The following is a 113,800-nucleotide window of genomic DNA, read 5'->3' as shown; positions in this document are numbered from 1 at the left end:
CAGGTGTAGATAGAATCTCAGTAGGCGCACTAACAAAAGATATTAAAGCCGTTGATCTTTCTTTACGTTTTTCATAGATAAAAAAAACCGCAGTGCACTTAGCGAAATATGCACTGCGGTTGAGAGTAAAACGAGAAAATTTATTCTAAACCGACTTGCCAGAGCTCAAGATTTTTCTCAATAATCTTCCCAGAACTCGCATCGACCTCCACTTTCATTTCTTTTCCATCTTTTGTGGCAATATCAAATTCATAGGTGGCTTTTCCACCTTGTTCAATTTCATATTCCACTTCAACCACTTCGCCAGGATAGAGCGCTAAGGCAATTTGTCTTGCCTCTAACTCGCTAATTTTGGCGTGTGCTTTAAATTTCGGATGGTTCGGATGATCGACTTCTTGTTCCACTTCTATAATTTCGCCCGTTTTTACTAAGCACTCAAGGTCCCAGTCAGCACCGTCAATACCACGGATATCAAATTCATAAACATCACGCTCGTCTTCGACTTTACGTTCAACCTTAATAACATGACCTGGTTTCAAGGTTTTAGCCGCTGTTAAACAACGCTCAAAATACTGAGGTGTTTCCTCAGCCCATAGCAAACAGGGAAATAATAATGTGAAACAAAGAAATAGAACTTTCATTTATGTACCTTACAAATGAAAAGGGGCTGAAATCAGCCCCTTTTAAATAGATGATTACATGGTTAGTTTGAAACCAATCCATCCTGCACGAGGTGCACTTGTACCGACGAAATGTTCATCACTGTCATAAGCATCCAGACCCGGTGCTTCATCAGGCTCACCGTATAAACCAAAAGTGTTGTACTCGCTGTCGAATAAATTATCGACTTTTGCGAAGAACTGCAGATGCTCATTCACTTTGTAACGGCTGTGCAGGTTCACAACACGATAACCCGCAATTTTCTTATCGTCATTCGCTTCATCACCACGGTAGTACTGACTAGAGTGATATGACGCGGTTAAACCTGCAGAAAATTGTTGCGTGAATGCATAGTCCAGACCTACATTTAAGTTATGTGCAGGAATGCTTGGCAGACGATCACCTTTAGACACGTTATATAAATCACCATCACGTGAATAAGTGAAATCATCTTCAAATGTCGCACGAACATAACCATAGTTTGCTGACCAGCTTAGCTTCTCATATTGTCCGGCCATACCCAGTTCAACACCCGCACGCGCTGTTTTATCAATATTTCTGAAGTTACCTAAGCCTAAACGACCACTCACATCATCCGATTGACTTTCATCTTCTGGGAAAAACAATAAATCATCTTTTAACTGGGTGTAATAAACATTGGCATACCAGTTGAATAATTCTTGTTGGCCACGTAGACCTGTTTCAATGGTTCTGGCAACAACATCATCTAACGGTGGATCTGCTAAGAACGCATTTGGATAAGCACAAGGTGAATCTGGTTCAGCACAAGTCAATTCAGTTGCTGTTGGTGCACGATTTGATTCGTTATAGCTGACATAAGAAGTCATAGTATCTGTCAATTTATACGTTAAACCCAATGAAGGATTTAAACGTTTAAATGTATGAGAATTTCCTGACTCATTCAGATCTTGATCACCACCTTCACTCGTACCTGAAATATCCACTTCAATCCAGTTATAACGAGCGCCAACCGTCATGGCTAGACGATCAGTTAATGAATGCGTATTAGTGAAGAAAATACTATAAGTATCGGTCTTAACGTTACCATCGACTACTGTGTCATCAAGAACATATCCAGTACCTACTGTACCTCGAGTATCATCGAAAGTAGCCAATTCTGTTTGTGAGGAATAATCCACATTTGAATGATCAAAACCTACACCCACAATTAATTGATTATCGCGACCAAACAAATCATTTAAAAAGGTTGATTGTAAAGCAAAGCCAAAGCTGTCTTGCTCTGTTTTACTTGTATTATTCGCTGCAAGGTCTTCAGTACCATCTAGACCCAAGGTAGTGCCATCAACAATCGGATTACCATCTTCATCTTCAATGTCTGTGCCATTAAATTCATTCTCGGTACCATCACCATTAAATGAATCACGATCACTCTTACGATAGTACGTGTTAGCAGCCAACATAGTTTTATCATTTAACCAGTGAGTGCCATTCAGGGTAAACATACGCAGTTTATTTTGCGTATTATCTGGATGCGTGAACACTGCTTCACGGTCTGCATCGACTAACAGAGTAGGAGATGCCCCATTACCATTTAAATCACTATCAACCGCAGTGATACCAAAATCTAATGTGGTGTCTTCATCAGCATAGCTTAAGTTTGTGAAAAACTGCTCTACACGCGATGGAGAGTAATCACGCCAGCCATCTTCTTTAGTAATAGAACCAGTCACAAAGTAAGCAAAATTACCATCACTACCACCACTTTCAATGGTGCCTGAGTCACGACCAAATGAGCCTGTATATGCTTCTAAGCTATGGCCTGGGTTAGTAAAACCGTTCTTAGTTTTGATCGATAAAGCACCGCCCAGCGTATTCAAACCAAACAGCGGGTTTGAGCCTGGAATCAGGTTCATGCTGGCAATCGCAGACTCTGGAATTAATTCAAAGTTAACCGCGTCACCAAACGGCTCATTAACACGAATGCCATCAACATACACAGACAAACCTTGAGAGTTACCGACTAAAGGTGAAGCCGTAAAGCCACGGAATTGCAGATCAGGCTGGAATGGGTTGTTTTGTGCCTGATTCAAACTGACACTACCCAATGTTTTGTTCATGAAATCAGAAATGTCTAACGCCTGAACACGTTCGATATCTTCATCAGTTGCTGTCTGCACATTCGCAGCAACTTGATCCTTAGGTAAGCCTACTCCATGTAGAGGGGTTGTTCCCACGACTTCAATGTCACTTAATTTAACATCATCGTCAGCAGCAAAACTCGCACTGGAAAACAGCGCGGAAGCTAGCATGACGCAAATCAGCTTTCTCTTTTGCGGAAATTGCATTACCTATACTCTCCTGAGTTATTTTTATGGTTGTAAAACTCAGATAAGATTGCACATATAGTGCCAACTTCCTTAATGCTTTTTTTACAAACACTTACAAATCTTTAACTTTATGGATATGGCACAAACGGCTGCAATAAACCAACCACAATGGCTGATATCAACCAGATCTAAACCAGGCCAATTTCTCATGTAAGCGTGTGACTTCACCAATGATAAGCAATGTAGGTGCTATCGGTTTTTCACGCTCAGCAAGCTCGGGTAACTCTGCTATCGTACTTAACCAGACTTTTTGATTTTCAGTTGTTCCTTGCTGAACCAATGCGGCAGGCATATCGGCTGGCATTCCATGCTCTTGTAACTTCTGACTTAGCTGGGGCAGGCCCGCTAACCCCATATACACAACCACTGTTTGTCTGGGTTTGACTAATACTGACCAATTTAAATCTAATTCACCTTCTTTTAATTGGCCGGTTACGAAGACGCAGCTTTGTGCATAGTCTCTATGTGTCAGGGGAATACCGGCATAAGATGCGCAGCCTGATGCTGCTGTGATGCCCGGTACAACCTGAAACGGAATAGCATTTTCAGCCAGTGTATCGATCTCCTCACCACCACGGCCAAATATAAAGGGATCGCCCCCTTTTAAGCGTAATACCCGCTTACCCTGCTTCGCGTGTTCCAGTAATAAATTATTGATTTCTTCCTGTCTGACGGCATGCCATGCCCGCTGTTTACCAACATAGACTAATTCAGCTTCTTTACGAACCAGCGCCAGAATTTCTTTACTCACCAGACGATCATAAAAAACAATGTCGGCCTGTTGCATGAGTCTTAGTGCTTTAAATGTCAGTAATTCCGGATCACCAGGTCCAGCACCCACCAAAAAGACTTCGCCGGTTTCAACAGTTTTGATTTCATCAGCCAGTTGCTGCTGTAATATCTGTTCGGCAATCCCTTCCCGCCCAGCCATCACGTGATCAGCAATAGGACCAGACAAAACGCTATCCCAGAACTGTCTTCTCTGACGGAGTTCACCAAATTTTTGTTTGACTGTCTCGCGGTACTTACCCATTAATTCACCCAGCTTACTATACGCAGGCGGAATTAATGTTTCTAAACGGGCACGTAAGTTTCTGGCCAAAACTGGTGATTCACCACCACTGGATACCGCTACAATAATCGGCGATCGATCTAATACAGAAGCAAAAATAAAGTCGCTGTCATCAGGGTTGTCTGTCAGATTAGTTAATATATGTTTTTGCTTAGCAATATCATGTACCAGATGATTAACTTGTTCATTATCTGTTGCCGCAATAATCAGGCGTTGATCCGTAATATGCTCAGCTTTAAATATGGATTGCACCCAGCGAAGCTGGCCTTGTTTAACCAGCGTCCCAAGTGCATCACTGATTTCAGGTGACACCACGCTGACCTTGGCCTGTGCTTTCAGTAATAACTTCACTTTTCGTGTAGCAACGCTACCACCACCGACAACCAGACAGTCTTGCTGTTTTAAATCTAAAAATATTGGTAAATAATCCATCTATCTATCTTTTAAAGGTAAGGCCAGCCCTTGTAAGACATAACCATTTTCCATATTTTGAACAATTGCCACTAATGACATATCAGCTAATTTCCACGACTTTTCAAGAGCAACTTCAGTCGTCATATCCGCTTTACCGTTGGCATCTAACTTAAACGGCCCTAACCACTTTCTTACGAGATGTTGATGATTAAATGTGGCGCCGGCATTATCGCCTCCCCTTACCTCACTAATCACATTATTTTCAGTCAAAGCGAGATACAACTGGCTATATTGCTTATTTTCATCGCCTTCAACGCTTACCCGACTATGAACAGAAAGACTGTTTTTATCTTGCTTTGCCTCGAGGTTGATATTGGCTTCAGGCTTAAACTCACTGACAAAATTGATGGCATCAAGCCCATGAGCGCGCCAATCATGTAGCACTTCACCACTGATAAAGAACTCAGGGGTATACACTGTTTGGAATAAATTTAATCTGGTCAGCTGCTTTTGTCTGTCAGTAAAAACTGGACTGGCAAATTTATCAACCCAGCCCTTCTTCTGGTCAAGATAATCGACATGGAAATTTAATATCACCACATCGTTATCTGTAAGCCCTTTCTGTGGCAGTTGTTTAACCCAGCGTTCTGCCGCCGGACATAAGCCACAGCCTTCAGCAGTAAATAGCTCTATTACTACAAGGTGCTTGTCAGTCGTTTTTGCCTGCCAATCACCAGCACAAGCGAGAGAGCTTATAAGCATGCTAGAGAAGGCAAATATTAGACATAATCGTTTCAACATAGCGCCTTCCTCCTTTCTGTCATTACTATACTGACTCTCTGTCAGCCTGAATAATTCTCTCACTGCTATCTTCAACAACAGCCATTTCTCTCAAAACGGCTGTCGCAAAACAGCCCGAAGGTAAAAAGAATGTGAGTTGTAAACGTGAGTTATGCCACTGCCAGTTAAATTCTGTCGGCACCAGACGTAAAGCCCGTCGCTCCTGTTTCAGGCCCTGCCTTGATAATCCCTGAACCCAAGCCTGCCATGCGTCAAGCACGGCTGTTTCCAGCTGCTTGCATTCATCATGACTCTGAAGTTCTCCCTGCCCTGCAAGTGCCCCTGTAGGGTGAATATCAAAGGTTTTCAGGCGCTCAAATAACTCAGTATCATCATTTTCTGACTGAAAACAACTGTGGTTGCCATTTAACTGCATCACATCACCCGGAATAAATTGATTCCAGTTTTGTGCTTTTACTCGCTCGCTGACAACAAGATTAAACAACCATGACCGTGCAGCAGAAAGATACAGACTTTTTTTATTACGGCTTTTAGGTTTTCTACCCTGCTCAAACCACTGCTCAACACCATGTAAATTGCCCATCTGATAACCAAAGCGCTGTTCACCAAAATAATTAGGTACGCCTTGCTTTTGTATCTGACTGAGTGCCGATTCCCAGCTATCTCTGTCGCCATCAAGTACTTCAAGATTTAGCTTAAAGCTATTGCCAGACAAAGCGCCTCGTTTTAACTTCTTATTATGGCGTGTAATAAGGTTAATTTTTATCAGATCCGACTCAAAGGCAGACCAATCAGGTTCAGCCACACCCTCGGTATTCACACTAAACCACTGTGTCGTCACCGCATGGCGATCTTTTAGTCCTGCATAACCAATGGCCACCTCATCGACACCTGCAAATTGTGCCAGCTCTTTCGCCAGCCAATCGGTATTGGTATCCGTTTTGGTGATCTGTAACATCACATGTGGACCAGACCCAGCCGGTTCGAAAGGCAGTTTTTCTTCCACCTTAAAATCTTCCGGCGTTTGGCGAATACGGCAACGGTGACTCAAGGCGGCCGGATTAACTCGGGCTAATGACTCAAAATCAAATGCTGACAATGTCATTAGTCCGCTTGTCTAATCAAGGCAACTGCATGCGTGGCAATACCTTCTTTTCGACCAGCAAAGCCTAATTTTTCGGTCGTGGTTGCTTTGATATTAATCGCCGTGACATCTACTTCCATGTCTACAGCCAGTAACGCTCGCATTTGTGGAATAAAAGGCGCCATCTTGGGTGCCTGAGCAACAATCGTGGCATCCACATTACCAACACACCAGCCGCGTTCTGAAAGATCACTGATCACTCGCCGTAAAAGTACACGGCTATCTATTCCTTTAAATGCGTCATCATTGTCAGGAAAATGATGACCAATATCCCACAGGCCAGCAGCACCTAACAAGGCATCACAGATCGCATGAATAAGCACATCACCATCTGAATGCGCTTCAAGACCATGTGTATGTGGAATGGTGACCCCACCGATGATTAATGGTGCATCCTCAATAAAGCGATGAACATCATAGCCATGCCCTATACGCATTAATTGCCTCCAGCCTGTTGACGTAAATAAAGTGCTGCAAGCGCTAAGTCCTGCGGTACGGTGATTTTGATATTGTCGCTGTGCCCTTCCACCATGCGCGGCTGATAACCAGCTAACTCTATCGCGCTGGCTTCATCCGTCACAGCTAATGACTTTTCTGCCGCTGAGATTAATGCCTCAGAAAGCGGTGCCAAGCGAAACATCTGCGGCGTGGCAGCTCGCCATAAACCCTGGCGGCAAACGGTTTCCTGGATCATATTATTGTCATCCACACGTTTAACGGTATCGGAGACGGGAATCCCGAGAATCCCCCCGACGGCATCATCCGCAAGTGTATCTAACATGGCATCAATATCAGCATGTCGCAGACAGGGTCTGGCTGCATCATGCACTAATACCCATGGGTTATGCTCAATGTGCTGCTGTAATAGTTTTAAAGCATTAGACACGGAATCTGAGCGATCTTTACCGCCTTTAGCGATTAATAATTCACAGGATAAAGACAGTGATAAAGACGGCCACCATTGATCATTTTCTGCTAATGCAATCACAATCCCTTCAATGGCTGGGTGTGAAGCCAATCTCTCAAGCGTTAACTGTAAAACAGGCTTATCATCGATCAATAAATATTGCTTTGGTATCTCAGCCTGCATTCGACTACCAATACCGGCAGCAGGCACTACAGCCCAAACAGCCTGTTTACTGCTCATCTGGTTTATCAATAATCTGGAAAAAGGTTTCGCCAGGTTTCACCATACCGAGTTCGCTACGCGCTCTTTCTTCCAAGGCATCAAGACCACTTTTCAGATCTTGCACCTCAGCAGCTAACACTTGATTACGTTCTTTTAACTCAGTGTTATCAAGACGTTGCTTTTCTACAGCTTGGTGAAGGCGTAATAAAGAAGGAAGCCCGTCATGACTGAGCCACAATCGGTATTGAAGTAATACCAAAATTGCGGCTAACAAAATCATGACGGGTTTAGACATAAGACCTAGGCTTGTTGGACGTTAAACGCCTTCATCCCAGGGTAACTGGCGGCATCACCTAATTCAGCTTCGATGCGAATTAGTTGATTATATTTTGCTACACGGTCAGAGCGTGATAATGAGCCAGTTTTGATTTGGCCAGCATTTGTCGCTACCGCTAAGTCAGCAATCGTCGTGTCTTCAGTTTCACCACTACGATGAGAAACAACAGCCGTGTAACCATTGGCTTTCGCTAAGTTAATCGCATCCAGTGTTTCAGATAAAGTACCAATTTGATTTACTTTGATAAGAATCGAGTTGGCAACGCCTTTATCAATACCTTGTTGCAGGATTTTCGGGTTAGTCACAAACAAGTCATCACCGACCAACTGTACTTTGTCACCGATTTTGTCAGTCAACAATTTCCAGCCTTCCCAATCGTTTTCATCCATACCATCTTCGATACTGATGATAGGGTATTTGTTTGCCCAGTCAGCCAGTAAGTCAGCAAACTCTGCTGACGTTAATGAGCGGTTTTCAGAAGCCAGCACATACATGCCATCTTTGTAGAATTCTGAACTCGCAGCATCCAGTGCCAGCATAATGTCTTTACCAGCTTCATAACCGGCATTTTTGATCGCTTCCAGAATGACTTCGATCGCTGACTCATTAGACGGTAGATCCGGTGCAAAACCACCTTCATCACCCACCGCTGTATTCAGACCACGGCTATGCAGCACTTTTTTCAATTCATGGAAGACTTCAGCACCATAACGCACGGCTTCTGTCAGGCTTGATGCACCGACAGGCATAATCATAAACTCTTGTAAATCAACGCTGTTATCCGCATGTGAACCACCATTAATGATATTCATCATCGGTACTGGCATCACTGCTTTTTCTTCAGTTGACAGGTATTTGTACAGCGTTTTCTTTGAATCAGCAGCGGCTGCTCGCGCTGTCGCCATAGAAATAGCTAATAACGCATTGGCACCTAAACGGCTCTTGTTTTCCGTACCGTCAGTTGCAATCAATTTATTGTCTAAAGCACGTTGGTCATGAGCATCCATCCCCAACACCGCTTCTCTTAATTCGCCGTTAACCGCTTCAACCGCTTTAAGAACGCCTTTACCCAAGTAACGGCCTTTATCACCATCACGCAATTCAACTGCTTCACGCTCACCAGTTGAGGCACCTGACGGTACGGCTGCACGTCCAAACGCACCGTTTTCCAGAATAACGTCAGCTTCGACCGTTGGGTTACCACGTGAATCGATGATTTCTCTTGCTTTTACATCAATGATTTTGCTCAATGCTCTGCTCCCGTAATGTTTTTTTGATATCGACTGTTATCGACGAGCTAACAGCTCATCTTCGATAAAGTCTTGTTGTTTTACTGTTGCATCTATTGCTTGCAGCATTTCTAACAATGCTGTCATTTTATGTAATGGCCAGGAATTAGGCCCATCACTTAAGGCTTTTTCAGGTTCTGGATGCGTTTCCATAAACACACCGGCAATACCCGTGGCTACCGCAGCACGTGCCAATACGGGTACAAACTCACGTTGGCCGCCTGAGGCTCCACCTTGTCCACCGGGTTGCTGAACAGAATGTGTCGCATCATAAACCACCGGACAATCCATATTTCGCATGGTAGGTAGACCACGCATATCAGAAATTAAGGTGTTATAACCAAAGGATGTGCCACGTTCACACAACATAATTTGTTGGTTACCGGTCGACTTGGCTTTGTCTGCGACGTGTTGCATATCCCAGGGCGCTAAAAACTGGCCTTTTTTGATATTGACCGGCAAGCCTTGACTGGCCACATTGACGATGAAGTTCGTCTGACGGCATAAGAACGCTGGCGTCTGTAACACATCCACGACACTGGCGACTTCGGCTAACGGCGTGTCTTCATGCACATCTGTCAGCACTGGCAGATTAAATTCTTTTTTCACTTTTTCCAGAATCGCTAAGCCTGCTTCCAGACCCGGTCCACGATAACTCTTTGTCGAGGTACGATTGGCTTTATCGAAAGACGATTTATAAATGAACGGAATGCCCAGCTTGTCAGTGATTTCTTTCAACTGACCTGCCACATCCATGGTCATTTGTTCACTTTCAATGACGCAGGTGCCCGCGATTAAAAATAAAGGCTGTCTGCCGCCCACTTCATGACCACATAACTGCATGGTGTTACCCTCTATTTTTTTTGTTAGCTTTGGCCGCATTAATAAACCCTTCAAATAAAGGGTGGCCATGGCGCGGTGTCGATGTAAATTCTGGATGGAACTGGCAGGCAACAAACCATTGATGTTCTGGAATCTCAATCATTTCGGCCAGCGTTTCATCTTTCGACATGCCAGAGAAAACTAAACCTGCTTGCTCAAGTTTCTCTTTATAGTTGCTGTTGAACTCGTAGCGGTGACGATGACGTTCGACAATTTCTTGCTCACCATAAATTTTCTGGGCCAGACTGCCTGGTTTCAATACACAGGGATAACCACCTAAACGCATGGTACCGCCAAGATCAGAATCATGATCACGCTGTTCCACACTGCCGTCTTCTTTTTGCCATTCCGTAATCAGGCCGATAACAGGATCAACAGTATTTAAGTCAAACTCTGTACTGTAAGCTTCTGGCATACCGGCTTTGTGACGGGCGTACTCAATCACAGCAACCTGCATACCTAAACAAATGCCCAGATACGGAACATTATTTTCGCGGGCAAACTGGGCAGTTTGGATCATGCCTTCAACACCGCGTTCGCCGAAGCCACCCGGCACCAGAATCGCATCCATATCTTTGATGCAGTCTGGTCCTTGCTGTTCAATCAGCTCAGAATCAACATAATGCACGTTGACTTTAGTTCTGGTGTGAATGCCCGCATGTATCAATGATTCAGACAGTGATTTATAAGCTTCAGTCAGTTCCATATACTTACCGACCATAGCAATATTGACTTCACCTTCCGGCTTCGTCAGGTTGTTATAAACCTGTTGCCATTGGCTTAAGTCAGCCGGTTTGGCATCTAAGCCTAATTGCTTGACGACGATGTCATCTAAGCCCTGGCGGTGTAATTCCATTGGAATTTTATAGATACTGTCGACATCGACACATGACACAACGTTATTAACGGTCACATTGGTGAATAAAGCAATTTTCTTACGTTCAGATTCCGGCAGAGGACGATCCATTCGGCAAACCAGCACATCAGGCTGAATACCAATGGTTCTGAGCTCTTTAACAGAATGCTGAGTAGGTTTGGTTTTGATTTCACCCGCAGACGCGATATACGGCACCAGCGTCAAATGTAAGAAAAGTGCACGTTCACGGCCTAACTCAGACCCCATCTGACGAATGGTTTCAAGGAACGGCAAGGATTCAATATCACCGACCGTACCACCAATTTCAATCAAGGCGACATCGGCATCACCAGCACCTTCAAAAATACAGCGTTTAATTTCATCTGTAATGTGCGGAATAACCTGAACGGTATTACCTAAATACTCACCACGACGTTCTTTACGAATCACGTTCTCATAAATCTGTCCGGTCGTGTAGTTATTGCTACGGGTCATATCCGCATCAATAAAACGCTCATAGTGACCGAGATCAAGATCAGTTTCTGCACCGTCTTCTGTGACAAAAACCTCACCGTGCTGAAGCGGACTCATCGTGCCGGGATCAACGTTGATGTATGGGTCAAGTTTTACCAACGTGACTTTCAGTCCACGAGCTTCAAGAATAGCAGCCAGTGACGCCGCGGCAATCCCCTTACCCAGGGAAGACACAACACCACCAGTGACGAAAATAAATTTAGTCATAATATGGAGAGTTCAATAAAAAACGACGCGGCCAGAATGGCTGCGCTCAAAATAGCGTATAAATTATCAGAATTGCCCTTCTCGCTCAATCTAAATCTGGTCGAAAATCTCCTGTAAGATAAGGCAGCCAGCCTTTTTCGCCAGTCTCGGCTGCATAATGTTCGGCATAACCATAGCCAACGACAGCGACTAACTCGGTTCCAACAAAAAACAGCGGAATAATTGACCGCTTCCAGGGGGGGACAGACCACTCCTGAAAAAGCTGTTTTAATGATTTATGTTGCGAATGTTCCCTGAGCCGAATCTTTTCCCCACCCTGACGATAACGCATGATTACATCGCCATTGAGTACCGATGTTTTCAAGCCATCACCAGAAGTGAGCTGCCATTTGAGCGTGCAGCCGTTGGACAAAACAAGTTCAGCAGGACCAGTGAAAGTGACTTCTGCTTGTGGGGGTTCTGAATGTTTGGATGTCTGAAGATATAAATCATCACGATAACGCCTGACTTCAACATTGGACCAGCGAACTATCGGCGTTTTGTCTTGAGCGGCACTGATCACATCCTCAATAATGCGCTGTAAAATCGCGGTAGACGGCAACTCATAACCAGCTGTTTCAATCATAAACCGCAACAGGTTCCGTTGTCGCTCTGCAGGCAGTTGCTTCACAGCAGCAATAGACAAATGTCCATCATCTTGCAGCTGACACTGTGCTCTGTCCTGTTCCGCCAATTGTGCTAATAACAGGCTAGTCTCCTGACAATGCGCGGCACTACGAGCGATTGTTTTTTCCAGCGAGGGCCAGCGCTCCTGTAATAAAGGCCAGAGGGTTTGCCGTAAATAATTGCGATTAATCTCAGTGTCCTGATTACTGGGATCATCAATCCAGTCAAGCTGATGAAGTTCAGCGTAATGAACAATCTCGTGTTTAGACACATCCAACAGTGGTCGGATAATGGTCATACCATGCGACTGACTTTCCGGCCACATAGCAGAGAGTCCTAATGGACCGGCACCACGAAATAATTGTAATAAAAGTGTCTCGGCCTGATCATGCTGATGTTGTGCCGTCACCAACACTTCATCAGGCAACAATTCATTACTCAAAGCCTGATAGCGGGCTTTTCTGGCTGCCGCTTCCATCCCTAATTCATCAATGTCCCGAACATCGACATCAATATTTTTAAATGGCATATCAAGCTTGTTGGCAACCTCAGCGCAGTGTTGAGCCCACTGCGCTGCTGCGTTATTTAAACCGTGATTGATATGTACTGCACGAACCTGAGCGAGCTGTGGATGCTGTGTGGTTGCTAACAGGTGCAGCAAGACGTGAGAGTCAACACCACCACTGTAGGCAAGACAAACAGAACGTCCTGCCGCCAGTGTTGTGATGTCAGTGATGATTTTCTGGGGATTTAATGCCACCCCGTTATTTATCCCTCAAAAGCGCCGTAATTCAGTAGTTTTTCCTGACGGCGTTTGATTAATTTATCTGTGGGGATTTTCTCTAATTCTTTCAGTTTGTTTTCAATAGCCTGTTTGACACGTTTTGCCATCTCAGGAACATTGCGATGCGCGCCACCTAAAGGTTCAGCAACCACTTCATCGATTAATTTCAGTTCTTTCAATCGTGATGAGGTCACACCTAATGTGGCCGCTGCATCCGAGGCTTTTTCTGCACTTTTCCACAAAATAGAGGCACAGCCTTCTGGTGAAATCACTGAATAAATACCATATTCAAGCATCATGAGATGATCAGCCACACCTACTGCTAAGGCACCACCAGAACCACCCTCACCGATAACCGTGCTGATAATCGGCGTTTTTAATTGCGCCATTTCAAACAGATTACGGGCGATCGCTTCACTTTGACCACGTTCTTCTGCACCGATGCCAGGGTATGCACCAGGCGTATCAATAAAGGTGATCACAGGCATGCCAAAACGTTCCGCCATTTTCATCACACGTAATGCTTTACGATATCCTTCTGGTCGTGGCATGCCGAAGTTTCTGGCGACTTTTTCTTTAGTATCACGGCCTTTTTGATGACCGATAGCCACTACCGGGCGACCATTCAAACGGCCAATACCTGTTACCAGAGCAGCATCATCGGCATAAGTGCGATCGCCATGTAACTCTTCGAAGTCAGTCAGTAATAATTTAATGTAATCAAGTGTATATGGACGTTGAGGATGACGCGCCATTTGGGTGATTTGCCAGGGCGTTAATGAGGCGAAAATCGATTTTGTCAGACTTTCACTTTTTTCCTTTAACTTTTGAATCTCTTCAGTGATGTTTAAATCACTGTCATTACTCATATAACGCAACTCATCAATTTTCGCTTCCAGCTCAGCGATGGGTTGTTCGTAGTCAAGGAAATTTAACTGCATCAGGATTACCTTAGATATTCAAAAATGGGTGAATTATACACATTAAGCCAGTAATACACTTAGCTGAGAATTAATTCATCTGGTGCGTCTGACCCGGCACTGTCATCACCAAGACGAATGGCCAGGCTCAAATCGTTACGTGAATCAGCATTCATCAATGCGTCTTCTTCTGTGATCTTACCACTGCGATACAGGCCAAGCAGCGCCTGATCAAATGTGATGGTGCCTTTTTCATTACTATCACGCATGGCATCTTTGATACTGCCAATTTCTCCTTTATTAATCAAATCGGAGATATAAGGCGAGTTGATCATTACTTCGACTGCCGGCACACGACCCGCGTCTTTCGTGGGTAATAAGCGTTGAGAAATAATGGCACGTAAGTTCAAAGATAAATCCATCAGTAACTGACGGTGCAAAATTTCAGGGAAAAAGTTAATAATCCTGTCCAGCGCCTGATTCGCGTTATTGGCATGCAGTGTCGCTAAACATAAATGACCGGTTTCAGCGTAATTAATCGCGTGTTTCATCGTTTCCATATCACGGATTTCACCGATAAGAATCACGTCAGGTGCTTCACGTAAGGCATTCTTTAGGGCATTTTCGTAAGATAAGGTATCGATACCCACTTCACGCTGTTGCACAATTGAACGTTCGTGTTTGTGCACAAACTCCAGCGGATCTTCAATGGTAAGAATATGCGAACTGGAATTACGGTTACGATGACCGATCATTGATGCCAAGGTCGTTGATTTACCGGAGCCAGTTGCCCCCACCACCAGAATCAGTCCGCGTTTCTCCATGACCACATCACCGAGCACATCAGGCAGGCCAATTTGTTCAAAGGTGGGGATCGTCGTTCTGATATAGCGAATGACAATCGAACACTCACCACGTTGACGGAAAATATTCACCCGGAAACGCCCAACACCTTTAAGCGGCACCGCGAAGTTCATCTCAAGCGTACTTTCAAACTCTTTTGCTTGCTCATCCGTCATCATCGAATAAGCCATTTCTTTCACATCACCCGGGGCTAATTTCTGGGTGCCGACTGGTCTGATAACGCCCTGAATTTTGATATGGGGTTCAGTGCCGGTGCAGAAAAACATATCTGAGGCATCCTTGTCTGCCATCAGTCTGAAATAAGGTGTCATATCCACTTTGCGAGTCCTCTTGCAACAATGCTCAGATAGTGTCTTTATCGTACAACAATGCGAGTTTCCATACTATTATGCCTGTCACGCTTTATACGCGTTCAGTTTGCCACTGTGGCGCGGTATCTGATCGTGACTTTTTGACTTTCTGGCAGCATAGCTAACTGACTCATCAATGTATCACTCGGGGTAACCTGCCAGTCATCACCTAACATAATTACCGTACTCGCCTGTTCATTCTGATATAACAATTCCAGTGATAAAGTGCCGCCTTTGAACGGCGTGAGCATATTTTTTATTTGCTCAACCCATTGGCTGGCCATCTCTTTATTATCAATATTAATCTGCAAGGAATGACCAAATGCTTCACGTGCACCTGTGATATCAAATACTTTTTCTGCGGTCGCGGCCAAGCCACCGGTAAAGTTATCCTGGCCTATTTTGCCTTGAATCACCACCAACTTATCTGGCTGAATAAAGCTCTGATATTGGTCATAGACATCAGCAAACACACGCACTTCCAGACGACCACTCTGATCATCCAGCGTGATGAAGGCCATACGACCGCCATTTTTTGACTTCATGGTGCGAATCGCCACCACCAATCCAGCAGTTAACACAGGCTTCTCATTACGCTGGTAACCTTTTGACTCAGGTGCATCCAGTTCATTAATACGTTTAGGAATAAATTCAGCCAATTCTTGCTGATAACGATCAATCGGGTGACCGCTTAAATATAAACCTAAAGTGTCTTTTTCAGCCTGTAATAAATGCTCTTCTGCCCATTCCGCTGCCGGTTCCAGAGGCTCATCCTGACCGTTGTCTACTTCCGGACTGAGACCAAATAAATCATTCTGACCACTATCTTTATTGCGACGATGTTGATCAGCAATCTGCATGGCCTTGGTAAGGCTGGCTTCAATACTGGCACGATGACCACCTAATGAATCCATCGCCCCCGCTTTTACCAGTGACTCCATCACGCGTCGATTAATCTTACGCATATCGACCCGGCGGCAGAAATCATACAGCGAGCTAAAAGCATCGCCTTGTTCTCGCTCAGAGACAATACCAGCCAAGGCTGACTCGCCTACCCCTTTAATCGCGCCTAAGCCATAGCGAATCGTTCTTTCATCTTCAACGGTAAACTTGATTTTGCTGTGGTTAACATCCGGTGGTAACACCTTCAGTTTCATATCACGACATTCATCAATCAGGCCAACGACTTTATCGGTATTATCCATATCCGCTGATAACACGGCCGCCATAAACGCCGCTGGATAATGCGCTTTTAGCCACGCCGTCTGATAGGCCACCAAGGCATAGGCTGCTGAGTGAGATTTATTAAAACCATACTCCGCGAATTTTTCCATCAGATCGAAAATAGGACCGGCTTCTTTTTCTTCAATGCCCCGTTTAGCTGCGCCTTCCAGGAACAATAAACGTTGCTTGGCCATTTCTTCCGGTTTTTTCTTACCCATGGCTCGACGCAACATATCGGCGCCACCCAGACTGTAGTTCGCTAGAATCTGAGCGATCTGCATAACCTGTTCCTGGTAAACAATAACCCCATAGGTCGGCTTCAATACAGGTTCAAGATCAGGGTGCGGATAATCGACTTTTGCCCGACCATGTTTACGGTTAACAAAGTCATCCACCATGCCTGATTGCAATGGACCTGGACGGAATAAAGCCACCAGTGCCACGATATCCTCAAAGGTATCTGGCTGCAGACGTTTGACCAACTCTTTCATACCGCGCGATTCAAGCTGGAATACCGCTGTGGTTTCACAGCGTTTTAATAAGGCGTAGGTCGGTTTATCGTCCAACGGTAAGTTGGCGATATCGATTTTATCGGCTTCTTCCTTAGGTAACAGGCTGCGAACATTTTTCATCGCCCAGTCAATGACGGTCAGTGTTTTCAGCCCCAGGAAGTCAAACTTCACCAGCCCGACACTTTCCACATCATCTTTATCAAACTGAGAAACCAGCCCCGCCCCGTTGTGCTCACTATAAATGGGCGTGTATTCCGTTAATACTTTCGGGGCGATGACCACACCACCGGCATGTTTACCGACATTTCTTGTCAACCCTTCCAGCTGTAAGGCCAGATCAATCAGGGTTTTAACTTCTTCCTCATTGTCATAACGCTCTTTCAGCAATGGCTCCTGTTCCATTGCTTTACTGAGCGTCATTTTTAATTCAAACGGGACTAATTTCGCTAACTGATCAACAAAGCCATAGGGATGACCTAATACACGCCCCACGTCACGCAGTACCGCTTTGGCGGCCATGGTCCCGAAAGTGATGATCTGTGATACGTGATCCCGGCCATAATGTTGTGATACATATTCAATGACCCGGTCACGACCATCCATACAAAAGTCGACGTCAAAGTCAGGTAAGGAAACACGTTCAGGGTTAAGGAAACGTTCAAACAGCAAGTCATACTGCAAGGGATCAAGATCGGTAATTTTTAAGGCATAAGCCACCAATGAACCTGCACCCGACCCCCGTCCAGGGCCAACGGGAACATCATTATTTTTGGCCCACTGAATGAAGTCAGCAACGATCAGGAAGTAACCAGGGAAACCCATTTGGTTGATCACATCCAGCTCAATCTGTAATCGTTCTTCATAACGGGGTTTATTCGCTTCTCTGTCTGCTTCATCAGGAAACAAGACTTCTAAGCGTTCAGCCAGACCTTTGAAAGACTCTTCACTAAAGAACTGTTCAATGGTCATGCCTTCCGGTACCGGGAAGTCAGGCAGATAATGTTCGCCCAATGTGAGTTGCAGATTACAGCGTTTAGCAATTTCAACGGTGTTTTCTATCGCTTCCGGAATGTCCTCAAACAAGGCGGTCATTTCTTCAGCGCTTCGCAGATATTGATGTTCAGAGTAATTACGTGGCCGACGCGGATCATCCAGTTGCCGACCTTCGTGAATACACACTTTGGCCTCATGTGCTTCGAATTGATCCGGCGTTAAAAAGCGCACATCGTTGGTCGCAACCACTGGCAAATCTTTTTCAGCCGCTAACGCGATAGCCGCACGGATAAACCGTTCTTCATCTTCCCGTCCGGTGCGGATAAGCTCCATATACAAACGATCAGGAAATAATGGCTGCCAGAAGGCTAATTGCTGCTCAATTTCGTCTTTCTGATGATTCAGTAAGGCTTTACCCAAAATACCTTCACGACCGCCCGACAAACAAATCAGTCCATCAGTTTGGCCCTGCAACCAGTCAGCTTCCAGCATCGGAACCCCCAGATGCTGACCTTCCATATAGGCTTTTGATAACAGGCGTGACAGATTATGAAACCCTTCCAGATTCATACATAACAACACAAAGCGTGTGCTTTGTTTTGCATCACTAGGATCGCGCAAACGCAGATCAGCACCTAATATCGGTTTCACACCGGCTTGCATGGCGGCATTAAATAATTTCACTGCCGCGAATAAATTATGATGATCGGTGATCGCAATAGCAGGCATACCTGCATCGGCCACATGCTTGACCAAGGGTTTGACTCTGACTAAACCATCAACTAACGAGTAGTCAGTATGCAAATGAAGATGGACAAACGATTTTGGCATTAATGTATTAAACCTATTTTCTGTAATTAATTTAGCGAGGGAACTCAACTGGACCAGGGATTCTATCGCCTAGCGTCTGACTGACAATAGACTCAGCTTCTGCATGGCCTTTGGCAAAGGCCTCTTCCTGAGTCATTGCTGGGGAATAAGGTGAGGCTTTGGGTACACCATTTTGACCCCGTTTGAGATAAAGCGTCTGGGTCGGGAAAGCAAACTCGATTTCCATCTGGCGCGCCAACCTGAGTACATCTAATAGAAAGCGATGGCGCTCCCGTAGCTCTGTATTCCAGTCCGGGGTAGCCCAGAACACATATAACAAAATATCTAGTGAATCCGCACCATAATCATTGAAATAAACCTGATATAGATCTTTTCGCATATAGGGATGTAACTGAATAATACGGCGGATACCTTCACAAAAACCTTCGATTTTTTCTGGCGGCGTATCGTAAGTCACAGCCAGTTTTGTCAGCATACGACGATAACGACGCGCGCCCATATTATCAATCTTGGTGGTCGTTAAAATGGAATTAGGCATGGTGACTAGAGAGTTATAAAACGTGCGGATGCGTGTACTACGAAAACCGACCTCTTCCACCATACCTTCAATATCACCAATGACGACCCAGTCACCAATATGAAAAGGACGATCCATCAACACGGTGAGTGAACCAAAGAAATTACCCAATAAATCTTTAGCGGCTAAGGCAAAAGCTAAACCACCGAGACCAAGCCCCGCTAATAAACTGGTAACGTCAATATTCAGATTATCGGCGGCAAAGACGATTCCCATCACCACCACAAACACCTTCATGCTCTTAGTGATCATGGGCACTAATAAGTCATCGTATTTAGTCTGGGTTTTACTGACTCGGGCGGTCCAATAAGCATTGAAAATATCGACCAGGCGGAAAGCACTCCAAATGCCTGAGATAGAAACCAATAACTTCACCGCTACCAGCAAAATCAGCAACGCCGTATCGGGTAAACCCAGTAAATTCAGACCTGACCACCACATCAAAGCCATCGCCATTAAACCTAATGGACGAAGCACATCATCATCTAGTTCGGTATACAGAGCATGATTATGTTTGCGACGTTTGATATGGAGTTTTAATAAAAAGGCGAGTGTTTTATCGGCGATTGAACCGATAACAATAATCAGAAATAAACCTACCCATTGCCAGTATTCTAATAAAAATCCAGATTTCAAAAATTCGGGTATGTCTGATCGTAATCTGACGCTGATAGGCAATGACACTTTTTCTGCAGACTTTTTAACCAGTTCTTTGTTATCACTCAGTTCATTGAAAATATCAGGAATGGCTTCAACTGATTCTGAGCTAAATAACCAGTCACCTTGCTCATCAGCCTGTAACACAATATCACCGCTATCGGTTCGTAAGTAAGTGTATTGTTTTGTTTTAGGATTTTGTGGAATCTCACTGAGTTTCGGCATCTTGGCGATTTGCATAATCGTATACAACAACCGGGCAGTTTCGCGGCCGCGCTCTGTTCGTATCAGGGGACTAACAGCAGATAAATCAAATGTCGAAACAGCTTGTTCAATGGCACTATTATCACCATTGGCCACCTTATCCATTGCTTTGATAAAGTGTTTTACCGTGATTCTGGGCTGTGTCAGATTCAGTTTTTCAACTGGGGGCTCGACTGCTTTTTCCTGAGTGCTTGCACTCTGCATCCCAACAATAGCCGCAGGATTGATTCCCCCGCCCGCTTGCACTGACAAGCTTAATATCATCAAAAAGAAAAACAGTAACCTCGTTGTCATGTGAGATTTAACTCCATCTCTGGGTCAGGCGCGTAATCCATGACTGTTTGAACCGCTTGTTTCCATTCAGCACTTTGTTGTAACTCATGACGCGGTGTAGCGTGTCGACCATGCAATCGCATCAAACGTGCATTTCTCAAAGGATCGGTACTGACTTTTAAACCGTCAATCACCTGCTCGACACTGCCTGGGTTATTACATACCAGCACCATGTCACAGCCGGCAGATAAAGCGGCTTCAGCACGCTCTAGTGGGCCGCCCATAATAGCCGCCCCTTCCATGCTCAGATCATCGCTCAAAATGGCACCTTGAAATTGCAGCTTACCGCGCAACATTTCCTGTAACCAAAACGGTGAAAAACAAGCCGGTAGTTTGTCATTATTTTCGTAAACAATATGGGCTGGCATAATGCCCGCCAGCTCTGTCTGGCACAAACGCGTGAACGGCAACATATCGGCTTGAAGCATATCTTCCAGATGACGGCTATCCACAGGTAACCCCAAATGTGAGTCAACTTCTACTGCGCCATGGCCTGGAAAATGTTTTCCTACTGCTGACATCCATGCCCGTTTCATGCCCTGAATATAAGCACGAGCGATGTCTGTAACAGCTAACGGGTCGCGATGAAATGAGCGATCACCAATTACCTGACTGACACCATAATCTAAGTCCAATACTGGCGCGAAGCTAAAATCGACACCGACGGCTCTTAATTCCGCCGCCATTAACCAACCGCTTTCTTCTGCTCTTTCCAACGTTAATTTTGGATGCTGATGATATTCCTTACCAATCGCTGCTACCGGAGGTAAACGACTGAAGCCTTTTCTAAACCGTTGTACTCGGCCACCTTCGTGATCCACAGAAATCAACAGATGCGGCTGCCTCAATTGATGAATCTCGTCACATAAACGGGTAATTTGCTCTACCGACTCGAAATTACGACTGAATAAAATCACCCCACCGACCAAGGGATGTTTGAGAATCTCTTTTTCTGTCTCGCTCAGCTCGGTAGCGAGCAAATCGACCATCAATGGGCCTAATGCCATAGTGATTTAACCTTATTCGTGAATCCAGACTTTAAGACCGGCATCTACCCGATCAAACAACGTCACTACATCCTGATTACGCATACGCACACAACCATGAGAGAGCGCTTCCCCCATAGGCAGTTCATCAGGACAACCATGGATATAAATATATCGGCGCATTGTATCAACATTTCCCAGTCGGTTTTTGCCGACTTCCAGCCCGCTAAGCCAAAGAATTCGGGTCAGAATCCAGTCACGATTGGGAAATTGCGCTTTTAGTGCATCATTAAAAATCTCAGCGGTGGGGCGGCGTCCAACAAAAACGCTATTGATGGGCTGATTATTGCCAATTTTTGCACGAATTTTATGCCAGCCTCGTGGTGTACAACCGCTACCATTCTGCTCACCAGGCCCATTAAGCGCTGTAGACACTGGTGCATCAAACAAAACATCATCAGCCTGGCGCAGCCAGCAATGTTGCTGTGTCAGTGAAATATCCAGCCAGACTTCATTATTATCAATCACGTCGATTTTATTCATTGGCTGATGTTTGCTGTTCACTGTGAGGCAATAACTGAGCCTCATCATCTTCCTCTATGGCTTCAACAATCATAGTCAGCGGTTCAGTCTCATAATCACGTTCAATCGTTTCTAATTGTGGCAACGATTTACTGACCTTCGTGGATAACTGACCAAAACGATCGACTTTGCCATAAAGCCCTTGTTTGCCCGCGACACCTTTGATGACCTGATTATATTGATTACTGACAGTGCCCAAGGTATTACCTAGTTTTTGCAAACGCTCGGCAACAATCGCAACCTGATTATAAATATCCCCAGCTTTTTCGCTGATTTCGCGTGCTTCAGCATTACTTCGCTCCATCATCCACAGATTCGATACCGTTCTAAGAATCGGTATCAATGTGGTGTGAGACACCAGAACAATGCCTTTTTTATAGCCATACTCAAACAGATCTTTGTTATTTTTTAATGCCTCGATATAGGCCGGTTCAATCGGCATAAACATCAATACAAAGCTGGGACTACGCATGCCGACCACATTGGTGTAATCCTTTGAAGCCAAATCATCAATATGCTTACGCACCGCTCTGACATGGTCAGCCATCGCCACCGTGTAGGCCTCTGGTGTTTCTGCTGACACAGCCCGGTCATAGGCATTCAAGGACACTTTGCTATCAATAATGATGTGTTTATTGTCAGGCAGTTTAATCAGATAGTCGGTTTGTTTCTGTTTACCTTCGTTATCTTTAAACGCCGTCTGCACTTCAAAATGGGCATCTTCAATCAGGCCACTCATTTCCAGTGTACGTCTGAGTTGTGCTTCACCCCAGGCACCGCGTTGCTGGGAGTCACCTTTTAAAGCAGAAGTCAGGTTGTGCGCGTCTTCACTCATTTTCAGGCCGATATCCAATACCTTTTTGATCTCGGCATTCAGATTGGTATTGCCTTTAATCGAGGCGTCATGGACTTCGTTGATACGTTTTTGAAACCCTTCAATTTGCTCACGAAACGGTTTCAGTAATACATCAATACTGGACTTGCTGGTATCGGTAAATGTTTTGCCTTTTTCTTCAAAAATCTTATTGGCAAGATTCTCAAATTCTTTGGTCATGGCCTGTTTGGTTTCAGCCAATTGCGCCATTTGTTCTTTGAAATGCTCTTCCCTTCTCTCGAGTGTCGTTTTTAACTCGGTATGTTGATTTGACAATGACTGATAGGCTTGTTGTAACTCTTGAAACGCGTCCAACTGCTGCTGCAGCTCTGTCTTTTTATCGCTGAATTGTTGTTGTAAAGACTGGTTATTAGCCTGTGCTGTTTCAAAGTGTTTTTCGGCCTGATGTAACTGTTGTTTTGTCTGCTCAAGACTTTGATTTAACTGCTGAACCTGCTGTTTATATTCAGCTACTGTCTCAGTCAAGCGTGACTCGGTCGAGAACGCCGTTTGTAACTGTTGCTCCTGTCGGCTGTGACTGAGTTGTAACTCATATAATTGCGATTGCAAGGCGGTTAATTTGCGACTATGACGCAAGGCAAATAACAAATACGCCAGTGCAGCAGAAACACAGCATACAATCACTAATAAACCAATAAGTTGATCGGGTGACAGACTTTCTAGCATTGTGATTCCTGCTGGTTAGAGGGTGATTTATCAACCTTCCATATGACGGCTGAATAAGCCTTACAAGATAACAAAGCCAGCGTAGAAATGCGATATTAGCTAGTGTTTATGTGCAGCCCTTTTGACGCCCCATACGGTGATAACTCGACTCAGCATAAGTGGAAACAAGCTCAGCAAAGCAAGCCATAAAAATACATCATGATGATGCTGTTTAGGCACACGTTCTTCCACAATCAATGGTTGTGATTGCTGTTTATGAATTTCATCGATGGCTTGTGCAAATTCATCTAAAGAACCAGCTTCAAAAGCCTGATAAGGCACACCCAGAGTTTTGAATGTCTTATGCAATTTCCGTTCAGGCATATCAATCCACAGCAGGCTGTCATTATCGCTGGGTTCCAAAGTCATTCCTCGCATCGAACGCAGATAAATCCAATATAAGTTCAGGCGCATTTTCTTAAAAACCTTCTGCAGATATTGTTTCTGTTCCGTCGATAAAATCTGGCCACCATCGGAAATGAGCAGAATATTTCGTGAACCCCGGTAAGGTTGGTCTTTATACATATTGACGGCCAGACTCAGTGCTTTAAAAATATCGGTTTGAGATAATCCTCTTCCAAGCCCACCGGCATTGATAGTCGCCAGCACAGCATCTTTGTTATAGGTGAGCTTCAATATTTCCGTTGATTTGGTGCTAAAAAATACATAGCCAAAACGATCATCCGGACGGCGTTTCACAAATTCAGCCAAATAATCGCGCGATACTTCGCGTTTGCTTTTTTTAACGCCGGTATAGCGTTGTAAGGTATTGCGTGGCGGACGGGCAAATTGGTCGTCCATGCTGCGGCTGCGGTCTAATAAAATGACAAACTCCGCTCCCTGACGGCTACGCTCAACGGTCTGTTCAGGAATATACGGGTCTGCCAGCGTTAAAAGCAGACAAATCATCACGATAGAAGTGGCTAACTTGCTGAGTATGAAAAGAATGCCTGACAAGTTGTCTTTCGGTATAAAGCCTTGCCAGGCTATTTTTTTTGTCGTGTTTTGAGAAAGCCACGGCAACAAAGCCAATGGCATTCCGTAGAAAAAAATGGGATGAGCCCAACTCAGCTCAAACACTATGCACTCCGATACACTCAGGTATGGATATCCTCAGATAGCAAAGACAATCCATGTCAGACACTTTTTCATTTCCGTTATCTGTTAGTCGTCTATTCGTACAAACCACCTGTAAGGTAAAAATACCAATAAAATTAGCAATAATGCCGCCCCGGAAAACCAGGCATATAAATCGTAATCAATGGTTTGCTCACGGGTATTAGACTCATCACGAATAGTGTCTACCAAATCAACCGGATCATTAGGGGAAGACACAAAAGCAAAGCCGACACGATTCGCCAATGTGGCTAAATGTGATTTTTTCTGTGATGATAAATGCTCAGTTCTGGGTTTATTCACCTGCACATCTTTATCTGCCCGCATGGAAGCATAAACATCTTCATGCATGACTTCATTCACACCCCAAACACCTTCAATCACGCCCTTATCATTAGTTTTAGGTATAGGCAGTAATTCATCTCCCCCCACACCAACAAGAATCCCGTGAACTTCACCTGGCGTACCAGCAAATTTAGGGAATAAGGTCGGGTTAATCGGCGGTGACTCATGACCATCCGTTAGCATGACAATCGTCGGTTTTGGTTCAATCTGTTTGGCCTGACGAATCGCGGTATAGACCGCTTTTGACACTTCACTAGAACGTGCCCATGCCATATAGGGGTCGACTTGCTCCAACATCTGGGTCAGATCATGATAAGAAGAACACACTTCTACCGGGTTCATCAGAATCAAACTTCTGGCTTCACTGAAAATGGCGAGCCCGGCATGAGCGCCACATGGCATTTCTAACAATGTCCTGCGAGTAAACTCTTTGGCCCAAGCCAGGCGACTGACTTTTTCACCATCAATTTCAGCGTCTTTCACGTTCATACTGTCAGTGATATCAAGGACAAAAATAGCATCCATGATTTTGACATCACGCTTGACCAGTGGGAACCATAAAGCCGCCATCACTAAAATTAATGCTGTCACCATGATAATCGCGGTCAGCAAAATACGTTTTTGGTAACTCAATCTCATGGAAGATCTACCTTGAACGCTTTACTCTCAATAGAACGCTGACTGCTGATGATGTTTTTCTCAAAATCAGGATTCACATCCGGATCTTCAGGTACAGCCCGTAAAGCCACTTCCAGATTATAGCGGGCATCCCACATATCAGGATTGATAGCCAGAGCACTACGAAAATCCTGCTTCGCCAATTCAATTAATGGTAATTGACGAGCATCTGCCTGAGTCATTTCCAGTGCTGTACGTAGGTTGATATTGCCGCGATTGTAATAAGCGAGCGTCATTAGTTCTTTCGGTGCATCACCCAAAGCAATGGTTAACTGATCCAGTGCCAACTCATGTTTTTCCTGCTTTTCAAAGTCAGCTGCTTTGGCAAAATGCGCGCGAGGATCATCAGGTACGTCTTCACTACTGGACGGTGAAGCAATGTATCGTTCAATTTGTATTTCCTGCCACAATTTAAAGCCAAGATAACTCGCCGAAGCAGCACTACAAATAATCAATAAAATCAGCACAAAACGTAATGTTTGTAATTTTTTATTCATGGGCTTTTTTCACTCCCCACCATGTGTATAAATGTGAACTTGCCAGTAACAACATTGCTAACATCGCCAACCAGAGAAAAACATCTTCCTTGGGTTCATGAGGCAGTGTTTCTTCCACAATCAGAGTTTGATAGTGGCGTCTGTCGATTTCGGCTAAGGCGTCAGCAAAGCTCTGCAAAGAACCGGCTTCGAACGCACGATATGGCACACCTATAGATTTAAAGAATGTATGTAATTTCCGTTCCGGAATATCCACCCATAACAAGTTGTCATTATCACTTGCTTCGAGTGTCATCTCCTGTCTGGACTTGAGATATATCCAGTAGATAGTCAGATTCATTTCACGGTAAATTTTGGCAATTTTCTCTTTTGCCTCATCCGTTAATATCTGACCACCATCAGACACCAATAAAACAATCCGCGAACCACGATAAGGCTGGCCTTCAAACATCTTGGCACTACTGAGCAGCGCCTCGGCCATATTGGTATCGGATAAACCTTTACCCAAGGCATTGGCATTAATGGTTGCCAATACAGCCTCTTTGTCATAAGTCAGCGGTAAAAGATTGATAGCTTTGGTACTGAAAAACACAAAACCAAAACGATCATCCGGACGATTTTTGACAAACTCGGTTAAATAATCACGGGCGACATTACGCTTGGAGTTATCGCCCCCCACACTCACCGAAGCCGCCTGTGTTTTAACGGCAAAAGGATCATCCATACTACGGCTGCGATCCAACAACAGAACAATCTCAGCCCCTTCACCGACACGCTCCCTTTTTTGTTCTGGCAGGCTTGGTGCAGCCAGAGCAATAATCAGACAGGCAATGGCTAGTGAAGACAGTGTTTTTAGTGTGAGATTGATGACTCGTGATAATGGGTCAACTGGCACAAGATTCACCCACGCCACCGTTTTGTCGAGGTTATGATTGAACCAGGGTAATAATGCCAATGGCAGTAAAAGTAATAGCCATGCATGACCCCATTCAAAGCCAGCTAGCATCATGCCATTTTCTCCTTAGCACGACATTTTTTAGCCAGCTCGAGTGATTCTGAAAAACTTTTTTGTTCCATCGGTTCGCGACTAAAAAAGTGACTTGCCGATTGCTGATAAAAGCTTTCAATGTCTGCAGCTAAGGGTTCCAGCCAAGGACATTCTGCCCAAAGAAGTGGCAGATCATTTTTGACAAGCACACGTCCGGCACAACGATTAAATGCATGGTGTAAGTGACGACTGGCTTCATCGGCATTTTTGCGACCGAGAAAACGCATCTTATTAAGCTCAAAAACCGCCGTTGCAAAAGGCAGACGATGGCGAGGACGTAAACCAAAGTGCCAGGCCAGCCAGATCAGAATGGATAACAGCAAGACAGCGATGGCAATCCACAAGTTTGTCAGCAGCTGCTGATGACTCTGTGCAGGTAACACCGCATCGGCTCGCGGCTGATGTTTGCTACCTTCCGCATTGGGTAGAAACGAGCCCAACTCGATTGTCGCTGCAGGAATCGTTAAAAACTGCCCATCCTGTGTACGCAATTCCAGTTCAGGTGTTTTTACATCGCGGGTATGAGCAGGCACGTTAATGATCTGAAACGTCAATGACATAACAGAACCTTCTGACTCACGCTTTAATAATTGAACCCAAGGTCCATAACGTTTATCAACTTGAGGCAGAGAGTGTTCCTCAAGTTGACTGCTATCAACAGGTAAATTGACCGTTGCATGAATTTGGTCACCGACCAGTAATCCCCAGCTACGATCAAAACGAATAGTGACATCTTCCGCATACACGTTAGTTGTCACCAGAGTGAATAAAAACAGAGCAAATAATCGCATTGTCTGCATTCCTATGAGTTTTTCATGGCGTAAAAATATTCGGTCAACTGCTGTGGTGTGATATCACCCTCAACATAAAGCGGTCTGATGCGATAACGCATAAAACAGGCTGAAAGTTGAGAAAAATGATCCTCCATCTGCTGTTGCCAACGCTTCTTAATACTGGGTCGCATCCACACGCTGTGCCGTTGTCCCGTCTCTGCATCTCGCGTTTCAGCCCAACCTGCGTGAGACGGAAAATGATCAACATCATCATGTCGCCATACAATCGGAATCACCGTGTATTGAGATAATTTGCGCAGACTTTGTTCTAACAAACTGAGATCAAAACAGAAATCAGAGGCTAGAAAGATCATGGCCCGTTTACTATTAATCAGATCTGTTGCCTGTGTCAGTCCCGCCGCACCCGCCGCTTTTGGTTTAGCAGCGCCCATCAACCGTTCAGCTGCAAACGCGGGCATACTGCGTTGTCTGGTGGGCATAATGGTCATGTCCTGACGCCATTCACTATCAAAGGCGGTCATGGCAAAACGATCACCAATACCAATCGCACTATGGGCAATCATATGGGCCAACTTAGCCAATCGTTCATGATTAACACTGGATACGGTCATCGATTGACTGATATCTGACATTAACCACAGCGTGACGGAAGCACGTTGCTGATAACGTTTTACCAACCAGCGCTGCTGACTCTGCTGTGTGACATCCGCTGCCTGCTGACGCAAGCTGGCACGAATGTCCAGGCGCCGTGGGTCAGGGTAATCAAACAAGTCAGCAAACCCAGCAAAACGATCACCACTACCTAATGCTGTGCCGCTGTGAGCACCAGGCACATGACTGAACACTTTATCTGGAAAACGATAAACAAACTCCTGCTGAGGCAGGTTTCTGGTAGCCATACGACTTAAGGTGTCGCAATATGATCGCGGAGTGCTCGAACAAATTGCGGCATAATTTGTTCACGTCGACCTTCATATACTGGTGAAAGGAAAACGCGGTGCGTCATCGATGGTAATAAAACAGTATGAATATCATCCGGTAAAACATGATCTCTGCCATCAAGCCAGGCCGCTACTTTCGCCGCTCTGACCATGGCTGACATACCCCGTACGCTGGCGCCAGCCACCACCAGATCTTCCACGTATATATCAGGCATCTCGATACCTAACTCATGCGGTGTCCAACTGGCATCCCATAATCGCACCACATAATTCTCAATTTCCGGTGATACAAAAATAGCGCGTTGAATATCATGATCCAGTGCATTTAATTGCTGGTAATCCAGTAGTGGTTCACCAATGGTACTCAATAGCTGATCAACATCATGGAAGGCGGGATCAAAAATAAGCTGGCGACGAATCGCATCGTCTGTTGGGCGGCTGATATTAATTTCGAATAAGAAACGATCTCGTGCTGCTGCACTGAGTTCAAAGGTTTCTTCTTTTTCAACGGCATTACGATCAGCAAAAACCACCATATGCGGGAAACGATATTCTTTACCAAAGGCTTCAACACTGCGTTCTGCCATCGCACGCAGTAACAAAGACTGCACCTGAGGACGGGCACGGTTAATTTCATTAAAGAAAAAGACGGCTGTATCTTCACCGTGATTAATCAGCGGACCAGGATCAATCACGGGTTTGCCATCTGCATTAACCCAGGCACTATAGAGCAGGTCATTAGGCATCAAGTCCACACTACCCTCGATACGGCCAAAGGCACCGCCCAATGCTTTTGAAAAGGTACGCAGTAAAGTGGTTTTACCGACCCCAACACCACCTTCCAGTAACACGTGGCCACGAGCATGTAAGGCAATCAAAATCAGTCGAACTGCTTCTTTTTGACCAACGACTACCTTGTTAACAACATCTTCTAATTCCAGCGCATGTTGTCTCGCTGTTTGTAAAAGCTGAGATTCAGCCATTTTCTCTCCCCTTATTGGTTTTTTGTTTTGTTACTTTAGCAAGTCCATTTACAAAAAGTCATTGTGAATCAAAAATTAATCTATTTAATTTCTCATTCAGACCGCTTCGTTATACATATAAAAACGAATGCGTTTAGATACGAACCATGTTCAATCAATGAATGCTATTAGAACTGTATCCTAATCTGTGTTCAGCCGAAATATGCCTAGTATCATCGGGCAAATTTCCCGATGCCTGAAACAGCACTTTGCAGATGTCAGGATTACTCCTAGACTAGTTCTATCTTTATATTAGTGAAAAACAGATGAATCTACAGCTCCAACTCTTTGTGCGAATTTTGATTATCGCGATCATCTGTATTATTGGCAGTACCTGGTATGTCTTATATCAAACTAATCAGCAGGCATTGAGTGAGGCCGAGTCGACTGCAACCCGGATAGAGCATCAAATCAGACAGCAACTGTTACAAATGTTTCAACGTTATGACTTTTCTCAGTCTTTTCCTGATATTGGTTTGTGGCAAAAAATTGAAAGTGTGCCCGGTTCATGTACTCAGTTTTTATCACGTACGCAAAGCCGTCAGCGTAGTTTATGCAACGCCACACAAACATCGAATAAAAATTATCCCATTTGGTTCGGGCATTTTTATGCACAGTTTTTTAACCCCGGTGTGGAAGTGAAACGTTCTGTCAGCTTTAACGCAATAAAGTACGGCACGATACTGGTGACCCTAAATGTCGATATTGAAACAGCCCGTGCCTGGCATAATTTACAAGCCGCACTCGGTGTTCTGGTAGTGACCATCCTGGCATTATGTTGTCTGGTATTTATCACCATTAATCGTATGTTAAAACCGGCAAAAGATATTGTTAGCGGCTTGGAAAAAATGCGGGCCGGTGCTTTATCTGTGCGCTTACCAGATTTTGATATCGCTGAGTGGAAACGCACCAGCCATGCTATCAATGCGTTGGTCAGTACTCAGCAAAATATTCTGGCAGAAAACAAACAGCTGTCTATTAAGATTATGAACACGCAGGAAGAAGAGCATCGTTATATTTCGCGTGAGTTACATGATGAATTTGGCCAGTGTCTTGCCGGTATCAATGCGGTCACGACATCCGTTTCACAAACAGCAAAATCATCCTGTCCAGAATTGGTTGATGAAATACAGTCCATTCGGCACATTACTGCACATATGATGAGTGCACTACGTGATTTGTTAACGCGTTTACGGCCAGCCGAACTGGATGAACTTGGGCTGGAAACCAGTTTGAAACAACTCATAAAAAGCTGGAATCAACGTAGTTCAGGGAAAACCAACTACGTACTATCACTCAGTGGCAGCATTAATGACTTACCAGAGACTTTGGCCGTGCATGTTTATAGAATCGTGCAGGAATGCCTGACGAATATTGCCAAACATGCCAGTGCTGAAAATGCTGACGTTGTCTTGGATATTCAAGATGGCACACTTTTATCATTGATCATTAAAGATGATGGTATCGCTGATTTAAGTGCCTTTTCTAGCAGCAATGGTCTGGGCTTACTCGGTATCCATGAACGTGTGGCAGCCCTAGGGGGTGATCTCAGTCTGGATACACAAACCAACGGTGGCCTGGTTGTCACCATTATCTTGCCGATGAACCCAAAACCGGAAACCAAACTATGAGCAACTCTATTCGAATTATGTTAGTTGATGATCATGCCATCGTCAGAGAAGGCTATCGTGCATTATTACAGAAACAAGCCAATTTCGAAGTCATTGCTGAAGCATGTGATGGTGCTGAGGCCTACTCTCTCTATAAAGAACATCGTCCTGATGTGGTGGTGATGGATATTTCCCTGCCCGGTCAAAGTGGTCTGAAAGCCATTGAACGGATTCGACAGTTTGATAATCAGGCGAAAGTCCTGGTATTCAGCATGCACCAAAATCCCAGCTTTGCCCTGCAAGCCACTCGAGCTGGTGCGCTAGGTTATATTACTAAAAGCAGTGATCCGGAAGTTTTGATTCGTGCCATCGTGCAGATAAGCAATAATAAACATACTTTAAGTGCCGATATCGCTCAGGCGCTGGCAATGGAAAAATTAGGACAAGATCAATCAGCCATTGATGAACTGACCGTTAGAGAGTTTGAAATATTACGACTTCTGCTCGAGGCTAAATCAAGTCAGGAAATAGCTGACTTATTGAACATCAGCCCAAAAACGGTAGCCAACTCACACTACATCATTAAAAAGAAATTAGGGGTCAACAGCGATATTGAACTGACTCGCCTCGCCATAAAAATGAACCTCGTCAACCTGCTTGAGCTGGTTGACGAGGCAACATAATCAGATGATTATCTAATCAATAAGCTATTAACGTGTGTATTGGTAGATAAAAGGTTCACTTCCATCCATGAAATACAGACATTGAAAGCTGTCTTCTTTGATATTGATCATTTCACACACCAGTGTTTCTTTAGTCGCTTCCTGCTGCCACTCATCCTGGCAAGAATCACGGTATTGTGGTGCTGAGATATCAGTTAGCGTAAGTGTTCTGCCATTTTTTTCCCATTGGTAGTTAGATTTGTAAAGATCACAGCTTGCTGCATCATTGCTTTCCTTATAACTACCCGTGCCGTCCTCATTCCATTGCTCAGCACCATCTGACACCCAGTGACAGGTATCATCCAGATAAGCGGTTTTCCACTGGCCAGTGATATCGATATCGCTTGTTTTCAACTGTGGTTTGTTGAGGATCATGCTACCGTCAAGGCTCAAACCACGCTGCTCGACTGCAGTTTGATAACTTAATTGCATTTCCGTACCACGCAACGTGTCCAGTGTAGAGTACATTTCCATACACCCTTCCATACTGGTTCCTGGCAATGCACTAAAGTCAGTCTTTTCAATAAGCTCAACCACTTTTGTGTAGTTCATGCTTGAACCGAAGCCTAGCGCATTTGGGCTTAGGTCTTCAGAACTGATTGCTGCGACAGCTTGTTTCCCTTTCTCGCCACTATAAACAACCACATGTGAGCCTTTAATAGCCGCATAAACCGGGAAGTCCACGGGTAATGGCAGATCTAAAGTCACCTCACTACCATCATCTGGAATACGGATACTGGCCAATTCAGGCACCATTTGTAATAACGATAAAATCCCGGTTGGATTGCTCGTTTCAACACTAAATAAAAAATCGAGTCTCAGAGGAAGCTCACTTTCAGCATCCAGTTCTAAATCAAATAATGATAGACCCACGCCTTTGATACCCTGGGCCATCCCAGTAAGTGCACCTAAGACCATCGGACTCATCTGTTTAGACTTAATTTGGGCTTCTTGCAAATCTGGACAACTAAAATCAGCGTTGGTAAATGCCGTCCATAACTTGGTAACGCCAGGCGTTAAGTTATCCATATCGAGAGCCAGTCCCAGACTGGTAATCTTATCGCCTGGATTGCCCACATGATTTGGGATATGTCCTTGTAAACTTTCCAGAACATTGATGACCATCTCATTGTTTATCTCTAATAGAGCATTTACTTTAGCAATGAGTTGATTACCCTTCACTTCCATATCGTTATAGCCCATCAGTACCCGTGGTGCCTGACTAACCAGTTTTAATGTGTCGGCCTGGCATAGTTGAGCAGCTGGATCATTTAGTGATTTTTTGGCTAATGGCGTATCAGAAAAATAGCGTTTGAAATCTTGTGAAGCCCTTGAGTTGTCAGCGGTGAACAGGCCTTTTAGTAATTTTTCAATATCAAACATAAACACCAAATCGTCGGTGTAATCCTGCTGCTCACGAATATCCGCTAAGGTTTCCTCAAAAGAAACAGGTACGGGTTTCTGGGCGAGACGTTCATCAATGTCTGTTTCCGTATCTTTGGCTGTAATCATGGTCACAATAGCGGAAGAATCAGTTGTGGCTAGAATTAATTGCAGATCATTTTTATCAATCACCCAACTTAAAACCGATTGCTGAGCTAAGGTTTTTTCTTGATAATTCACGCCCACTTTTTCTGAGATGGTTTTAAACAGATTAACGATTTTTTGTTTATCCGCTATGGGCATGTTAATGACAGGGACCAAACCATGTAAGTAAACCGCATAGTCACCTTCATAAGCTAAACCAAAATAGTCACTAAACGCACCATAAGTGCCATCTGTCTTTTCAGTGTAGTCGGTCAATAAGGCGTTTAGAAATTTTGCGGCAGGTGTATCAGCCGTGAGGAGTTCTGACTGAATTTCATTTAAAGCACGTTTTTCTGATGGAGAAAAACCTAAAATTGGCGAGTCAACAAAAAAATCAGCTAACGACTTGCTCGTCGTCCCACCCATATAAAATGCTGTGTCATCAGGCACATACCGCACAATCGCTGATGTCGAAGAATGCTGTTGTTTGTATTTCCAAACACCTAATCCAGCAATAATAATAAGGGCTAACACAAAAAATACTTTTTTCATTACACCTCCCTGTCCTATTCAAAAAAGCTAACATGGTGCAACAAAACAACATCAAACAAAAACCGTTTTTGCAAAAACGTTAAGTACTTTGCAAAAAAAAAGCCTGCTGAGATTTATCAGCAGGCTTTTATTCTTGAAACAAACAGGATTAAGTCCTAGGCTGCTTCACTTTTTTCGTCAAAGTCATTACGAATCAGGTAATCGAATGCCCCTAGTGCAGCTCGAGCACCATCCCCCATTGCCATAATGATCTGCTTGTATGGAATGGTCGTCACATCACCTGCGGCAAACACGCCGGGTAATGAGGTTTGGCCATGGTTATCAATTTCAATCTCACCAAATTTACTGAGTTCGATAGTGCCTTTTAACCAATCAGTATTCGGTATCAAACCAATCTGAACAAACACAGCATTTAATTCAACCGTATGTTCTTGTTCAGTCGCTCTATCGATATACACCAATCCATTAACTTTGCCATCATCGCCGGTAATTTCCGTGGTTTGAGCACCGGTAATGACTTCAACATTATCAAGCGAGAACAGCTTTTTCTGTAACACAGCATCAGCGCGTAACTCACCATTAAACTCAAGCAATGTCACATGACCAACAATACCCGCCAAATCAATCGCCGCTTCCACACCTGAGTTACCACCACCAATCACAGCAACAGGTTTACCTTTAAACAAAGGACCATCGCAGTGAGGACAGTAAGCCACACCATGACCACGGTATTCCTTCTCACCGGGTACGCCCAGTTCACGCCAACGAGCACCTGTCGCTAAGATAACGGCTTTACTAGACAGCGTCGCTCCACTTTCCAGCTCAACGTCAATCATCTTGCCATTCTTTTTCAGACCTTTTGCCCGCTGAAGATTCATCACGTCCACTTCATATTCTTTGACGTGTTCTTCTAAAGCCGCTACTAACTTAGGTCCTTCCGTTTCTTTGACAGAAATGAAGTTCTCAATCGCCATAGTATCCATTACCTGGCCGCCAAAACGTTCAGCCACGATACCTGTGCGGATCCCTTTACGTGCAGCATAAATAGAGGCTGACGCACCGGCAGGGCCACCACCGACAATCAGTACATCAAAGTCTTGTTTCGCACTGATTTTTTCTGCCTCGCGTTTAACCGCACCCTTGTCTAATTTGGAAATAATTTCAGGCAGACTCATACGGCCTGAGCCAAAATTCTCGCCATTCAAATAGACAGTAGGCACCGCCATAATTTTTCGCTGATCCACTTCTTCCTGGTATAACGCACCGTCAATCATAGTGTGCGAAATATTCGGGTTATGAACCGCCATCACATTTAATGCCTGCACCACTTCCGGGCAGTTTTGGCATGAAAGCGAAATATACGTTTCAAAGTGATATTCCCCTTCCAGCCCTTTAATCTGGTCGATCACTTCCTGATCGAGTTTTGTTGGATGCCCACCGACATGTAGCAGAGCCAACACCAGCGATGTAAATTCGTGGCCCATAGGAATACCGGCAAATCGAATTTTTTCCTGTCCATCGGGTTGTTTAATCTGAAACGACGGTTTACGTGAATCGCTATCAGCATCATCAATAAAGCTGATGTCCGCTGACATATCGGCGATTTCTTGCAATAGATCGCGCATTTCAGTCGCTTTAGCACTGTCATCTAATGCCGCAATCAATTCAATTGGGCGTTTGATGTTTTGCAGATAACCTTTCAGTTGTCCGGCGATATTTGCATCCAACATAATAATTTACCTTAATCAATAAGTAGTTTAGTGACGCTGCCCGGGCAATGCCCGGACAGGTCGATATAGCCTGATTAGATTTTGCCAACCAAGTCTAATGATGGAGACAGAGTCTCTTCACCTGGCTGCCAAGAAGCAGGACATACTTCACCATCGTGAGTTGCAACATATTGTGCAGCTTGCACACGGCGAACTAAGTCTTTGGCATTACGGCCAATACCCAGGTCGTTAATTTCAGCGGCTTTGATAACACCTTCTGGGTTAACAATGAATGTACCGCGAAGTGCCAGACCTTCTTCTTCAATCATCACTTCAAAGTTACGGCTGATAACACCTGTTGGGTCACCAATCATTGGGAACTTAATTTTTTTGATGGTTTCTGATGCATCGTGCCATGCTTTGTGAGTGAAGTGTGTGTCAGTTGATACTGAGTAAACTTCTACACCCATTTCTTGCAGTTGAGCATAGTGATCAGCAACATCACCTAATTCTGTAGGACAGACGAAAGTGAAGTCAGCTGGGTAAAAAACGAAAACTGACCATTTACCTTTCAGGTCTTCACTTGAAACTTCGATGAATTCACCATTGTGATAAGCATTCGCTTTAAATGGTTTGATTTCTGTATTAATCAGTGTAGACATTATTTGCTCCTTAAATTTTGCATTAGTGTCGTAAGTGACAGTTCGCATTGTAGTCGAGGTAGATAAATAGGTACAACGACTTAATTCTATTAGTATGATTGATAAAACCGATTAACCAATCGGAAAAATAAAAAAAGCCCTTGAAGTCAAACTCCAAGGGCTTTTTTATTATTATTTATCAATCTTAACGATTGCAAATATACATAGTAACTTCAAAGCCGAAACGCATATCTGAATATTCTGGTTTAGTCCACATAATCAATTCCTCTTTTTAGGGTGCGTTGTTTCTAGGAGTAACAACGTGAGTACATAATAGTAAACCGCCTAAAAAGTCACATCAGCGTATTGCTTGATTCAACTCAGGATTATGCTTATCAAACGATAAAGCAGCTAAGGCAGACACGCTGCTCTCTGCAGAATATGGCTCAATAATCAGTTGGAACTCAGTTTATTCAAAATATTGCCTATAGCATCACATAACAAATGAAGATCAGATTCATCGATAATGTAAGGCGGCATAATATAAATCATGGTTCTGAATGGTCTGATCCAGACGCCCTGATCAATAATAAATCCGGGCAGCCAATCCATCGCTTCATCAAGAGGCTCATTCAATTCAACCACACCTATCGCGCCCTTAACTCTGACATCTTTGACTAATTCATGATCACGATATTTTGTCAGCTCAGTGTTAAGCCTGTTCTCAATAGTTGATACCTGGGTCTGCCAATCACTCTCCAACAGCAAATCAATACTGGCAGCTGCCACACGGCAAGCCAGCGGATTCGCCATGAAGGTGGGGCCATGCATCAACACACCTGAGCCATCTGCCGCAATACCATCAGCCACCCGCTGATTACACATCACCGCCGCCAGCGTCATATAACCACCGGTCAGAGCTTTACCCATACAAATAATATCCGGAACGATACCAGCCTGTTCGTAAGCAAACATGGAGCCCGTTCGACCAAAGCCAGTCGCAATCTCATCAAAAATCAACAGGATATTAAATTCATCACATAAAGCACGGATCTGACGAAGATACTCGGCACAATACACACGCATACCGCCCGCCCCTTGAACCAAAGGCTCGACGATAACAGCGGCTAATTCATGGTGATGTTTTTCCACCAATTGTTTGAAATCTTCGATATAGCTGTCCTGCCAATCAGCATCATGCCGACACTCTGGTGCAGCAGCAAACAAATGCTTCGGCAGCACTTTCTCAAACATCTTATGCATGCCATTAACCGGATCACAGACCGACATCGCGCCAAACGTATCACCGTGATAGCCATTTCTAAACGTTAGCAGTCGATGTTTTTCGGCTTTGCCCTGAGCGAACCAGTATTGAATGGCCATCTTAATCGCCACTTCAACAGACACAGAACCTGAGTCGGCTAAAAATACATACTGCAAACTGTCATCAGTAATCTCTACAAGCTTTCTGGCAAGATTGACTGCCGGTGCATGTGTCAGCCCACCAAACATGACATGAGACATCGAGTCTATTTGCTGATGAGCGGCTTCATTAAGCTTCGGGTGATTGTAGCCATGAATGGTTGACCACCAGGATGACATGCCATCAACCACTTCACGACCATCAGCCAGAGTTAATCTCACGCCTTTTGCTGACACAACCTCGTGTAATAGAGGCGGATTGGTCACGCTGGTATAAGGGTGCCAGATGTGAGCGGCATCAAATTCAAGGTTACTTAGTTCTGTCATGTTATTCACTAGATATTAACTGGCTCATACTGAGCTTTATTTAAATTCATGGTGCTAAAAACAATAATGCCCGCATGTAGCGGGCACTAGTGAGAATAAATATTATCGCTTATTTGGTGACACTGAAACTTTCACCACAGCCACACTCAGAAACCACATTAGGATTTCGGAATTTGAAGCTCTGGTTTAACCCTTCGCGAACAAAGTCGAGTTCCATACCATCCAGTATCGGCATGGCCTCTTCATTAATAACGACTTTGACATCACCCTGTTCAACAACGACATCGTCAGCAGACACGTCGTCTGCATAGTCAAGTGCGTAGCTGTAACCTGAACAACCACTTTTGACGACACCGATTCTTAAACCGACACCTGAAGCACGTTTGGTCATCATATCTCTGACACGGTTAATGGCAGATTCTGTCAATGTAATCATATTTTCACCTATATCACTCAGTGATTAAGACGCTAGCTTATTAAGGATGTTCAATCTGAATGAGAACAAAAGCACTCATCAATTGACATTGAATAATTGGATTGGAAAAGTCTACTACTTAACAGCAGATGCAGTCAGTCGCCGAATAAGCTAAATCATATCAAATGCGATGACTTTCTCGCCGTTTCGACTCTTCTCAAAGTTAGACACAACTTGAGCCAGAGTAATGCCATCAAGATACACACGAATCTGATCACTTAGGCTTTGCCATAACTCATGACTTAAACACTGCTCATGGCCATGACAATTTTGTCGGCCTTCGCACTGGGTACTATCCACTTTTTCATCAACAGCAGAGATAACATCTAAAACAGTAATGGTGTCTGCCGCCCGACTTAATCGATATCCACCACCCGGACCACGAGAACTGCTAACAAGACCTTGTTTTCGCAGTCTGGCAAATAACTGTTCCAGATAAGATAAAGAGATACCTTGTCTTTCTGAAATATCTGCCAGTGTTATCGCGCCTACGCCATAATTGAGGCTGAGATCGAGCATCGCAGTCACCGCGTAGCGACCTTTTGTGGTTAAACGCATTCTTACCAATCCAGAATAAACTTTATCCAGTAAAGTTTACATGCCTGACTATTTTAGTCAACTTTTATTCTCTTCATTATCTTTATAGATATCACAGCCTTCCAGATCCGGCATTTCCACGTCTGGTAACTCGCCTCCGAGCCTGTGAATTGTTTTGCACATGGCATCAACGCGCTTATCCATCGCATGAACATGCTGAATTAAACCATGAATAGCCGTAGCGACCGGGTCCATGGTTTTACTCGATGTGCCATAGGCATCAAAGCCCACAGACTGAGCCAGTTTCTGGCGTTGTTTTTCATCTTCACTCAGATTCGTTTTAACGACCCTGCCCGGCACACCCACAACGGTGTCGCCTGATGCCACATCTTTAACCACCACGGCATTAGAGCCAATACGAGCACCATCATGAAGTGTAATAGGCCCAAGCACTTTCGCTCCGGCACCGACTACAATATTATTGCCCAGCGTAGGGTGACGTTTGCCTTCTTTCCATGATGTACCACCTAATGTCACACCATGATAAAGCGTCACATCATCACCAATTTCAGCGGTTTCACCAATCACGACACCCATGCCATGGTCGATAAAAAAGCGACGGCCAATCTTCGCGCCAGGATGAATTTCAATCCCTGTCAGCCAACGAGCAATCGAGGAAATAAACTTCGCCAACCACTTCCAGTTTGAACGCCACAGCCAATGGCTCAACCGATGACATTGCAGTGCATGCACACCAGGATAAGTTGTGACAATTTCAAAGACATTACGCGCTGCTGGATCACGATCAAATACACAAGAAATATCTTCTTTGATACGTTCCCAACGGCTTATATTTTCTGTCATTCTTTCCTCGCTTTGGTTTCTGCTGCACGCAAAATACCATGCATAATTTGTAGTTCATTACGATCCAGATCAGCCCGGTTGAATAAGCGACGAATCCGCCGTAATAAATACCGTGGATTCTCTGGGTCCAGAAAACCAATCGTCGTTAATGAACGCTCAAAGTGATCATATAAGTGAGCTAAATCGTCGGCTGTTATCGCTTCACGCTCTTCACCAATTCGGCCATGATCAATATTGGGCTGAAAGCTCATTCTGAGTTCATAGGCCACAACTTGTACAGCGGCCGCCAGATTCAAAGAACTATAGTCCGGGTTGGCAGGAATATTAACTAAGTACTGACAACGATCGATCTCTTCATTAGAGAGGCCAGAGTGTTCACGACCAAACACAATAGCTATATGCGTGTCATCATCGAATTTTTCAAGTTGCGTGACGGCTTCACGTGGATTCATCACTGGCACATGCAAGTGACGCAAGCGTGCACTCATCGCAAAAGCATAATGACATCCAACCAGAGCCTCATCGAGACTATCATGAACCACGGCACGGTGTAATACATCATCAGCACCCGATGCCCGCGTAGTCGCTTCAGCACTTGGGTAAATTTTTGGCGAGACAAGATGTAAATTCGTTATCCCCATCGTTTTCATTGCTCTGGCAGCGGCACCAATATTACCCGGGTGCGTTGTCCCTACCAGCACAAAACGAACATTATCCAACGACTTCATTATTATTCCTTGTTATAAACATGGCATCACCGTAACTGAAAAACCGATAACGCTGCTGGATAGCATGCTGATATGCATCCATGATGTGCTGTTTACCTGCGAAAGCAGAGACGAGCATTAATAATGTTGACTCAGACAGATGAAAATTCGTCACCATGGCATCAACACTTTTAAATTGGTAACCGGGATAAATAAAAATATCCGTTTCACCTTGATAAGCTGAAATCTCGCCATTAGCAGAAGCCGACTCTAAAGCACGAACACTGGTAGTGCCCACTGCAATTACACGACCACCGCGTGCCCTTGTTGCTTTGACTTGTTCTGCCACCTGTTCGCTGACATCGATCACTTCTTTATGCATTTGATGCGACCGAACATCATCCACTCTGACAGGTTGGAATGTACCAGCGCCCACATGCAAAGTTAACTCTGCTGTTTCAATACCCGCTTCACGGATTCTATTTAATAACGCTTCATCAAAATGCAGACCTGCTGTTGGTGCTGCTACCGCACCGACATTTCGGGCATAAACGGTTTGATAACGGTCTAAATCTTCCTTATCAACTTCCCTTTCAATATAAGGTGGTAACGGCAGTCGTCCATACGCTTCTAATGCATCAATAACAGACTCAATACCGTGAAACTTAAGTTCAAATAAGGCATCGTGACGGCCCAACACTTCTACATCAAGGGCGCCCTCCAGTTGTAAATGACGGCCTGCAGCAGGCGATTTACTACTTCTTATATGGGCTAACACCCGACTTTCATCAAGTACACGTTCAATTAATACTTCCACTTTGCCACCACTATCCTTCACGCCAAACAGTCGTGCAGGGATGACTTTGGTGTTATTAAACACCAATAAATCAGTCGGTTTCAGCAGAGATAAAAGATCGGTAAATTGTAAATCCTGACGCTGTCCACTATTCCCATCCAAAAACAATAATCGACTGGACGTTCGGTTTTCAGAAGGATATTGGGCGATCAGCTCTTCGGGCAAATCAAATTGGAAGTCACTCGTTTTCATGGCGCGATCATAGCAAAATGTCTATGAAAACAGCATTTAATTAATACAAATCACCATGATTCGTGTGGAATAAATCTACCTTTAGCTATTACTATCAACCAGTTAGATTTTAGCGTCAGTAACAAATCAAAATCGGTCTTCCCATCGACATAGCTAGACGTTATAATTTCGCGCTTAGGTTGCCGGGGTGGCGGAACTGGTAGACGCGCCGGATTCAAAATCCGGTTGGGGAAACTCAGTGTGGGTTCGATTCCCACCCTCGGTACCAACCTAATATCTAGCTCTCATAAATCTATATATTTCTCAATAGCTTAACAAGAACATGATTATATAGTCATGTCTGTCGGCTTTCGATTATTTTAGAAATTCATGCCAGCACTAACATCCAAGAAACTTTTTCTGGATTGTTTTAACAAATTTTACTGTTTGTTAATTGCTAATACATTTATCCGTTTTGCAATCATGGTAAAAACCTTGCTCTGTATAGCTTAATCGCTGGATAAAACTTGGGGCGGCAAACGCCCACTTTGGATGACATCAGGGGTGTAATGTTTTGTTAAGTGGGGCTTGCCATAGAAAAAAAGCGGGCATCTAAAAAGCAACAATTTGAAGCCGAGGAGAGTAAGAGAGAGGTGTAACTGATACCCGCGATTTAGAAAATATAGCATTCAATTATGACTGTTTTATGAATCGACCAATTATCTTTGTTTGAGCTCTGCAAATAACAAAAGATAAGTTTTAACGGCTTACCCTGAATAGCAGATAACTTGCTCAGCTTCACTAAAGGCATAGATAAAACAGTCTCTCTCCTACTCGTAAATTGGTAGCTTGTTTCCCCTACCACTTTAAATTCACAGCTAGCCATTTATCCTGTCTGTTTTTCAAGTAAGCGTTTTATCAAGGCAAAAGATACCGGCTTTTCTTCTAAAATCACATTGTCTGGCAGGGTCAGCTTTTTCATTAAAGCCGCTTTATCGTGTTGGGTCATGATAATAATTTTGGCATGCTGGGTTTCGTTGTTCTTTCTGATAGCACGAGCCATATTTATCACATCGATATCATCCATATCCCAATCAACCATAATGAGGTTTGGTTTATGAAGACCAGACATAATCAACGCATCTAAGCCACAATCTGTTATGTGGATATTGGTCGGTAAGCCTTCCTGCCACTGCAGCAACTGGGATTCATATAATTTAGATAGGTCACGGTCTTTATCAACAAGTAAAACTGTCAGCTCAGCGTTCAGATTGATCGTCGAGTTTTTAGATATTTTTAGCTCTTCAGGAATCGGTTTCCCTAATTTCTCAGCGAGTCGAATCACTTCATCTTCAGAGATTCGTCTATGGCCGCCCAGTGTTTTTACAACATTAATTAAGCCGTTATTTGCCCATAGCTGTATGGTTCTGGCGGTAACACCAAGTAAGCTGGCAAGTTGAGTAGTGGTAAACAATCTTTTTTCCATAACAATCACACCATATTAAGTTGTGTGCAATAGTTTACACTAATTTAAGCTTTTTTTTGATTTTACGCTTAGATTGGGGCAATAAGTAAAATTAGTTATAAATTTGAAAGCCAGGAACTAGCTATTGTACTAATATGAAAGACAATTAAGACTTTTGAAAACAAGAGGTATTACCATGGATACAAGTTTGCATTCACTGGAAAATTTATTTCTTCAGTTGGGTTTGGATAATAGTTCTGCAGCTATGGATGAGTTCATAAAACAGCATAAGCTAGAGCCAGAACAGCCTATCGAACAAGCTGAGTTCTGGACAGCCTCACAAAAGGCATTCATTCAGGAGTGTTTATCACAAGACTCAGACTGGGCAGAGGTGGTCGATCAACTCAATGTGCTGCTTCATGAATAACTAGCGAATAGATCGATACGTTTCTAAACGGTCACGCTTGGTCAAAACAATTTGCCATAGCTGACCCTGGCGTGACTTGAAGAATCCGGCGCAGCTCATCAGGTAATATTTCCACATACGGTAGAAACGCTGGCTGTATTTTTGTGACAGCTCTGGCCAGGCTTCCTCAAACCTGTCCCACCAGGCAAGAAGTGTCAGCGCATAGTCTTGCCCAAAGTTATGCCAATCTTCTATCACCATACGTTTGTTTAAAACCCCTGCTATCTGCTCAGCTGAAGGCAGTTTTCCATTTCTGAAAATATATTTATCAATCCAGGGGTCCACACGGTGGATGGTTTTGTATATCCCGATTGTATGCAGAAGAAACAAACCATCGTCTTTGAGTAAACGATTTACGGTGTCGAAATAAATGGGGTAATTTTTTTCACCCACATGCTCAAACATCCCCACTGAAACAATCTTGTCAAACTGGCCATCTAAGTCGCGATAGTCAGTCAGACGAATTTCTACAGGTAAGCCTTGGCAACGTTGTTGAGCTAATTTTTGCTGCTCTTGAGATATGGTGATTCCTAACACTTCAACACCATAATTTTTTGCTGCATGTCTGGCTAAGCCACCCCAGCCACAGCCTATTTCAAGTAGTTTCTCGCCAGGTTTGAGCTGCAGTTTTTTACAGATCATGTCGAGCTTATCAACCTGGGCTTGTTCCAGTGTATCGGCCTTTTGCCAGAAACCACATGAATAACTCATCGTCGGATCCAGCATGGCTTCAAACACATCATTGCCAATATCATAATGCTGCTCACCGACCTGATAAGCGCGCTTGACGGTTTGCAAATTAAAAAAACGATGACGGAGACTTTGAAAAATTAATGCAAATTTGCCCACACCGACCAGGTGTTCTTCAATATTGGCTCGCATGATTCGATAAAAAAGCTCATCCAGGCGTTCACAGTCCCAAAGGCCATCCATGTAACTTTCACCAAAGCCTAATGAGCCTTTGGTTAATATCTGGGAGTAAACATCACGATGATGAACCTGAATGTCCCAGGGTTCATTGCCATTAAAACGTACATCACACTGTTTGGCTAAATCACGTAGAACGGCAGGTGGAGTTAAAGAAGCCCGGCTTGGAGGGGAAGAGACGATGGCATCATCACTTTTATCATACTGCTTAAACCTAGTCATGCTTTTCCCGACCTCCAGAGAATGAGCGTGAATAAATTGAAGAATCTACAATAATCGGTAAGTTACCTAGTTACAGGATAAATTACAATCCGTGTAATTACGTATGCCAATATAAAAAAACCCGAACAGACTTTGTCATGTTCGGGTTTATGTAATTGGATAATGCGTTAGTTATTATTCTGCTTCTTTAACAATTTGTGCTTGATGGTAGTTTTGTAGACCCATTTTCTCAATCAGACCAAGCTGTGTTTCTAACCAGTCAACATGCTCTTCTTCTGAATTTAAAATATCCTGGAATAAATCACGGGTAACGTAGTCACCCACTGACTCACAATATTTAATCGCTTCCTGTAGATCCGGAATAGCGTCTAATTCTAGAGCTAAATCACTTTCCAGCATTTCTTTTGTGTTTTCACCGATACGCAGTGCACCAAGATCCTGCAGGTTAGGTAGACCTTCCAAAAATAAAACACGCTCGGTTAATTTGTCAGCGTGTTTCATTTCATCTATCGACTCATGATATTCATGTTCGTATAGATTATGTAAGCCCCAATCTTTATACATTTTGGCATGAAGAAAATATTGGTTAATGGCTACCAGTTCATTTCCTAATACTTTATTTAAATATTCGATAACTTTTTTATCGCCTTTCATAACAACCCCTCATTTTTGTATAAAGTTGCCATGATTATCGTTTGTCTTTTTCAAATGTCAAAGCTAAACGACTGTTTTAAAAATAAAATCGGAATTATTATCATCTAGATTGAAATATATCCGTCGCAGTAGACGAAATCCGTTAAGTGAGATTTTTCGGGATAAAAATCAAAAACACCTTAGTGTTTATCAACTTAGCTTAGATGACTAGAAAGAACTTGGCCTTGCTGGAAACAGCTAACTGTTACAGATTGGACTGATGGTAATAATAAGAATCGCTAAGGATTAAAATGAGTTAAAAACAGATTGCGGGAAGATTAGCCTTCGCCTGAACAAGCTGAAGCCATAACATCAGTCTGTTCGAAGTCATTCAACATACGGTTGACTTTAAATTGGCATTTACCACAACATGCAGATGCACCCGTCTGTTCACGAATATGATGCAGCGTGTTTGCACCGGACTCCATCGCCTCGGTAATGGTGTCTGAGTTCACATTGTTACAGATACATACAATCATTGTAGTGCCTATTCTTTAAGTCTTGGATGTTAATGATAATGATTGTTATTTAATGAGTCAATTGTATTTTTAGATTATTCCTAAACAAAATAATGACTTTTTCACAAACCGCATACATCAATACGTTATGCTTACGCTGCACCCGATAAATAGTAAGGACGAAGAGATGAAGATTAACCCAGCCACCGTACTCATTGTCGAAGATCATCAGGATCTTGCGGCGAATGTCGGGGACTTTTTAGAGGAAGGCGGCATGACGGTCGATTTTGCCGCTGATGGTTTGACCGCATTAAAGCTATGCAGCCAGAACCACTATGATGCTGTTGTGTTGGATGTGATGATGCCGGGCATCGATGGATTTGAAGTCTGTGAACGTATACGCGGTGAGCTACAGTTGGACATGCCCATAGTCATGCTGACAGCCAGAGATACACTAGATGATAAATTGAGTGGCTTTGAATACGGCGCTGATGACTATTTAATCAAACCATTTGAGATGAAAGAGCTGGAAGCAAGATTGATCTCGCATATCCGCCGCCATCGGGGTGAGATGGATACAAAATCATTACAGATTGCTGATATGGTGTTTGATCCGAAAACCATGCGCGTCACTCGAGAAGGTGAAACAATTCGGCTCTCGCCGATCATGCTGCAGATTCTAAAAATTCTGATGCGTGAGTCACCCAAGCTGGTCACCCGCGAAAAGCTGGAAACCGAAATCTGGGGTGAAGACACACCGGATAGCGATACATTACGTAGCCACCTCTATAATCTCAGAAAACTGATTGATAAACCGTATCAGCAGCATTTGCTGCACACCATTCCTGGTGTAGGTTATAAGTTATGTGAAGAAAAAGACTTGTAAAGACTAGATTTCTATCTGTGATTTAGGGAAATGCACACTCACTTCCGTGCCTTTGCCTAATTCACTGGTAACGCGAAGATGCCAGTCATAGCGATTACACAAGCGTTTTACGATGGTCATGCCCAAACCATAGCCCTTCTCGTTATTATTCCCCTCTCCCCGATAAAAAGGCTCAAACACATTTTTGACTTGCTGTTCACTCATGCCGACACCACTATCGGTGATCGAAAAACCTTGCTCCCAGATTTTTATCACTATATTTCCTTGGGGAGTGTAATTAAAGGCATTACGCAGTAAGTTACTCATCAAAATAGAAACAACCGATTCAGGTGCCTTCACGACTAATTTCGCTTGTTCATCAACGCTGACACTCACCGCTTTATCTTTGAATAAAGACTCAAGCGTATCCAGCTGTTTCAATGCCATCGAGTTAATATCAACATCCTGAACCGGCAGTACCGCCTTTTCTTCTCTGGCCAGGATTAGTAAGGTTTCAATCAACGATTCCATATCATATAAAGTACGATATACCCGTCGCATCGTTTTATCATTAGCGACATCATAGCGACGTTCGAGTAATTCCATCGCACTTCGGATAACAGCAATCGGTGTCCTCAATTCATGGCTGGCATCACGGGTAAAATGACGTTCCCTATCAATAAACAGTTCAAGGCGCTGAGTAAATTGATCCAGCGCTCCCACTAAACTCGACACTTCATCATCAGGAATATCACGCAATTCCTGCAAATCAAAATCAGGGAGACTGCCATATCTGATTTCGGCTTGTCTCACTGACTTAGCTAACTTCACTATTGGGGATACGGCTTTATGGGATTGACGATAAGCTATCCATGCCAGGATATATAACACGACTAAGACCCCCGCCAGCGGCAATATGCCAAACAATAAGGCCAGACGAGAGACTTTCACTTCATCAAAAATAAGATAAAGTCGCTGATTACCTTTATCTTCTATATAAACAATTGGTGTTTCCTGATTCACTTTTGTGCGCTGATAACCTGGTGACAGGTGAATCAAATCTTTAGGTAAAGAGGAATAATCGCCATTCGTGCTCAGGTAAGCCTTTAAATTCATGGTATCGGGTGGAGAGAAATTGGGGTTTTGCTCTCGCATTTCCCAAAAGTGCTGAGCTTCGCCCTCTAAGGCTTTGCGAACCAACATCCCTTCCACCATCACTTTGGCAGCATAGATGCCGCCGACGGTCACCAGACTGATTAATGCAACCTGTATCAGGAAGACTTTGATTAACTTGGCATGAAGGGTGGTTTTATTTTTCGCCATCAGTTACTCATTTTTCACAAAAAGATAATGCCCCACTAACCACTGATTACCATTATCAAAGCCAAATAATTCGGCACATGCCATAAAAAACAAACGCCAGCGCTGTAACCAGGTATCAGCCTCATCCCCATAGACTTGCTGGAATAAACGTAACACATTGGCCTCATTTTTATCGGTATTTTCCAGCCAGGCCTCGGCTGTTTTCTGATAGTGGCTGCCATTGATCAACCACTGCTGCTCTATGGACAGTTCAGACTGGAAATACAATAAGGTATCAGCAGATGGCATTAAACCACCGGTAAAAAAATAGCGTCCCATCCAATTATCGTCCCCTTCCGTTTCAAAGGGATAAACCACTTCTCGATGACAGAAAATATGAACAAATAACTTACCTTGCGGTTTTAGCCAATGAGCAATCTTATCGAATAAGCGCTGATAATTACGCATGTGTTCGAACATCTCCACCGACACTACTCGATCGTATTGCTGGTCCAGTTCCAGCTCATTGACATCACAGGTGATTACCTGAACATTACTTAGTCCCCGCTCGTGTAATTGTTTTTCGATATATTTTCTTTGTGAGTTAGAATTAGACACGGCAGTAATTTTGGCAAACGGCAGCTTTTCTGCCATATAAATTGTTAACGATCCCCAGCCACAGCCCAGTTCAAGGATCTGCTGTCCATTCTTGAGCTCGGCTCGCTGCAGGTAAATATCCAGCATCGCTTCTTCGGCATCATCGAGCGTCAGACAACTGTTGGTCCAATAGCAACCGCTGTACTTAAAGCGTTTACCCAGCACTTCTTTATAAAACTCGGCCGGCACTTCGTAGTGTTGTTCATTGGCCGCCTGTGTTTCTATCGCTATTGGACTTCGTTTTAATTGTTCAATACAGTGTTGTTTACGCTGACTGAGTTTATCCGGTTCAAAGGCAGATTCATCTTTTAAGCGCTGTTTCAATAATTGCCGTATCCCTATGCGAATCAGGCTATCCGGAAACCACTTTTTTTCTGCCAAATCAATCATGCCCATTTTTCTTTCTCCAAGGGATAAATGCACTGGTTGTTTGTTGATACTGACGGTAAGCCTCACCGCGACTTCTGATAGCTTGTTGTTCGGTATAGGGAATACCGGTAATGAAATACAAAAAGGCAAACATCACCACGGGCATTAGCCATAACCACTCACCACCAACCATGCCAATGGCCATGACCGGGTAACAGAACCAGTGACACCATTCAAAAAAATAATTGGGATGACGAGAATAAAACCACAAACCTTGTTGGCAAACCTTGCCTTTATTAGCCGGGTTTTGTCTGAACTCGGCCAGTTGTTTATCAGCGATATATACGCCTACCCAGGCACCAATGGCCAAAATAAAGGCAAGCACAAGCCAAATGATTTGAAACGTCTCAACCTGTGCCAGCCACCAAATCGGTAAGGTAAATCCCCATGCTAATACGGCCTGAAACTGGAAAAAGAAAAAATGATTGCGGTGGGTATTATCCCCCCAATAGTCGCGAAGATAGCGATAACGACCATCTTCAGGTTCTGAAAAAACACGTGCTGAAAGATGAACAAATAAGCGTAAATACCAAAGGCTCATTAATGCTGCACTGGCAATTCTTAATACAATGTCACCGTCCATCTGCCAGGCATACATAATGGGCAAACACACCATCAGTGCCGACCAGAGCACATCCACCACACCGGCATTATTGGTTTTCCCTTCATAAATCCAGCCTATCAGCATGGTGATGCTGGCGATTAAAAGACTCAGCTCAAGCATGTTGTTCTGCCTCCTCTCTTTCTCGCCAATGATTTGCAAAACGCATTAGAACAGGAATCCAGATAGCCCAGCTTATCGATACCAGAGCTAATGCCAGAAATGGCGTATTGAGCGTGACAGCGCCGGCTTCACTGCCGGCATAGTAAGATAAAGGAGCCGCCACTATGCACAATAACGCTAATAAAACAGGCTTTTGTTGTAGCCAGCTCAGCGAATGATTCAAGGTCAACATAAAGTTGATCCATAAACAGCCAATCCACCAGGGAGCAAGATAAACAAAGGTTTTATCGGCATAGTTCATTAGCATCGTATTCAGCCAGATACTGTCTAACAGCATCCCTGCTATCAGCCCCAATAAAATCAGCTTGATATCCGTTTTTTTCCATGGACTCAGCCAGAGCTGGATAATAATAAATAGGGCGGTTGCTATCAGCGCATAACGGCTGCTCTCAGCAGCGGCAGAGAAGATACTGATAAACCAGACCAACTGAAAAGCAATAAAGTTAAAGATATTAGCCACGTCCGGGAATCCACGATGGCTGTCGGTTTCCTGGTTTACTGAAAACTAAATGAACATCACTGATGCTGCGTTCAATAAAACCACCTTCGCAGTAACAAAGATAAAACTCCCACATTCTTATAAAGCGATCGTCGTAACCCATCACCTTGACGTCATCGAGTTTATCGAAGAAACGTTCACGCCATATCTGCAGAGTTTTGGCATAACTTGTACCGATATCTTCCAGATTACTGAGTTTCATTTCCGCTTTTGCTGCTGAATTCACCAAGACACTGACACAAGGAATAAAACTACCGGGGAAGATAAATCGCTTAATAAAATCGACCGACTTAACAGCCTGCTGATAACGGTGGTCTTCCAGTGTAATTGCCTGAATCACGGCGATACCGTCGGCTTTTAACAAATCACTACAACGCTGAAAAAATTCATCAATAAAATGATGGCCTACAGCCTCAACCATTTCTATCGAAATAAGCTTGTCGTACTGCCCTTCTAAATCCCGATAGTCTTCCAGTAATACGGTGACTTTGTCTTGCAGGTTATATTCACGAACACGACGAATCGCGTAGTCGTATTGTTGCTGAGAAATAGTTGTGGTGGTTACCCGACAGCCATAATGAAGGGCAGCATAAACAGCACATCCGCCCCAGCCTGTGCCAATTTCCAGTAAATGATCGTCAGGCTGTAAATCCAACTTATCGCATAAGCGCGCGAGTTTATTACTTTGTGCCTGCTCTAAACTCTCAGCTGAATCATAATAAAGTGCAGACGAATACATCATGTGCTCACGATCCAGGAATAACTCAAACAGGTCGTTACCCAGATCGTAATGGGCGGCAATATTTTTGCGGCTGCCAGCACGAGTATTTTTTCTCAGCCAATGCACACCTTGCATTAATAACCCCGCCAGTCTGGCTATTCCCTGCTCCATGCCATCCACCAGATGACGGTTTCTGACAAATAAACGTATTAGTCGGGTTAAATCATCCGTTTGCCATTCGGCATCCATATACGATTCAGCCACACCGACTGAACCGCCTAATACCGCTGCTTCAAAAAAATGCGGATGTATAACAAAAATATGACTTTTTAATTCAGCCGTTGGGTCACCAAACTCAAGTCTTAGGTCAGCCATTTCAATCACTAAAAATCCTTCTTCAAAACGCGCTAGCTGCTTACAAAGAAGGTGCATACAAAGACGATGAAATGGGCTGATTCTCAAAGAATTTTGTCGGTTTGCATGAATTGGTGGTGTCATGATTTATCCTTCAAAGAAGCTTTATCTCGATCGCGATGATTTTCTGATGATGTGTGTGGATGACTATAGAAAGGCACTCTGCGTAGCCAGAGTTTTAGCGCATGCCAGTAGATTCGCCAAACTATTTTGACGGTCTGCATAGGAAAATCTAAAGGTAATCGTGACATGGCCTTTTGGCTGAGAGCCTCGGCTTTTAGGGTCATGTCGGCTGTGAACTGTTTTTCATTGTGTCGAAACAAATGCATATCGATACTCAACGCATCGTCACGCCAGTAAAAACGCCATTCATATTGAATATCCATCGGCATAAAAGGCGAGATATGGAATTGTTTATCAAATACAGAAATGACCGACTGTGAATGCGTATTTTTCTCCGCTTTTAAAACATAACAATAACGTTCATCCCATGGTGTGTTATTGATATCAGCGAGTACATATTCCAGCTGTCCCTGATGATTAACACAAAAGTAAAAACTCACCGGATTAAAGACAAAACCGAGGTAACGGGGGTGTGTCAGCAGATAAACCTTGCCCGAGAATTGTTCTCCGGTACGTTTAAAAATGAATGACTCAACGGTAGTTTTTAAATCACCGGAATGCCTGCCAAGATAATCTTTACGCTTAAAGCTGATTAGATTAAACCGCTCAACAGACCACCAGCGATTTTCCTCAAAGGTGGAAGCAATCTCATCAACATCGAGCATTAACATAGCGATGGGATAGCGAAATTGATGAAATTTCGGGCTTACACGGGTGTGGCTGACTTCTCCTTTCATTAATGCTGTGGAAAACATCTTATTCAGCCTTCCCGTTAATTTGCTGCACAACGTTTAGAGCACTGCGAACCCCATCTTCATGGAATCCCCATCCCCAATAAGCGCCACAAAAGTAGGTTTGGCGCTGGCCAGAAATATCAGCCCAGCGTTGCTGTGCAGCCATGGTTTTTTCGTTATACACCGGATGAGCGTAATGGCGCTCCACCAATACTTTTTCAGGATCAACACGCTCTGCAGAGTTGAGAGATACAACAAACTCCACGGGAGCCTCTAATTTTTGCAGGGTATTCATGTGATAAGAAACCGTGCACTTCTCTTGTAGCGCAGGGCTCACATATACATTCCAGCTTGCCCAGGCCGCTTTGTTAGGCGGCAACACTGACTCATCTGTATGCAATTGCATATGATTTTTCTGATAGTCGATATTGCCCAAGACGGTGGCCTCGTCATAACTGGAGTCGGCCAGAATTGATAAGGCCTGATCGGAGTGGCAAGCTAATACAACAGCATCAAATGACTGTTCTTGACCATTGACTGTCACTATCACACCGTTATCGATACGCTGAATTTTTTCAACGGCTGAACTGTGATGAATCTGCCCAGAAAACCTTTTAATAAATTGGTTTATATACTGATTTGATCCACCATCAACAACACGCCACTGTGGACGTCTGATCAGCGATAACATCTTGTGGTTAGCCATAAAGGCAATCAGGTACCGTACTGGCATTTCCAGCAGACTGACAGAAGGCCCGGACCACAATGCACAGGCCATGGGAATCAGATGGTCATGAATAAAAACATCACTGTAATGATGTTTTTTCAAATACTCGCCAACTGTTTGAGTATTATTCGGCTGTTTAAGAATATCGGGAGATTGTTTATAAAATCTCACAATATCCCTAATCATGCGATAAAAGTTGGGGTTGACGAGGTTTTTACGCTGACAGAATAATTTATTGAGATTGGTGGCATTGTAGTGCAAGCCGGTATCAACGTTATGCACACTGAAGCTCATTTCAGTGTCAAAGGCATCCACTTCCAACTCACGTAATAACTGGCTGAAATTGGGATAGTTGTATTCATTAAAAACAATAAAGCCAGTGTCTACGGACCACGTCTTACCGGCGATATCAATTTGATGGGTATCGGTGTGTCCGCCAATGTAATCATTAGCTTCAAACAAGCTAACATCATGCTGTTTAGCTAAATACCATGCGGCTGTTACCCCAGAAATCCCGCCACCAACAATCGCAATTTTCATTTAATCACCCGTATACCAGCTCGGTGATCACGCTTTTCAGCTGAAATGGTTCGCATATCCCATATCAGCCCTAGTTTTTTCATTAAAACAAGTAAATAGAAGCTGATATCAATTTCCCACCAATAAAAGCCTTGTCTGGCCGATGACGCATGATAATGATGATTGTTATGCCAGCCTTCCCCCAGTGTTAATAACGCCAGCCAAAAATTGTTTCGGCTACCATCCTCGGTGTTATAGCGGCGTTTACCCCATTTATGGGCCAGAGAATTGATGAGTAAAGTTGCATGAAGCAGCACAACGGTTGAAATGAAATAACCCCACACAAGCATCTGCCAGCCATTGGTCTGCCACTCAGGTTTGATCCAGTTTAACCATTCACCAAAGCCAAATAAGGCTATCGCCAGTATGGCTGGCATCGCAATATCAAACCTGTCGAGCCAGCGTAACTCAGGATAACGCGTCAAATCTTTCACAAGGCGATAGTCCGCCTGAAAGTAACGCTTTGTCAGAAACCAGCCGAGATGACTCCATAAAAAACCATCATTCGGTGAATGCGGATCCGATGCGGTATCAGCATGGCGATGATGTTGACGATGATGGGCAGCCCACCAGATGGGACCACGTTGTGTTGAACAAGCACCAATCGCCGCAAAGATAAACTGTACCGGCCTACTTGTTTTAAATGACTTGTGAGCAAAATAACGGTGATAAAAAGCGGTGATGGCAAACATTCTGATGAAATACAACAGAGCAGCGGTTATCAGAGCAACAGGTGATACGCCCACCCAAAAAACAGCGAGACAGGCTAAATGCAGTGCGATAAACGGTATGATTCTAAACCAATCAATCGTGTTATCGACCGTGGCATTCACCTTGTCGTATTTACTATCAAACCAGTATCTGAGCGATTTCATATCAGTCCTTCAAACATGGAAATAGCGTATTGAGCAATCTGTGAATTTGATGTGAAACAAGTACTGGTGCGGTTTCACCTTAAATTCACAGTGTGAAGATTGTAATGCAGGCTTGTTTCATTTCTACAGAGCAGGAAAGCAAACTGATGATGCTCAAACTATTCCCCATGATTATGGCAATACTTTTCCCAAGCGTGACATCGGCAAACAATAGCTTTCCTGATTCAGTGGTAGACACATCGCCATCATTACAAAAATGTCATGAAACCGCGATTAGTGTGATGGCATTTATCGATGTCGCTGATGCCGCCATATATCGTCCTGATTGCAGTAAACTGCCTGAAATTCGTGGCGAGAAACAACTCTCTTTTCTTTATCACCGTAGCATTAAAAGCAGTGATTTTATTGAGGCATCGGAAACGCTACTGAAGCGTAATCTAACAGCAGCTGAATACAGAAATATTGAGACAGAGTTACAACAGTTTAATGCTGCTTATGAAGATGTTAATGCAGGTGATAGTTACGATATAAGACAAACACAAGACGGTTTGTATTTATTTAAAAACGGCCGTCAGCTCTCCCATAGTCCGTCATCCACACTGGCAGAATCCTACTATCAGATATGGTTTGGTGCTGACCCTTTTGATACAGATCTGAAAGAGGACTTACTTGCCCCCATATCAAATCAACCTAACTAAGATGAAGAATCAGAAACGACTCTATGTGTCGTACCCACTGTCTTTTTTTTCCAGACAAGTCCAGCAGCCAATATCAGCAAACCACTCATGATGCCCGGCAGGCCTTCGTAAACAGCATTGTGCAAACCAAAATAGCGCCACAATAAAGCCACAGATAAACCAATTAACATGGCAATAATGCTAAGTCGTTGACTCGGTCTGAACCCCATACATAGAGTAATAAGCAAGGGAGCAAATGCACTCGCCAGACCAGACCAGGCAAAAATGACCAGACTGAATACACTCTCTGAACTGGTTAATGCCCACAGCAAGGCAACCGTGACAATGCCAATCGTGCTCAACTTCAGAATCAAGGTATTTTCTATGTTATGTGGCAATAAATCATGGGTTACTGCTGCCGAACAATTTAAAACAAGTGAATCAGCGGTCGACATTGTCGCAGCAAACACACCAGCAAGCACCAAACCGACTAGAGCGGGAGGCAATAATTCCATAGCCATCCTGGGTAAAGCCAACTCGGCATCAAAAGAACCTGCATCGCCAAGATAAACACGAGATAACATACCTACCCCGGTAGCAAGACAATAAAATGCTGTAAACCACAAGTAGTACCATAAACGTGCTCTCATCATTTTATTGCCATGGCTCAAAGCCATAAAACGAATCATCACATGCGGCTGACCAATGACTGAAAAGCCAGCAAACATCCAACTCAGGGCAAATAAGACACCACCCGTTAAACCGGGAATCACTAAATCCTGAGGGAACAAATATAGAAAACCATCGACCTTATCCATTTCAACGATCGCGGCTGAAGGTCCACCCAATGTGGTTACTGCAATGAACAACATTAAACTCATCGCCACAATCATCACCACCGATTGAGCAGCATCTGTCCAGATAGACGCCCTTATTCCGCCAGCAAAACAGTATAAGGTCACCATAATGGCGCCGATAATCGCGCCGGTGTAGGTAGGCCAGCCAAATAAAACGTGCAAAGCTTTACTGCCAGCAACCAATTGAGCACCAGCATAAGCTAGCAATAACACTAGAGAAATCAGCGCAATGAGTCGCTGCAGGACAATATCATTCTGTCCATACCAGTTACTTAATACACCGGCATAACTCGGTTCAGCACTGTCACTGGTGGCACGACGCAGACGGGAATGAACAAAAGTAGATGCGATCAGATCGCCTAAAATCCAGCCAATCATAATCCAGATGGAAGCGAGACCTGTGGCGTATGTATAACCAATCACGCCAATAAACATATAACCACTATTATTTGTGGCTACGGCAGATAAACCAACAAGACTAGGAGGAATGTCACTACTGGCCAGGTAATAATCTTTCTTAGTGCCACGACTGAAAAAAACAGAACTCACACCAATAGCCACAAAAATGGCAAGAAATCCTAAAAAACTCCAAATCATGTCATCCTCCTTTTGCAAAAACCACCGCGCTAGGAGGCTTAACTTTCAACTGTATTTTTTAGTAATAGTTCCAGTTCTGGATGTGACTTCAACGGCTCAAGCGCCGGATCATCTTTGCACTGTTCACGATAGGTATCACTGCACTGAATAGCTTGTTTCAGATAACGAATAGCCTCATCAAACTGATTCATGGCGGTATTGGCACACGCCAACTGATAAAAGGCATGGCCATTTTCCGGATCAGACTCCAAGGCCTGATGACAAAGATTAGACGCCCACTGTGGTTCATCAAGCTCCAGTACAGCATCCGCTTTATACGTTAAGGCTTCAACGTCATAAGGTCTTATCGCCATGATCTGGTCATATACCGCAATTTTGTTACTTGGACTGGTTTCCTGTCCTGCTCTTAACCACAAGGACTGCACTTCTTGTGTGTGCTCAATCTTCTCGCGATTTTCTTCGATCTGTTGTGTTTCTTTACTGAGTTGCTGCTCAATAGCATGAAGACGTTTTTCATACTCATTGATCAGGCTGTTGATTTCTTGGTCTGCCAGTGTATGAACACGCTCTTTAATTTCACGAATAGATGACCAGCCCACCAAAACTAACACTGATGAGGCTGCAGCAATAAGATAGAAAAAATAGGTCACCGTATCGGTTGCATACCCGACAGCCCTGTCCGCGGCTGACAGTTCTTTATCAACGGTCATTTGAATCATTTCTGCCCGCTGAGCAGCCATATCTGTGCGTAGTTGTTTTAGCTCATCCAGCACATAGCGTTCTATAAACGGGGTATATAACGGTTCTTTTAGGTTATCAACTGACTCTCGCATCTGCTGTTCAGAAGGAACCTGTTCAGCCGCAAATAGCTGAACAGGTAACAAGAGTGCAATAAACAAACTAATCGTTAAGAAGCGAGGCATATAGCTTTACCATGATCGTGAATTTCTACCAGCACACTGTGCAGGCTCTTGATGGCATCGTCATAATCATCTTCATTGATAATAAACTGCATATCAACCTGACGCATGGACTGATGCATGGCTAAAACACTGATGTTTTCTTTCGCAAGCGCGCCAACGGTTTTTGCTAAAATACCCGGGATCTTCATATCACTACCGATGGCAGACACAATCGCCACTTTTTGTTGATTAATTTCAGCATCAACAAAGCGTTCTTGTAAGGCATTACGGATACGTTTTATTGTTTTGAGATTGGCAGAGAGATAGTGGGTAATCGTGTTGGCATTGATATCTTTAGAGATAATATGTGCTTTAAATCTGTCTATCATCGTCAGGATTTCACGATCATAAACGTCAATATTACCTGCCATATCTTGATCAAAGAGTTCAAACGCATACACCCCTTTACAACCGGCAATGATCTCAACACAGGGTGTTGCACTTATATAGTCACCCGTAATTAATGTGCCGGCATGTTCAGGTTCAAAAGTATTGCGTACACGCAGAGCAATTTCGTTTCTGCGTAAGCCTTTGGCTGCTTTAGGATGAATGGCTTCCATACCTAAATTGGCTAATTGATCAGCAACATCGTAATTTGTTCGGCCAATAGGTACGGCATTATCTTCACCCACTAATCGGGGATCAGCACTGCTGAGATGGAATTCTTTATGAATGATGGCTTCGTTTGCTTCTGTAAGCACAGCAATACGGCTGAAGCTCATTTCACTGTAACCACGGTCAAATGTTGACATTAGACCATCATCGCTATGTGCATAACCGGTGACGATAGGCAATTGCTTTTTGAGGTCGACATCCTGAAAAGCGATTTTGATACGTTCGTCTAAAGGTAAGTGCTTGTCTGTTTGCCAGCCGGTTAAATCAACAAAAATAGCATCAATACCATCACGCTGAAGCAACTGCGTCATATTCCATGCACTGTGAGCTTCACCAATGCTGGCGAGCATTTCCCGCACGGTTTCAAGATGCATATCCAGCTCAAAGTGGCCATGCTGGCAAAGTCTTTGTAGATCAGCCAAACAGCGTTCAGCATCATCAAGACGTTCACCTATGAACTGATTAGCACGTTCAAGATTGTCAGGTTTTTTATAAAAACTTTCATTGATAGTGAAAATCTTTTGCTTTAAATCTGCTAAAGCTTGTTTCCAGCTATCATCATGCAGTCCGTTTGCAAATAAGCCGAACACACCTGGTTGTCCGGTCTTTTTATGTTCCAGCAACAGGTCGGTGATACCGCCATAAGCTGAAACAACAAATATTCGATTGTAGAGCGAGTCGTGATGAACCGGTTTCAGAATAATGTTATCGCGCACCGCAACATAGTCGCTCATAGAAGTGCCGCCGATTTTTTCTACCGTATGAAAACTCATTGTATTCTCTCTATTTCATCCTTTTTGGATTAGTATCTTGTTCACCGTCAAAACGACGAGTGAACAAGATATTCATTGACTGTTATAGCTTGAGGTAGGCACCGATCATGCCCTGATCGATGCCTGAGCAAGTTAGTCTTTAATAGTCTCTGCTTCTAATTCATAAGCACCATCTTTGTTATGAACTTCCGTGCCATGTAGTGGAGGGTTAAACACACATGCCAATTTCATTTCTTTAAATGCACGCAGCATGTGTTTATCGTGTTTATCAAGGTTGTATAAGGTACCTGGCGTGATGGCATATTTTTTCCCATCATCCAATGTTTCAACTTCACCTTCACCACTGATGCAATACACCGACTCAAGGTGATTCTGATAATGCATTCTGAAATCAGCGCCTTCAAAGATAGTCGTAATATGGAAAGAGAATCCCATATTGTCATCTTTTAATAACAGGCGGGTGCTATCCCAATTACCATTAGGATCAACAATTTTACGGTCGGTTTTTTCTGCTTCCTGAAGTTGTCTAACAAGCATTTCATTTCCTCTTATTTGATTATTATTTGGAATAGAAACGGGCGGCGAACCACCCGTTTTCTTATAAGCAATTAAGACTGACGAGACATTTTCTCGACTTCTTCACTGACTGAGTAATCACCTTCGAAGTAATCTTTTTCTTCTGGAATATTGTCAGCTTTAGCACAGACTTCTTTAATTGATTGCTCAAGAATGTCGATACCTTTTTCCAGGTTTTCTTGAGTGATAGTCAGTGGACATAAGAATTTAACCACGTGGTCATCGGTACCACTTGTCTCGATGATCAATCCTTTTTGGAAAGCGTTATGGGTGATTTTTCCAGCAATTTCACCACTCACACAGTTAATACCACGGAACATGCCACGACCATGTGAGTTAAAGTTGCCTTCACCATATAGCTCAACAATTTTGTCTACGCGATTGGCAATGTACTCACCTTTTGCCTGTACTTCTTTAGCAAATTTGTCGTCTTTCCAATAGTTATCCAGCGCTGCCTTAGCAGTGATAAATGCAGGATTGTTACCACGGAATGTACCGTTATGTTCACCCGGTTTCCATTGATCCAACTCAGGTTTCATCAACACGATAGCAAATGGCAGACCGTAACCACTTAATGATTTTGATACGGTAACGATGTCAGGGTAGATACCCGCTTCTTCGAAGCTGAAGAAGGTACCAGTACGACCACAACCCGCCTGGATATCATCGATAATCAACAGCACATCATGTTTTTTACATACTTCTGACAGGCTCTTTAACCAGGTTGTTGAGCAAGCGTTAATACCGCCTTCACCCTGAACTGTTTCAACAATTACAGCTGCAGGCTTGTCTACACCACTGCTTGAATCTGAAAGTACTTTATCAAGATAGTTGGTGGTATCTACATCATCACCCATATAACCATCATAAGGCATACGTGTTGCACCACTCAGGCTAACGCCAGCACCACCACGATGATGACCGTTACCAGTAATAGCCAGTGAACCTAATGTCTGACCATGCCAACCATTAGTAAATGAAACAATATTTTCTCTGCCAGTATATTTACGTGCTGTTTTTAACGCGGCTTCAACGGCATTGGTACCAGTTGGGCCAGTAAACATCACGATGTAATCAAGATCACGAGGCTTAAGAATGTTGTTATTAAAACTTTCTAAGAATTCACCTTTAGCACGAGTGTGTAAATCCAGGCCTTGGGTAATCCCATCGTTATTAATGTATTCGAGAAGTTTCTCTTTGAACAGGTCATTGTTGTGACCATAATTCAATGAACCAGCCCCTGCCAGAAAGTCAAGGTACGCATTCCCTTCTTCATCATAGATAAACTCGTCTTTGGCACGGTTAAACATGCGAGGAAAAGAACGAGCGTAAGAACGAACTTCTGATTCAATTTCATCAAAGATTTTCATAGGTTTTTTTTCTCCTAGTAGTATTTTTTATTCGTGTCCAGATGTGCAGAAATTAATGACTTACAGCTCAAAAGGACCGACTTTAACCAACATTTCCGTTTCATGTTGGCCAGCAAAATGTTGTTGGCGATCAAACATCACTGAACGGTTTAGTTGTGTATTCAATTTATTCGCCAGACTCTCAAATAAGGCCCATGACGCACGATTATCGGGAGTGATAGTGGTTTCGATATATTTCACGGGTTTGCAGATATCACGTTCTAAGATGTGACGGAGCATGCGGCTTGCAAGCCCTTGTCCTCTTGCTTTTTCTCCAACCGCGACTTGCCATATGAATAAGGTGTCAGGTTGTTTAGGCAGAACGTATCCAGAAATAAATCCAACGAGGTTTCCATCCATCTCTGCAGCCACTGAAGTCTGAGAAAAATGACTGCTTTGCAGCAAATTGCAGTACATGGAATTGGTATCAAGAGGAGGACAGGCTGAAATTAAATCAAAGACGGAAGCACCGTCTTCAGCTGTTGGCTCTTTTAATGTAATTGAAGCTTTTTCAGGTTTATTGTTAGTCATTATGTAAATAGCTCTATTGTTTATATCTCTATTGTTTTTTTACTTATAAAAAGCCTGTAAATAGTTAAAGACATCTTATAATTCATAATAAACAGCAAGTTGTATAAATAATTCGGGCTGTTATTGATTTAATATATATAGTACACTAAATAATTATATTGTCCACCCCGAGATTAATAACGTATATTCAATAGATGACATTAGAGTTACATGACAACAAACAATGGCTTTGTTTTCTGATTGAAGATGAAACCTATGCACACGCAGTAAGTAAGATAAGGGAAGTTCACGACTATATGGCAGCGGTCCCTGTACCCGGTGCCCCTTCATATATAGAAGGAGTACTGAACATAAGAGGCGAGATAGTCAGCATTGTGAGTAGTAGGAAATTATTAGGAATTGATGAGGCAGATGAGCACCGTCACATCATTATTATCAAATCAGATAATGGCTTAGTTGGTATTACTGTTGATGAAGTCGTGAAAATTACCTTGCTGGATTTACAACATATGGTACCTGTAGAGCAAAAAAATACATTGAGCCCTATCTATGCCACCGTAAAACATAAACAACAGCTAATTATATTGGCCGATTTTGAACGTTGTTTTAATCAAATGGAAAATTATGAGTAAAACTATCGGTTTAAATTTAGATGCAGTTTATAATCTTGATCTGACTGATGAACAGAAGGATCACCTGTTGAACCAAATTGAAGAAGTATTGATTGCATTAAGACGCGTTATCCGTGCAACTGATTTGCACTCTAAATATCTTGCAAAGACAACCAGCCTTACCGCGCCACAAATTTTGCTGCTACAAAGCCTCAGAGATAAAGGGCAAATTACGATTGGTGAACTTGCAAATGAAATGAGCCTGAGTCAGGCAACGGTGACAACCATTGTTGATCGTCTGGAAAAACGTGAACTTGTCTATCGTATGCGCTCTGAGTCGGATAAACGTAAAGTTCATGTGCATCTAACAGACAGTGCATTGGAAATCCTGAAAAAAGCGCCGATTCCTTTACAAGAGCAATTTACCCGCCAGTTTGGCGATCTACAGGAATGGGAGCAAACAATGATTATTTCTGCCCTCAAGCGTGTGGCTCAAATGATGGATGCCCAGCACATAGATGCCTCACCAGTTTTAGATATTGGTTTGTTAGACAGGCACGATGGCTTGATCGATACCCACACACCTTTTCTCGACGAAAAAGACAAAAGCTAATGCTTGAGTAATAAACTCAGTTGAGAGACAGGCAGTGGATGACTGAAATAAAACCCCTGAAACTCTGCACAGCCTAACTTTCTTAATACGTCAGCCTGCTCGCTTGTCTCAACACCTTCCGCAATAGTACAAAGCTGTAAGTTATCGGCTAACTGCACAATGGTTTGTGCTATCGCACAATCTTTACTATTGGTAACAATTTCTTCCACAAATGTACGATCAATTTTTAGGGTATCAATAGGAAAATTCTTCAAATAACTCAATGAAGAATATCCCGTACCAAAATCATCAATCGCCAGACGTACACCCAATTTTTTTAATGAGAAAAGTAATGGAATCGTCTCTGCGGTATCCTTTAACATGGCCGTTTCTGTGATTTCCAGCTCAAGTGTCTCTGGCGGTAAACCACTGTCTTCCAAGGTTTTTCTTACGGTTTCAAGCAGGTAAGATTGCGTGAATTGTGAAGCAGATAGATTCACAGCTATCCGATATGCACAGCCTGATTCTTGCTGCCACTGTCTCACCTGACAGCAAGCCTGCATCAATACCCAGTTCCCAATCGACAATATCAGACCTGTTGATTCAGCAATTTCAATAAAGTAGCCAGGCGTTAATAAGCCTTTTGTAGGGTGACGCCAACGCAGTAATGCTTCAAGACCAACAATCGCCATACTTTCAGCATCATATTGAGGTTGATAATAAACCTCGAACTGATCGTCGGACAGTGCTGCCCGTAAATCATTCTCCATTTCTAAACGTAATTTTAGGTAGTTATCCATGCTTTCAGAAAAGAACTGATAATTATTCCTGCCCTTCTCTTTTGCGTGATACATAGCGACATCAGCATGCTGTAACAGTGTCTCTACATTATGGCCATCATTAGGGTAAAGCGTAATCCCGACACTAATCGAAATATGTAAGTGTTTTTCACTAATAAAAAAAGGAGCCGAGAAAGCACCAATGAGACGGTTTGCAATTTCAGCAACCTGCTCAACTCGACTTATATCATCAAGTAATACGGTAAATTCATCACCGGCTAAACGGGCAACCCGGTTATCAGTATCATAATTGGCTTTAGCCACCAGATCCGAATCTCTCACACATTCACGTATTCGCTGTGCAGACTGGCATAACACTTCGTCGCCAATGTGATGTCCATAGGTATCATTAATATATTTAAATCTGTCCAAATCCAGAAACATCAAAGCAAATTGCGCCTGATGTCGCTTTGCACTGGCAATAGCTGTTTCTAATTGTTCAATGAATAAACGCCTATTGGGTAAGTCGGTCAGCGTATCGTAATAAGCATAATAGGTAATTTCTTGTTCAGACTGTTTTCTTGAGGTGATATCGTGCAAAGTCCCGACAATCCGCCACTGACCATATTCAAAGCTAATATCTGTTCGTTCATTCACAAACAAAACACTGCCATCAGATCGGATTATTCGGTATTCGATATCGTATGACTGTTTTTCATAGATGGCTTGCTTAAGCGCTATGATTAATTTTGTCCGATCTTCAGGGTGTATTTTTTTCAGAGCAGATCGGACGGTCAGGTTCATTTCTTTGGGGAAGCCCAACATATCAAACATATCTGAGGAGCACTCAAGAAACTCTGACTCAAAATCCCACTCCCAATACACCAGATTAGCAATGGATTGCGCCTTAGCTAATTTGTTTTTATTAAGGCTTAATTCTTGTAAGGTTCTGTTAGCTTTTAGAATATAACGAACTCTGTGCTTGAAAAGTGGCCACTTTAGAGGTTTGGTAATGAAATCTGTCGCACCGGATTCAAATGCCTGCTCAATATCTTCAACATCATCAAGTGCCGTAACCATAACAATGGCACATTCTACGCCTTTAGGTAAGGCGCGCAGTCTGGCGCAACATTCAAAACCATTCATACCAGGCATGGAAACATCAAGTAATGTGATATCAGGCTTGTAAAGAGTGAATTGAACTATAGCTTCTTCACCAGAGGCAGCCTCAACAATCTGTAATTCAGTCGATGTTAAAGCTTGTGTCATTAACATCCTTGTGACTGGATTGTCATCAACAATTAACACCACTTGCTTTTTGATGGTATTTGCCATCAAATCCTCCGCCATTGTCCATTTAATAGTGACGTCAGTTCATCATAATAAGTATCTAGTTTATCTATATATGTATCAATTTGGTCAAGATTATTTTCTCGACCCAACTGTTCTATCTCTCTTGCCAACTCAGCGATAGCTGTGGCACCGATATTCAATGAACTTGATTTAAGCGCGTGTGCAGATTTAAATAATTGTTCTGCGCTTTCCTCTATAAACGCCTGTTTAATTGCTTGTATCAAATCAGGCGTATGTTGCATATAGACCTGAAATATTTGTTGTACGATCTCATCGCCATTCTCGCCTATACCGTCAACAATCTCCATATTAAGGGTAGGATTCAACTCACTAACTTCTTTGTTGTTGTATGATCCTGAACCAGGCTCAATCGCTTTTCCTAAAAATTTATTAACTAAATCAATTAGTTTATTCAGTTCGATAGGTTTTATTAAAATATCATCAGCACCAGCAGCATAAAAATCTAACTTAACTTGTTCATTTGCATCTGCCGTTAATGCAATGATTGGGGTGGTAATCTGTAAAACCTTACGTAGATGATCTGTCGCCATAACACCATTCATCAAAGGCATGTGGTAATCCATGAATATCATGTCATATGCCTGCTCACTGCATGATGCTATTGCCTCTTCACCATTAGCTACCAACGTTACTGTGCAACCCAGTTTTTCTAACAAGCCCAAAGCAACAGATTGATTGACTTCATTATCCTCTGCAACAAGTACATGATTAGTTTTTTTATCATCACCGCGTGGGTTGATTTGAACTCTTGCCTCAGGCGACGTATTAGTCACAGAGATAATATCAACAGGAATCGTGAACCAAAAACTGTTCCCTTGCGTGGAAGAGTTCACGCCATATTCGCCATTCATCAACTCAACGAGATGAGCATAAATAGTTAAGCCTAAACCGAGCCCTGAGTATTGCTGATCATGCAACGGGAATTGCTGAAATGGCTCAAAAATACGTTCCTTATCATTCTCATTGATAGCTCCAGCAGAATCTTTCACTGTCAAGGTTAAAAAATGCTGTTTATCTCTTGAAAATTCGCTGACATAAAGTTCAATATTCCCCTGCCTAGAAAACTTTATTGCATTATCAATCAAATTATTTAGCACATTTCTGAGCATATGTGGGTCGAGCATCACTTCCATGCCAGAACATTTCATATTTAAAAATAATGTATTTTTTTTCTGATTTGCTTTGGCATAATTGGCCTCAACTACAGACTTAAGAAATCGATATAAATCAACCTGTTTAACATCAAGAGTCCATTGCTTTTCACTCAGTTTCACATAATCTTGTAACTGGTTTATCACCTCTAATAAGTGATGCGTTGAGTCATTTATCAGACTCACTGTTTCATGAGCCTTAGCCTCTGTCACATATACCTTTAACAGCTCAATATGACTAATCACTTGAGACAAAGATATTTTCAGCTCCCGGCTGATAACATTAATCATTCCGCACTTAGCATCTTCATCGTATTCAAGTCTGTTAATGGCATCAGTTAATAACTTTTGCTGCTCCGCCAACCTTAATTCTAATTGCTGTTTTTGTTCTGTCAGATCCTGCTTATCGGAGCTGAGTTTGACGAAGTTTTGCCTTAGTCTTTCAAGCATATGTCCAATACTGGTCTCTGAGCTATCAGACTCTCCCGACACTTGGAGGCTCAAACTGTTTATTGGCAAGAGATAGTGCGTTATGAATAACCAGACTAACGCCACAATACAAACAAAAAGGACAAGAATGGCGATACAGGACCAATCGAATAATCTTTTGAATGGTGCCTCAAACAAATACTTATCGACTGAAAGATAGACACTTGCCAAAGCACTTCCGTTTTCTACTAGTGGGTATAGAAAATGAATAACATCAGAGTCTGAATAAATCTGCTTTTCACTGACTACTCCATTTTGGAGCCTTTGTTTGATGAAGGTGTTTGTAACCGATGTATTAAGATTTTGATAACGAAAAATACCCGTTCCATTTTTATCAAAAATGATGGACTGTTTGATATAGGGGTAAGCTCGCAACCATGACAAGGAACCACCTTGCTCAGCTGTCGAAACCGGTTTATCTGCCACGGTTATACTAGCTGATATAGCTTGAGCAAGCTGCTCAAGCTGTTGTTGGTTTGCTTTATCAATGAGTGATTTGTATTGAAAAACGACAGCGATCAAAAGCAGGGTCAATATCAATAAGAGAGTGCCGTATCTTATAGTTAAACTGCTCTTTCTAAGCATAGAGACAGTCGTCATTTAAAAGGTGGCAAACTGGTAAATAATAATGAATTGATGAAAAGTGAATATAAGACTAAGTCAGAAAAAGGCAAATCAACTTTAGAAAGCTTATTGTCGAAAAAACTCATATTGCCCCTCCTTGTTATAAAACCATAGAATTTATGGTCAGTATGCTCAGGTCACTCTATATGTTGTCGTCCCTATCTTGGTTATATTTAATAAAAATGAAAAAGTTTATATTTTATGGTGCAGGATTAGGAATGCTTTGGTGAATCAGCTCAATTTCTGAGAGTATTTCTTCAGTTAAAATCAATTTTTCACTAGCGATATTATTTCTAAGCTGTTCCATACTGGTTGCTCCGATAATATTAGCTGTTAAGAAAGGTCGTGAATTAACAAAAGCCAATGCCATTTGGGCAGGATCCAGCTGAAAGCGGCGGGCAAGCTCTACATATCGACGAGTTGCCTCAATGGCCTGAGGGTTGCTGTAACGGCTATAGTTACGCCAGCGTGTCAAACGAGCATTTTCAGGTTGTTGATCAAGATATTTCCCTGTCAGTACACCAAATCCTAATGGTGAATAGGCCAGCAAACCAACATTTTCACGATGACTAATCTCAGCGCAACCTATTTCATACGTTCTGTTTAATAAGCTGTAGGGATTTTGCACACTAACTACCAGAGGTAAGTCCATCGATTTAGCCAAAGTAATAAATTGCATTATTCCCCATGGTGTTTCATTGGATAAACCAATATGTCGAATTTTTCCTGCTTGAACTTGTTTTTTCAAACCACGCAGCGTATCGATAATGGGAGTCAGCTTTTGCTCATCAGCCGCCTGCTGATAACCCAATCGGCCAAAATAGTTTGTATTTCTTTCAGGCCAATGCAATTGGTATAAATCAATATAATCAGTCTTGAGCCTTTTAAGACTTGCATCAACTGCCGTTTCAATTGTTGTCCCATTAAACCGGGTACCACCACCTCGAATATGTGAAACCCAATCACCGCCCGGACCAGCCATTTTACTGGCAAGAATGATGTCATCCCGCCGGCCTCTTTTTTGTAACCAATGACCAATAATCTCTTCTGTTACACCATAGGTTTCTGCACAAGGAGGGATTGCATATAACTCTGCGGTATCGATAAAGTTAATTCCCTGGCTGACAGCATAATCTAATTGCTGATGTCCTTCTGCTTGCGTGTTTTGCTCGCCAAACGTCATGGTTCCCAGACAAATACGACTGACACTCAGATCAGTATTACCAAGAGTATTGTATTGCATGCTAAACATGGCCTTTTTATATCGTTAGAAGGCGTCAATCATACAGCAGCTATTCAGTTTACTTAACAAGGTATAAAAAAAGAGGGTGGCAGAAGCCACCCTACTCCAAAAAGGAGATTTACGCAGATAGGATTACTGACGTACAGGTCAGTGAACGTCAGTACAAATACGACTGCAGTATTAACGAATCTATCCATTGGAATTAACGAATGAAAATGACTTAGTGAACTGCTAAATAAGAAAAAGGCGATGATGTGACCATCACCGCCTTCTCAAAACAAGGAGTAGAAATTACACCATTGACGATAGTCTCAGGTAACGTTATGACACACCTGATAAATATTGGTTGCGAAAAAGAATGTAAAGTTATGAAAAAAATAAGCCAGCTTATCGGGAATAAGCTGGCTAAGGGTGGTTGAACTGTTAACAAGGATAGTTCGTAGTTGATACTAACAGCTTGATGCGAAAATTCTGTGAAATTGATTGAGGAGATTAGCATCATCCACGATATGAAAATAACGGTTCATGATTTGCATCAATTCTCATATCACTTTGTAATCGATAATTTTTATATATAAAAGCTATTAAAGATCATGCACTTAATATTTTCAAACAATAATAAATAGATTTTAAGTATATTTTTGGTGCAATGACTATTAATTAAGGTGCATAAAAAAGGAAACAATATGCAATCACTTGCATTGCTTAAGCCTATTCAATCTATTTTATGGAGCGTTGCTTTGCTTCTATTGGGAAATGGATTAATCAGCACTCTCCTTACCCTCCGCGGCACAAATGAAGGCTTTTCAAGCGCCACCATGGGACTGATCATGTCGAGCTATTTTATTGGGTTCGTATGTGGCACCTGGGTCAGTGGCAGACTGATTCGTCGCATGGGGCACATCAGGACGTTTGCATTCTGTGCATCTATCTGTGCTTCAGCCACACTTTTGCATATTATTTTTATTGATGCTTGGGTATGGATTGTTCTTCGTTTCTTTTATGGGCTTGCTTATATTACCCTGATGACTGTCATCGAAAGCTGGTTAAACAGTCAGGCTGCAAGCCATGAGCGTGGACGTATTTTTGCTTTTTATATGGTAGTCAATTTAGGTGCTTTAACAATTGCACAGCAAATGTTGCATATCGCTACGCCCGATAATTTTCTGCTATTTGCCATTGTGTCTATTCTGATTAGTTGGGCCATACTGCCACTGACACTCACCCGCCGAAACCAACCGATGATTAATTCGGAAAGGCCAAAAAGTAGTCTAAAAAACTTATTAAAGATCGCACCACTCTCGGTAGCTGGTTCAACTCTCTCAGGTCTGGCAATGGGCGCTTTTTGGGCGATGACACCTATTTATGCCACTGAACTAGGATACGATATCAGTGGCATCGCACTGATAATGAGTTTAACTATTCTAGGTGGCGCTGCCTTGCAGATCCCTATTGGCCGTTATTCAGATAAACACGACAGACCCAAAGTCATTACATGGGTAGTGGCATTAGCAGGGATTATTGCTCTATCCATGGCAGTGATTCCTTCTCAAACCGCCTTATTAGCCATCTTTTTTATCTGGGGTGGCTTATCTTTTTCCATCTACCCACTGTCCGTCGCTCAGCTTATTGACCAACTCCATCCTGACGAAATTGTGTCTGGCTCCTCAGATATGCTGGTGCTTCATGGTTTAGGCTGCGCTTTTGCCCCGGTGATAGCTGGTTCATTAATGACCATTATTGGTTCACAAGGCCTGCCGCTCTATATTGGAACAGTATTATTAATTTTAGCCGGATATACGGCCTATCGCCGCCGTCGCGTCGTTGATCTTGTCAGTGGAGATAATGCCCACTTCGAACCGATGGTTCAAACCAGCTCGCAAGTGCTCAGTATGATGTTTGATCAACCGCAAAGAGACTTATTTGATGACCCAAGTTTTTATGAAGAGGAAGAACGTAATCGCATCATCAATGCCTTAAGGCAAAGTGGTTCGTAATCAGATGCTCTGAGTTGCTTTGGATAAACAAAAAAATAATTGGTCGGGACAGAAGGATTTGAACCTCTTTGACCTTTATATAAAATCAAGCATTATCAATACATTAAACAAATCATCAAAAAATTAGTGGCTGTTAAATGGCTGTAAATATTTTCAATAATTAAGACTTCATTGCAATTTTTGAACAAAAAAACATCGAATTGATGACGCCTTAAAGCTGCTGCCTTGCTGTTTTCGTCTGATATTTGTCGATGCACTTCATATTTCAAAACTCAAAAAAAATGCAAAAACATCGCGGGTGAGGAGGAGTGTTTTTGGGGGCTTGCGATCGTTGTGATTTTTTTGGTGGCCATGGGTCTGAGTATTGATCACTTTTCTCTGTAGATTCACCAGGTGTTCACCTGGCCAGTGCATTATCAGCAGCTGACACCGATGCCTTTGGTGGTGATGGCCACTGGCCACTATTCATCGACATTATTTTCTGTCAGATTCTGCCCTGGTCTTTATTGTTTGTGAGAATGGCCAGTGAATGTTTGGCCTATATATAAAGAAGGGCCGACTAAATAGCCGGCCCGTGCTGAGTGATGATTTATTCTGGTATGGAACGTTTATCGATGATTTCCTGCATACTATCGGCCAGTGCTTTCAGCAGTTGATATGCTTGTTGACTGGTGATGGTTTCATCATCCATCGATGCTGCAATTCCATGAGCGGCCCCACGTAACGCGATGACCTTCTCTTCCATTTCTCTTATCAATTGTTTCATACCTCATCCTTAATAAATCAGAAGTGCATGCTGGTTTTGTTGATTTCTGCAGGTAGCTCTTTGCCTACCAGGTTGCAGCAATCACGCAGCTCTGCCACTAATACATCGCGGACATGGCCCGACCGGTTGCTTGTTAATTGCTGCAACAGGTCGGTGATAGTTTTGGAATATTCCAGTCTTAACGCTGGATTGAGTTCACCGAAAAAATCATGCTTCCTTAATGTGGATAGTACGTCCTGCACTATCCACTCAGCCAATGATACCGCCTGCTCAGACTGATAATGGAATATCAGTTTGAACACTGCCGGCTCAGTTAAGAAAATCATATCGGTGTTTGGTAAAACGACACGCCAGTTACCAGGTATAAAACGAACGGCATCTTGCAGCGTATTGCTATCCATCCCCAACGCATCAGCAATATCTTCAGCATGAAATAACACACCGCCCTGCTCGGTTACAGCTACACGAATATCCTGACCTTTGAAGGTGAATGGATTGGCTAGTGTTTTTAGATTACTCATGGCCATGTACCTCATCACCGATTAATAAGGTCTTGAACACGGGGAAAAGTGGCTTTCCATGCATATCAAACCCACGATGATAAAAGGCAACCTTCTGGCCGATGGCTCCCTGGGCTAAGGCCGATTGTCTGGCTATTTTACTGATGCCTGGGCAGGCGAAATGGATACCGTTAGAAAGCTGGATAACTAAGGGGGCGTTATCACTATCACGCCAGCCCCAGACTGTGCCGGTGCTTACTTGATAATTAGGCTCTGGATTATAGAGTGAGTCATTTTGAGAAATGGCCTGAACGAGACGCAGGCGGGAATATTGCTGAGTTGACATGGTTAATCTCCTTGAAAATTAAACCATCAACCACACTGCTAAATATGGGTGATGGCTGCACGCAGGGTTAGCAGACCAGTTCAAGGACCTGGCAAGCCCGAAGGCTTCCCCACGCACAACCACCATAAAATTATGGCACAAAAAAACCGCGTGACGCGGCTGATTGGGCGTCCTTGAATAACAGAGCTGCTAAACCCTGACGTCAGATTTTGCTGACGTGGAGAAAAATATAGTCCTCTGCGTTATCTCTGTCAACTCCTGTATATCTCTGTAAACGTGGATAACGACAATTAATCGTGCAATAATCAATAAACATTAACAAAGAAAAGGGAATTCAATGGCGAAGTTAGTCAAGTGCAAATCATGTGAACATGAAGTCGACGAATCAGCAAAAACCTGCCCTAACTGTGGTGTTAGCTCGCCGGGCATGAAACCAGGTGAAATGGCAAAAGGCTGTCTTGGCATTATCGTATTTGCGTTAATTGGCTCGGCCATTTTGGCCACATGCAGTGAAGACGTAACGCCAGAGCAACGAGCTGAAAAAACATGTACAAGCGATTTTCACGCGGCTGCAATGGCTCAAAAATTTGTTAGGGACAGGTTGAAATCACCCTCTACTGCTGATTTTGTTGGCTCAGTTGGTGCTGGCATACAGGCAAGTTATATCGGTGAATGTACACACATCATCGTTGGTAAAGTTGATGCGCAAAACAGCTTTGGTGCTACGGTTAGAAACACTTATATGGTAGAGCTGAAATATAACAAGGCTGATGATACTTATTCATTGATGAGCTTAGACATAGAATAAACAGGCAAGCACTCACAACCTGGACGACATAATCAAATTAGAAAAATGTACTTTTGAGAGTGCTTGCCGTGGTTGAGTGTATAAGCCATTGCCCGTCACCACAACCCCGCATCATTGCTACGTTAACGCGGATGATCCATAATCGAGAGCTTGGTCACAATTACAAGGAAGTATGAACATGAGCAGTTTTGAAGCTGTATTAGCTTTAGTTTTGATGGTTGTTGGCTTTTGGTTTACTAGAAAAACAATCGTTAATTTCTTCACAAAGCGTGACAGCTACAATACTGGCCCTCAGATATTAGGGATTTTATTACCCGCGATTGTCAGCATCATAATAGTTCCAATGTTGATGATTGCCATTTTCGGTGATAACTCAGATTCCAAACCCTCGCAAATTTCAGAGCCTGAAGCCAAAAAAACAACCACGATTACAGAAGCTCCCGCCCCATCAGTTCGCCCTGAACCTGAAACTAGCGAAGCTGTTGAATATAAGCTTTTGTCGACTGATAACTTCAGTTTTTCAGGTCGTAAACGCATACAATTTAATATTTCTGCACCTTCTGCCAATAGCTATGAACAGTATGCCCAAACAGCTATTCAAGCAGCAAAAGACTTTCAACGTAGCCAGCGTGTACAAGTCGTTTATGTGTTTCTTGGTAAGAATCTGGAGCAGATTAATAATGGTGATGCATTAGCCATTGCTAGATATGCTGTTGATGGTGGTGGCAATTCAGGTGAGCAGAGCTGGTATTGGCAAGTTGAAGCATTGAAACCATTGACTGATATTGAAGTTAAAACTTTAGAGCTTTGGGAGAAACACGGTAATAAATTTGCTGGAGAAAATATCTTCGAGCCTGATATTGATGGTTTCAAGAAGTTTGTTGCTCAGGAACTTAACACCGACATCAGTAATGTCACGATGAGAGAACCTATGAGGCAAGCTTACATCGTAGAATAAAGGTGAACCTACCCGCCAGGAGTTGCCTCGACTGGCCATCCATGGCGGAGCGGGTAAGTTCAGGGTGAATATTAAGCGGCTTGCTGATTCATTTCTGTGAGCCGTTTCACCGCCATATCAAATTCGCTTTCGCCTAATTCAGAGCCAATAAACCGCCGGCCAGTTTTAATACACGCGGCTGGCGTACTACCACCCCCAACAAATGCGTCCAGGACCACATCACCAGGTAAGGAACTGGCGGTGATGATGTGTTCCATTAAGTCCAGCGGTTTTTCACATGGGTGTTTGCCTGGATAAAACGGCACGGCCTTAAAGTCCCATACATTGGTATAAGGCACATGCTTGTTGACGTTAAACGTGCGTCTGGCCGCGTTGCTTTCATCCAAAAGTGATCGATATTCAGCATAAAGATCAGCATAGGGCTTCAGCGTTTTACCAATGAGATTTTCAACGGTTTGATAGTGGTTTTCTGGAATCATCGACCATTGCGATTTACCAAACCAATGGCCCGACATTTTGCATCCACAAGCATTGTCGACTTGTTTTTGTGTCACGCCGGCATCGATGATCGCCTGGTGAAGATAGCCCCGAATAGGTTCAAAACCAAAAGGCACCGGCTTCATGCTTTCAGCAAACATAATATGCTCGGTTTGGGGGAAATAGCGCCGTAATGATTCTTTGCTGCAACCATTATGACGGCCTGAAGGCTTTCGCCAGATGATTTGATTGAGCATATTAAAATGCTTAGCAACGGCTATTTCGACTTTGTTGGCCATGTGTGGGCCTGCAAAAAAATAAAGCGAACCGGTGGGCTTTAACACTCTGGCCATCTGCTCGAGTACGGTATCTAACCAGGCAAAAAAATCCGCTTCATTTTTCCATTGTCGGTCCCAACTTTCGGCAACCACACGAAAATAAGGCGGATCGGTGGCGATTAAATCGATGCTGTTGTCATCGAGTGTTTTCAGCAGTTTTAAACAATCGGTGTTATGCAGTGATAGGTTTTCGGTTTGGTATTTTCTCACGAGTGTTCTCTTTTTCATGACACTCGTGGTGTGCTGGTTCGGGGTGCTTGACCCTCAGATGATTCATGGTTTTACAGCGTGCGCACTTTATCTGTAGCTCGATAAAAATGCCCTCGCCTAATTTACGGCCACAGGCGCCGCAGCGTATTTCTTTCATGCCTGGTGTTACTCAATATCGCTGGCTTTTAAACGTTCTCGCAGCAATTCAACGCGCCGTTGCATGTCGATTCGGTCATCGATGAGCCCTTTGGCCGTGGTGAAAAATGAGGGTATTGAGTTGGTGTTGATCAAGTTTTCCACTCGGGTTAATAGCCCATAAAGCTCGGCTTTCGTCGGTGGTGGTAAGGCTGGATCAACGCCGGTGACGTAATTAATGGTGAAGCCATCGTATTCCGTGCTGTGGCGATATCTCACTGTTTGCACCTGCCCCGCATCTTCATCACAGCTATAAATCACTTGCTGATTATTGGTGGCATCTTGCCTGGTTTCTGTGGCTTCGCATTCAGGTGATGACACAAAATAAACGAATTCACCCTGCTGCCAGGTTTCACCATCATTGGAATACCAGATGGGTTCGCCTGGATGCAGATATTTTAAATGGGTGAGTTCCGCACTCATGGCCATTGTCGAGATCATCATAAAAAGTAAACAAACAAAAAACGCTTTCATAGCGGGTTCCTCATCGTGTTGTTAGGAAAAATCGATTGAACATACAAACAATGTTCTCTATATTTTCTCGCATGTGCCAGGCAGTCACTTTTCAATTTAACGGTGAGCAATACACCATCGATATCAGCCATCCTCGTCCGGCTTTGCCTGTGCTTATGCCTGATCAGTCGTCGAAAATGTTTCCCTGGGGCCGACACGCTAATCAACCAGGCGCGTTGCCTTTTGGCTTTACTGCTAAGCGTGATGCCGTGCTGGCTGGCCGTTGGGATAAATGGTTTCCGCGTCGGGTGTTGATACCGAATGATGCCTATATGCTGCTGAACTTTGAGGGCAAGCCAAAATGGTACCCAAACGATATGAAAACGCACCTGGTCGGACTTATGGCCAAAAACCCAGAAACCAATGAACGCCGCGTGTATGTGGTGGTGCAAGAACCAGACATTATTTTGGCTGATTACCATGACATTAGCCCTGTTTCAGCCGGTGTGTCGTATCGGTGATCATCATTCTGCTATGCCATCGATGCGGCCTTTTATGGCCGTGGTGAGTGTGGCAATGTTCATCACCTGTGATGACTGCGTGATTTGCCCTGTGCTTGGGTGCGTGTGTTGGGCCAATATTTCAGCCAGTTGAATAACGAGCTGAGCCACCTCACTCATTAACCGCAGGCCGTTTTCCTCGCTGGTGCCTATCCAGCTTTTGGGGGCTTGGAAGTGGTTTTTTGTGCCGGCTTCTAGCGTGTTGTCTTGGCCAGCTGTCACCTTATTGCTCGTGCCAATATTGCTTTGCATTTTGCCGATAGTTTTCACCAGGGCATCGGCTTTGGTGGTCAGTCGTAAATGAGCCACGGCAGATAAATCCAATATCCCGCCTGACTGAACCACAATGGCGCCAAACGCTTTAATCGTTTTAATCGCACCGATAATCTCGGTGTCATTGGTGGCCGTTTCTTTGTTAGCCACGTGATAGGTTTCAACGATCGTCATCGCCTCGATGAATCGCTCGAGGGATTCTTCATTGATGGCCAGGTCTGTTTTACGCTCCCAATTGCCGTCCTTATCTACCCGCTGAAATGAGGCTGGATTGTGCTGCCAGCGTTGTTCACCACGCTCGACCGCTGGCATGGTGAGGCCGTTGGGTAACACACTGCGAATAAAGGGCCGCTGCGGTGAGCCATAGGCAAAAGCCAATTCCACCCAGGTGCCATCCTCCGGATAAGCAAACTGGCCCATTTCATGCCCGGCCACCGGTAACGACATAATCACATCGGTGAGGATGTCCCACTTGGGATCAGGCTCGCCGTTTTCCGTTAATACTTGAACATCAACGGCATATTTAGGCCGAAACTCATCACAGATATCGGTCGTTTTTGGTGCTTCACGCACGCCGACCACCTGGCCAAACATCGGCAAGTGATAACCGGCGAACAGCTCGGGGAAAAGCTTCATCAGGATGCGTTTCATTAGCTGTTCCATACCAGCTCCATGTGATTGGCTTTGAGCGTGATTTCACTGATGCGGTTGCCATTGATACGCATACCAGGGCGAAGCTGCGGCATGATAGCCACGCGAGCCGAGTTGGTCGCCTGCTGCTGATCAAACAGCTTTTGTGGCAATGAAATGTTTTTCATCTGCGCCCAGCGTGAATCTGCCCAGCTGCCGACATAAATCACGCCATTGCCTTGCTGCTGCCAGAGATAGTCGGGAATGTTAAACACCCGCCCCAACATGGCCATCATTTGATACCCACTGCCTAAGTGGAAAAAGTGCGAGACTTTGGTATTGGCATAAGCGATATCGGGCGTTGAAAAGTTTAAACCAGTGAGTTTGTTCACCTCGGTTAATACTTCACGCAATGTCACGTGACGAAGCTGCAGCGAGATATCATGGATTAATGCGGCCGACAGCTCACGACAAAAGCATTTCACCCGCTTATCCCCCATGGGTACCACACTATCAACAAAGCCAATAAACCACCGCTGCAGTGAAGGTTGTTGGCTATAGCCCACTTCATACGTGACCAGCTTGCCCTTTTGAATGGCCGTATTGGCCACCAAGGTTAATATGGCTCGGCCTGGTGTATTCAGCTCGGCACGCACCTGGTCCTCGACCAGTTGCTGAGACAGGCCATTAACGGAAACTTGCTTGATTATCCGCATCAGGCTGTCTCGCTACCTGGTAAGTGTTTATCAATAAAGTTGAGAATGTTTTCAAAGCTGGATAGCTCGACTGCATCCGGCACGGCGGTGTCTTCCTGAACCACGGTATCGCCTGTAGCCACCTGGTCGGTGACGGTTTTGGCTTCCTGGCGTGACTCTTTCAGCTCAGGCACCGATCGTACTTCGGTGAGCTTGAATGATACGGACCAGAGTTGAAGGGTTTCATCTTCGCTGGCACTCAGATCCCCCTCAAATTTTACCTGGCGTATTCCCATGCCTTCAGCGGTGATATTCACCACGGTATAAACCATGCGATTGCCGGATGCATCTTTGGCTTCAGCCAGTCTAACGACTTGCTGAAGGTGGGCTTTATCTTTAAATGGGATCTTGTAACGCACAGAAAGTTGTTTGGGTTTATCACCCGTTTCAGCCGTGTCTGTGTAGCTGGTTTGGCCACTTAAATCCGCGCCGGCCATGGTTAATGTGCTGGAGACTTTGAAGTCTTTACCATTTAGCTTTTCACCACCTAGCCTTATGCTCATACGTCCTCCGGCATCATTTCACGTAAATAAGCGAGATCCACCGGCTGACCGATAAACGCCATCAATGCGGTATAGGCATATTCATAACCAGGATGGCCGGTTTGTAATTGGTTCGCGATATCGCTTTCAGCATAAAATCGCCAGCCGGCACCGCCGGTTAAGTCAGGCAAAGCGGCATCGGTGGCACTGTCAAACGCGGCTTTTTCACTCTCAAAGCTATTCAAAGCAGATAATGGATCACTACTGGTTAAGCTGCTGGCCGCGGCTTTGGCCTGTTGGCTGAGTGCTTTTTTCATACGCGCTTTAACGGTCGGTACCGCGTTCAGTTTTATGCCGGCGGTCACCACTTCCGTATCAACCAGCTGCATTTTGTCTTGCTGTAAGTTGGCCAGCTTTTCAGCGTGGCGTTGCCATTGCTCAATTTGTTTGAGTGGAAAGGCGCCGGCCATAGTTTGGCATTGCGCTGCCAGGTCTTTATAGCTGCCCGCAGTAAATGCCAAAACAAACAATGCCGGCACGGGCTGTGAATTGAGTTTTTTCACTAACGCCGTGACCGCGTTGGGAAAGGCTAACCAGGTGTTTGTCCCGCTGCCCTCTTTCGCGCCGAGCGTCCATGGCGTGATGGTTTCCAATGTCACATTGCCGCTCAAGCCACTGGCATCGGATGTCGGGGTGTGAAGTACAACGGGTGACCAATTAGACATGGTTACGCTTCCACTGCTCATAACCGGCCACCAGGTTTGCCGGCATGCTGTATTGCCCACGGCGATAAGGTGGCACGCACTCAAAATCACGATAAAACCCGCGATAAAACTCATCAATGGTGGTGAAGTTAAACACCGGAATTTTCACTTTCTTGTGTCCAACCACGCCATAAATGGGGATTGTTTGAGTGACGGTGATTTTCACTATTCCGCCTCATAAATCATGCTTAAAGTGAGGTAAGGCCCATACTCAAAAGCCAGCCAGCCAAACAAACGCACTAGCAGATAAAACACCACGGCCACTAAACTGGCCAGCCAGCGTTGATAGCTGCTTAAGCGTTTGGCATCACGTAACATGGCTTTATAAAAGCCCTTATCGGCGGCTTTCCTGTCATTAGGTGAACCACCACGGCTATAAGCAAAGTCATGCCGGCGGCATGAAGCTTCAAAAAACCAGCCAAACAGTAATTTAATTAGCCAATCAGGAAACCAGGCAGGGCCGCAGCCATTACCAAAGGATTGTTTTTCTGACTCGCTTAATTCCGCCCAGCGAACAGGTCTAGTTAAATACGCCATCAGCTAAAGTCCACGATGATGGCGTCAATATCTGCCTGAGTGACGTCGGGTTGTTCGCTGTCTTCATGCTGAATTTGCAAGGCATAAAGCTTGTCTTCATACGCCTGCTTTTTACCCATAGCAGGAAACACGATGTCTTTGTACGTGGTGGCATTGCTGATGATGCTGCTCACTAATGTCGCTTTATCAACCGATGGCCGATTGGCCACAATGTAATCGATACCAGGCGTTAAAGCGTTGTTATCCGCTTGCCAGGCTAATGCCTCATTCTCTTGGGTGAGAAAGGTCGAGATTTCTTCTTGCGTGTAGGTGGTGGTGATGGCTTGCACCGCTGCCTGGAAGCCGTTTTTTATCTCATTGTTTTTAAGCTGCGCAGCATCAGCAAACACAAAAGGTGGCTCTGGTTTGGTTAATGTCCATGACTCGTCAGGCTCAATACCTAGCTCAGATATTTGTTGCTCATTGCCATTTGCGTCATAGCCAAAGTAGCCACGATGATCAGCAACAATTTTCCATTCGCCCTCTTTATGTGAGCGTGGCACCGCGCCATTTTCATCGGTAAACACGGCGCATTGATTTTCTTCCACTTCAGGAACTGTGTCCGGTGTGGCATAGGCTGGGATTAGAAAATGACCGCTGTTCTTTGGATCAGCATCAGCCAAACCTTGGCTTAAAGGTTCGCCCGTGTTTCGTGAGTAATGTGTGATATTCATTGTTAACCCCTAATTAATATGCGCGGACTAGTGCTGTGCCAGATAAGTTGCGTGAGCGCGTCTCATTCCCACCGACGTTATTCGTTTTATTCGATGTGGTAATTGCAGAGCCTTCGTTATTTGTAACGTACTCTCTTGTCCCTCCTCCGGCATCTTCTGCGCCAAACCATGTTTGTGGGCCCTGTTCTGCAATACCACCAAGATGATAGTGACTCTTAAACTCGTCAGCCTGCCATGTACCGATTCCACGACCTACGTCCACACCACGACCATCGTCCCAGGCACGCCAAAATTCACCACGCCAATCAGGGATTGTGAATGTGGTGGAACCATCACCGTCCCCGTAATAACCGGCATAGGCTTCAGGGTCACTATCTTTAGTGGCTTGAGTCACAAAGTTGCTAACTGTCTGAGCATAGGCCCACAACAGTGGGTATGAGGCACGCACTAGTTCTGCCCCATTACGTTTTAAAAAGCCCGTTGGTACGACATCACCATCCATGATCAGCAAAGCACCAATTGGGTAATCAATGGCCGTTTTTGCTTTATATAAAGCGTTGGCTTCAGCTTCGGTGAGGTATTGAGGGTGTGGGTCTTCATCCAATAAATGCTGAGAAAGGCCGTCACCATCTACCCGAACATCGGTCACATCGCCATTGGCTGCAATATCACTGATTTTGGTCAGGTAATGTTTAAAGCCATTGCCATCGGTGTAATCAGCATGAGACACCGCATCGATGACAAAATCGACCACCGCAGTCACATCAGATATATCGCCCTGCAGTGACACATCAAGCCAGACTGATTTTGGCCCGGTGGCGGTGACTTGTTGTGTCAATGTTTCAGCAATACGAATACCGCCGACATAACCCACGCCTGGCAACACGTTATAAGTGGATGAGGTGCCAACTCGTTCCAGCTTCCAGCCATCACTCAAAAAGCCTTCATGGCCATAAATGTCAAAGTTAGATAACCGCTCACGCTCATCGATGCCGTGTAATCTGGCGTTAAAATCAATCTGCCAGGTTTCAGCCGGTACCGCGATGGCCGTGGTGGCCTGAATACCGGAAAAGGCAATCAAGAAATTACGCGTCAGGTTATTGCCTGGTACAGAACCGGCCGTTTTCCGCTTTTGGATAAGCGGTGTATAGGTCACCGCAACCAGCACCCCTTCATCATCGATTAGCCCTACCCAATTAAAGTCATAATCACCAATGGCACTATCCATCACCAGGGAGTAGACGACCTGATTCGTATTGACATAGCCCTGCTTGGTCACCGGCAAGGTGTCCCGAATGTTTCCCGCTGCCGGCATGGCTTCTACACGATTAACCGGCTCGTTGTTCACGTCCAGGCCATCGATGTTGGCCAGCACAAAGTGGGTGATGTTGAGCGTTTCGCTGTTGCCCTGTTTATTGGCAATCTGGTTTTCGCCGCTGATGGTTATAAAGCCCATTTCAAGCCCTCTTATAGTTTTGCAATGTCGAGCGACCAGGCGTGGCCTGTCGCGTTGTTTTCAATGGTGTTATCTACCCACCATGGCGCGATGGTTTGTATCGCGGTATCAAACCACCAGGTGTGCCCCGTCGCTTTCACACTTATGCCCGTTTTAATGGGCGTGATCACCGTCAGCTGGTAACGCCGGCAGGTGCGTCCGTACTTTTGAATGATGCGGTTTAACAGCTCATTATTTTCGGAAAGCTGGCTATCGGATAAATGCACCAGAATCACGTCCCAATCCACCGGATCGACGCGTTCTTCTATTTCCACATACCCAATGCCCAGGCGCTCAAAAATACGGATAAAACCGGCTTTGCTGCCAGCATCCTGGGCATTGATCAGGGCGTATTTCACCCGCTTTCGGTAAAGGTCTAATGGCTCAGTGGTAAAGCGTTCAATGTCACGCTGCCAGGCCAACAAATCGAGCATGCCAGGCGTACAGGTGAGCGGGTCCATTTGGTCCAGTGGCCAGCGTAGCCAGGCTTCAATTTTTGACCAGTAGTTAGTGGCTGCTTTGGTGAGTGCTTCGGTTTGCTCGGCACTAATCCAGAATGGCAGCTTAATATTCAGCATTATTCTGTCTCCTGGATGTTGACGATTAAGCTGGTTAAACGTGGTATCCAAAGCTCGGTCACAATGTCATCGAGTGAATAATCCACGCTATGAATGCCAGCAAACTTTTCATGTAATTCCCGGTCGAGATTGGAAAAGCTGAAGCGGCTGAAGGGTAAGGTCAGCGTGGGTGAAAACAGCGAATTTTCACGGAAAGCGGCATTCACAAAATCACGCACATTGTTTTTAAGCGTGGTCACGGCATCTGTGGCCAGCCCTTTTTTGTGCCAAACGGTCACAGTCAGCGACACGGTTTGCTCGGGCATTTGAAACACTTGCAAATCATCACCATGGCCGTGATTGCCCTCATCAGTGATATAGGTATTAATGTCTTCCAGGTATTGCGCTACCGGTGCAGCAAAGTCGAACAGCACAAACGCGTTGGCTGTGCCTGGTCCTCGTGGTGCGTCATGTTCAAACCAGATGGCATCGACCGTTACCCCTGGAAACTCTGAAATTAACGCCCGATACACACTATCGGTATGAAAATCTGAGGCGGTACCAAACTGATTTCGGGCTCGGTTTTTTAAATCGAGGTTACTTTCACGGTCCGCACCTGGTGAGGTGATCCAATCTGCCTCATTTCTCACCTGCACAATGTTGGCCATTGGTACCGGTAAAATGGAGTAATAACCAGCAGCCAGGTTAAATGCAGAACCTGCCTCCACGGCTTTAACAGGTACACGAACAGTGCTTAATCCCGCTAAAAAGCTGGTCGGTTGCGTGACTTTGACCTGATACACCTTGCCGTTTAATGTCGGCGTTTGAATGATGGTGTCTTTCGGTATGGTGACGCTGGTGCCAATTTCACCGCGAGTAAAGGTGATTTCACCTGTGGTGAAGGTTTCATCTTTTCTGGTCAGGTTGACCGCATCAGCCAGTAGCTCGACCGCCCAATCAAATACCGCTGTTTTTAAAAAGGCATTCGGCAATACCGTTTCAATTAAAAAGTTAATCATCCATAACACGGGCTTAGTGACTAAGGCCGTGATAACACGCCAGAACGGGCTATAGTCACTATCATTGCTGATGGTGCTGCCGGCATTGGTCACTTCTTCCTTCCAGGCCGCATTTAGTTCCGCTTCGGTGGTCGGTATGCCGGCATCAGAAACGATTTGTTTAAAATCCACATCGGCCATTAGCTTGTTACCTCAATGCTGGTGCTGCCATATTTGTATGTAGTGGCAGTGATAAAAAAGGTTTCGGTGTCGGTGCGGGTGATAGCAACGGTGCCAGGAATCAAGCGTTCGTCTGTTTCGATAAACAGCACAAGTTTCAGCATTTTTTCCTGAATTTTGCTGCTACTACGCTCGCCAATCATTTCCACAAGCAAGCCCGAGTCACGCACCATGTGCTTGATATCCTGAGTGATGCAGGCTTTGTCATAGATAAGCTGCGGCTCACCGGCAGCATCCAGGACCACATCATCATCAACAATCAATAAATCGACGTAATCTGCCATCTCAGCCACCCATAAACGCGAGTTCGTCACGCAGCGTGTTGCCGTTGACGCTTGGCCCGTAGTTATTCACCACCACATCACCGATGCTGCGTGTTTGCGAGTTGTTGGCATTGGTAATACGTTGCATCACCCCGCCTTGGCTGCTGAGTGATTTGTTGACATCCAGGCTTGGCGGTGGCGCGATAGGTTTGGGCGCTTCTGGCTTATTTGAGAGATCAATACCTAACCAATCAGCAAAGCCCGATATTTTGTCTGTTATCCACTCAAGACTTGTGCCTATGAAGGCGAAAGGATCAAGTGTGCCGAGCCAGTTTTTAAAACCAGCCCACCACTGTGGTAGTGCATCCCAGGCTGCTAATACACCGTCGATAAGTGAAACAACACCTATCCACTCTAAAAACTGGCTACCCCATTTCACTAAAGCGCCTGTCCATTGGTCCCAATAAATAATCGCTGCAGCTACAACAGCAATCAGTCCTGTAATAATGACAACCATCCAGGTGATCGGGCTTGTCAGGAGTGCAGCAGAGAAGCTAAATATGGATGGGATTAATTTCATAATTGACCAGCGTAATGCCGTGAAAATGAGTTTTAATCCTTTACCGGCAATTCCCCATCCAACTAGCATAAATTTATTTATACCAACGATAATGGATAAGGCTGAAATACTAGCGATAACGCCAAAAACCAGTAATGTAAGAAACCCGACCCATTTAGTGAGGTTGGGGAATAAATTTGACCATCTCAACATTCTCAATGCGATATCGCCAAATAGATTGAACACTGGTAATAACCAAGGAATAATCCCCCGTCCCAGTACTGTCTTTAGTGCATCCACTGAGGCTGAAGCAATTTTAAATGGATCGCTCATGTCTTTTGCCATCTGAATCGCTTTTTCTAAACCGGTTTGTTTCCCCAGCTCTTGAATATTGTTACTGAGCCCGCCCACATCGCTGGAGAGCAGCTTGATAAGCGAAACGGCTTCTTTGGTGCCAAACGCTTTTTGCAGCATGTCGGATTCTGCAACGGTATCAATCTCGCCAAACTTGCCTTTAATCGCGTTGAGAATATCGACCATCGGCAGCATGCGGCCCTGGCTATCGGTAAACTGTAGCCCCAATGCCTCTTGTGCTTTACCCACGCCAGATAAAAACGCGCGATATTTTGTGGCCGACTCAGAACCGGACATAGTGGATTGCAACTGACCGAGTATGGCCATTTGCTCATTCATCGCAATACCATGGCTGGTTGCTTCTGCGCCCAGGTTGCCAAAGGCGGCTGACATTTCAGTACCGGTGGTTTTAAATATCTGCACCGCAGCCGCTGTTTGGCCTGCCAGCATTTCTACCCACTGCCCCCTACCCATCTGGTCGGCGCCATTTTTGAAAATGCCGTACATGGTGCCGACGTAATCGGTGATGGTGGCCGCGTCGGATTTAGTGCCTTTGGCCAAAATATTACTGGCATTGGTAAAGGTGGTTAACTCATCCCCCACCAGACCGCTAATAGCCGATTGAATGTCATACGAGCTACGCACGAAGTCAGCCGCCGATTCGCCATATTGCATGCTGAATTTCAGCGAGGTGGATGTGAGTTGCTTTAACGTTTTATCAGCAACACCTAGTGATTTCACCTCACCTAATGCCCTGTTCATTTCTTTGGCAGGTGTTAGCAAATTATCCAGGGCCGCACCGGCACCCCATATCCCCGCCGCGCCATAGCCGATTTTTTTATAACCGTCTTGCACCTTGGTCGTCATGGTGTCCATGCTTTTCATGATCTTGCCGGCAGGGCCAGAAGCCATGTCGGTCAGTTTCACAATAAAATCGAGGTGTTGTAATGCGTTCACGTTGCTATAAAGCCTTTTGAATGCCTGCTGCGACAGCGTTGCTCATGTTTTCCCAATAGCGTTTTTCCAGATATATCGCTTCGCCCATGGTGTCTTCATTAATTGGTTGCCCGGGCAACCAGTGATGCACCAGGCATAACACCTGGTGCAATCCGTTTTCTTCTATTCGCTTTGCGATGTGCTCGGCTTTCCCAGCGAAACTTTCACCGCGCCGGAAAACTGTTTATTCAATTCACCGGCAATGTTGATGCATAAAAAGCCGTTCGGTTTGCCATCAATCAGCACGACTTTTTTCAGATCGTCTTTTTGCTCTGGTTTCACGGTTTGCATTAGCAAGTTGTAGCTAGGTGCGACTTTGTCTTGTGCATCAATTGAGTTGATATAACGGTTGGCATCATCCACGGCGATATCAAAATCAAACGGCTTGTCATCGAGTGTGAGCGTAGTTAAAGGCATGGTTTATTCCTCGTTTTTAGTTTTAGAAAGTTGTTTTTTGAAAACGTATTTTTCGTACCACTTCTGCAGGCCTTCTTCGAGCATGAAAATCAGCCGTGAGCCCATGTGGCCAGAAACAGCAATCATGGCCGCAGCCAGCATCGGTGGAATCTTGGCGGCTTCACATAAAAAGAAGGTGATAAGCCCTGCAAATGCCGATGTTACAATCTCCCCGACCAATTCTGTAATCGAAAAGCGTGCAATCTTGCCCATGCGACGTTTGCGGATATAGCTCACCACACCGCCCATAATCGAAAGTAGAAACACCCACGAATAGGTAATTAATGGATAGGCCGTTGGGTCTTTCTCGATCATTCGTTCTTTTCCTTCTTTTCCACGGAGTGAAACCAATCCATTAAGGCGTTGCATTGGTTTTTTGCCTTGTTGTACTGCTTGATGGTGACGAGTCCATAGTCGATGAGATCGGCTTCTGTAATGGTGGAAGGTCGGGTATCGGTATCAGCATCGACACTGGTGGTTTCGGGCATCTCGTCACGGGCGGCACTGTTGAACAACCGCACAGTGCCATTAGACAGATTGCAATCACTGTCTTTTTGCTGAATAACCGGCACATACTTTGGCACCTCTTTGGTAATGGTTTTGTAAACAATCTCGGTCTTTTTTTGCTTTTCAATCAGCTCCAGTTCCTGCTGACGGTCTTTTTCGTATTGTTCGTCAGCATCTTCCAGGGCTTTGGATATCGCTTTGGCCATTTCAGCCTGCACGCCCCTATCGCGGTAGTCGTAGCCCACAAAAAAGCTGGCAGAACAGCTTGCTGCAAATACTGCGATAATCAGCCAGTTCATAGCTGTTCTTCCGTGAGCAGCGTGTAGCTAAACGATGGTCCATACATCGATGCTGATTTCTTGGCCAAAGCCATTAACAAATCAAAATCACATGGATCAGCCAACACCTGGCAGCCGGCAGACCATTTATCCACCTGCAGCGAGATGTTATTCACGCCGGCACGGTGCAAATTAATGCCGAATAAACCTTCATCAATGCTGGTTTCGTCCATATCCAAGCCGGCATCTTGATCATTGTCTCGATAGACCTTCATCGGTTTACGTTGAACCAGGGCGTTGTATTTCGCCTGATGAGGGCCAATCTGCCACACCCCCCGATAATGACCAGGCACGACAATGGCGGTACCTTCCACATTGAGCGGGTTTTTACGGTAAAACAGACCAGGATCGGTCGTCGCTGGGAACACATGCATCACTTGCTTTTTGTCCAGCTCATACAGCACCACAATCACATCATTAAACGTGTTGGCATCCGTATCATTGCTACGCACACCGATGATATTGAGGTTGTAATCACCCTTAAAAAACGGGTAATCGTGCTTTTTCAGGGCATCAGTGATGGTCTTGGTGTTGAAGCTTTTCATGCGTCTTCCTCAGACTCGATGCTGCTGACTTCAACCAACTGCACATCACGGCCTAACAGCTTGCTGACGCGTTGTTGTTCCAGTTTTTGAGCTAACACCGCTTGTGCCGAGATAGCCTGTTCACGAATGACCTGGCGTTGTTTTGTTAAGTCCTGGATAGTGACTTCCAGCTCGTTGATGCTCATGTCTTTTAATGCTTTGGCCATATCGTCACCTATAGTTTGAAAATTTTATTCACGCCGGCATCCCAATTCAGGTTGATATCGCCGCCATTGGGTAAAATGGGTAAATCAGCACTTTCATCGTTGTAAGCAATCAAACGCGAGGTCGCTTCGTTGCCTGTGTCCTGGTACAAAGCAATCGCTTCAATATCTGCACCGGTGACTTCCTGAAACACCACATTCGCTGCACCAGCCACGCCCAATGCTTTGGTTTTACTGGTCAGTGCATCACTAATAGATACACGCGCTGCAGCGGGGATATCCGCCAGAAATTCATCGGCATCAATGCTCACGCTGTAATTGGCCACATCGATGGCCACCACTTTGATGATGTCGGCATCCCAATCGATGTCGCCGCCTAGAAAACCTTCACGGCCTTTGCCGTATAAACTTGCTGTCATAACGTTTACCGCCTAACTTTTGCTTGAATTAACTGTTCCCAAGTGGCGGTGAGTCCTTCGCCCTGGGCCACGATGTGTAATTTGTAACGCTTGCCTTCTTCTAAGGGTGTCTCTGGTGCTAATAACGCCCGATAGCAACCGTCTGATTCCTCAACGTAATGCAGCGTGATGGCATCCGGTGTTACCACCGATACGCCTTTTGATGTGTGCAACGTGGCTACCACATTGGCTGTGTTGATGTATTCATCTGTAAAGACGTTACGCAGCCCACGAAGCTCAATCGTGTTGGAATTAGCCAGCAGGAAAACATTCTCAGTGGCCAAGGTTCACCTCCACCACGCCTAAAAGCGCTGGGCCTGTGAAAATGTCGGCGTTCATGTAGCCTGTGATTCTCGATCCACCTTTTATGCTGATAGCACCGAACGTTTCAGCCGTTTCTATGCTGCTTAGCCTTAAAACATGGTTCACATTTTCAATATTGAACGGCTGCACCTGCTCACCAGGTGTAATGCCTGGCACGCTGAAATTGACCAACCCCGTTGAAAAGTGAATATCACCCAGCACTGATGACTCGCTGATAAAGGCAGCCGAGAAACTAACAGCGCCAGGTGATAACACAGGTAAACCCACAAACTCTTCAGAAGGAATGGCCACAAGAGAGACCGTCGAGCCGCCAACAGAGAAAGTGGGATTCGGCACCATGGCATCCCCCTCGATGCCAGGCATAGAAAACGACACCGCACCAGGTAACAATTCGATATCACCCAAGGCTGATTGACTGAGGATTGATGACAAGGCCAGAGAAACGGGACCAGGTGAAAGCGTGATCACCCCCATTGATTCCTCAGAACCGATACTGTTCATGCTGAATGATTGAGTCGGTGCCGGCGTGTTGGTTTGTCTAATCCAGAGAGGCGATAGCATTACGCAGCCTCCAGAAATTGGTAAGGATTTATGTGTAGTGCCTGAACTTCGTCATCAGCCAACCTTCTATCGAAGATATACAGATAATGAAGCTCACCATTGATAGTTGAGGTTAATGTTGAAGTCAGGTGCCCCAGATAACCTTCATTTATGCTTGTGGATACAGGAGCTAAATCAGCAGTTATAACAATGCCATCCTGTTTTCCATTGATACAACAGTCGGCTGAATTTTCATCCTGCCTACACACAATGTTGTAATATCTATTCGCCTCAATGCTGTTTTCACTCGAATGCACTCGGCTAGTAGGCCCTGTATTTGTTGCTGTCCCATGCTCAAAAGCTAAACAGTTGTTAACCCCTGAATTAAACTCGTTATCATCAACCCAAACGGCTATAGTATTAGCCGACCTAAATACCCCACTATCTACGCCCATTGCGAAAATCATATTATTCCCGTCAACAGCACGTGGTTTAACGCCAATGCAGATTGAATATTCAGACTTACCCTTCAACCACTCGACATCTTTAAAAACGTCGTATTGATTGCCTTCCGAAGTTCCACCCGTAAAATTCACTAAACCGTTTTCGTATTTTGGCGTTTCCCCTTTATTCTTGAAGGAACTGCACAGTACTAATATATTCCGTAAGCCTTTTGATAAAGGATGATTCCAGTTCACTCTCACAGGCACAGTCGGCTTGCGCCCTGGATAGAAAAGCTCAGGCACTGTAATTCTGTTATCGGGTAGATAAACGCTCACGCTATGCCTTCCCGTTCCATGTCCAAGGGGTTAACGTCAGCACCGTGGTGCCACTTGTGGCCACACCAGAATCGTTCTTGATGTAAAACTCACAGTCATCGCTGATAGTAATGCCAGGCAATGAAATAAATTGCTGCGTCCCCACTGCATTCAAAGGGAATGAGCCAAGATAAATGTGGGGAAAGTTATCACCAGGCACTGGCGCGTGATTAGTGCCTTTGATGTTTTTATCACGGCGGTACAGATGCACCGATTTGCCACTGGCGGCCAGTGTTGGCAACGTGATATCCAAAACGGCATCCGCAAACCGGACCTTATCGGTTAGCACCAAAGCGGTGGTTTGTGCTTCTGTGCTGTAGGCACCGTTTACTATCGATGCCGCTGCATTAATCGCCGTATGCTCGGCTTGCTTTTCAACAATCGCTGCAGAGGTATTAATCGTCATGATTCAGTCTCACAAATGCCACGTTTTGAGCAGTAATAACCGGCAACCCGACTGACTCGGCAGGGCTAACCAGGTGTTCGCCTAGTGATTTGATGTTGGTGGCTTCTTGCTGAGTAATCACGTTATTGACGGCAAGATCATCCAGTTGAAAACGCACACTATCCAAAGCGACATCGATGCCGCCCTGGACGGGACTCATCATCTCCAATGTTTTCGCCAGTAAAGATGAAGCTGCAGCGGCTGTTTCAAGCTTGGTTAAAATATCAGTGGCTGCTTGTGGCCCTAGCTTTTCCATCAATGTGCGTGTAGTGATAAACGTTTGCTTCAGTTGGGTGACTGATGGTGAGTTGCACCAATCAGCCACAACCTGATCATCCGTCTCACTGCCAGGCATCATCGCTATCACTGTTTTGAGTAGTGAAAAGTCCATGCGTTAAACCTGCAAGTCTCGTGTATCGTCTTCACTCAGATACGGCACGCCGTTAATGCGTACAAAGTCTGAGCTGGTGACATCAAACGGCACTTTGTGCTTGGTTTTCTCGCCACCTTTTGGGTCGATGTTGAGCAGATCAGAGATTTTCACTCGGCAGCCAAACAGCTCGAACTTCTGAGATTCATCCAGGGCTTTACCTGTTGAAATAATGTCGAAGGTGTCCATACCTCTCCAGCTGCCTGCTGATTTGGCTGTTTCCACCATCAAGTTAAAGTTACGGCTATCAAGCTCAATTTCACCAGAGCAAGAGACATCACCGTCCACATATCCATCAGGCACGCCATTGGTATAGGTGGCGGCGCTGTTGTCAGTAATCGTCGCCGTGAAGCTTTCAGCATGTATCAATAAATCGCTGAACATAAAGTCAAAGTTTTGACCGGATAAACGTTTAGACACGGGTTAGTCTCCTATGCAGTTGGATCAGATAAATCCAACACAATGTTGGCGGTGATTTCTTTCGGAATTTCAAAAGGCCGTGCTTTCATAAACACTTCCACCTTTTCGCGAGTAATCCAGGTGATCACAATGTCACCCTCAACCGGCGGCTTTAATTCAGCAGGAAAAGGAATGCCCTGGAACACCGTCGACTTGCTCATTTCACGTAGTGGTCGCATAAGCTTATTAATCGCCCAAGCTTCACCGGTGGGTGTGGAGTTGAAACGGCGGTTACCAATCAAGCCAATTAACACCAGGCGAACAGCCCGCGCGGCTTTATCGACAACACGTAGGTTTTCCAGCACTTGATAATCACCCGCTGGGGCATCCAGCGTTTGAGCATCCGACCAGAACACGCCAGGGTAATCAGGGAAAAACGATGGCACTGAGAAGCGTTGGTCATTCAACGCTTTGGCATGGGCCATGTTGTAACGCACACCGTCTTTATCCACGGGCAAGGTGGTTTGGTCCTGTCCCACTAATGGGCCGGTTTCGACGCGCATCGGTGTGTCGGCTACGCTCACACCTGAGTTACATAAACGGCCTGCGATAATGCCAACGGCATCATCGAAAATATAAGGCACGGGAGACACACGATCAGCAGAAAGGGTGTCAGTTAAATCATTTATCGCTGTGATGTACTCTGACCAGGATTCGGTTTCGCTATCAATGGCACGCGCTGCACCAATGAAGAAAACACGACGACCGTATTGCGCCATGATGTTGACTGCCTTAGTTTGCATGGCTGTATAGTCAGATGCTTGATTCACAGGCGTACAAATGACAATGCCTTCAACCTTCACATTTTCATTCATGGCCATATCAACCACGGGGTCCCAAAGCGCACCATTAGCTACTGGTGCAGCCACAGCCGCCCAGTTTTCACCGGCATTTTGTCTGGCTGCAATGAGTTGTCGCTTTAGCTCTGAATCGGCTTCGCCAAGTTCAACATCTAAATCGCTATCGGTATTAAGGAATAACAATTCACCAACATTGGTCGCTGCCACACCGATAAACAGCAAATACTTCTCGACCGTTGGGAATGGGCCTTGCTGTAAATTGAGCGCATTGACCGTAATTTTAGGTAACGCCACGGGCTATCTCCTGCTTAATTTGTTTAAAAATGGCATCAATGTACTGCCTGATTTCGGCCTTGGTTGCCCCTAAAAATGAGCGTGCCGGCAGCGTGGTTTTCCATGATGTTTTTGGGCTTTCGCCTGCTTGCTCACGTAACTGACGCAACAACGAACCGGCCTGGCCAATGGTGAGGTTTTGCATTACCCACTTTTGGCTTGGCTTTTTGCCGTTCTTTGATTTGCGTTTGTTAATGGTGAAGCCGGCCTCACGTAAGGCGCGTGCCTGGTCGCGTGTGGCTGGGCTGTCTTGGTTTTTTGTACCGTTTCTTTTCAGTGAGCGTGCGGTGACTCTTTGTGTGTAACCATGCTGTTGCTTGGCTGCAATACGAGCGGATGAGCGTTTATAAAAACCGACCACGGCCTCAGTGCCATCAGCGCGGATAACTTTGAGCTGACGGGCGAGTTTCAGCAGCATTTTGCTGCCGCCACGTTTCTTTTTGGCGCGTGCTGGATAACTCTGGCCAGACAGATCCGTTTGTGTGCGAACTCGTCGTTTGCTGTCAGATATGACCTTTTTCCCCACTCTCGCCAATAAACGACGGCGAAGCTTTGTTGGCATACCGAGTATTTCAATCTGCTGCTTAAGTGTCATCAGACCAGTGACTTGAATATTTAAAGCGGGATTCATGTTGTCACCTCACCTTCCAGGGCATAATCAATACGCACCGGTGCCAGGCGATAACGTTCACCGTTTAACCGTAGTGGTCCGGCTGCATCCTGGATGATTTCCACGTCTTCAACAAAATCGATGTTGATTTCTAAATCAGCAGTCTGGTTATCCAGAATATCGATGTCGGTTTCAGGTGGATCAAGCGCTAACTCTTCGCGTAAATCGTCGTTATCCATTAACCAGGCAATCACATGGCCGAATAACAGCTCGGCGGGATGCTCCTGGTGTGGGAAACGCTCAATGACGATGGCCGCAGTGTAATGCAGGCGAAACAACACCATGCCGTCGTTGCCCATATCTTTGGCCACACCGACGAATCGGGCATTTTCTGCCCAGGCATCGATATTTTCTGCTGCGACCATGTTCAGGTTTAGCAAGTAGTCTGTGATGGCTTGTAACTTCTTCATTACAGCAGCACCGCGTGAAAACCATGCGTTTTCATTTTGGGGTTATCAGGAAAAAACGTATTCCAGAGCGATGCAATGGATGACTGGCTTTCATCTAGCCAGAATTTTTCGGTTTGCTCGGATTCTTTGGCCTGATTTTCAGCTATTTCTCGGCGGTTCATGCTGATGAACTGTTGCAATAAATACGCTTTGGCGCGGCTATAGACCGCCGCTTCATAGTGAACCAGTAATAATTCACTACTCACCACGGGTGATGAGTTAGCCGTCAGGTAGCTTTCAAAGTCAGCATAACCGAGCGTTAAAAGGTGTTGTTTTACAGGGTCCAGCGTTTCATTGACACGCACGACGGCCAAGCTTAAACCTGTGCTGATCGTGTCGTCTGCAATATCTGAAGGCACACGGTATTTGCTCACCAAATCAGCCGTAGACACATCAGGCCACCACCCATCATTGGTGATGGGTGATGCGTTTGCTAGTGATGGTTTTCCCGTTAAACTCATGCGAACCCTGTGTTATGTAAGGTGCCGGAACAAAACACGAACCACACCTGATACAGCGTTGGAGTGCTTCGTTTTTTGCCCTGCCCCGGCGGTGGAGCCTGTAAAGCGGCTGAATTATTTAGTTTCAGCAGCGGCTTGTTCTAACTTCTCAATTTCCTTGAGTGCTTTATTCATTAATGTTTTGGTGCCATGCCCTTCTGGGTTGACCTTTTGTGTCGCTTCACACCATGACACGCAGGCTTTAAAGTCACCTTTCAGGAAGGCATTCTTGGCCATCATGTTCAGCATTTTGCTTTTCACTGGCATCGCCAGTTCCCACTTCGCATCCAGTAGCACTTTCACCAAGTTATCCAGGTACGGGCTGGCTGTTTTCTCTTCCTTGATTTGTGCACTAGCCCAGTCATAGGTGTAATCACAAATGAACGTTTCCATCGTGCTGCTAAAGCCATGCGGCATGGGTTGCTTTTGCGTTTTCACCAGATAAAAGCCCAGGTGTAAGCCTTGCTCGATATCACCGATATCGAATAACCAGACCATCATCATCACGGCCACGCTGTTCGGGTAGTCGTGGCCATTGGCCATGTAATCTTCAACAAACGGCATATAGTTCGGCAGCAGCTGACGTTTCATCGCTGCTTTATCTTCCAGTGTGTCTTTGGTGCTTAAACGCTGAACATCGGTCTGTAATGCCGCTTGGTATTGTTCAAGCAGGTTTTTGTTTAATGGCACAGACGCGGTCAGGTTTTGAATACCATCGGGTCCGATAGTGGCCACAACTGATTCATCAGCACTTGGCGCGACATCCACCCCAATTACGGAAGCTTGTTGTGCCAGCTTTTTGGCTTGGAACTTACTGACACGCTGGTCTGTTTTTGGCTTGGTAGGTTGTGGTTCACCACCCTGATCAGCACGTCGCGCTTTTAATTTTTTAATTAAACTCATATTGGCTCCTGTTTATCCCAGGTAGGCTCACCTACCTGGGAACAGTGGTTGCATTGCTTCAGGGTTGTTATGCAGCAGGTGGTAATTCAATACCTTCAATAAAGGCGGCCATTTCTTCATCCTCAACCACGTAACCTTGATTGGCTGAGTTAAAGTCCTGAACCTCGTCTTTCTCTGGCTTGTCTTTTTGTATACGACGGATTGAACTATCCTGGATATAAATGGATAAGTTACTCAGCGGTGTAACTTTTACGATGCCACTAGGGAAGAAAGGTGGAGTAATTGTTGGCAAACCACCATAAGCCCGAGTGATTCGACCAGAAAGCATGGCTTTTTCAGTCGGTGTATTACCATTTACTTCGTAATAGGTTTCTTCTTGAGCAGAGAGAAGATCACCGCTAACCAACGCTACCAAGTCATCACGATTACGGTGATATACAGGCAACATCATTTTGGCTTCATGCACCAATACATCGAGGTTTTTCGCGTCGCCTGATCCCAGGACGAGTTCACTAGCTGAAGCAGCATAATGTTGTGAACCGCTGTTAAAATCCCGAAGAATTTGCAGCCAGCCGATATTTAAATCTTCTAGGTTTGGATTACTGCCAAGGTTGGTTGTTCCAGCAGCTGATGTGCCATGCCAACCGACCGTCAGCATATCGTTGCCCATTGCCTGACGCACAAGGCGAATATATCGTTCAGCGAAGTCTGGGAACTTGGCCCAACTATCAATTTTTGAATACTTTAATGCCACATCAAATTGGGTAGGGAAAAGCTCATACCCCTTTGGGTCTGTGTTTGAAAGATGTTTAGGTGTTCTTTCGCCGGCGCCATTTGTATCGGTACGGCTGGCTACGCGACCAGTTAGCTCCAGGCCAACTTTCTCACCCTTGATTTCACCAACCATCACCGCGGCATTGATTAGACGTAGAAACTGGTTACCATCTTCAACAACTTTGTTGTAAATCGTCTGGGCCACGCTTGGTGTGGCGGCATAGTGTTGACCAGCAGAGGGGTTTCCAGGTTGAACACCAAAAGCTCGTGCTGTGTTCACAAAATGAAGGTCTAACGCTTGGCGGCCTTGTTCAGATAAATTCATCTCTATGTTCCTTAACTTTTAATATCGATTACACGTAATGGCTTGCATTGAAGCCATCGCCGTCATGCTCGCCGCCCGGCGTGCCTGGTTGTTCTTTCAGCGCGGCTTTGAACTGTTTGGTCAGCTCATCAAACTTGGTTTGCAGTTTGTTAAAGGCTTCAGCATCCACCGCTGAAGCTTGCTCGCCACCTTTTTCGCTGGCTTTGGCATCCTTCAGTTCTTTAATTTCTGCTTCTAGTGCTGCAAAGCGTTCAGCGGTGATTTCCAGCGTTGCCGGTTCGCCGTTTGGCTTGCCATCACCTTCTGGTTTGCCGTCTAGCTGTTGTTTAAATGCAGCTAATGACTCACTTAAACCTGTCATTAAAGCCGTCAGTTTTTCTGCGGTTTTCTTATCCATGTCGCCCTCGTCGGATTTGTCTTTGGTAAATAAACGTGTAAACCAACGCGGGGGCTGGTCGTCGTTGTGTGAATCGTTGAAGTTGTGAGTCTCGTTCTCGACGAACTCACCTAAGATGATGGTTTGGTCTTTGTTCGCGGTGAATCGCATTTCAGACGTGGCTACTGATGCCGGCGTGTCTGTTGCAGCAAGACCAGATAGATAAAACTTGCCGGTGTCTCTGAAGTTAGGCATTAACTCCATTGAGGTGTGGAGACGCTGCCCTGATCTAGCTGTTGATTGATAAATCTCATTCGGGGCAATTTGAGCGTAAAGGTCGACGCCACCTTCTGAGTTATCTTCGGCTCTGACAGCAACCACGCTGCCCATGCTGTACATACGAATATGATCGGGCCAGATTTTCGCCTGGTATAACTCTGGGTCATACGTTTCAGCCGCATCTCGTAACCATTGCGGATCAATATCTCGACCATCGATGGTTTTGCCGCTTCGGCCTATGCGTACCCACTCTGTTTTTAACTTAGCCATTCATCACCTGGTAACACCTTAGTTTTTCAGTTTTCGTGCTTGGTTGATGAAAATATTAGGTGTTAAAAAAGGCTGATTCAACGCTTTTGGTTTGGCTAAATTCCGATAAGTAAACACTAGGAAAGTTAAGGACTTAGTTCGCTTTTTTTGTGTGTTTTGGCACCTAAAATAAGGTGAAAAACACAGAGGCACCATGGCGAAGTATTCAGCAGAGATAAAAGAAACGGCAAAAAAGCTCTTTATTAAGGGCTGGTCTATCACTGAGATATCAGCTCAGACCGGCGTAAATGAGCGGACGCTGTATAACTGGCGTGATGCTGATGAGTGGGAAGCCTTCGCTGCCCCGGATACGGTTGAGCAAGCCATTACCAGGCGAATCAATGCTCTGATTGAGATTGATAACAAAACAGAGTCACAGCAGCGAGAGCTGGATTCTCTGGTGGCCAACTTTGGCAACCTTCGCATCAACATCGCCCAGGCTCAGAAACTGCAAGCTGAAGCAGTGGCCATATCGAAAGGTAACTACATACCGCATGAGTTTCGGGAAACCGCACCGACCGAGGATGAGCTAAAGCAAGAGAAAAAGACCAGGCGAAAACGGAGAGAAAAAGCCCCTAAAAATGATATCTCAGGTATCACCCAAAAACAGCTGGATGAGTTCAGAGAATCACACTTTTTCGAATACCAGCTGCTATGGCACGAAAAGAAACGCCAGAGAACACGCTTCATCCTTAAATCACGTCAGATTGGTGCCACCTATTACTTTGCTTATGAAGCATTTGAGGATGCCGTACTCACCGGCGACAATCAGATTTTCCTATCTGCATCACGTGATCAGGCCGAAGTATTTAAGGCTTACATCATCGCCATTGCGAAAGAACACTTTGATGTTGAGCTAAAAGGCCAAGGCGTCATCATTCTCTCGAATGGTGCTGAGATTCGTTTTCTATCAACCAACAGCCGCACGGCTCAGTCTTACCACGGCCATTTATATGTGGATGAGGTGTTTTGGATACCCGACTTTGAGAAGTTATGGAAAGTCGCGTCGGGTATGTCTGCTCATAAAAAATGGCGTCGAACCCTTTTCTCTACCCCATCAGCACAATCTCACCAGGCTTACCCGATGTGGTCGGGTGAACGCTTTAATAAAGCCAGAAAAGAAGATGACAAGGTCGAGTTTGATCTTAGCCATAAAACACTAAAAGACGGTGTATTAGGCATCGATAAAATATGGCGGCACATGGTGACGGTCAAAGATGCCGAAGCCAATGGTTGTGATTTATTTGATATCGAGGAATTACAAATTGAATACACACCTGATGAGTTAAGCAACTTATTCATGTGTGTGTTTATTGATGATGCTAAGTCAGTTTTTGCACTGAATCAGCTGATGGCCTGCATGGTCGATACCGATGCCTGGTCAGATTATCACCCCGAAGCGGCTCGACCATTTGGCAATCGACCGGTGGCTTTAGGCTATGACCCATCACGCACACGAGATAACGCCACGCTGGCCATATTAGCCATACCACTAAGCCCACAAGAGAAATGGCGCGTACTGAGACACATCAGCTATAACGGGCAAAACTTCCAATACCAGGCCAACCGCATCAAAGAGATTGTGGAAACCCACAATGTGAAGCATATCGGTATCGATATTACCGGTATTGGTTATGGCGTGTTTGAGCATGTGGAAAACTTCTTCCCACGTGCCACGCCTATTACTTACAGCGTTCAAACCAAAACAGAGCTGGTGTTGAAAGCCCAGGGCGAAGTAGAAAATCAACGCCTGCAATACTCTGCCGGCGATAAACAAATTACCCAGGCATTCATGATGATCACCAAGTCAGTCACACCAGGCAGCAGCCAGATCACCTATGCCGCGAACCGTTCAAACACGACGGGCCATGCCGACGTTGCCTGGTCCATCATGCACGCCCTTAACTACGAGCCATTAGTCCCACGCCGCAAGTCATCGATGAAGATGGCCTCTTAATAGGAAACCACCATGTCAGACACAAAAATGAATTTTACCTTTGGCGATCCCGAGCCAGTCTTGAACAACCGAATGACCGACTATCTCGGCGTGTTTACTGACCTGGGCGGTAAGTATTGGGTGCCGCCGGTGAGCCTAAATGGCCTAGCCCAAACCCGTGGGGCGAACTCGCATCACAATAGCATTCTCCACTTTAAGAAAAACATGATCTTAAAATGGTTTGAGCCATCACAAATGATGAGCTACAGCACACTAAAACAGATCGCTTTAGATTTTGCAGTGTTTGGGATGTTCTATGTGCAAATCTTTACTAACGGCCTCGGCCGCCCTGTCCGTCTCGGTCACTTACCATCTATTGCCATGCGACGGGGTAAAAAGCCAGGTGTATTCTTTAAGCTGTTATCGGATGGAACTGAAATAGAATTCGCTCCCTATGAAGTTATTCAAATCAATGAATATGACGTCCTGCAAAGCATCTATGGCATACCGGAATATATGGGCGGCATACAATCAGTATTACTCAGTGAAGACGCTGGTCTGTTTCGACGGAAGTACTATAAAAACGGGGCTCACATGGGTTATATCTTCTTAACATCAGATACAGGCCTGGAAGAAGATGATCTAAAAATACTCTCTGACCAGGTATCACAATCTAAAGGCCCCGGTAACTTCCGATCGATGCATCTCAATATTGAAAAGACTAACGCTAAAGAACCAGTCAAAATTATCCCGGTGGGTGATATTGGTACCAAGGATGAATTTGAACGCATCAAGAACATTACCCGAGGCGAGATCCTTTCCATGCACCGGATGTATCCTGGTTTATCTGGTGTAATACCAGAAAGTAATAGTGGCTTTGGGGATATGGAAAAGATTATGCAGGTGTATCACGAGCTGGAAGTTGGTCCGATGCAGAAGCCATTCCTGGAATTGAATGAGATTTTAGGGCGGCGTGTTGTCGAGTTCCGCGAACCGAAGTGGAATAACCAGAATGTGAGCTAATCGGGTTGTCAACAGTGTTAATTAAGTCTATGTTTTTGTTATACTTGATCAAACCACTGCGGACTGCTCTACCTATGCGCGTTGAATGCCCTCATTGTCACCAAAAAGCCATCATCGCTTCCACCAATGCGCTGTCACACACGGTTAAAGATTTGTACTGCCAATGCACCAACCTGGAAGGCGGCTGCGGTGCGTCTTTTGTGATGAAACTAGGTTATTCACACGACCTTAACCCACCCATCCAAAACACCAGGCAGTTGGCAGCCAGCCTATTAAAAAGCCTGACGGTCAGTGAACGCCAGGCTTTGATTCAGAGTGATTTGTTTGGTAGTTAAAGCTACCAAAAGCTCACCCATATCGGTTTTGATTCGGACGCCTTAAGGCAATCAACCAAGAAAGAAACAACTTCAGGTGATGTTGTATCTGTCGCTGACTCAATAGCGTTTAAAAATACAGTGTGTTCGAGTTCTTCTGAGGAACCATCTCCACTAACGCCTGCGTTTTTATCATCAAATCCGAGCAGACTATAAACTTCAGTCTCAGGTTTTTGACTCGAACCGGCCCATTCTAATGAACTTACGACATCCCAATCGTCATATTCAACTGAATCAGGGTGGTAAGATAAAGCAAAAATTTTATGGCTCAAAACTATCCCCTCTTAAACCAATAATTAATTATTCCAACAATCCAGGCAAACGTGTAACAAATTGTTAAAACAAACATGCCCCACTGCTCTGATTGATACGTGGCCAACATCCAAAAAGGCTGGCCAATAATCCCAAAAAGACAAGCATATTTATGCAGGCCCGCGTTTCTTGATTGAGTTAAAAATATGGCCACAACACCGCTAATGGCTATGATTATTTGCTCAATCATCATTCACCACTTCACATCGATGCTGATCAGCTGTTTCTATAAATAAGATTTCTTCACAGTTCGGGCAATCCCAATGCTCGCTTATCTCATCGTGAACAGTGCCATCCGTCCAGGCTAAACCTTTCGGACATGATGCCATCGTCTTTTTAATTCGTGGCTGATCACATTTAGGTTCAACGCAGGTATTGCAGTAGCCGATATCATTCATTGATTAACGCTTTTATCTGGCTATCAGTCGTTTGCTCTACCTCAATACCATCGGCAATCACTTTATCGATGGCCTTAGCCATCGTGGTTTCAAAGTTATTTAGCAATAAATCCAGCTTGCGATTGGCTTCTGCGACCTGCCCCTCAAGGTGACTAACCTGCCCCTCAAAGTGACTGACCCGCTTTTTCAGCAGGTCAATCTGTCTTTGTTGTGCTAGGCTCATGGTTATCTCCTACTCACTAAACTCGATATCAAGCAGGTCATCATCAATAAACCAAGTGTCGATTTCGACCAACTCCAATCCCGCTTCTTGGAACGAAGGAAATCCCTCCACGCCGTTTCCCTTTGACCAGTCGAACTGATCAACTAACCAGGACTTACTCTTGAAATTATTAAAGGCGATCTCTTCGAAACACTTGCTTCCTATGAGTTTTAATGCCGCATTAAAGTGTGATCCGGCGGAATCTTCTCTAAATTCTGCCCCACCCCAAAAGTGGTTTATCTCCTCAGCCAATTTGTCAGTGAATTTATCTCGGTCGATATTAAAAACGGCCTTTAATTCAAGTCGTGATTCATCTAGCTTTATAGTGCATCTCATAATTTGACCTCTGGTGCTGGAATTTTTTCAAGTGCATCTTTGTAGTTATTAAAACCTGCCTCTTGAGAAGCTATGTCCAAAGCCTGACAATGAGGAACATTCACTGCCCGCTTAATTTGTTTAGCTCTGCGCTTTAGTCCATTAATTGTTTTTGCTGCAATTACCATGGTTTACCCCTAATCGTTTGGTTGGTCTTTCTCAGCCTGAATCCGGTCGTAAATCTCTTCACGATGAACGGTCACGTCTTTTGGTGCATCGATACCGATACGCACCTGGTTGCCTTTCACACCCAACACATTGACCACCACGTCATCACCGATGATTAATGACTCACCTACTCTTCTAGTTAAAATCAACATTCCATGTCTCCTATTAGCTGTTTAATGATTTAAATTCTTGAACAAGGATATAAGCCGAAACTCGCGTCATACCCTTATAATCAATAATTGAAAGCAAAGGATTAATCAGCACACTATCTTTACCGTGTATAGAAAAACGTACATCATCATAGTGATAGTGAGCTGTTAACATGTAGCCTCTAGGGCAAATAGCACGTTTTTCCAACTTGTTAATCTGGTTTTTGTGCATATCAATTATTGATGATTTCGCCACTAATTCATTTATAAAATTCATTTCCATATATCTCCACCGTTTATAAATAAAGGGCCGCTTGCGCCGGCTAGTCGGTGATGTCACAGCATTTACTCATTCGAGAAGGAGACTGCCATCACTGCCGGTGTTATTCACTCCCCACTACCGGCTTGGGTATCAAAAACTTATCGTTCAAAAATCCAACACCGGACACTTCGCTGTTCAATCCGCGAGGTGACAGGTTTGTTATCAAAATATTTCCGCTTCTTACTGGTTGGCAGTTGTCTGCGTAGTTCTTTGGGATCAATCATTGGCAAGTCGTGCTTTTTGCACATACTGTGGAAGTGCTCTAGGTTGACCGCTATCATCCTTTCCGGTCTTGGTGAATGATTCAGTTGATTTTCAATCACGACACCGCCGTTTCCGTCTGGATTATTGGCACTACCTGGATAAAAGCGGCTGTCGAGATAATCAAACTGAGCCCAGAATTGTTGTATTAACTGGCTGTCTTCATTCAGTGATGCTTGTCTTTGTGCTGCCATTAATTCAATCATGGCGTGAACTTCGCCTAGTTCTTGTTTCGTTATTTCTGGATAAAGACCGTGTAGGCAGTCTGCGAAGGCCATAATCTTTGAATGATTTTCAATTATCCGTTGCAGCTTCACTTCTTTATTGGCGCTCAATGTGATGCGGTGCTGGACTAATTTGTTATTAAAATGCTTCATCACTCGGTCAGCCTGACGAACTGCATTCAGAATGAAGCCATTCACGTCTGAAATTGACATGCCATTTAATTTTACGGCGGCATCGTAGCCAGCAGGACTATGATGGCTTGTGTCAAAGTTGAGATGACAAATACGCGTCATAATCGCTTCTGAGGCATTAACGGGAATATTTTGGACTATCATTAGCCCTGCTTTGAATGCTGGCTTTTTAGTGCTGTTATCTTGCGATTTGATGCCGGTTACACGCCCGAACTCACCGTCGTATAAATCTTTTTGCTCGTCCCAGTTAAATCGCTTTACATGATTATTTTTGTCGTCGTTTTCGTTGTCTGTCTCATTAAATACCACTGGCATATTCGCCACTTCTGACATTTTGCGTGTGCGCCCAGCTAGGGTTGACGAGTTTGGATTAAATGACTCTCCCTCTTTGCCATATAACTTCCAGAGAAAATCTACTAGGCTAGATTTACCTGAAGCCGCCTCACCTACTAATTCAAAAAATGGATATGAGCGGTGTTGATGACGCACTTGTTCAACAAATAAGCAGCCAAACCACCATGAAAGTGCAACTAAACCCTTGGTGCCGAATGCTGTTTTAAACTCAGGTAACCAATTAGCGTTATGTTTTTCTGATAATGATTGTTTGATATCCACAGTCGTTTTTATCCCTTGTTTTCTGAGCTGAAAAAATGATTGTTTGTTCAGCTTGTGAACGCGACCACTCTCTACCGCGAATTCATTAAAGACGTATGCCTGGCTAGACTTGTCATAACCAACAAAATCAAGCGTTCGGACCTCTTTAGTGTTGTACCTGGTCCATTCTTTATAGAGCCAATCGAGGTCATACTGGATGCCACTGAAAAGTGCACCAGGTATTCGCATGGCTGACTTTTTAAAGTCACTGGCTGCAGAGATTGTTTTGTAGGTGAAGGCTATTTGACGCTCCTGGCCATGGTTGGCCAGCTTGAAGCTAAAGAAATATTGACCGTCTTCGCCATTATCAGGCTGTTGGAAATAGAGATATGAAATAGAGAAAGTAGCGATTTCTCGCAGCGTGGATGCCTGATTAAATGAGTTAACCGCACACTGACGGTGTTCCTCTGGTGTAGCTTTTTCTTTTACTTTTGAAAGCTCATGAGTGTTGAGGTTTTCATCATTAGATTTAGCCAGGGCAATCCAATAATCCATACTGACCTGGTCATAGACTTTTTTATCTATCTTGGCGGCATAAGTGCGATTTCTGAATGAGTAGATGAAATAGGTGCGTTCTGGGTTATGCTCCCACATCATTTGGGCTTTTTCGGTGTAACTCTGAGCGAGTTCTATACGCCCTAAATAACGATAAAAGCTGATGTCTTTGTCGGTGAGTTTTCCGGCTTTATGAAGATCATTCCAGTCGGCTTTTATATCGCCATTACTGGATAGGGCTGCAGTTACTGTTTCACCCATTTCACGTAGTTTTTTACTGTGCTTTTCTAGTGCTTCACGGCCTGCTTTATCGTTATCTAATCCAATAACCCATGTAACTTTATTTTTAAGATGTGGTTTGATTGATTCATCAGGAAATGTCCCCGATGACATATTAGCCACGGCTTTTATACCGTTTATGTTTAATGCGATAGCGTCGAGAATCCCTTCAACCATCCATATTTCATCACCTGGTTCTATAGTGAATTTAGGTGGCTGCCACCAGTAACCTTTAAACGCACCTTTAAAGTTTTTATTACGAGATTCGGTTTCGCCATTTTCATCAGTAATGGTGACATCATCAATAAGGCGCTCCCACATGATGGACTTTGCTTCATCAAGGAAAAAACGAACCGTTGCTGTACCTTTATCGCCATTCGGGTGCCAATAATTTCCTTGTTCATACCAGCCTTTAATATCAGCAACATTAAAGCCACGAAGTAATGACATATAGGCGTCAGCCGTGGCATTTGGGTTTTCTAGCGTTGGTTGATACTTTTCATTCAGCTTTTCAAACAGTTCGGGGAATAGCTCTTTTGTGGTGGCTGAAAAATCACATTTATTGGTTCTGTTACATTGAACCCGACCAGGACGATCTAACCAGGTCCATAACTCCTTTTTTTGACACTCTGGGCATCTACCACGTAGATATTGCCCATCTTCCTTCATTTCAAACTCGGCTTTTAATAGCTCGATGATTTGTGGATTAAGATCGTATTGTTGCATTGATGCTATCCGTTCGGGTGTTGGGGTTTGGCGGCATCCATACATTCATTAAAGTCGGACTCTTCCATTTGAATGGTGCCGTTGAATGTATCCAGGATGAGTTTGAGTGTTTCGTCTTCGCTGAGCATATTGGCTAAAGCTGGCTTGACCAGTTTCATGCCTCGCCAAAGCGTTTGTTTTTCGTTTGGTGTAAGCGTTGAAATATTGATGCGGGGTGTCATTGGTTCCCACCTCACCGGCACATAAGTCACCCACTCTGGTATTTCTTTCTTCATGGGTATTGCCTTCCGGTGCGTAGCGTTCTGCCGTTATAACGAATGATGCGAAGTGGCCGTGGTGAACGCGGTCCGCGTGGGATTTGTATCGGTTGCGGACTAGGCAAACTCATAAACCGACGCAAATCGATATGGCCGGATGTGATATTGAGCATTAAGAGGATCACAAAGGCATTGGTTAATAGCCCGTGTGTTTCTCTAAACTCATAACGCACCATTCCCAGCGCAACAGCTGTACCCACTATTTCAGCGTGACTGTGTGCATCTAACTTCAACGCTATGCTTTCAACCTGGCGATTAATCGTGCTTAGTGACCGAAACCGCTTTTTGTCGGCTATCTCAACGCGTGAATACCCCTCACATAGATAACGAAACGTAATAGATTCGGCTCGCGTGAGTGACTTACGGTCGACAACAATGGCACGTAACTTTTTCATTTTGGGCTGAAACACCAATATTCAGGTGTTAGGTGGCACGAGATACTTGTTCTGGTTTTTTAACAGAGCCACGGTCAATAACTCTGTTACCCATAATTTTTACACCACGTGAAGATTCGAGGCCGGCATTGATTAACTGACGCATCAAAGTAGCAAAGTCGATGTTCTCAACTTGAGTGATTTCAATGACTAAGTCCAAAACTTCATGAGTGTGACGGAATTGACATATCTTGAGAGGGGGTGGGTTTTGTTTATCTGTTTTCATAGTTTCACCTGATATACTTTACATTTACAGAGGCATACAGCGTATGACAGACGAAACGTTAACACCCAAATCATGGGTTGGAAAGAAAAAAGATGGTGAAATTTTTCGCCTGCAGCTTTTTATGGCTGAAAGAAATTTAAAACCAGAGGATATTCAAAGAGATACAGGGGTATCTGTTAGAACAATTCAGAACAGCATTTATGAGAATAATCCATTAGGAATGAAAATTTTGCGGGCGTTACACGCAAGTTATGGGGTTTCTATAGATTGGTTACTTTCAGGTGTTGGCACGATGCTCGTCGAGTTTTCCAAAGTCGGGGAAGTTACATCACCGGAATATTCGCTCAGCAAAAAGATCAATAGAACAGACCGAGATAACCGAATAATTACATTTATCAGTGAATGGCTTACCTATGCTGATGAAGATGAAAAAGCATGGCTTGAAATGGAATTGAAATTCAACTTATCCGCATACAGGAGGTATCTGGATGGACAGCATGACTAAACCTTTAATCAAGCAATACGAAACAGTAGACACCAAAACGCTACAGGATGGATGGATGGAAACGGCGCGAGAGATTGAGTCCTCATTGATTAATTCAGGGGCAGTCCCAGGCAAGGATTACAGCTACCTGGATTTATATAAGTTAGCCCAACCAATCGTTTTAAAGCTGATAGAAAATGGCGACATCAAACCCTAGCCGGACGGAGTCATAGAGGGAAAAGCGTAATTTACGTAACAAATGGATTTTTTACACTTTTTATTCAATTTATTCAGCAGGTTACCGTAGTTTTAAAAATGTAACTTTTCTGTAATTTTGCGTAACCCGCCAAAAATCATAATAGCAATGAAAGCAAGTCGTACCAACGCATTAAAGCCTATCAGAAAAAGTGTAATTGAGTGTAATTTTATAGTAACTAAAAAGCGTAACAAGATTACAAAAAAATTACTAAAAAGTTACACCCAAAAAAGCCTAAAAATTAACTGCAACTCTCTGTATTAATTAAATATATTTAAATATTTTTTAATAAGTTACATAAATTACGCTTTTCCCTCTATGACCCCGTCCGGCTGGAAATTTTACAAATAACTTTAAAGCCAAGTCTCACATGGAATTTTTAAATGTCTGTTACTAAACAAAAAAACGGCAAATGGCTATGCCTGGTCAACAGGAAAGGTCTGAAAAGAGTTAGAAAGCTGTTCAATACTGAATCTGAAGCTTTACAGTTCGAGCGTGAATACATTGTCGGACTGCAACTCAGCCCGATAAAAATCAGTGACCCAAGGACGTTACTTGAGCTAATAAACATCTGGTACAAATATCACGGTATTAACCTGGCTCAGAAAGAGAAGCTATTAAACCAACTCAAAACCGCTGCTGTTGAAATGGGAAACCCTGTTGGCCACATGCTGACACCAGAAATGATTGTGAAATACAGATATAAACGGCTTTATGAAGATAGCCCGCCTATATCAGCGAAGACGTTCAATAACATTCATAGTGCTATATCTGCTGTTTACAACACATTAAGAAAGCTGCGTGTCATTAATTATGAAAATCCTATAAATGAACTGGATAAGCTCCGACTGCAGGAACGTCAGCTGACCTATTTATCAGAAAAACAGATCAAGGACCTGCTGGAATCCATAAAAACAGGCTGTCAAAACCCATCAACCTGGTACGTGGCCAATATTTGCTTAAGAACCGGGGCTAGATGGGGTGAGGCTATGTTTTTAACAAGAAAGCAGTTGCATGGGAAAAATCTAATCACTTTTGAAAAAACAAAAGGGAAGAAAACACGCAGTCTTCCACTGGATGAAACTTTCTATAATGATCTATTAGATTTCTGCCGCCTGAGTGAGCCGTCAGAGCGTATTTTTACTAATTGCTACTCATCATTCAGGAAAGCAGTGAAACGAGCTGATATCACCCTTCCTAAAGGCCAGCTGTCACATGTATTAAGACACAGCTTTGCAAGTCACTTCATGATTAATAGAGGCAATATCATCACGCTGCAGAATATCCTTGGCCACACAGATATAAAAATGACAATGAGATATGCACACCTGTCACCATCTCATTTCCGCGATGTTATCGAATTGAACCCACTGGCCAATTTATAGTGGCTGTAAAATGGCTGTAAAAAGTCCAAAAACAGCCATTTAATGAAAAATGGTTGTCTTATTGCAGCAACTAAAACCAGAAACAAAAAAGCCTGTAAACTCTCATAAATAAAGGGTTTACAGGCTTTTTTATAGTGTAATAAATCGTTTTATTTACTGTTTAAATTGGTCGGGACAGAAGGATTTGAACCTTCGACCCCTTGCACCCCATGCAAGTGCGCTACCAGGCTGCGCCATGCCCCGACGATATTGTTGTTAATCTATTGATGCTTGAAGTAAGCCTGATTAACGAGGTCGCTATATTAGCAAAGCCCGACCTGAAAAAACAGGTCGGACAGTCGCTTTTTTTACTTTTTAAGCATGCTTTTCTGCTAAAGCCTGCCATGTACTGACTACGGTATCAGGGTTTAATGAAATACTGCTGATTCCACGCTCTAATAACCATTCAGCCAAGTCTTCATGATCTGATGGACCTTGACCACATATACCGACATATTTATCTGCTTTCTTACAGGCTGTAATCGCCATATCCAGCATTTTCAGTACCGCAGGGTTACGCTCATCAAATGAGCCGGCCACTAGCGCTGAATCACGGTCTAAGCCCAGTGTTAACTGAGTCATATCATTTGAACCGATAGAGAAACCATCAAAGAATTCGAGGAATTCATCTGCCATAACAGCATTTGAAGGTAGTTCACACATCATGATCAAACGCAGACCATTTTTACCGCGCTCCAAACCGTTTTCTTTGAGCAAATTAACCACAGACTCCGCTTCAGCCAGTGTGCGAACAAACGGGATCATTAACTCAACATTTGTTAATCCCATTACATCACGAACACGCTTCATCGCTTCAATTTCAAGTTTGAAGCATTCAGCAAAATCTTCTGATGAATAACGTGATGCTCCACGGAAGCCAATCATTGGATTTTCTTCTTCAGGCTCAAACAAGGTACCGCCAATCAGATTAGCGTATTCATTCGATTTGAAGTCAGACATACGAACAATCACAGTTTCAGGATAGAACGCAGCGGCGATCGTGGATACACCTTCAGCAATACGGCTGATGTAAAATTCTACCGGGTCACCGTAAGCGGTTGTACGCTCTTTGATGGCTTGTTTGACTTCACCTTCCATCTTATCCGCATTCATCAATGCTTTTGGATGGATACCAATCATATTGTTGATGATGAATTCCAAACGCGCCAGACCAACACCTTTATTAGGTAACTGAGCAAAGCTGAATGCGCGATCAGGATTACCTACGTTCATCATGATTTTGACAGGTAGCTCAGGCATATTGTCGAGTTCTTCCACACGGTGTTCGAACTCAAGTAAACCAGCATAGATATTACCTTCATCACCTTGGGCGCATGAGACAGTCACTTCTGTGCCTTCTTCCACTTTTTCAGTGGCATCACCACAACCAACAACAGCAGGAATACCTAATTCACGTGCAATAATCGCGGCGTGACAAGTACGACCACCACGGTTAGTGATAATGGCCGAAGCACGTTTCATGATAGGTTCCCAGTCAGGATCGGTCATGTCCGTTAATAAAACGTCGCCTTCCTGGAATTTATTCATTTGGTCCAGGCTGTTTAATAAACGCACTTTACCCTGACCAATTTTGCTGCCGATAGCACGTCCGACAGAAATCAACTCGCCTTTTTGTTTCAGGACAAAAGTTTCACGGACATTTTTCTTAGTTCGGCTTTGAACCGTTTCAGGGCGGGCCTGAACGATGTAGATACGACCATCATTACCATCTTTAGCCCACTCCACATCCATTGGACGTTGGTAATGTTTCTCGATAGTCACTACCATTTTTGCTAAAGACTCAACTTCTTCGTCGGTCAGGCAGAAATGTAGACGTTCATCTTCATCAACATCCACGGTTTTAACCGGTGATGAAGCATCACCAGAATAAACCATCTTAATTGCTTTTTGACCCACAGTGCGTCGTAACACAGATGGGCGGCCAGCTTCTAATGTATTTTTGTGTACATAGAATTCGTCAGGGTTAACAGCACCTTGAACCACCATCTCACCCAGGCCATAACTACCTGTAACAAACACAACGTCACGGAAGCCACTTTCAGTGTCCAGAGAAAAGGCCACACCCGCACTGGCGATATCAGAACGTACCATTTTTTGAATACCGGCTGATAAAGCCACTTCACTGTGATCAAACCCTTGGTGATCGCGATAAGCAATAGCACGGTCATTAAATAACGATGCAAATACTTCACGAATAGCTTTTTTGATATTGTCTAAGCCGGAAACATTAAGGAATGTTTCTTGTTGTCCAGCAAATGAAGCATCAGGTAAATCTTCTGCCGTTGCTGATGAACGCACAGCAAAACTAGCTTCAGGACCGTATTCTTTTTCCAATGCAGCAAAAGCTTCATCAATGGCTTTTTCCATCGCTTCTGGATAAGGAATCGTCATGATCCAGTCACGAATTTCCTGACCTGTTTTTTGCAAAGCAGTGACGTCATCGACATCCAGCTCACGCAAACGATCATTGATTTTACTCTGGAGTCCATCGTGCAGAAGAAATTCCCGGTAAGCATCCGCAGTCGTGGCAAAACCACCTGGGACATCGACTCCTAGAGGGGCGAGATTTTGCAGCATTTCACCTAATGAGGCGTTTTTGCCACCTACTCTGCCGACATCCTCCATGCATAGCTTATCCAGAGAGATAACATATTCTGACATAGTTATAACTACCTTGCTTTTATAGATTTATTAAACATTAAGACCGACTCTCTAACACGTTCTCTACCTAGGCCAAGCGCACGAACTACACGGCTAGAGATTTCTTCGATCGATGTATCGGTTGTTTCAAAAACGGCAATGCCCGCTTTATCAAACATAGCTTGTGCTTGTGTCAATTCAGCCTGACAAATTTCCAGTGAGGCATATTCACTGCCAGGACGTCGCTGGCGTCTGATTCGACTTAACGGCACCGGTTTAATCGTTAAACCAACAAGTTTATCAATATTATCCAATAAACATTGAGGCAATTCATCTGATGATAAGTCTTCCGGTGTAAGTGGATAATTTGCCACTTTAAGAGAAAAGTTCATCGCCAAATAAAGACTGGTGGGCGTTTTGCCACAACGTGACACACCCGCCAGAATAACGTCAGCATCGTTATAGTGATCCGGTCTGACGCCATCATCATGCGAAAGTGCAAAATCAATCGCATCTAATCGGCGCTGGTATGTGGTATCACTGAAGGCAATTCGCGACACGCCTTGCTTGTGTGACGACTCCACACCAAAAAAACTTTCTAGGGAGCCAATATAGCTGTGAAACAAGCTGATAACACAGGCATTAGCGCTTTCAATAATGTATTGTTCATCATCGTGCACTAATGTGCTAAAAACCACCGGCTTAAGATTAGACTCTAAGCTCGTTTCATTAATTTTTTCTCGTGCTTGCAAGGCTTTTTCTGGTGTATCCACAAAAGCCAGCGTGATGGTTTCAAATTCCAAGTCAGGAAATTGGGCAAGCAAACACTTTCCATAAGATTCGGCAGTAAGTCCAGTACGGTCTGAGACAAAGAAGACTTTCCGTATCTGTTCAGAATGTTGTAGTTCTGTTTCTGTCATGTGTTAATCATGTGCCGAAATACAGGAATTGATCAACAAAAATTTTGCGTCCAGACAAATCAGTGTTTACTCAATTCAGCCCAAACCATATATAGTTAATTCGTTGGAAAAAAGACTATTCCAATCGAATTTATTACTAAAATACGGCAACCAAAACCGTGAATAATCGCATCTTTTTAAACTAAAAACCAGACTTAATCGATATATTATGCTTTTGACAATCAGACACACGATGATCGATGACGTGATGAAAAGAGCTGAGTTAGGGATATCTATGTAATGACTATCTTAATTCATCCGAATGATGCACTTGTTGATGACATCTCGCCACTACCTTTAATACCTGCATGTGAACACTTCGCTGGTAGCCGCCATACTTTACTCAAAGCCTTTTCAATTCAATCTGAATATGGCCCGGTATTCGACATAACCTGTGATTGTGAAGACGGCGCAGCCTCGGGTGGAGAAATACAACATGCGAATATGATTGTTGAACTTCTCAATAGCGAACACAACATTCATCATATGTCAGGAATTCGTATCCATGGCTACGATCATTCTGTCTGGCGACAGGAAATCGATATTTTATTATCTGGCGCAAGAGATAATATTCGCTATATTACACTGCCCAAGGCGCAAAATGCTGATCAAGTTGAGGTTATGCTTGAATATATTCAGCAAGCTTCACAGAGATACAACATTACCCACCCCATCCCTATCCATGTATTAATTGAAACACACGGTGCATTAAACGACGTCTACAAAATTGCAGCCATGAAGCCTGTGCAAGTTCTAGATTTCGGGATTATGGACTATATCAGCGCATATCAAGGCGCTATAACGGATAATGCTATGCATAGTCCTACTCAGTTTGAACATGCTCTGATTGTCAGAGCGAAAACAGAAATAGCCTGTGCCGCCATATCTTCTGGCTGTATACCATCACATAATGTGACACTGGCGATTAAGGATTATCAACAAACATTTGAAGATGCTTATAGAGCGCGTAATCAGTTTGGCTTTTTGAGAATGTGGAGTGTACATCCCCAACAAATAAAAGCCATTATAAAAGCGATGACACCTGAGTCAGAAAAGATCCAGCTTGCCAGTGAAATCTTGTTGACAGCACAACAACGTAGTTGGGCACCAATAAGCTTAAACGATAAATTGTATGATAAGGCCTCTTATCGCTATTACTGGCAGCTTCTACAGCGGGCTCATCTATCTGGCGAGAAGCTTTCTACAGATGTCCAGGAACAATTCTT

General features: G+C 44.2%; 128 protein-coding genes and 2 tRNA genes (2 of these 130 cut by a window edge). 21 read left to right on the top strand and 109 right to left on the bottom strand.

The features are described from left to right. Positions 1-77, top strand: partial view of a carboxylating nicotinate-nucleotide diphosphorylase gene (gene nadC / locus QQL60_RS03275; protein ID WP_284722405.1) — the final stretch only. 766 nt of this gene lie to the left of the window's left edge; only the last 77 of its 843 coding nucleotides appear in the window; its start codon lies beyond the left edge, outside the window; the stop codon is at positions 75-77. Positions 78-140: 63 nt separating this feature from the next. On the opposite strand, the gene QQL60_RS03270 is transcribed toward nadC, so the two are convergent. The 26 genes from QQL60_RS03270 to QQL60_RS03145 all read right to left on the bottom strand — a co-directional run bounded on the left by QQL60_RS03270 (position 141) and on the right by QQL60_RS03145 (position 30,239). Continuing rightward, positions 141-641, bottom strand: coding sequence for a PepSY domain-containing protein (locus QQL60_RS03270; RefSeq protein ID WP_284722404.1), 501 nt, complete (start codon positions 639-641; stop codon positions 141-143). Positions 642-695: 54 nt separating this feature from the next. Beyond that, on the bottom strand, positions 696-2,987 hold the full coding sequence (locus tag QQL60_RS03265; RefSeq protein WP_284722403.1) for a TonB-dependent receptor: 2,292 nt from the start codon (positions 2,985-2,987) through the stop codon (positions 696-698). A gap of 160 nt (positions 2,988-3,147) precedes the next feature. Next, the gene (cysG, locus tag QQL60_RS03260; RefSeq protein WP_284722402.1) at positions 3,148-4,533 is read right to left on the bottom strand and encodes a siroheme synthase CysG; all 1,386 of its coding nucleotides are present in this window, start codon (positions 4,531-4,533) and stop codon (positions 3,148-3,150) included. Continuing rightward, the gene (locus QQL60_RS03255) at positions 4,534-5,316 is read right to left on the bottom strand and encodes a DUF1223 domain-containing protein (protein ID WP_007145514.1); all 783 of its coding nucleotides are present in this window, start codon (positions 5,314-5,316) and stop codon (positions 4,534-4,536) included. It lies immediately after the preceding gene. 25 nt (positions 5,317-5,341) lie between these two features. Beyond that, entirely contained in the window at positions 5,342-6,421 is a 1,080-nt protein-coding gene (gene truD / locus QQL60_RS03250; protein WP_007145515.1) for a tRNA pseudouridine(13) synthase TruD, read from the bottom strand. Further along, positions 6,421-6,897, bottom strand: coding sequence for a 2-C-methyl-D-erythritol 2,4-cyclodiphosphate synthase (gene ispF, locus QQL60_RS03245; protein WP_007145516.1), 477 nt, complete (start codon positions 6,895-6,897; stop codon positions 6,421-6,423). Before ispF ends, truD begins: the two co-directional genes overlap by 1 nt. Next, positions 6,897-7,607: a 2-C-methyl-D-erythritol 4-phosphate cytidylyltransferase gene (gene ispD / locus QQL60_RS03240; RefSeq protein ID WP_007145517.1), complete on the bottom strand. Its 711-nt coding sequence runs from the start codon at positions 7,605-7,607 to the stop codon at positions 6,897-6,899. Before ispD ends, ispF begins: the two co-directional genes overlap by 1 nt. Further along, the gene (ftsB, locus tag QQL60_RS03235; RefSeq protein ID WP_007145518.1) at positions 7,597-7,884 is read right to left on the bottom strand and encodes a cell division protein FtsB; all 288 of its coding nucleotides are present in this window, start codon (positions 7,882-7,884) and stop codon (positions 7,597-7,599) included. The genes ispD and ftsB overlap by 11 nt, the downstream gene beginning before the upstream one ends. Before the next feature lie 5 nt (positions 7,885-7,889). Next, positions 7,890-9,176: a phosphopyruvate hydratase gene (gene eno, locus QQL60_RS03230; RefSeq protein WP_284722401.1), complete on the bottom strand. Its 1,287-nt coding sequence runs from the start codon at positions 9,174-9,176 to the stop codon at positions 7,890-7,892. Between the two features lie 36 nt (positions 9,177-9,212). After that, positions 9,213-10,058: a 3-deoxy-8-phosphooctulonate synthase gene (kdsA, locus tag QQL60_RS03225; RefSeq protein WP_040576241.1), complete on the bottom strand. Its 846-nt coding sequence runs from the start codon at positions 10,056-10,058 to the stop codon at positions 9,213-9,215. Between the two features lie 4 nt (positions 10,059-10,062). Continuing rightward, on the bottom strand, positions 10,063-11,694 hold the full coding sequence (gene pyrG / locus QQL60_RS03220; protein ID WP_007145521.1) for a CTP synthase: 1,632 nt from the start codon (positions 11,692-11,694) through the stop codon (positions 10,063-10,065). Positions 11,695-11,779: 85 nt separating this feature from the next. After that, complete coding sequence (gene tilS, locus QQL60_RS03215; protein ID WP_284722400.1) at positions 11,780-13,120, bottom strand: tRNA lysidine(34) synthetase TilS; 1,341 nt, start codon at positions 13,118-13,120, stop codon at positions 11,780-11,782. Positions 13,121-13,128: 8 nt separating this feature from the next. Next, positions 13,129-14,085 carry an acetyl-CoA carboxylase carboxyltransferase subunit alpha gene (locus QQL60_RS03210; protein WP_007145523.1) on the bottom strand — a complete coding sequence of 319 codons (957 nt, stop codon included), beginning with the start codon at positions 14,083-14,085 and terminating at the stop codon, positions 13,129-13,131. 59 nt (positions 14,086-14,144) lie between these two features. Then, a complete protein-coding gene (locus QQL60_RS03205; protein WP_379008017.1) occupies positions 14,145-15,245 on the bottom strand; it encodes a PilT/PilU family type 4a pilus ATPase in 1,101 nt (366 codons plus the stop codon). A 95-nt stretch (positions 15,246-15,340) separates the two neighbouring features. After that, positions 15,341-18,838, bottom strand: a complete 3,498-nt coding sequence (gene dnaE / locus QQL60_RS03200; RefSeq protein WP_284722399.1) for a DNA polymerase III subunit alpha — start codon at positions 18,836-18,838, stop codon at positions 15,341-15,343. Between the two features lie 31 nt (positions 18,839-18,869). After that, entirely contained in the window at positions 18,870-20,630 is a 1,761-nt protein-coding gene (locus tag QQL60_RS03195) for a mechanosensitive ion channel family protein (RefSeq protein ID WP_007145526.1), read from the bottom strand. Next, complete coding sequence (nagZ, locus tag QQL60_RS03190) at positions 20,627-21,676, bottom strand: beta-N-acetylhexosaminidase (protein ID WP_284722398.1); 1,050 nt, start codon at positions 21,674-21,676, stop codon at positions 20,627-20,629. The genes QQL60_RS03195 and nagZ overlap by 4 nt, the downstream gene beginning before the upstream one ends. A gap of 12 nt (positions 21,677-21,688) precedes the next feature. Next, positions 21,689-22,198, bottom strand: a complete 510-nt coding sequence (locus QQL60_RS03185) for a L,D-transpeptidase (RefSeq protein WP_284722397.1) — start codon at positions 22,196-22,198, stop codon at positions 21,689-21,691. Then, on the bottom strand, positions 22,191-23,798 hold the full coding sequence (locus tag QQL60_RS03180) for a DNA recombination protein RmuC (protein WP_284722396.1): 1,608 nt from the start codon (positions 23,796-23,798) through the stop codon (positions 22,191-22,193). The genes QQL60_RS03185 and QQL60_RS03180 overlap by 8 nt, the downstream gene beginning before the upstream one ends. 99 nt (positions 23,799-23,897) lie before the next feature. Next, positions 23,898-24,917, bottom strand: coding sequence for a vWA domain-containing protein (locus QQL60_RS03175; protein ID WP_284722395.1), 1,020 nt, complete (start codon positions 24,915-24,917; stop codon positions 23,898-23,900). Between the two features lie 84 nt (positions 24,918-25,001). After that, positions 25,002-25,937, bottom strand: a complete 936-nt coding sequence (locus tag QQL60_RS03170; protein ID WP_007145531.1) for a VWA domain-containing protein — start codon at positions 25,935-25,937, stop codon at positions 25,002-25,004. Beyond that, positions 25,934-26,473 (bottom strand): hypothetical protein, encoded by a 540-nt coding sequence (locus QQL60_RS03165; protein ID WP_007145532.1) that lies wholly within the window; start codon positions 26,471-26,473, stop codon positions 25,934-25,936. Before QQL60_RS03165 ends, QQL60_RS03170 begins: the two co-directional genes overlap by 4 nt. Beyond that, positions 26,466-27,482, bottom strand: coding sequence for a vWA domain-containing protein (locus QQL60_RS03160; RefSeq protein WP_007145533.1), 1,017 nt, complete (start codon positions 27,480-27,482; stop codon positions 26,466-26,468). The genes QQL60_RS03165 and QQL60_RS03160 overlap by 8 nt, the downstream gene beginning before the upstream one ends. After that, positions 27,479-28,312, bottom strand: coding sequence for a hypothetical protein (locus tag QQL60_RS03155; RefSeq protein WP_284452093.1), 834 nt, complete (start codon positions 28,310-28,312; stop codon positions 27,479-27,481). Before QQL60_RS03155 ends, QQL60_RS03160 begins: the two co-directional genes overlap by 4 nt. 11 nt (positions 28,313-28,323) lie before the next feature. Continuing rightward, positions 28,324-29,214: a DUF58 domain-containing protein gene (locus QQL60_RS03150; RefSeq protein ID WP_273181939.1), complete on the bottom strand. Its 891-nt coding sequence runs from the start codon at positions 29,212-29,214 to the stop codon at positions 28,324-28,326. A 5-nt stretch (positions 29,215-29,219) separates the two neighbouring features. Beyond that, complete coding sequence (locus QQL60_RS03145; RefSeq protein WP_284452095.1) at positions 29,220-30,239, bottom strand: AAA family ATPase; 1,020 nt, start codon at positions 30,237-30,239, stop codon at positions 29,220-29,222. A gap of 305 nt (positions 30,240-30,544) precedes the next feature. Between QQL60_RS03145 and QQL60_RS03140 the strand changes: the two genes are divergently transcribed. Together QQL60_RS03140 and QQL60_RS03135 are read left to right on the top strand one after the other, a co-directional pair. Further along, positions 30,545-31,909 carry a sensor histidine kinase gene (locus QQL60_RS03140; RefSeq protein ID WP_284722394.1) on the top strand — a complete coding sequence of 455 codons (1,365 nt, stop codon included), beginning with the start codon at positions 30,545-30,547 and terminating at the stop codon, positions 31,907-31,909. Further along, positions 31,906-32,571: a response regulator gene (locus QQL60_RS03135; protein WP_284452097.1), complete on the top strand. Its 666-nt coding sequence runs from the start codon at positions 31,906-31,908 to the stop codon at positions 32,569-32,571. Before QQL60_RS03140 ends, QQL60_RS03135 begins: the two co-directional genes overlap by 4 nt. Positions 32,572-32,598: 27 nt before the next feature. On the opposite strand, the gene QQL60_RS03130 is transcribed toward QQL60_RS03135, so the two are convergent. From QQL60_RS03130 to queA, 10 genes are all read right to left on the bottom strand, one after another. Next, the gene (locus tag QQL60_RS03130) at positions 32,599-34,689 is read right to left on the bottom strand and encodes a hypothetical protein (RefSeq protein WP_284722393.1); all 2,091 of its coding nucleotides are present in this window, start codon (positions 34,687-34,689) and stop codon (positions 32,599-32,601) included. Between the two features lie 155 nt (positions 34,690-34,844). Further along, positions 34,845-36,419 (bottom strand): alkyl hydroperoxide reductase subunit F, encoded by a 1,575-nt coding sequence (ahpF, locus tag QQL60_RS03125; RefSeq protein WP_284722392.1) that lies wholly within the window; start codon positions 36,417-36,419, stop codon positions 34,845-34,847. Between the two features lie 74 nt (positions 36,420-36,493). Continuing rightward, on the bottom strand, positions 36,494-37,060 hold the full coding sequence (gene ahpC / locus QQL60_RS03120; protein WP_007145541.1) for an alkyl hydroperoxide reductase subunit C: 567 nt from the start codon (positions 37,058-37,060) through the stop codon (positions 36,494-36,496). Between the two features lie 184 nt (positions 37,061-37,244). Beyond that, the gene (gene pqqA, locus QQL60_RS03115) at positions 37,245-37,316 is read right to left on the bottom strand and encodes a pyrroloquinoline quinone precursor peptide PqqA (RefSeq protein ID WP_081443609.1); all 72 of its coding nucleotides are present in this window, start codon (positions 37,314-37,316) and stop codon (positions 37,245-37,247) included. A 176-nt stretch (positions 37,317-37,492) separates the two neighbouring features. Next, positions 37,493-38,788, bottom strand: coding sequence for an adenosylmethionine--8-amino-7-oxononanoate transaminase (bioA, locus tag QQL60_RS03110; RefSeq protein WP_284722391.1), 1,296 nt, complete (start codon positions 38,786-38,788; stop codon positions 37,493-37,495). A 109-nt stretch (positions 38,789-38,897) separates the two neighbouring features. Continuing rightward, the gene (locus QQL60_RS03105; RefSeq protein WP_284452101.1) at positions 38,898-39,224 is read right to left on the bottom strand and encodes a HesB/IscA family protein; all 327 of its coding nucleotides are present in this window, start codon (positions 39,222-39,224) and stop codon (positions 38,898-38,900) included. A 150-nt stretch (positions 39,225-39,374) separates the two neighbouring features. Then, positions 39,375-39,821, bottom strand: a complete 447-nt coding sequence (locus QQL60_RS03100) for an Rrf2 family transcriptional regulator (RefSeq protein WP_007145544.1) — start codon at positions 39,819-39,821, stop codon at positions 39,375-39,377. A 57-nt stretch (positions 39,822-39,878) separates the two neighbouring features. After that, positions 39,879-40,664, bottom strand: a complete 786-nt coding sequence (cysE, locus tag QQL60_RS03095; protein WP_007145545.1) for a serine O-acetyltransferase — start codon at positions 40,662-40,664, stop codon at positions 39,879-39,881. Continuing rightward, the gene (locus QQL60_RS03090; protein ID WP_007145546.1) at positions 40,661-41,392 is read right to left on the bottom strand and encodes an RNA methyltransferase; all 732 of its coding nucleotides are present in this window, start codon (positions 41,390-41,392) and stop codon (positions 40,661-40,663) included. Before QQL60_RS03090 ends, cysE begins: the two co-directional genes overlap by 4 nt. Then, entirely contained in the window at positions 41,376-42,419 is a 1,044-nt protein-coding gene (gene queA / locus QQL60_RS03085) for a tRNA preQ1(34) S-adenosylmethionine ribosyltransferase-isomerase QueA (protein ID WP_284722390.1), read from the bottom strand. Before queA ends, QQL60_RS03090 begins: the two co-directional genes overlap by 17 nt. A gap of 181 nt (positions 42,420-42,600) precedes the next feature. Here queA and QQL60_RS03080 point away from each other — a divergent pair. Next, positions 42,601-42,687 (top strand) — tRNA-Leu (locus QQL60_RS03080). A 597-nt stretch (positions 42,688-43,284) separates the two neighbouring features. Here QQL60_RS03080 and QQL60_RS03075 read toward each other — a convergent pair. Continuing rightward, on the bottom strand, positions 43,285-43,884 hold the full coding sequence (locus QQL60_RS03075) for a helix-turn-helix domain-containing protein (protein ID WP_007145549.1): 600 nt from the start codon (positions 43,882-43,884) through the stop codon (positions 43,285-43,287). Between the two features lie 175 nt (positions 43,885-44,059). On the opposite strand from QQL60_RS03075, the gene QQL60_RS03070 reads away from it, so the two are divergent. After that, positions 44,060-44,290: a DUF2789 domain-containing protein gene (locus QQL60_RS03070; protein WP_284722389.1), complete on the top strand. Its 231-nt coding sequence runs from the start codon at positions 44,060-44,062 to the stop codon at positions 44,288-44,290. Here QQL60_RS03070 and cfa read toward each other — a convergent pair whose 3' ends face one another. The 3 genes from cfa to QQL60_RS03055 all read right to left on the bottom strand — a co-directional run bounded on the left by cfa (position 44,291) and on the right by QQL60_RS03055 (position 46,650). After that, positions 44,291-45,478 carry a cyclopropane fatty acyl phospholipid synthase gene (gene cfa, locus QQL60_RS03065; RefSeq protein ID WP_284722388.1) on the bottom strand — a complete coding sequence of 396 codons (1,188 nt, stop codon included), beginning with the start codon at positions 45,476-45,478 and terminating at the stop codon, positions 44,291-44,293. A gap of 174 nt (positions 45,479-45,652) precedes the next feature. After that, positions 45,653-46,132 (bottom strand): bacterioferritin, encoded by a 480-nt coding sequence (bfr, locus tag QQL60_RS03060; protein ID WP_007145552.1) that lies wholly within the window; start codon positions 46,130-46,132, stop codon positions 45,653-45,655. Positions 46,133-46,449: 317 nt separating this feature from the next. Beyond that, positions 46,450-46,650, bottom strand: a complete 201-nt coding sequence (locus QQL60_RS03055; protein WP_007145553.1) for a (2Fe-2S)-binding protein — start codon at positions 46,648-46,650, stop codon at positions 46,450-46,452. Between the two features lie 166 nt (positions 46,651-46,816). Here QQL60_RS03055 and QQL60_RS03050 point away from each other — a divergent pair, with 166 nt between their 5' ends. Further along, on the top strand, positions 46,817-47,515 hold the full coding sequence (locus QQL60_RS03050; protein WP_007145554.1) for a response regulator transcription factor: 699 nt from the start codon (positions 46,817-46,819) through the stop codon (positions 47,513-47,515). A 3-nt stretch (positions 47,516-47,518) separates the two neighbouring features. Here the strand turns inward: QQL60_RS03050 and QQL60_RS03045 are convergent, their stop codons facing one another. From QQL60_RS03045 to QQL60_RS03010, 8 genes are read right to left on the bottom strand one after another with little or no spacing between them, the layout of a single operon-like run. Continuing rightward, positions 47,519-48,817 carry a sensor histidine kinase gene (locus QQL60_RS03045; RefSeq protein WP_007145555.1) on the bottom strand — a complete coding sequence of 433 codons (1,299 nt, stop codon included), beginning with the start codon at positions 48,815-48,817 and terminating at the stop codon, positions 47,519-47,521. A gap of 3 nt (positions 48,818-48,820) precedes the next feature. After that, positions 48,821-49,849: an SAM-dependent methyltransferase gene (locus QQL60_RS03040; protein ID WP_284722387.1), complete on the bottom strand. Its 1,029-nt coding sequence runs from the start codon at positions 49,847-49,849 to the stop codon at positions 48,821-48,823. Continuing rightward, the gene (locus QQL60_RS03035) at positions 49,836-50,606 is read right to left on the bottom strand and encodes a DUF1295 domain-containing protein (RefSeq protein ID WP_284722386.1); all 771 of its coding nucleotides are present in this window, start codon (positions 50,604-50,606) and stop codon (positions 49,836-49,838) included. Before QQL60_RS03035 ends, QQL60_RS03040 begins: the two co-directional genes overlap by 14 nt. Next, on the bottom strand, positions 50,599-51,126 hold the full coding sequence (locus QQL60_RS03030) for a DUF2878 domain-containing protein (RefSeq protein ID WP_284722385.1): 528 nt from the start codon (positions 51,124-51,126) through the stop codon (positions 50,599-50,601). The genes QQL60_RS03035 and QQL60_RS03030 overlap by 8 nt, the downstream gene beginning before the upstream one ends. Then, positions 51,119-52,384 carry an SAM-dependent methyltransferase gene (locus QQL60_RS03025; protein ID WP_284722384.1) on the bottom strand — a complete coding sequence of 422 codons (1,266 nt, stop codon included), beginning with the start codon at positions 52,382-52,384 and terminating at the stop codon, positions 51,119-51,121. Before QQL60_RS03025 ends, QQL60_RS03030 begins: the two co-directional genes overlap by 8 nt. Continuing rightward, positions 52,381-53,178, bottom strand: coding sequence for a DUF1365 domain-containing protein (locus QQL60_RS03020; RefSeq protein ID WP_284722383.1), 798 nt, complete (start codon positions 53,176-53,178; stop codon positions 52,381-52,383). The genes QQL60_RS03025 and QQL60_RS03020 overlap by 4 nt, the downstream gene beginning before the upstream one ends. 1 nt (position 53,179) lies before the next feature. Then, positions 53,180-54,424, bottom strand: a complete 1,245-nt coding sequence (locus QQL60_RS03015; protein WP_284722382.1) for an NAD(P)/FAD-dependent oxidoreductase — start codon at positions 54,422-54,424, stop codon at positions 53,180-53,182. Next, entirely contained in the window at positions 54,421-55,338 is a 918-nt protein-coding gene (locus tag QQL60_RS03010; protein ID WP_284722381.1) for an acyl-CoA desaturase, read from the bottom strand. Before QQL60_RS03010 ends, QQL60_RS03015 begins: the two co-directional genes overlap by 4 nt. 146 nt (positions 55,339-55,484) lie before the next feature. Here QQL60_RS03010 and QQL60_RS03005 point away from each other — a divergent pair, with 146 nt between their 5' ends. Continuing rightward, positions 55,485-56,036: a chalcone isomerase family protein gene (locus tag QQL60_RS03005; protein WP_284722380.1), complete on the top strand. Its 552-nt coding sequence runs from the start codon at positions 55,485-55,487 to the stop codon at positions 56,034-56,036. Here QQL60_RS03005 and QQL60_RS03000 read toward each other — a convergent pair. The 6 genes from QQL60_RS03000 to ectA all read right to left on the bottom strand — a co-directional run bounded on the left by QQL60_RS03000 (position 56,033) and on the right by ectA (position 62,335). Further along, complete coding sequence (locus tag QQL60_RS03000; protein ID WP_284722379.1) at positions 56,033-57,469, bottom strand: sodium/proline symporter; 1,437 nt, start codon at positions 57,467-57,469, stop codon at positions 56,033-56,035. The two genes, QQL60_RS03005 and QQL60_RS03000, sit on opposite strands and share 4 nt — an antisense overlap. Before the next feature lie 38 nt (positions 57,470-57,507). After that, a complete protein-coding gene (locus tag QQL60_RS02995) occupies positions 57,508-58,392 on the bottom strand; it encodes a TPR end-of-group domain-containing protein (RefSeq protein WP_284722378.1) in 885 nt (294 codons plus the stop codon). Continuing rightward, complete coding sequence (locus QQL60_RS02990) at positions 58,377-59,819, bottom strand: aspartate kinase (RefSeq protein WP_284722377.1); 1,443 nt, start codon at positions 59,817-59,819, stop codon at positions 58,377-58,379. The genes QQL60_RS02995 and QQL60_RS02990 overlap by 16 nt, the downstream gene beginning before the upstream one ends. Before the next feature lie 132 nt (positions 59,820-59,951). After that, complete coding sequence (locus tag QQL60_RS02985) at positions 59,952-60,356, bottom strand: ectoine synthase (RefSeq protein ID WP_091711673.1); 405 nt, start codon at positions 60,354-60,356, stop codon at positions 59,952-59,954. A 71-nt stretch (positions 60,357-60,427) separates the two neighbouring features. After that, positions 60,428-61,765 carry a diaminobutyrate--2-oxoglutarate transaminase gene (gene ectB / locus QQL60_RS02980; RefSeq protein WP_284722376.1) on the bottom strand — a complete coding sequence of 446 codons (1,338 nt, stop codon included), beginning with the start codon at positions 61,763-61,765 and terminating at the stop codon, positions 60,428-60,430. 60 nt (positions 61,766-61,825) lie between these two features. Then, complete coding sequence (gene ectA, locus QQL60_RS02975) at positions 61,826-62,335, bottom strand: diaminobutyrate acetyltransferase (protein WP_284722375.1); 510 nt, start codon at positions 62,333-62,335, stop codon at positions 61,826-61,828. 194 nt (positions 62,336-62,529) lie between these two features. Between ectA and QQL60_RS02970 the strand changes: the two genes are divergently transcribed. Together QQL60_RS02970 and QQL60_RS02965 are read left to right on the top strand one after the other, a co-directional pair. Next, entirely contained in the window at positions 62,530-62,967 is a 438-nt protein-coding gene (locus tag QQL60_RS02970; protein WP_284722374.1) for a chemotaxis protein CheW, read from the top strand. Then, complete coding sequence (locus tag QQL60_RS02965; RefSeq protein ID WP_091711669.1) at positions 62,960-63,559, top strand: MarR family winged helix-turn-helix transcriptional regulator; 600 nt, start codon at positions 62,960-62,962, stop codon at positions 63,557-63,559. Before QQL60_RS02970 ends, QQL60_RS02965 begins: the two co-directional genes overlap by 8 nt. Here QQL60_RS02965 and QQL60_RS02960 read toward each other — a convergent pair. The 3 genes from QQL60_RS02960 to QQL60_RS02950 form a co-directional block, all read right to left on the bottom strand. Further along, the gene (locus QQL60_RS02960; protein ID WP_284722373.1) at positions 63,556-65,652 is read right to left on the bottom strand and encodes an EAL domain-containing protein; all 2,097 of its coding nucleotides are present in this window, start codon (positions 65,650-65,652) and stop codon (positions 63,556-63,558) included. The two genes, QQL60_RS02965 and QQL60_RS02960, sit on opposite strands and share 4 nt — an antisense overlap. Next, positions 65,652-67,916, bottom strand: a complete 2,265-nt coding sequence (locus QQL60_RS02955; protein ID WP_284722372.1) for a response regulator — start codon at positions 67,914-67,916, stop codon at positions 65,652-65,654. The genes QQL60_RS02960 and QQL60_RS02955 overlap by 1 nt, the downstream gene beginning before the upstream one ends. A gap of 238 nt (positions 67,917-68,154) precedes the next feature. Beyond that, positions 68,155-69,198 (bottom strand): NADP(H)-dependent aldo-keto reductase, encoded by a 1,044-nt coding sequence (locus tag QQL60_RS02950; RefSeq protein WP_284722371.1) that lies wholly within the window; start codon positions 69,196-69,198, stop codon positions 68,155-68,157. 254 nt (positions 69,199-69,452) lie between these two features. On the opposite strand from QQL60_RS02950, the gene QQL60_RS02945 reads away from it, so the two are divergent. Both QQL60_RS02945 and QQL60_RS02940 read left to right on the top strand, forming a co-directional pair. Next, positions 69,453-69,617, top strand: coding sequence for a hypothetical protein (locus QQL60_RS02945; RefSeq protein WP_284452115.1), 165 nt, complete (start codon positions 69,453-69,455; stop codon positions 69,615-69,617). Positions 69,618-69,884: 267 nt separating this feature from the next. Then, positions 69,885-71,195, top strand: coding sequence for an MFS transporter (locus QQL60_RS02940; protein WP_273181998.1), 1,311 nt, complete (start codon positions 69,885-69,887; stop codon positions 71,193-71,195). A gap of 589 nt (positions 71,196-71,784) precedes the next feature. Here QQL60_RS02940 and QQL60_RS02935 read toward each other — a convergent pair. Genes QQL60_RS02935 through QQL60_RS02925 form a run of 3 tightly spaced genes read right to left on the bottom strand, consistent with a single transcriptional unit; the run spans position 71,785 to position 72,807 of the window. After that, a complete protein-coding gene (locus QQL60_RS02935) occupies positions 71,785-71,961 on the bottom strand; it encodes a hypothetical protein (RefSeq protein ID WP_284722370.1) in 177 nt (58 codons plus the stop codon). A gap of 17 nt (positions 71,962-71,978) precedes the next feature. Next, on the bottom strand, positions 71,979-72,482 hold the full coding sequence (locus QQL60_RS02930) for a BRO-N domain-containing protein (protein ID WP_284722369.1): 504 nt from the start codon (positions 72,480-72,482) through the stop codon (positions 71,979-71,981). After that, positions 72,475-72,807 carry a hypothetical protein gene (locus QQL60_RS02925; protein WP_284722368.1) on the bottom strand — a complete coding sequence of 111 codons (333 nt, stop codon included), beginning with the start codon at positions 72,805-72,807 and terminating at the stop codon, positions 72,475-72,477. Before QQL60_RS02925 ends, QQL60_RS02930 begins: the two co-directional genes overlap by 8 nt. A 337-nt stretch (positions 72,808-73,144) precedes the next feature. On the opposite strand from QQL60_RS02925, the gene QQL60_RS02920 reads away from it, so the two are divergent. Next, positions 73,145-73,615, top strand: coding sequence for a hypothetical protein (locus tag QQL60_RS02920; RefSeq protein WP_284722367.1), 471 nt, complete (start codon positions 73,145-73,147; stop codon positions 73,613-73,615). Between the two features lie 178 nt (positions 73,616-73,793). After that, positions 73,794-74,573: a DUF4875 domain-containing protein gene (locus QQL60_RS02915; protein ID WP_284722366.1), complete on the top strand. Its 780-nt coding sequence runs from the start codon at positions 73,794-73,796 to the stop codon at positions 74,571-74,573. 71 nt (positions 74,574-74,644) lie between these two features. On the opposite strand, the gene QQL60_RS02910 is transcribed toward QQL60_RS02915, so the two are convergent. Genes QQL60_RS02910 through QQL60_RS02905 form a run of 3 tightly spaced genes read right to left on the bottom strand, consistent with a single transcriptional unit; the run spans position 74,645 to position 76,267 of the window. Then, positions 74,645-75,598 (bottom strand): DNA-methyltransferase, encoded by a 954-nt coding sequence (locus QQL60_RS02910; protein WP_284722365.1) that lies wholly within the window; start codon positions 75,596-75,598, stop codon positions 74,645-74,647. After that, a complete protein-coding gene (locus QQL60_RS15270; RefSeq protein WP_379007972.1) occupies positions 75,561-75,755 on the bottom strand; it encodes a Com family DNA-binding transcriptional regulator in 195 nt (64 codons plus the stop codon). The genes QQL60_RS02910 and QQL60_RS15270 overlap by 38 nt, the downstream gene beginning before the upstream one ends. Before the next feature lie 8 nt (positions 75,756-75,763). Next, positions 75,764-76,267 carry a hypothetical protein gene (locus QQL60_RS02905; protein WP_284722364.1) on the bottom strand — a complete coding sequence of 168 codons (504 nt, stop codon included), beginning with the start codon at positions 76,265-76,267 and terminating at the stop codon, positions 75,764-75,766. Between the two features lie 35 nt (positions 76,268-76,302). Here QQL60_RS02905 and QQL60_RS02900 point away from each other — a divergent pair, with 35 nt between their 5' ends. Further along, a complete protein-coding gene (locus QQL60_RS02900) occupies positions 76,303-76,767 on the top strand; it encodes a hypothetical protein (protein ID WP_284722363.1) in 465 nt (154 codons plus the stop codon). Between the two features lie 3 nt (positions 76,768-76,770). Here QQL60_RS02900 and QQL60_RS02895 read toward each other — a convergent pair whose 3' ends face one another. The 32 genes from QQL60_RS02895 to QQL60_RS02740 all read right to left on the bottom strand — a co-directional run bounded on the left by QQL60_RS02895 (position 76,771) and on the right by QQL60_RS02740 (position 97,624). After that, entirely contained in the window at positions 76,771-77,742 is a 972-nt protein-coding gene (locus QQL60_RS02895) for a hypothetical protein (protein WP_284722362.1), read from the bottom strand. After that, a complete protein-coding gene (locus QQL60_RS02890; RefSeq protein WP_284722361.1) occupies positions 77,730-78,425 on the bottom strand; it encodes a hypothetical protein in 696 nt (231 codons plus the stop codon). The genes QQL60_RS02895 and QQL60_RS02890 overlap by 13 nt, the downstream gene beginning before the upstream one ends. Beyond that, positions 78,425-78,967: a baseplate complex protein gene (locus tag QQL60_RS02885; RefSeq protein ID WP_284722360.1), complete on the bottom strand. Its 543-nt coding sequence runs from the start codon at positions 78,965-78,967 to the stop codon at positions 78,425-78,427. The genes QQL60_RS02890 and QQL60_RS02885 overlap by 1 nt, the downstream gene beginning before the upstream one ends. Further along, on the bottom strand, positions 78,964-79,671 hold the full coding sequence (locus QQL60_RS02880) for a hypothetical protein (protein WP_284722359.1): 708 nt from the start codon (positions 79,669-79,671) through the stop codon (positions 78,964-78,966). The genes QQL60_RS02885 and QQL60_RS02880 overlap by 4 nt, the downstream gene beginning before the upstream one ends. After that, entirely contained in the window at positions 79,664-79,876 is a 213-nt protein-coding gene (locus QQL60_RS02875; RefSeq protein ID WP_284722358.1) for a hypothetical protein, read from the bottom strand. Before QQL60_RS02875 ends, QQL60_RS02880 begins: the two co-directional genes overlap by 8 nt. Continuing rightward, a complete protein-coding gene (locus QQL60_RS02870; protein ID WP_284722357.1) occupies positions 79,876-80,247 on the bottom strand; it encodes a phospholipase A2 family protein in 372 nt (123 codons plus the stop codon). The genes QQL60_RS02875 and QQL60_RS02870 overlap by 1 nt, the downstream gene beginning before the upstream one ends. After that, complete coding sequence (locus tag QQL60_RS02865; protein ID WP_284722356.1) at positions 80,247-80,960, bottom strand: hypothetical protein; 714 nt, start codon at positions 80,958-80,960, stop codon at positions 80,247-80,249. The genes QQL60_RS02870 and QQL60_RS02865 overlap by 1 nt, the downstream gene beginning before the upstream one ends. Positions 80,961-80,973: 13 nt before the next feature. Continuing rightward, a complete protein-coding gene (locus QQL60_RS02860; RefSeq protein ID WP_284722355.1) occupies positions 80,974-82,416 on the bottom strand; it encodes a phage tail-collar fiber domain-containing protein in 1,443 nt (480 codons plus the stop codon). Between the two features lie 11 nt (positions 82,417-82,427). After that, positions 82,428-83,033, bottom strand: a complete 606-nt coding sequence (locus QQL60_RS02855) for a phage tail protein (RefSeq protein ID WP_284722354.1) — start codon at positions 83,031-83,033, stop codon at positions 82,428-82,430. Further along, positions 83,033-84,211: a baseplate J/gp47 family protein gene (locus tag QQL60_RS02850; RefSeq protein ID WP_284722353.1), complete on the bottom strand. Its 1,179-nt coding sequence runs from the start codon at positions 84,209-84,211 to the stop codon at positions 83,033-83,035. The genes QQL60_RS02855 and QQL60_RS02850 overlap by 1 nt, the downstream gene beginning before the upstream one ends. Then, positions 84,211-84,534 carry a DUF2590 family protein gene (locus QQL60_RS02845; protein WP_284722352.1) on the bottom strand — a complete coding sequence of 108 codons (324 nt, stop codon included), beginning with the start codon at positions 84,532-84,534 and terminating at the stop codon, positions 84,211-84,213. The genes QQL60_RS02850 and QQL60_RS02845 overlap by 1 nt, the downstream gene beginning before the upstream one ends. Before the next feature lies 1 nt (position 84,535). Continuing rightward, on the bottom strand, positions 84,536-86,383 hold the full coding sequence (locus QQL60_RS02840; RefSeq protein ID WP_284722351.1) for a phage tail tape measure protein: 1,848 nt from the start codon (positions 86,381-86,383) through the stop codon (positions 84,536-84,538). A gap of 4 nt (positions 86,384-86,387) precedes the next feature. Further along, entirely contained in the window at positions 86,388-86,525 is a 138-nt protein-coding gene (locus tag QQL60_RS02835) for a DUF6890 family protein (RefSeq protein WP_379008360.1), read from the bottom strand. A gap of 20 nt (positions 86,526-86,545) precedes the next feature. Continuing rightward, positions 86,546-86,839 (bottom strand): putative phage tail assembly chaperone, encoded by a 294-nt coding sequence (locus QQL60_RS02830; RefSeq protein WP_284722350.1) that lies wholly within the window; start codon positions 86,837-86,839, stop codon positions 86,546-86,548. A 3-nt stretch (positions 86,840-86,842) separates the two neighbouring features. Then, the gene (locus QQL60_RS02825; protein WP_284722349.1) at positions 86,843-87,193 is read right to left on the bottom strand and encodes a phage holin family protein; all 351 of its coding nucleotides are present in this window, start codon (positions 87,191-87,193) and stop codon (positions 86,843-86,845) included. Next, positions 87,190-87,684, bottom strand: a complete 495-nt coding sequence (locus QQL60_RS02820) for a hypothetical protein (RefSeq protein ID WP_284722348.1) — start codon at positions 87,682-87,684, stop codon at positions 87,190-87,192. Before QQL60_RS02820 ends, QQL60_RS02825 begins: the two co-directional genes overlap by 4 nt. Beyond that, positions 87,681-88,268: a hypothetical protein gene (locus QQL60_RS02815; RefSeq protein WP_284722347.1), complete on the bottom strand. Its 588-nt coding sequence runs from the start codon at positions 88,266-88,268 to the stop codon at positions 87,681-87,683. The genes QQL60_RS02820 and QQL60_RS02815 overlap by 4 nt, the downstream gene beginning before the upstream one ends. Then, the gene (locus tag QQL60_RS02810; protein ID WP_284722346.1) at positions 88,265-88,474 is read right to left on the bottom strand and encodes a hypothetical protein; all 210 of its coding nucleotides are present in this window, start codon (positions 88,472-88,474) and stop codon (positions 88,265-88,267) included. The genes QQL60_RS02815 and QQL60_RS02810 overlap by 4 nt, the downstream gene beginning before the upstream one ends. 8 nt (positions 88,475-88,482) lie before the next feature. Continuing rightward, positions 88,483-88,890, bottom strand: coding sequence for a hypothetical protein (locus tag QQL60_RS02805; protein ID WP_284722345.1), 408 nt, complete (start codon positions 88,888-88,890; stop codon positions 88,483-88,485). A 5-nt stretch (positions 88,891-88,895) separates the two neighbouring features. Further along, positions 88,896-89,213 (bottom strand): hypothetical protein, encoded by a 318-nt coding sequence (locus QQL60_RS02800; protein WP_284722344.1) that lies wholly within the window; start codon positions 89,211-89,213, stop codon positions 88,896-88,898. Beyond that, complete coding sequence (locus QQL60_RS02795; RefSeq protein ID WP_284722343.1) at positions 89,203-89,814, bottom strand: hypothetical protein; 612 nt, start codon at positions 89,812-89,814, stop codon at positions 89,203-89,205. Before QQL60_RS02795 ends, QQL60_RS02800 begins: the two co-directional genes overlap by 11 nt. After that, entirely contained in the window at positions 89,814-90,572 is a 759-nt protein-coding gene (locus QQL60_RS02790) for a LamG-like jellyroll fold domain-containing protein (RefSeq protein WP_284722342.1), read from the bottom strand. Before QQL60_RS02790 ends, QQL60_RS02795 begins: the two co-directional genes overlap by 1 nt. A 1-nt stretch (position 90,573) precedes the next feature. Beyond that, complete coding sequence (locus tag QQL60_RS02785; protein WP_284722341.1) at positions 90,574-91,017, bottom strand: hypothetical protein; 444 nt, start codon at positions 91,015-91,017, stop codon at positions 90,574-90,576. After that, the gene (locus QQL60_RS02780) at positions 91,007-91,447 is read right to left on the bottom strand and encodes a hypothetical protein (protein ID WP_284722340.1); all 441 of its coding nucleotides are present in this window, start codon (positions 91,445-91,447) and stop codon (positions 91,007-91,009) included. The genes QQL60_RS02785 and QQL60_RS02780 overlap by 11 nt, the downstream gene beginning before the upstream one ends. Before the next feature lie 3 nt (positions 91,448-91,450). After that, the gene (locus QQL60_RS02775; protein ID WP_284722339.1) at positions 91,451-91,906 is read right to left on the bottom strand and encodes a phage protein; all 456 of its coding nucleotides are present in this window, start codon (positions 91,904-91,906) and stop codon (positions 91,451-91,453) included. An 11-nt stretch (positions 91,907-91,917) separates the two neighbouring features. Further along, positions 91,918-93,039 (bottom strand): DUF2586 domain-containing protein, encoded by a 1,122-nt coding sequence (locus QQL60_RS02770; protein WP_284722338.1) that lies wholly within the window; start codon positions 93,037-93,039, stop codon positions 91,918-91,920. Continuing rightward, the gene (locus QQL60_RS02765) at positions 93,026-93,709 is read right to left on the bottom strand and encodes a phage virion morphogenesis family protein (protein WP_284722337.1); all 684 of its coding nucleotides are present in this window, start codon (positions 93,707-93,709) and stop codon (positions 93,026-93,028) included. The genes QQL60_RS02770 and QQL60_RS02765 overlap by 14 nt, the downstream gene beginning before the upstream one ends. After that, entirely contained in the window at positions 93,706-94,158 is a 453-nt protein-coding gene (locus QQL60_RS02760) for a phage tail protein (protein WP_284722336.1), read from the bottom strand. Before QQL60_RS02760 ends, QQL60_RS02765 begins: the two co-directional genes overlap by 4 nt. Further along, positions 94,158-94,658 (bottom strand): head completion/stabilization protein, encoded by a 501-nt coding sequence (locus QQL60_RS02755; protein ID WP_284722335.1) that lies wholly within the window; start codon positions 94,656-94,658, stop codon positions 94,158-94,160. The genes QQL60_RS02760 and QQL60_RS02755 overlap by 1 nt, the downstream gene beginning before the upstream one ends. 114 nt (positions 94,659-94,772) lie before the next feature. Then, the gene (gene gpM / locus QQL60_RS02750) at positions 94,773-95,600 is read right to left on the bottom strand and encodes a phage terminase small subunit (protein ID WP_284722334.1); all 828 of its coding nucleotides are present in this window, start codon (positions 95,598-95,600) and stop codon (positions 94,773-94,775) included. A 67-nt stretch (positions 95,601-95,667) separates the two neighbouring features. Further along, positions 95,668-96,699 carry a P2 family phage major capsid protein gene (locus tag QQL60_RS02745; RefSeq protein ID WP_284722333.1) on the bottom strand — a complete coding sequence of 344 codons (1,032 nt, stop codon included), beginning with the start codon at positions 96,697-96,699 and terminating at the stop codon, positions 95,668-95,670. A gap of 28 nt (positions 96,700-96,727) precedes the next feature. Next, a complete protein-coding gene (locus tag QQL60_RS02740) occupies positions 96,728-97,624 on the bottom strand; it encodes a GPO family capsid scaffolding protein (RefSeq protein WP_284722332.1) in 897 nt (298 codons plus the stop codon). 193 nt (positions 97,625-97,817) lie between these two features. Here QQL60_RS02740 and QQL60_RS02735 point away from each other — a divergent pair, with 193 nt between their 5' ends. The 3 genes from QQL60_RS02735 to QQL60_RS02725 all read left to right on the top strand — a co-directional run bounded on the left by QQL60_RS02735 (position 97,818) and on the right by QQL60_RS02725 (position 100,957). Continuing rightward, positions 97,818-99,620, top strand: coding sequence for a terminase large subunit domain-containing protein (locus tag QQL60_RS02735; protein WP_284722331.1), 1,803 nt, complete (start codon positions 97,818-97,820; stop codon positions 99,618-99,620). 12 nt (positions 99,621-99,632) lie between these two features. Continuing rightward, a complete protein-coding gene (locus tag QQL60_RS02730; protein ID WP_284722330.1) occupies positions 99,633-100,622 on the top strand; it encodes a phage portal protein in 990 nt (329 codons plus the stop codon). Between the two features lie 74 nt (positions 100,623-100,696). Beyond that, complete coding sequence (locus QQL60_RS02725; RefSeq protein WP_284722329.1) at positions 100,697-100,957, top strand: Ogr/Delta-like zinc finger protein; 261 nt, start codon at positions 100,697-100,699, stop codon at positions 100,955-100,957. A 2-nt stretch (positions 100,958-100,959) separates the two neighbouring features. On the opposite strand, the gene QQL60_RS02720 is transcribed toward QQL60_RS02725, so the two are convergent. The 11 genes from QQL60_RS02720 to QQL60_RS02670 form a co-directional block, all read right to left on the bottom strand. After that, positions 100,960-101,268 (bottom strand): hypothetical protein, encoded by a 309-nt coding sequence (locus QQL60_RS02720; protein WP_284722328.1) that lies wholly within the window; start codon positions 101,266-101,268, stop codon positions 100,960-100,962. 222 nt (positions 101,269-101,490) lie between these two features. Then, the gene (locus QQL60_RS02715; protein WP_284722327.1) at positions 101,491-101,706 is read right to left on the bottom strand and encodes a hypothetical protein; all 216 of its coding nucleotides are present in this window, start codon (positions 101,704-101,706) and stop codon (positions 101,491-101,493) included. Continuing rightward, entirely contained in the window at positions 101,699-101,929 is a 231-nt protein-coding gene (locus QQL60_RS02710) for a hypothetical protein (protein ID WP_284722326.1), read from the bottom strand. The genes QQL60_RS02715 and QQL60_RS02710 overlap by 8 nt, the downstream gene beginning before the upstream one ends. A gap of 9 nt (positions 101,930-101,938) precedes the next feature. Further along, entirely contained in the window at positions 101,939-102,304 is a 366-nt protein-coding gene (locus tag QQL60_RS02705; protein ID WP_284722325.1) for a DUF2528 family protein, read from the bottom strand. Further along, positions 102,301-102,471, bottom strand: a complete 171-nt coding sequence (locus QQL60_RS02700; RefSeq protein ID WP_284722324.1) for a hypothetical protein — start codon at positions 102,469-102,471, stop codon at positions 102,301-102,303. Before QQL60_RS02700 ends, QQL60_RS02705 begins: the two co-directional genes overlap by 4 nt. A 9-nt stretch (positions 102,472-102,480) precedes the next feature. Beyond that, positions 102,481-102,663, bottom strand: coding sequence for a carbon storage regulator CsrA (csrA, locus tag QQL60_RS02695; protein WP_284722323.1), 183 nt, complete (start codon positions 102,661-102,663; stop codon positions 102,481-102,483). A 13-nt stretch (positions 102,664-102,676) separates the two neighbouring features. Beyond that, entirely contained in the window at positions 102,677-102,943 is a 267-nt protein-coding gene (locus QQL60_RS02690; RefSeq protein ID WP_284722322.1) for a hypothetical protein, read from the bottom strand. A 137-nt stretch (positions 102,944-103,080) separates the two neighbouring features. Further along, a complete protein-coding gene (locus tag QQL60_RS02685; protein WP_284722321.1) occupies positions 103,081-105,813 on the bottom strand; it encodes a toprim domain-containing protein in 2,733 nt (910 codons plus the stop codon). A gap of 5 nt (positions 105,814-105,818) precedes the next feature. Next, the gene (locus QQL60_RS02680; protein WP_284722320.1) at positions 105,819-106,088 is read right to left on the bottom strand and encodes a hypothetical protein; all 270 of its coding nucleotides are present in this window, start codon (positions 106,086-106,088) and stop codon (positions 105,819-105,821) included. After that, on the bottom strand, positions 106,085-106,525 hold the full coding sequence (locus QQL60_RS02675) for a helix-turn-helix domain-containing protein (RefSeq protein WP_284722319.1): 441 nt from the start codon (positions 106,523-106,525) through the stop codon (positions 106,085-106,087). The genes QQL60_RS02680 and QQL60_RS02675 overlap by 4 nt, the downstream gene beginning before the upstream one ends. Before the next feature lie 28 nt (positions 106,526-106,553). After that, positions 106,554-106,790, bottom strand: coding sequence for a hypothetical protein (locus tag QQL60_RS02670; protein ID WP_284722318.1), 237 nt, complete (start codon positions 106,788-106,790; stop codon positions 106,554-106,556). Between the two features lie 43 nt (positions 106,791-106,833). Here QQL60_RS02670 and QQL60_RS02665 point away from each other — a divergent pair, with 43 nt between their 5' ends. From QQL60_RS02665 to QQL60_RS02655, 3 genes are all read left to right on the top strand, one after another. Beyond that, a complete protein-coding gene (locus QQL60_RS02665; RefSeq protein ID WP_284722317.1) occupies positions 106,834-107,295 on the top strand; it encodes a helix-turn-helix domain-containing protein in 462 nt (153 codons plus the stop codon). Next, positions 107,288-107,491, top strand: a complete 204-nt coding sequence (locus QQL60_RS02660) for a hypothetical protein (RefSeq protein ID WP_284722316.1) — start codon at positions 107,288-107,290, stop codon at positions 107,489-107,491. Before QQL60_RS02665 ends, QQL60_RS02660 begins: the two co-directional genes overlap by 8 nt. A gap of 422 nt (positions 107,492-107,913) precedes the next feature. Continuing rightward, positions 107,914-108,915, top strand: a complete 1,002-nt coding sequence (locus QQL60_RS02655; RefSeq protein ID WP_284722315.1) for a phage integrase — start codon at positions 107,914-107,916, stop codon at positions 108,913-108,915. A 166-nt stretch (positions 108,916-109,081) separates the two neighbouring features. Here QQL60_RS02655 and QQL60_RS02650 read toward each other — a convergent pair. From QQL60_RS02650 to QQL60_RS02640, 3 genes are all read right to left on the bottom strand, one after another. Beyond that, a tRNA-Pro gene (locus tag QQL60_RS02650) sits at positions 109,082-109,158 on the bottom strand. A 111-nt stretch (positions 109,159-109,269) separates the two neighbouring features. Next, the gene (gene ppsA / locus QQL60_RS02645; RefSeq protein ID WP_007145577.1) at positions 109,270-111,636 is read right to left on the bottom strand and encodes a phosphoenolpyruvate synthase; all 2,367 of its coding nucleotides are present in this window, start codon (positions 111,634-111,636) and stop codon (positions 109,270-109,272) included. Positions 111,637-111,644: 8 nt separating this feature from the next. Next, positions 111,645-112,535: a pyruvate, water dikinase regulatory protein gene (locus tag QQL60_RS02640; RefSeq protein WP_284722314.1), complete on the bottom strand. Its 891-nt coding sequence runs from the start codon at positions 112,533-112,535 to the stop codon at positions 111,645-111,647. A 279-nt stretch (positions 112,536-112,814) separates the two neighbouring features. On the opposite strand from QQL60_RS02640, the gene QQL60_RS02635 reads away from it, so the two are divergent. Then, positions 112,815-113,800 carry the 5' portion of an HpcH/HpaI aldolase/citrate lyase family protein gene (locus QQL60_RS02635; RefSeq protein WP_284722313.1) on the top strand. It continues 4 nt past the right edge of the window, so the window shows 986 of its 990 coding nt (coding positions 1-986); it begins with the start codon at positions 112,815-112,817; the stop codon falls past the right edge of the window.

Origin of the sequence: Methylophaga thalassica (assembly GCF_030159795.1) — a bacterium.
GTDB lineage: Bacteria > Pseudomonadota > Gammaproteobacteria > Nitrosococcales > Methylophagaceae > Methylophaga > Methylophaga thalassica.
The sequence above is the reverse complement of the archived record's forward strand: the minus strand, read 5'-3'. Positions and strand labels throughout refer to the sequence as shown.

What these genes read in the sequence shown, in the direction of transcription:
- QQL60_RS03270 (WP_284722404.1), bottom strand. Translation starts at nt 641, where the DNA reads ATGAAAGTTCTATTTCTTTGTTTCACATTATTATTTCCCTGTTTGCTA.
- QQL60_RS03265 (WP_284722403.1), bottom strand. Translation starts at nt 2,987, where the DNA reads ATGCAATTTCCGCAAAAGAGAAAGCTGATTTGCGTCATGCTAGCTTCC.
- cysG (WP_284722402.1), bottom strand. Translation starts at nt 4,533, where the DNA reads ATGGATTATTTACCAATATTTTTAGATTTAAAACAGCAAGACTGTCTG.
- QQL60_RS03255 (WP_007145514.1), bottom strand. Translation starts at nt 5,316, where the DNA reads ATGTTGAAACGATTATGTCTAATATTTGCCTTCTCTAGCATGCTTATA.
- truD (WP_007145515.1), bottom strand. Translation starts at nt 6,421, where the DNA reads ATGACATTGTCAGCATTTGATTTTGAGTCATTAGCCCGAGTTAATCCG.
- ispF (WP_007145516.1), bottom strand. Translation starts at nt 6,897, where the DNA reads ATGCGTATAGGGCATGGCTATGATGTTCATCGCTTTATTGAGGATGCA.
- ispD (WP_007145517.1), bottom strand. Translation starts at nt 7,607, where the DNA reads ATGAGCAGTAAACAGGCTGTTTGGGCTGTAGTGCCTGCTGCCGGTATT.
- ftsB (WP_007145518.1), bottom strand. Translation starts at nt 7,884, where the DNA reads ATGTCTAAACCCGTCATGATTTTGTTAGCCGCAATTTTGGTATTACTT.
- kdsA (WP_040576241.1), bottom strand. Translation starts at nt 10,058, where the DNA reads ATGCAGTTATGTGGTCATGAAGTGGGCGGCAGACAGCCTTTATTTTTA.
- pyrG (WP_007145521.1), bottom strand. Translation starts at nt 11,694, where the DNA reads ATGACTAAATTTATTTTCGTCACTGGTGGTGTTGTGTCTTCCCTGGGT.
- QQL60_RS03210 (WP_007145523.1), bottom strand. Translation starts at nt 14,085, where the DNA reads ATGCAGTTAAATTTCCTTGACTACGAACAACCCATCGCTGAGCTGGAA.
- dnaE (WP_284722399.1), bottom strand. Translation starts at nt 18,838, where the DNA reads ATGCCAAAATCGTTTGTCCATCTTCATTTGCATACTGACTACTCGTTA.
- QQL60_RS03195 (WP_007145526.1), bottom strand. Translation starts at nt 20,630, where the DNA reads ATGACAACGAGGTTACTGTTTTTCTTTTTGATGATATTAAGCTTGTCA.
- nagZ (WP_284722398.1), bottom strand. Translation starts at nt 21,676, where the DNA reads ATGGCATTAGGCCCATTGATGGTCGATTTGCTCGCTACCGAGCTGAGC.
- QQL60_RS03185 (WP_284722397.1), bottom strand. Translation starts at nt 22,198, where the DNA reads ATGAATAAAATCGACGTGATTGATAATAATGAAGTCTGGCTGGATATT.
- QQL60_RS03180 (WP_284722396.1), bottom strand. Translation starts at nt 23,798, where the DNA reads ATGCTAGAAAGTCTGTCACCCGATCAACTTATTGGTTTATTAGTGATT.
- QQL60_RS03170 (WP_007145531.1), bottom strand. Translation starts at nt 25,937, where the DNA reads ATGAGATTGAGTTACCAAAAACGTATTTTGCTGACCGCGATTATCATG.
- QQL60_RS03165 (WP_007145532.1), bottom strand. Translation starts at nt 26,473, where the DNA reads ATGAATAAAAAATTACAAACATTACGTTTTGTGCTGATTTTATTGATT.
- QQL60_RS03160 (WP_007145533.1), bottom strand. Translation starts at nt 27,482, where the DNA reads ATGATGCTAGCTGGCTTTGAATGGGGTCATGCATGGCTATTACTTTTA.
- QQL60_RS03155 (WP_284452093.1), bottom strand. Translation starts at nt 28,312, where the DNA reads ATGCGATTATTTGCTCTGTTTTTATTCACTCTGGTGACAACTAACGTG.
- QQL60_RS03150 (WP_273181939.1), bottom strand. Translation starts at nt 29,214, where the DNA reads ATGGCTACCAGAAACCTGCCTCAGCAGGAGTTTGTTTATCGTTTTCCA.
- QQL60_RS03145 (WP_284452095.1), bottom strand. Translation starts at nt 30,239, where the DNA reads ATGGCTGAATCTCAGCTTTTACAAACAGCGAGACAACATGCGCTGGAA.
- QQL60_RS03140 (WP_284722394.1), top strand. Translation starts at nt 30,545, where the DNA reads ATGAATCTACAGCTCCAACTCTTTGTGCGAATTTTGATTATCGCGATC.
- QQL60_RS03135 (WP_284452097.1), top strand. Translation starts at nt 31,906, where the DNA reads ATGAGCAACTCTATTCGAATTATGTTAGTTGATGATCATGCCATCGTC.
- QQL60_RS03130 (WP_284722393.1), bottom strand. Translation starts at nt 34,689, where the DNA reads ATGAAAAAAGTATTTTTTGTGTTAGCCCTTATTATTATTGCTGGATTA.
- ahpF (WP_284722392.1), bottom strand. Translation starts at nt 36,419, where the DNA reads ATGTTGGATGCAAATATCGCCGGACAACTGAAAGGTTATCTGCAAAAC.
- ahpC (WP_007145541.1), bottom strand. Translation starts at nt 37,060, where the DNA reads ATGTCTACACTGATTAATACAGAAATCAAACCATTTAAAGCGAATGCT.
- bioA (WP_284722391.1), bottom strand. Translation starts at nt 38,788, where the DNA reads ATGACAGAACTAAGTAACCTTGAATTTGATGCCGCTCACATCTGGCAC.
- QQL60_RS03105 (WP_284452101.1), bottom strand. Translation starts at nt 39,224, where the DNA reads ATGATTACATTGACAGAATCTGCCATTAACCGTGTCAGAGATATGATG.
- QQL60_RS03100 (WP_007145544.1), bottom strand. Translation starts at nt 39,821, where the DNA reads ATGCGTTTAACCACAAAAGGTCGCTACGCGGTGACTGCGATGCTCGAT.
- cysE (WP_007145545.1), bottom strand. Translation starts at nt 40,664, where the DNA reads ATGACAGAAAATATAAGCCGTTGGGAACGTATCAAAGAAGATATTTCT.
- QQL60_RS03090 (WP_007145546.1), bottom strand. Translation starts at nt 41,392, where the DNA reads ATGAAGTCGTTGGATAATGTTCGTTTTGTGCTGGTAGGGACAACGCAC.
- queA (WP_284722390.1), bottom strand. Translation starts at nt 42,419, where the DNA reads ATGAAAACGAGTGACTTCCAATTTGATTTGCCCGAAGAGCTGATCGCC.
- QQL60_RS03075 (WP_007145549.1), bottom strand. Translation starts at nt 43,884, where the DNA reads ATGGAAAAAAGATTGTTTACCACTACTCAACTTGCCAGCTTACTTGGT.
- QQL60_RS03070 (WP_284722389.1), top strand. Translation starts at nt 44,060, where the DNA reads ATGGATACAAGTTTGCATTCACTGGAAAATTTATTTCTTCAGTTGGGT.
- cfa (WP_284722388.1), bottom strand. Translation starts at nt 45,478, where the DNA reads ATGACTAGGTTTAAGCAGTATGATAAAAGTGATGATGCCATCGTCTCT.
- bfr (WP_007145552.1), bottom strand. Translation starts at nt 46,132, where the DNA reads ATGAAAGGCGATAAAAAAGTTATCGAATATTTAAATAAAGTATTAGGA.
- QQL60_RS03055 (WP_007145553.1), bottom strand. Translation starts at nt 46,650, where the DNA reads ATGATTGTATGTATCTGTAACAATGTGAACTCAGACACCATTACCGAG.
- QQL60_RS03050 (WP_007145554.1), top strand. Translation starts at nt 46,817, where the DNA reads ATGAAGATTAACCCAGCCACCGTACTCATTGTCGAAGATCATCAGGAT.
- QQL60_RS03045 (WP_007145555.1), bottom strand. Translation starts at nt 48,817, where the DNA reads ATGGCGAAAAATAAAACCACCCTTCATGCCAAGTTAATCAAAGTCTTC.
- QQL60_RS03040 (WP_284722387.1), bottom strand. Translation starts at nt 49,849, where the DNA reads ATGGGCATGATTGATTTGGCAGAAAAAAAGTGGTTTCCGGATAGCCTG.
- QQL60_RS03035 (WP_284722386.1), bottom strand. Translation starts at nt 50,606, where the DNA reads ATGCTTGAGCTGAGTCTTTTAATCGCCAGCATCACCATGCTGATAGGC.
- QQL60_RS03025 (WP_284722384.1), bottom strand. Translation starts at nt 52,384, where the DNA reads ATGACACCACCAATTCATGCAAACCGACAAAATTCTTTGAGAATCAGC.
- QQL60_RS03020 (WP_284722383.1), bottom strand. Translation starts at nt 53,178, where the DNA reads ATGTTTTCCACAGCATTAATGAAAGGAGAAGTCAGCCACACCCGTGTA.
- QQL60_RS03015 (WP_284722382.1), bottom strand. Translation starts at nt 54,424, where the DNA reads ATGAAAATTGCGATTGTTGGTGGCGGGATTTCTGGGGTAACAGCCGCA.
- QQL60_RS03010 (WP_284722381.1), bottom strand. Translation starts at nt 55,338, where the DNA reads ATGAAATCGCTCAGATACTGGTTTGATAGTAAATACGACAAGGTGAAT.
- QQL60_RS03005 (WP_284722380.1), top strand. Translation starts at nt 55,485, where the DNA reads ATGATGCTCAAACTATTCCCCATGATTATGGCAATACTTTTCCCAAGC.
- QQL60_RS03000 (WP_284722379.1), bottom strand. Translation starts at nt 57,469, where the DNA reads ATGATTTGGAGTTTTTTAGGATTTCTTGCCATTTTTGTGGCTATTGGT.
- QQL60_RS02995 (WP_284722378.1), bottom strand. Translation starts at nt 58,392, where the DNA reads ATGCCTCGCTTCTTAACGATTAGTTTGTTTATTGCACTCTTGTTACCT.
- QQL60_RS02990 (WP_284722377.1), bottom strand. Translation starts at nt 59,819, where the DNA reads ATGAGTTTTCATACGGTAGAAAAAATCGGCGGCACTTCTATGAGCGAC.
- QQL60_RS02985 (WP_091711673.1), bottom strand. Translation starts at nt 60,356, where the DNA reads ATGCTTGTTAGACAACTTCAGGAAGCAGAAAAAACCGACCGTAAAATT.
- ectB (WP_284722376.1), bottom strand. Translation starts at nt 61,765, where the DNA reads ATGAAAATCTTTGATGAAATTGAATCAGAAGTTCGTTCTTACGCTCGT.
- ectA (WP_284722375.1), bottom strand. Translation starts at nt 62,335, where the DNA reads ATGACTAACAATAAACCTGAAAAAGCTTCAATTACATTAAAAGAGCCA.
- QQL60_RS02970 (WP_284722374.1), top strand. Translation starts at nt 62,530, where the DNA reads ATGACATTAGAGTTACATGACAACAAACAATGGCTTTGTTTTCTGATT.
- QQL60_RS02965 (WP_091711669.1), top strand. Translation starts at nt 62,960, where the DNA reads ATGAGTAAAACTATCGGTTTAAATTTAGATGCAGTTTATAATCTTGAT.
- QQL60_RS02960 (WP_284722373.1), bottom strand. Translation starts at nt 65,652, where the DNA reads ATGGCAAATACCATCAAAAAGCAAGTGGTGTTAATTGTTGATGACAAT.
- QQL60_RS02955 (WP_284722372.1), bottom strand. Translation starts at nt 67,916, where the DNA reads ATGCTTAGAAAGAGCAGTTTAACTATAAGATACGGCACTCTCTTATTG.
- QQL60_RS02950 (WP_284722371.1), bottom strand. Translation starts at nt 69,198, where the DNA reads ATGCAATACAATACTCTTGGTAATACTGATCTGAGTGTCAGTCGTATT.
- QQL60_RS02940 (WP_273181998.1), top strand. Translation starts at nt 69,885, where the DNA reads ATGCAATCACTTGCATTGCTTAAGCCTATTCAATCTATTTTATGGAGC.
- QQL60_RS02935 (WP_284722370.1), bottom strand. Translation starts at nt 71,961, where the DNA reads ATGAAACAATTGATAAGAGAAATGGAAGAGAAGGTCATCGCGTTACGT.
- QQL60_RS02930 (WP_284722369.1), bottom strand. Translation starts at nt 72,482, where the DNA reads ATGAGTAATCTAAAAACACTAGCCAATCCATTCACCTTCAAAGGTCAG.
- QQL60_RS02925 (WP_284722368.1), bottom strand. Translation starts at nt 72,807, where the DNA reads ATGTCAACTCAGCAATATTCCCGCCTGCGTCTCGTTCAGGCCATTTCT.
- QQL60_RS02920 (WP_284722367.1), top strand. Translation starts at nt 73,145, where the DNA reads ATGGCGAAGTTAGTCAAGTGCAAATCATGTGAACATGAAGTCGACGAA.
- QQL60_RS02915 (WP_284722366.1), top strand. Translation starts at nt 73,794, where the DNA reads ATGAGCAGTTTTGAAGCTGTATTAGCTTTAGTTTTGATGGTTGTTGGC.
- QQL60_RS15270 (WP_379007972.1), bottom strand. Translation starts at nt 75,755, where the DNA reads ATGAAAGAAATACGCTGCGGCGCCTGTGGCCGTAAATTAGGCGAGGGC.
- QQL60_RS02905 (WP_284722364.1), bottom strand. Translation starts at nt 76,267, where the DNA reads ATGAAAGCGTTTTTTGTTTGTTTACTTTTTATGATGATCTCGACAATG.
- QQL60_RS02895 (WP_284722362.1), bottom strand. Translation starts at nt 77,742, where the DNA reads ATGGAACAGCTAATGAAACGCATCCTGATGAAGCTTTTCCCCGAGCTG.
- QQL60_RS02890 (WP_284722361.1), bottom strand. Translation starts at nt 78,425, where the DNA reads ATGCGGATAATCAAGCAAGTTTCCGTTAATGGCCTGTCTCAGCAACTG.
- QQL60_RS02885 (WP_284722360.1), bottom strand. Translation starts at nt 78,967, where the DNA reads ATGAGCATAAGGCTAGGTGGTGAAAAGCTAAATGGTAAAGACTTCAAA.
- QQL60_RS02880 (WP_284722359.1), bottom strand. Translation starts at nt 79,671, where the DNA reads ATGTCTAATTGGTCACCCGTTGTACTTCACACCCCGACATCCGATGCC.
- QQL60_RS02870 (WP_284722357.1), bottom strand. Translation starts at nt 80,247, where the DNA reads ATGGCGTATTTAACTAGACCTGTTCGCTGGGCGGAATTAAGCGAGTCA.
- QQL60_RS02865 (WP_284722356.1), bottom strand. Translation starts at nt 80,960, where the DNA reads ATGAATATCACACATTACTCACGAAACACGGGCGAACCTTTAAGCCAA.
- QQL60_RS02860 (WP_284722355.1), bottom strand. Translation starts at nt 82,416, where the DNA reads ATGGGCTTTATAACCATCAGCGGCGAAAACCAGATTGCCAATAAACAG.
- QQL60_RS02855 (WP_284722354.1), bottom strand. Translation starts at nt 83,033, where the DNA reads ATGCTGAATATTAAGCTGCCATTCTGGATTAGTGCCGAGCAAACCGAA.
- QQL60_RS02850 (WP_284722353.1), bottom strand. Translation starts at nt 84,211, where the DNA reads ATGGCCGATGTGGATTTTAAACAAATCGTTTCTGATGCCGGCATACCG.
- QQL60_RS02845 (WP_284722352.1), bottom strand. Translation starts at nt 84,534, where the DNA reads ATGGCAGATTACGTCGATTTATTGATTGTTGATGATGATGTGGTCCTG.
- QQL60_RS02830 (WP_284722350.1), bottom strand. Translation starts at nt 86,839, where the DNA reads ATGCCTTTAACTACGCTCACACTCGATGACAAGCCGTTTGATTTTGAT.
- QQL60_RS02825 (WP_284722349.1), bottom strand. Translation starts at nt 87,193, where the DNA reads ATGATCGAGAAAGACCCAACGGCCTATCCATTAATTACCTATTCGTGG.
- QQL60_RS02820 (WP_284722348.1), bottom strand. Translation starts at nt 87,684, where the DNA reads ATGAACTGGCTGATTATCGCAGTATTTGCAGCAAGCTGTTCTGCCAGC.
- QQL60_RS02815 (WP_284722347.1), bottom strand. Translation starts at nt 88,268, where the DNA reads ATGAAAAGCTTCAACACCAAGACCATCACTGATGCCCTGAAAAAGCAC.
- QQL60_RS02810 (WP_284722346.1), bottom strand. Translation starts at nt 88,474, where the DNA reads ATGGCCAAAGCATTAAAAGACATGAGCATCAACGAGCTGGAAGTCACT.
- QQL60_RS02805 (WP_284722345.1), bottom strand. Translation starts at nt 88,890, where the DNA reads ATGACAGCAAGTTTATACGGCAAAGGCCGTGAAGGTTTTCTAGGCGGC.
- QQL60_RS02795 (WP_284722343.1), bottom strand. Translation starts at nt 89,814, where the DNA reads ATGCTATCGCCTCTCTGGATTAGACAAACCAACACGCCGGCACCGACT.
- QQL60_RS02785 (WP_284722341.1), bottom strand. Translation starts at nt 91,017, where the DNA reads ATGACGATTAATACCTCTGCAGCGATTGTTGAAAAGCAAGCCGAGCAT.
- QQL60_RS02780 (WP_284722340.1), bottom strand. Translation starts at nt 91,447, where the DNA reads ATGGACTTTTCACTACTCAAAACAGTGATAGCGATGATGCCTGGCAGT.
- QQL60_RS02765 (WP_284722337.1), bottom strand. Translation starts at nt 93,709, where the DNA reads ATGAATCCCGCTTTAAATATTCAAGTCACTGGTCTGATGACACTTAAG.
- QQL60_RS02760 (WP_284722336.1), bottom strand. Translation starts at nt 94,158, where the DNA reads ATGAAGAAGTTACAAGCCATCACAGACTACTTGCTAAACCTGAACATG.
- QQL60_RS02755 (WP_284722335.1), bottom strand. Translation starts at nt 94,658, where the DNA reads ATGAGTTTAACGGGAAAACCATCACTAGCAAACGCATCACCCATCACC.
- gpM (WP_284722334.1), bottom strand. Translation starts at nt 95,600, where the DNA reads ATGAGTTTAATTAAAAAATTAAAAGCGCGACGTGCTGATCAGGGTGGT.
- QQL60_RS02745 (WP_284722333.1), bottom strand. Translation starts at nt 96,699, where the DNA reads ATGAATTTATCTGAACAAGGCCGCCAAGCGTTAGACCTTCATTTTGTG.
- QQL60_RS02740 (WP_284722332.1), bottom strand. Translation starts at nt 97,624, where the DNA reads ATGGCTAAGTTAAAAACAGAGTGGGTACGCATAGGCCGAAGCGGCAAA.
- QQL60_RS02735 (WP_284722331.1), top strand. Translation starts at nt 97,818, where the DNA reads ATGGCGAAGTATTCAGCAGAGATAAAAGAAACGGCAAAAAAGCTCTTT.
- QQL60_RS02730 (WP_284722330.1), top strand. Translation starts at nt 99,633, where the DNA reads ATGTCAGACACAAAAATGAATTTTACCTTTGGCGATCCCGAGCCAGTC.
- QQL60_RS02725 (WP_284722329.1), top strand. Translation starts at nt 100,697, where the DNA reads ATGCGCGTTGAATGCCCTCATTGTCACCAAAAAGCCATCATCGCTTCC.
- QQL60_RS02715 (WP_284722327.1), bottom strand. Translation starts at nt 101,706, where the DNA reads ATGAATGATATCGGCTACTGCAATACCTGCGTTGAACCTAAATGTGAT.
- QQL60_RS02710 (WP_284722326.1), bottom strand. Translation starts at nt 101,929, where the DNA reads ATGAGCCTAGCACAACAAAGACAGATTGACCTGCTGAAAAAGCGGGTC.
- QQL60_RS02705 (WP_284722325.1), bottom strand. Translation starts at nt 102,304, where the DNA reads ATGAGATGCACTATAAAGCTAGATGAATCACGACTTGAATTAAAGGCC.
- QQL60_RS02700 (WP_284722324.1), bottom strand. Translation starts at nt 102,471, where the DNA reads ATGGTAATTGCAGCAAAAACAATTAATGGACTAAAGCGCAGAGCTAAA.
- csrA (WP_284722323.1), bottom strand. Translation starts at nt 102,663, where the DNA reads ATGTTGATTTTAACTAGAAGAGTAGGTGAGTCATTAATCATCGGTGAT.
- QQL60_RS02690 (WP_284722322.1), bottom strand. Translation starts at nt 102,943, where the DNA reads ATGGAAATGAATTTTATAAATGAATTAGTGGCGAAATCATCAATAATT.
- QQL60_RS02685 (WP_284722321.1), bottom strand. Translation starts at nt 105,813, where the DNA reads ATGCAACAATACGATCTTAATCCACAAATCATCGAGCTATTAAAAGCC.
- QQL60_RS02680 (WP_284722320.1), bottom strand. Translation starts at nt 106,088, where the DNA reads ATGAAGAAAGAAATACCAGAGTGGGTGACTTATGTGCCGGTGAGGTGG.
- QQL60_RS02675 (WP_284722319.1), bottom strand. Translation starts at nt 106,525, where the DNA reads ATGAAAAAGTTACGTGCCATTGTTGTCGACCGTAAGTCACTCACGCGA.
- QQL60_RS02670 (WP_284722318.1), bottom strand. Translation starts at nt 106,790, where the DNA reads ATGAAAACAGATAAACAAAACCCACCCCCTCTCAAGATATGTCAATTC.
- QQL60_RS02665 (WP_284722317.1), top strand. Translation starts at nt 106,834, where the DNA reads ATGACAGACGAAACGTTAACACCCAAATCATGGGTTGGAAAGAAAAAA.
- QQL60_RS02660 (WP_284722316.1), top strand. Translation starts at nt 107,288, where the DNA reads ATGACTAAACCTTTAATCAAGCAATACGAAACAGTAGACACCAAAACG.
- QQL60_RS02655 (WP_284722315.1), top strand. Translation starts at nt 107,914, where the DNA reads ATGTCTGTTACTAAACAAAAAAACGGCAAATGGCTATGCCTGGTCAAC.
- ppsA (WP_007145577.1), bottom strand. Translation starts at nt 111,636, where the DNA reads ATGTCAGAATATGTTATCTCTCTGGATAAGCTATGCATGGAGGATGTC.
- QQL60_RS02640 (WP_284722314.1), bottom strand. Translation starts at nt 112,535, where the DNA reads ATGACAGAAACAGAACTACAACATTCTGAACAGATACGGAAAGTCTTC.